Here is a 103614-nt window from a genome sequence, read left to right as displayed (position 1 = left end):
CCGCGGTTGCCCGAAAGCTCGTAACCATCGCGAACGCGCTGTGCAGGAACCGTCAGAAATGGGCCGCTCCGGCTACCTGACAGATACAGTTGCTAGGTTGGAGAACCACGCCGTGCTGGTTCGCTTGTCTTAACCCGCATTATTCGCCGAGCCGGCTCGGCGGCGCGCTGGAGGCGGGTTGAAGCCGTTCTTGCCGGCTTCTGGGCACCAGCTTGTTGCCGATGAGAGCTACGCATCCCGGTTTGGTTGAGAGAGTGGACGAGACGACATCCTTTGGATGATTTCGCCCTTTGGATCGGCCACGACTTCTGGCCGCCCCTGGGCGTTCATTGTGTCGGCGGCATCTGCAACTTGCTCGCGATTATGGGTCGGCCCCGCGTAGCATCTGGATCTGCGGCCAGATGGCGGCCCAGTAGGGCGCGGCCGTTGCGGCAAGTATCAAGGTCATGCGCCGGGCTGAAATGATGAGACGAGCGCCGGCGCGCAGCACGCGTTCCCGCAGGCGGCGCAGGCTCCAAGGGGCTTTCGTGGCGCGCCGGGCCATGGCGCGCGCCACGTGCATGATCTGGTAGGCGAGCATGGCGACGAGCAACCGGACTTCGTTGCAGGCGAAGGCATCGATGGGGGGCGTGACCGATTTCGGCTTCTTGCCGCGCAGATGGGTCTTGGCGCGATTGGTGGAGGACAGCGCTGGAGACAGCACGTCCATCAGCTCGCCCATGTGGCCTTCTGCTTTGCCGCGCTGGCGATAATGGTCCAGCAGGGCCTGCCCCTTCATCTGGAAGCGCGAGATCGAGGTGACGAGGAAGAAGCGGTCGAGCAGCAGATCGCCCTCGCGCTCCTTGACCACCAGCACCACACGGCGGGGCTCGTCCCAGCCCTGCGCCTGGTATTCCAGCTCATGCGTCCAAAGCCGCGGTTCCGTCGGCCGTCGTCCCGGCGGTCGCTTCATGTGCGGCGCCGCGAGCCTGTCGAGGGCTGCGTTCGCCCGCAGGCGGGCGACGTGGTGGATGCCGCGCCCCTCCAGGCCCGACAGGAGCGCGCCAGAGGGGAAGCCTGCATCGATGCGCACGGTCGTGATCTGGCACAGGCTGGCCTCGGCCCGATCGACGACGTCGAGAATGACGTCCAGCGCACCGTCGGCAGTGCCGACATTGCCGGGGCGTAAACGCGCGTCGAGCATGTCGCCGGTCTCGGCGATGGAGGTGACCAGCGGGTGATAGACCCGGGTCCGGTAGTGCCCGTTCCACTCGGCCTTCGGTTGATGGCCATGCACCTCGATGGGCAGACTGTCGACGTCCAGCGTCATGCGAGTGCGCCGCTGCCCGCCATTCTCGGCGCGCAGGTTCCGACCGGCGAGTTCGAGGGCAGCCTCCCGCAGAACCTTCAGGTTGCCTGGCTCCGCCAGCATCGCTGTGCAACGCGAAAGCGTGGGCTGAGAGGCCAGCCCAGGGTGCCCAGTCAGCGGCGTCAGCCCGGCCGACGAGGCGGCCGCCACACGCATCGCTGGATCATGCCGCAGGGCATCCGCATCGTCGTGGTCCTGCCAACCCTGAGCGACCAGGAGCACCATGGTCCGCAAGAGCGACGGCAGGTCATGCACGACATCGGCTTGGCGGCGGCTGTCCTTCATCCGCGCCGCCATCCAGCCGATAATCCCGGTCGCGTCGAGAGCTTCTCGCAGCAGTACTGCGCCAGGATCGCCCGTCAGGCGCTCGGCGCGAGTTTCGATCGAAAGAGAGCGGTTGAATCCGGCCGTGACCGGCCGTAGCGTTTCACCCATGCGTGCGTCCGAAGCTGCTGGCGGATTTTGGTGTAGCAACTTGATTCTACGGCGCTTTCAGGCGCACGCAACCTGCCCCCATCGATTTGGATGAATAAACCGGGTTCAAGGAACTGATTGGCGGAGCCGAATAATCTGCCAGTGCCGTGCTCTAGTGACGGCCAGTCGTCGGACATTCTATTTTCGAAGCGGCTTCAGAGAGCCCAGCCACGATTCGACCTCGCGCTGATGGGTTTGCGTTTACATAGACAGGCGACGGGTGCGGAACTCGCAAGACGGGGACCGCGCAGAGGGGCGACGCGCGTCCGGCAGAGCGTCCGGCCAGGACGACCGCGCGTAGCGCGGGCAGGAGCCCCAGAAGCGCCGGGAGATGGGCCAGCCCATCACGTAGTTCGGTCATGCGGGACGGTGTGTTGTGCACCGTGTCCGCGGGCGGCAGCCAGGGCACGGCGTTCCAGATCACGATCCGCCGACGGGTCAGACCCGCTTCCGCCAAGAACCGCCGCAGGTTGCGCTGCGCCGGTGCAGGGTTGTCACACGAAACGAACCGGGGCGCGTCCCCGAGCCGCGCGGGCCGCTCCAGCAGGATCAGGCATCGTGCCGTCGTACCGCCGTCGTGCGGATCGAACCATGGCACGTCGCGACCCTCCGCGCGCAGGCCCTCTGCATAGGTGTTGAGCGCGGTCATGTGCGGCGCATCCAAAGCTGAAAGGCGCCGGGACCTGGCGGCGGCGTTTGCAAGCTCCTCCGTCATCCGCTCGGCCCGAGAAGAAGAACGAGACCAAGCCCGAGCGCGACGATGAAGAGCCACGACGCCGCCCCGAGGAGCGCGGGTCGCGCGCCCTCGGCCGCGAGCTTGCGAATGTCCGTCTCGAGCCCCATCGCCGCGAGCGCCATGGCCAGGAGGAACTGGGTCAGGCCCTTGTGCCAGGGCTCCGCGGCCGTTGGCACGATCCCCAACGAAGCGATCCCCACCATGGCGACGAAGCCAAAAACGAACCACGGAATCGGGGCGCCGGCACCCGAGGCCCCCTCGTTTCGCCGCCGGGCCAGGAGGCCGAGCGTCAGAACCAGAGGCGCCAGCATCATCACCCGGGTGAGCTTGGCGATCGTCCCCGTATGCCCGGCCGCATCGCCCTGTTGGAAGGCCGCGGCGACGACCTGAGCGACCTCGTGGATGACTGCACCGGTCCAGAGCCCGTAGGCATCGGGGCCGAGATGGAGCACCGTCGCCTCGACCACCGGGATCAACACCATCGACAGCGAGCCGAACACCGTCACGCAGGCCACCGCATAGGCCACGTCCTCGTCGGAGGCCCGTGTGACGGTGTTGGTGGCGATCACGGCGGAGGCACCGCAGACCGAGGTGCCGGCGGCGATCAACTCGGTGAGCTTGGTGCCTACCCCGAGCTGCCGCCCGAGCCACTTGGTAAAGAGGAACGTCGCGATGAGCGCGGCCGCGATAATACCCACGCCGCGCAGGCCGACCTCGATAACCTGACCGATAGTGAGTTGCAGGCCAAGCAGCACAACCCCCGCCTTTAAAATGACCTTCAGAGATACGTTGACGCCGGGCTTCGCCGCGCCCGGCGTGCCCATCGTGTTGTGCAGCACCATACCGATAAGGATCGACAGGATCAGCGGCGAGAGCGCGTCTATCCCGGGGACGAGGCGCAGTCCAAAGGCAGCGGCGGCAATCAGGGCGGTGAGGGCGAGGCCAGGCCAGATCGATCTGTTTGACCCCGCATCGGCGGTGGTGTCTGTCATTGAAGGCTTTCGTATGATTGCCGAAATATTGGCTCGTCCCACTCAGGGACACGCACCCAACAGACGTGCGACCCGGGCCGGGTATTCCCGCGGCTTTCCGTATCGCTCTTCGTGTCCTCTGATGACGCGACTGTGAGTCTCTGTCCGGGAATAGGCCGCGCCCTTTGGCCGTCAGTATCTATGACGGAGCCAAATCACCGTCGAAGATCCCCAATGAAGGAAGTTCCATGATCCGCCTCACTATGCTCATCGCCACCACGACACTCGTGGCTCTGCCGGCGGCTGCCGACGTGTTCTCCGACCGTGTCGGCAAAACGGACCTCGCCGATCCGAGTATCACCCACGCTCCCGAGGACGGCATCGTCAAGCTCTATGGCGCGGGCGGGCCGCATACCGCGTTCCAGAAGGTCGCCGATGTTTGGCAGGAAGAGACCGGCACGGAAGTCGAGATCGTTGCCGGGCCAGAAGCGGACTGGAGTGCTGACGCTCAGGCCGACGCAGACATCCTGTGGGGCACGGCGGAGCAGTCGATGACCGCGTTTCTACTGACCTATCCGGCCTTCGATCACGCCGATGTCGAGCCGATCTACATCCGCCCCGCCGTCATCGCTGTGAAGGCGGGTAACCCGAAGGGTATCGAGGGCTTCGAGGATCTTCTCGGCGAGGACATCAGTATTGTCGTGACCGAAGGGGCGGGGGTCTACAACACTTCCGGCACGGGCACTTGGGAGGACGTCGCTGGCCGTCTCGGGCGGCTCGACGACATCGCGGCGTTCAGAGAAAACATCGTCGCCTACGCACTCGGCTCAGGAGCGAGCTTCCAACAGTTCCAGGACCAGGATGCCGATGCGTGGATTACCTGGCCGAACTGGCCGCTGACCCATCAGGACGTACTGGAAATGGTGGAACTCGACGACGCCCGGAAAATCTGGCGCGACGTGAACGTGGTGATTTCCCCGAACGCGGACCCGGCGGCGCAGGACTTTCTGGACTTCCTCGTGACTGATGAGGCGCAGGAACTCATGGCCACCGAAGGCTGGCAAAGATAAGTGCCCCCGGCTAGGAACTTCGCGGCGGAAATTATTCGTCGCGAGGGAATAATCTGTGCGGGGTGACCGTCCTTCCATCGAGCACGATGCGGCTCAGAAGGTAAAGGGAGGACATCATGACCACTGTATACCCGGTGAAACGCCGCCAGTTCCTGATTGGCTCGGCCGGTCTTGCCGGCGCAGCCGTGACAGGTTTGCCGGCGATCGCGCAGGAAGGCGGAAAACTGCCCGCCTATGTCGCCTGGAAGGACGCGGACGACATGATCGTCCATACCTCCGAGACGCTGGAGACCACGCGCGCCGCGCAAGGCGACGCGCTCGTGACGCCCTCGAGCGATCTCTACATCCGCAACAACCTGCCCGCGCCCTCCGACGAGATCGTCGCCGATCGCGATGCGTGGGAGGTCTCGGTCGAAGGCGTGGGCGAGCCCGGTACGATGACACTCGGTGCGTTGAAGTTGCTCGGGTCGGAGACCGTGGTCGCGGTGTTGCAATGCTCGGGCAACGGGCGGGCCTTCTTCGATCACGAGGCGAGCGGGTCGCAATGGGCAACCGGCGCGGCCGGCAACGTGATCTGGACAGGCGTTCCGGTCCGCGCCGTGGCCGAAGCCATGGGCGGCGTCGCGGGCGACATGGCCTTCCTGACCGGCACCGGGGGAGAGGAGATCCCCGAGGGCCTGCCGCCCGAGAGCATCCAGGTCGAACGCTCCGTGCCCGTGGAGGCGATGGAACAGGCGATCCTGGCCTGGGACATGAACGGCGAGCCGGTTCCCCTGGCACACGGCGGCCCGCTGCGGCTGATCGTTCCGGGCTATTACGGCGTCAACAACGTCAAGTATCTCAAGCGGCTCGCCTTCACCGCCGAGGAGAGCCCCGCCAAGATTCAGCAGACCGGCTACCGCGTCCGGCCTGTGGGCGTCTCGGGCGACCCGTCCCAGCCCTCGATGTACGAGATGAGCGTCAAGTCCTGGATCACCGGCCCGCTTGAGGATGCCAATACCGGACAAGTCAGGATCGAAGGTCTCGCCATGGGTGGCACCAGTGCCGTGACGGGGGTGGAGGTCTCTACTGACGACGGCGGGAGCTGGCAGGAGGCCGAACTCCTCGGCCCGGACATGGGCCCCTATGCCTGGCGGCCCTTCGTCATTGTCGCCGACCTGGACGCGGGGACCCATACTCTCGCGAGCCGGGCCACCAACGGCAACGGCGATACGCAGCCCGAAGAGTTCGAGCCCAACGAGCGTGGCTATGGGCATAACGGCTGGCGCGGCCATGCCGTCGACGTGACGGTCGGATAAGGAAGAGACAATGAAAATTAACCTCACGGAACTCCTACGCAATTCCCCCGGCAGTCCGACAGCCCTTTCGGCCGTTCTCCTCGCATTCTTTGCGCCACCGCTCGCCGCGCAGGAGGCCGATCCCGAGGCGGGCCGGGCGATCTTCACCGAGACCGCGCAGCCTCAATGCGCGCTCTGCCACGTCCTCGCCGAGGCGGAGGCCCAGGGCAAGGTCGGGCCGAACCTCGACGAGCTTCAGCCCAGCGTGGATCAGGTCCGCGCGGCCGTCACCAGCGGGGTGGGCGTCATGCCCGCCTTCGAGGGTACCCTGAGCGAGGAGGAGATCGAGACGGTCTCGGCCTACGTCGCGGAGGTGGCTGGCAACGGGGGCTAAGACCCCCGCCGCTTAGGCGCAGGTCGCGGTTCGCGCGACCTGGCGCGCGAAGGCCAGGCGGTCCGCGCTATCACCATCGGGGTCGGTCACGGCCTTGAGATACGTCTCGATCGCCGCAAGGCGGTCGGACTTCATGCCCTTGGCTCGGACGGCGTAGCGCCGTCCATCGACGACCCAGGCATCCGGCGCATTGGGCCCGTCCACATTCCCGTCCTCCAGCCTCAGAAGCGTAAGACGGCAGGCGTTGCGTCCCCTGTAATGGCCGGCGATGCCACCCTCGACCTCGCGCACGGCCACGAGCGCCAGTCCGGCCGGGGACAAGTCGGGAAGTAGGCCGCCCCCATTGAAGCCGACTTCGGCGAGGGCGTCATCCGAGGTCGGAAAGCTTTGCTTGAGGAAGGTCTCGTGGATCGAGGTCAAGTCTGTTCGGTCCGCCCCGGGCATCGCAAGAAATGCGACTAGGGCCAAGGTTGCCGCGATCGCTCCGCCCCAAGCGACGGGACGCATCCAGACGGGCGATTCCGCATCGGCGACGGGCCGCATCCGGCGCAGGCTTTCGGACTGGGCGCGCAGCTCGGCCGCGGCCGCGGCCAAGTCCGGTTCCCGGGCCAAGCGCCGGGCGAAGGCACGATGCTCATGGCCTGACAGCTCGCCGTCGAGATAGGCGTTCAGGATCTCCCAGTCCTCGTTGCAGGGATCGGTCACGGTGTGCTCCGCTTGTCGCTCTCGACTCCGGTGATCCGGTCGCGAAGCGCGCGGCGTGCGCGGCTGATCCGGCTCATCACCGTTCCACGCGGCACGTCGATGACGCGCGCTGCCTCGTCGTACTTGAGGCCCAGAATGTCGATCAGGGTCAAAATTTCCCGCATCTCGCTCGATAAGGTCGCAAAGGCCGCACGGACATGCATATCCCGCTCGTGTTTCGGATCATCGGAGATCTCACCGGACAGACGTGTCTCGCGCTCGAGATATTCCCGGCGGACGCGGCGCTTGCGCAATTCGTCGGTGTTCAGGTTGCGGATCGTCCGAAACATCCAGGGTCTGAACTCGCCAAGACGCCGCGGCGGCGAGTCCGCGCGCAGGGCCCGGGCCACGGCGTCCTGCACGAGATCGTCCCCATCCTCGCGCCGATCACTGATCGAGTAGGCATAGGCTTTCAGCTCCGGCAGAAGCCGCTCGATATGCCGACGTCGGCTCATCTCAGCAAGTCAGGCCACATGGTTTGAGCATCCGCGTTTACCCATGCTCATTCATAGCGTTGTGTGGTTGCCGAAGCTATCGCCTGCAACCGGAACGCAGAGACTGCTAAAGTCGCTTCGGTCATTCACGTCGACCGCAGCAACCAAAGAGGTGGGCTCGAAGCAGTCATGCGGCGGCGCGGCGTCAGAGCGCTGGCGGTCAGCTTCGTCACCGGTCGTTCGCGATCTCGCTTACTATCGAGGGGTCACGCGATGTCGACGCCTGGGCCGGGAGGGACGGATGGAGGAAGTCTCATGTCTAAGATCCAGCTCCCCGTCACCAAGCCAAAGCGGCGCCCCTGGAACCGCGGCAGGCTCGTCGGTCAGAAACGCCCGCTCTTGCCGAAGCAGGTTTGGGCGATCCGCGCGCGCCTCGAACTCTCCGGCAACCTGCGCGATCTCGCGCTGTTCAACCTGGCCATAGACAGCAAGCTGCGCGGCTGTGACCTCGTCAGGCTCAAGGTCGCCGATCTCGTCGTCGGCGGTTGCGTGCGCGAACGCGTCTCCGTCATCCAGAGCAAAACGCAGCGCCCCGTCCAGTTCGAAGTTACGGAAAACACTCGCGCGTCGATCTCGGCTTGGGTGGCGCGGCCGGAGATGATCGGCTGCGCCTTCCTGTTCCCGAGCCGGTTCCACGACAGACCGCACATCTCCACGCGGCAATACGCGCGGCTCGTTCGGGATTGGGTGACGGCGATCGGCCTCGAGCCGAGCGGCTACGGCACACACTCGCTAAGGCGCACCAAGGCGGCGCAAATCTACCGCAAGACGGGCAATCTTCGCGCGGTCCAGCTTCTGCTTGGTCACACGAAGGTCGACAGTACCGTCCGATATTTGGGCGTCGAACTCGAGGATGCCCTCAGCATCGCCGAGTCGGTCGACATCTGATAATCTTGGCGAACGGCTTATGCCGTTCGCCATCCGAGACCGGACAGGCAGCGGCGTGCGCACCAACGCTGGCTCAGAGCCCATAGTGACGAATGCTGCACGATGGGCGAATGTCGGTTACCGACCTCACTACGCTGGCGTGCGCGTCATCTCACGGATCAGATCATTTGTCTCTGGTCTCGTCGTTTGGTGCCGATATCGAAGAGCCACAACAGTTCTTGATATTTCAAGGCCATCGATGGGTTTCGACACCAGGCCAATGTCCGAAGGAATAGCGGTGGCTGGCAGGATCACCGCACCTAACCCTTGCCGAGCAAGCTCAACCAGCCAATCCACGCGATTTGACCGATAGGCCGCGTAGAGTTCGTGACCCTGATCCGCGCAGGTCCCAAACAAAGCATCCCGCATTTCGCAATTTAGTCGGTCAAGCATGTCAGTTTTCGCAAGAGTCGACAGAGAAATCGTATTTAGTTCAGACAACGGGTGCGACTTTGACACCACGACCTTGTAGTCCTCTTCATAGAGACGGTCTATGCGATAGAGGTCTTCACCGACCTTCTCTGCGCTGATGACAACGTCAAACTCACCATCCCGCAACCCGGCAAGAAGCTCGGAGGATGACGCAACGATCAATTCGATTTCGGCTTGCGGCAATCGCGTACGAGTACGCTCCATAGCTGCCGAAATCCTGTTGTGGCCAATCGTTTCACCGACACCGACAGAGATTGGAACCCGCTCCAAGCGCATATGACGGATCGCTTCTGCCTTAGCCAGTCGCGTCTCATCGTGAACCTTCCGCAACCTTGGCTGCATGAGTTTTCCGAGGGTGGTAAGCCTGCATCCCGCACGGTCCCTGACAAACAGGTCGCCTCCAAGCTCGTCTTCAAGTTTCTTGATCGCAGTCGTCAAGGAAGGTTGGGAGACATTGGCGGCACTGGCTGCGTGGGTAAAGTTTCGGTGCTCGCAGACAGCGAGAAAATACCTGATCTGGTTCATTTCCATCGCCGCATTCTCCGTCACATCCCGGTTCAGGCCATCAAACCAACTACGATAGCCCATGTCTATCAAAGAATAGAATTTCGGAATTGGAGTCCGACGCATCCGGCATGGGACAAGAGTGCATCGAAACTAACCACGATGCACTTCAAACCAGGAGACGACCATGAAGACGCAAGTCCTTCAGACATTCGCCGCACTGGCTCTGATCACAACTTCTGCAACTGCACAGGACAACCCAATGGAAAATCATACTGCCAGTTACATCGCCATGCCCGCCGCCGAAGGCCAGACCGGAGCCTTCGCGGAGTTTCTGGCTGGTGCCGCACCTATCGTGCGAGAAACAGAGCCGGGCACCGTACTTTGGTTTGCTCTGCAAGCCGACGATACGCTCGCAATCTTTGACATCTTCGCAGATGAAGAAGCACGCGACGCTCATTTCTCAGGAGCGGTTGCTGCGGCTTTGAACCAAAACGCGGACGCGCTGGTCGACGGAGGATGGGACGACGGTGTTGTCGCGAATATCAACAACTCCGATGTCCTGTCGGTAAAGGCGCCGGTTGATCTCTACACGGCAACGACCGCAACTTACATCAAGCTCGAAGCTGCTCCAGGTAAAGGCCCCGAATTGGCAGCCTTGCTGACCGCCGCCGGCCCCATCGTCGCAGATACCGAACCCAAGACATTGTTCTGGGCGGCGCTGCAGATTGACGAGAACAACTTTGCCATCTTCGACATCTTTGCCGACAACTCTGGCCGCGAAGCGCACTTTGCCGGACAAGTAGCTGGACTCCTGAATGAAAAGGCTCCAGAATTGGTCTCTGGCGGATGGGACGATGGTGTGTTGGCAAACGTCCACAATTTCGACATCCTCGCTACTAAGTAGTCTCGAGGTGAATTGAGAAAGAAGTGCCCGGTGCAACCGATCGGGCGCTTTGCTGTTTGAATTTAGATTCACCCCATAGCGGCCGTTCGAGCAAGCGCAGCGAACTGGCGCTCTGTCCGCACAAGCGACGTTGGTAACCGACGCTAGGAACAACCGCTTTGCTCTGTCGAGAGGCGCGAAAGATCGCTTGTGTCTCGGTTGCCCCCTAGTCCGCAGAGGCTGATAGGTCGCGTGAAAGCTCCTTGGTCAGGGTCGATCCCTTGGCCAAACGACGCGAGAGCGTTTGAACGAAACCACCATACCGCTCCTTGCCCTTCGCCTTGGCGGCCGCGTAGGTGTCATCCGGCAAGGGTGGAGTCGTCGTCAGCCAGAAGCGGACGAACAGAGCCAGCGCCTCGGTCGTGATCTCCTGATCGCGTTCCAGCCTTTCAAGCGAACGAGTCAGGCGGTCCAGCCTGCGGACGATCGCGGCTTCGTTCTGTTCTGCGCTGTCGGGTGACAGGAACGACGCCAATGCTGCCTCGATGATCTGGGTTTTGGGAACGCGCCGCCGCGTCGCCAGTGCGTCGATTTCGTCGAAGAGGGCTGCGTCGACATAGGCGGTGATCTTGGCTTTCTTCATGTCGTCACCTCACAGTTCGATGCCGTCGTCCGGATCGAGGGCCGCTTGATGCGCGACGGAGCGGAAGCGGGTTTGCATGGCGCGGGCGCGTTGGGTCTCGTCGTCAGGTTCGTCTTCGAGGGCCGCGAATTCCTCGCGCGGGAACGGCAGTTCGGGCGCCACATCCTCATGTTCTGGGATTTCAGGCTCTCGTCGGATGCCGCCTTCCGCCTCGTCAGCCGGCTTGTTCGTATCAGCTTCCTGAGGCGGTGTGATCGGTTGAAGACTGCTCCAATCATCGGATCCCGCAGGGCTGAAAGGTACAAATACTTCTACGATAGGCGGCTTTTGGATTCTCGCCTTCAGCTGCGCGTCGCGGAAGTAGCGGACTTTCTGCGCCCGGATCGGGGATGCACCTGATACGAGGATGATTTCGTCATCGGGTGGAAGCTGCATGATCTCACCGGGGGTAAGCAAGGCCCGGGCGGTTTCCTGGCGCGAGACCATCAGATGCCCGAGCCAGGGCGACAGGCGGTGCCCGGCATAGTTCTTCATCGCGCGCAGTTCGGTCGTGGTGCCGAGGGCGTCGGACAGGCGCTTCGCCGTGCGCTCGTCATTGGTCGCGAAAGCGACGCGGACATGGCAGTTGTCCAGGATGGCGTTGTTCTGGCCATAGGCCTTTTCGATCTGGTTCAGCGACTGGGCGATCAGGAAGGCCTTGAGACCGTAGCCCGCCATGAAGGCGAGCTGGGATTCGAAGAAGTCGAGACGGCCGAGGGCGGGGAACTCGTCGAGCATGAACAGAAGGCGGTGCTTGCGGTTGGTGTTGTGCAACTCTTCCGTCAGGCGGCGGCCGATCTGGTTGAGGATCAGCCGGACCAGCGGTTTCGTGCGGGAAATGTCCGATGGCGGCACCACGAGGTAGAGGGTGAGCGGCCGCGCATCTGAGACCAGATCGTCGATCCGCCAGTCGCAGCGCCGGGTCACGGCGGCGATCACGGGGTCGCGGTAGAGACTGAGGAAGGACATGGCGGTGGAGAGAACACCGGAGCGTTCGTTCTCGGACTTGTTCAGCAGCTCGCGCGCGGCTTGGGCAACAACAGGATGCGGGCGATCTCCGAGATGGGCAGTCCGCATCATTGCAGTCAGTGTGGCGGCGATGGGACGCCGAGGATCTGACAGGAAGGCGACGACGCCTGCCAGTGTCTTGTCCTTCTCGGCATAGAGGACATGCAGGATCGCGCCGACCAGAAGGGAGTGGCTGGTCTTCTCCCAATGGTTCCGCCGCTCGAGCTGGCCTTCGGGATCGACGAGGATGTCGGCGATGTTTTGCACGTCCCGCACCTCGCGCTCCCCGCGGCGAACCTCGAGCAGCGGATTGTAGGCTGCGCTGGCTGCATTGGTCGGGTCGAAGAGCAGGACACGCCCGAACCGCGCCCGCCATCCGGACGTCAGCTGCCAGTTTTCGCCCTTGATGTCGTGGACAATCGCGGAGCCGGGCCAGGTCAGCAGGCTTGGGATCACCAGGCCAACGCCCTTGCCGGAGCGGGTGGGCGCGAAGCACAACACATGTTCCGGTCCGTCATGCCGGAGGTAGCGCTTGTCGAGACGGCCCAGCACGACCCCGTCGTCTGCGAACAGCCCAGCGGCGGTGATATCCTTGGGGCTTGCCCATCTGGCAGAGCCATAGGTTGTCACGTCGCTCGCCTCGCGCGCCCGCAGGATCGACAGCAAGATGGCGACGGCAATCGCGGCAATTCCGCCTGCGCCCGCGATTGCGGCCCCTTCCATGAAGACGCGCGGCGCGTAGGCGTCGTACCAGTACCACCAGGTGAAGACCTGCCACGGGCGATAGATCGGCAGGCCGAACAGGGTGGTGAGAGGCGCGCCAAGCTGGGGCTGGAACCCCAGACGAAACGCGACCCATTGTGTCGCCGCCCAGACGAAGAGCAGCGCCACGATGCTGACGATGATGATCTGGCCCCAGAGGATCTTGGTGGCCGATGACGTGTCCTGACGGCTCATGGTGATGTCCTTTCTGCTCAGAGGCTCAGCCCGCGCTTGCGCCCGAGGCTCCAGTCGATCCCGCCGCCGGGCGTCATCGTGCCTGTGACGGTCTGGCCGAGATGGCGTTCGAGTTGCGGGGTCCAGGGGACGAGCGAGAAGCCGAGACCATCGTCGATCATGGCGAAGCGGCCCGAGGCGAGATCGAGGCGTTGGCGGAATGTCCCTGCGACGGGTTTGCCCTCGGTCGGCTTGTGGTGGGGAAGTCCGGTTTGTGTGCTCAGGTCTTGAGCGATGGCGTCCAGTTCGCGGTTGCGCAGGGTGGCCAGCAGATCGCGGGCAAAGGTCACCCGCTGACCTTGCCGTCGGGCGAGACCTTCGGCGACGAGTTGATCCGAGCGGCGCTCCAATGCCTGGCGAACCTCTGCGCCAAATCCGGCACCGCTCAGCGGTGCGCGGTCCCGGGCAAGATGCAGGCGGTCGAGCCAGGTGGCGCCATCCGCCTCGATCTGGGCGGCAATCGACAGATCGGATCGTCCGACAAGAGACAGTTGCGGTATCCCGTCTGTCTTCCTTGTCCAGAGCCGGGTTTCGACAATGCCACCTTGCGGCGTGTCGCCGGTCGCATCGAGATCCCGGAAGCGCAGGTGATGGACACGACCGTCAACACCGTCGATGATCGCGTAGCCGGTGCCGGCGTGGTCATCATGAAAGCCGCGTTCCACCAGCCGCCCGAGGATCGGGGCGGTGGGCGTGCCTTCGATGGCGAAATCACCCGCCGCGCGGTTGCGGTCGGCGCCTATGGCCCGGTGCATCCGTTTGATGATATCGCCGCGCATCCCGAGCTCGCGCAGAGTGTCTTCGGCAGTCGGTTTCAACTCCCAGACGGCAGGGGCGATTTGTTCGGCCAGTCCGAGCCTCTCCAGTGTCTGGGCACGCCCGATCATCAAGCGGCGCAGCTCCGGATCGCGGGGCTCCAGCGTGCCGCGCCGCAGGTCGGCGATGCCGGCATGATCGTCCGCCAGGGATCGCAGGCCGCGGTCGAGATCGGTCCAACGCTCCGCCGTGACCTGCGTTTCGAGCGCTTGAGAAATCTCCCGCTCGCTGCGGGGTCCCAGTTCCAGTTGTACGAGGTCTTCCGCGCGCGCTCGAACCCCCCGGCAGATGTAGTCACGCGAGATGACGAGATCGCGGCCGTCGTCGGCCTTTCCGCGCACTAGAATGTGGACATGTGGGTTGTCGGTGTTCCAGTGATCGACGGCGACCCAGTCCAATCTCGTGCCGAGATCCCGTTCGGCTCGGGCCATCAGATCCCGGGTGAAGGCACGCAGATCTTCGAGATCGCCCGCGTCCTCCGGCGAGACGATGAACCGGAAATGATGCCGGTCGTTTTCGCAGCGCGCCGCAAATCCGCCCCGGTCGAGATCATCGCGTTCCGACCCGAACAAGTCGGCGTCTCGTCCATCCTGGCCGACGCCGTCGCGCTGCAGGTAGCCGAGATGCTTGGCCATGGGCGCGGAGCGAAAACGCTTGCCCTGGTGGCGCACGACGCGGGCCTTCGCGACGACGCGTCGGGACGTGCGGGTCAGACCTTTGGTGGTTCGGGCAAACCGTCCGCGTCCAAAAGAGGTGTTGCCGGAGCGCGTGCTGCCCGCGCCGATGCGATAGCCGGTATTTCCGGATTTCCGCGCAGCTCGCATGACCTCGTTGACGAAACGTGTGGGTTGCTTCGAGGTCCTGCCGCCGTCGCGGATACGCCCGGGGCGGATGCGCAGGTCATTGTCGCGCCGGGTCATGGCTGCACTCGCTTCCACGAGCAGCTGCCGCTTGAAAAACTCCAATAAATCAGCGCTCTAGGTGAAGTCCTGCGGCATGCAGCTTGGATGTGCGGCGCAAATCCTCGCAGAGAAACAACAGCTTGAGGTCCGCTTGCGGCACCTCTTTTATCTCGCGCTCTTTCTGTTGAGACCCTGCGCGTCGGCCCTCTTCGGCACATTTCTGCGACGGGGCATTCCCGACCTCGCCATGGTGCGATTCCGCGGATCATGGCGTTTTCCCCCGGCTGAGAGGCACGAATATCCCGTTTCGAGACGCGTCAGACGCAATCCGTTGAGTGTCATCACCCGGGGTTTGACCCTCCTCAGCCATTGCCGCGAACAACGGGGCGTCGCGCCAGTCCAGAGTCGTCTGCGGGCGGCTGACTGCCCGCGCGACGTCGGTTCCATCGGCGATGAGTGGCGCGAGGATGGCGAGGTAATTGCGGGTTTCACGCGGCAAGGCGCGGCCGGTATCAAGGTGCTCTTGGTAGCGCGCAGGCCCGGCATTGTAGGCCGCGAGTAAGCCGGGCGACCCGAACCGGTCGTACATTTGCCGCAGATAGGCGGTACCGGCCAGGATGTTGTCGCGTGGATCGAAAGGGTCATTGCCAAGCCGGTGGGCTGCGCGCAATTCGGCCCAGGTGCCGGGCATGATCTGCATAAGCCCCATCGCCCCCGCGTGGCTCACCGCGCGCGGATTGCCCGCGCTCTCGACCTCCATGACGGCACGGATCCAGGGCTGCGGGATGCCGAACCTGCGGGCGGCTTCTGCGATATGGATGTCGGTGGGTTGCTGCTCAGATGCTGGAACACTGCGGTCCTGAGCGATCACGGCGAACGGTGCCACGGTGATCGGCATGCAGAGGATCAGTACAAGCGCGGTCGTGACGCCCGCGTGCCGACGGCTGTGCCCGGGTTCAAGAACTCGCATCTTCCGCCCCTCCAAATGTCCAAAGAGGGATGGCACGCCCGAGGACCGTATCCGCTGACAAGGGCCCGAAATAGCGTCCATCGAGGCTGTCTGCGACACCGGCGACGAGCAAGAAAACCTCGTCCGAGGCGAGCGTGGCACATCCCGTCCAACGGGGAAGCGGGCGGCTCTGTTGGTCAGCCGATGCTGCCTGGGCAACAACGGTGCCACCGATGGCGACATCGAGACCATCGCGACAGACGGTCATGCCGGAGACGGCCGCGATGCGTTTCAACAGCAAGGTATCCGCACCGACATAGCCGCGCTCAACCACCCAGGATGACAGGTCTTCCGGCAGGCGCACGGCAACGAGATCGCCCAGCGATGGCGGGTTTGACGCTCGAACAATGTAAAGTCCGACCGGCACGCTTGCTGAGGCATTCCAGATCAGACGCGGTGCGCGGTCGATCTGTTCTGCAGCGAGCAAGCCGAGGGACAAACCGGCCGCGAGGAGGGGAGGGGCCGCCGCGTTCATATCGTCACCATGCGACGCTTGAGCCAAGCCGCATGCCGGGCAGGAGTGTAGGGACGGGGCTCCATTGCCGCGGTCAGGCGGTTGTGGACGTGCCGCCAATGATCGGGGCAGACATCTTCCGTCGCGATGCCATAACTTTCCACGATATCGATGGACCGAAGCGCCGCCTCGACCTTGGGCCAACCGGAGAGGCGCATCAAAAGCTCGCCGCCCGGTGTCACACAGGGCACCGTCGAGCAGGGCTCGCCTGCACCGACGGCGCGCAGAATATCGATCCGGCTTTCAACAGTGCCGTGGTCGTTCGACGACCAGCGGACGAGCGCGAAGATTGCGCCGGGGGCGAAGGCCACGCGCTTTTCCGTGCGCGTCAGGATGGTTTCCTCGGCCATCCGACCGAAACGGATCCAGCGCTCGATGCGCCCTTCGATCCAGGTGAGGTGGACAAGTGTCTGCATCGGCTCAGCGCCCTCGCCGCAGATAGGCCGGCGAAACGGCGGCATGGCGTTTGGCGGGTAGAACGCGGTCTTCGGTCTCGTCCGAGGTCGAGGTTTTCTCGCCCCTCGTGACCCAGGCTTGCAGATCGTCGACCGCGTAGACGACACGCCCGCCGATTTTCGAATAACGCGGGCCGGTCCCGTAAGTCCTGTGTTTTTCCAGCGTGCGGCCAGATAGGCCGAGAAATCGGGCGGCTTCCGGCGTTCTGAGGTAGCGGGGCGGTAGTCCTTCGTTGGGGTCGGGCATTTGAGCATCTCCGGTGGCTAGGCCGCGCGACGGCGCGTCGCGGGCTGTCGGAGGTCATCAAAACGGAAGAGCGCGGTGGGGAGGGATGACGAAGATCGTGGCGCGAAAACGTCACCCCCAAAGGCCAACAGGATCAGGGACTGATGAGGGTTCGATTTTCGGAGATCGCGCGGTGATCACTTGCGCGGCTTGGAGCGCCCCGTGGGTCCTTTGCCGAGAAGGAGAAAGCGATAGCCTTTGGTGGCCAGATGCGTGCCATGGGCGGACAGTCGGGTGATCTGGGCCTTGAGGGAGCTGGTTTTCCAATGTTCGCGGGACACAGCCTCTGCGCCGAACAAATGCCCCGCGATTGTCTGATAGCTGGCACGATCCCGGCGCGCGTCGAGCGTGCGCAATGCAAGCTGGATGCGCCGTCGCTGCTGCGACGTCAGGGGCGGAGGGGATCGTTTGCGGTACAACAGCTGCGCGCGAAGCGACTCGAGAGAATTGATTCGTGCCGCCCAATGTTCGTCCAACGGCACCAGAATCCCAATCGGGCATTGGAGGCTTTTGGCATCTAGCATGAGCAATGCGCCTGTTGCGAGGCGCACATATATCAAGCCGTCCTGCGTTCCGATGACGGTCAGATCATCTGCATCGATGTGCGGCGCGGCGGTGTCGCCGCCGGGGACCGGCACAGCATACCCGACCGCTGCCGGGGCGATTGAAGGCGTCCAGAACACGGGTGCTTTGGGTGCGTCGATGTCCGGATCAACCGGGAAATCGTAACCCCCATGCAGCCGGTGATTTCAATCCATCCCGCATTCGCGGGTAATTGGCGCGATAGTCGGAATTGCGGCGCAAGCATTCCCAGGCCAGCCCGGACAGGTCGAGTCTGTCGAAATGCTTGTAAGCCGCTTCGTCTTGCCAATCTTTGGTCATGGCGAAGCTCCGCGTCAGCTGTTTCGATGGACAATGAGTATAGCTTGGTGACGCGTCAAAACGACGGCAAGAACGGTTGCCCTGCGCAACCTGCGCGGGTGTTCGCCGATGTCTTACGGATAAGGCGAAGTTCAGCCGTTACCGCCCTCAAGCAGCTTGCGATAGCCGTGCTCCGTCATCCAACGAGCGCGGGCGAGGTGGCTGTCGTACATCTTTTTGGCACGCTCTGGTTCTTCGGCGACATCTATACCGAAAAGAATCTCACTGACTTCATGCAGGCTGGCACCGCTTTCAGCGGCATCAAACAGGCGCAAGTACAGCGTCATATGCGCGTGGTCGTAATCGGTCAGCTCATCGCTTTGTGGTGCGAGATCAGCGATCGGCGTGGTGCCGGTGGCAGACATGATTCCCCCTCGCCGTTGGGCGTTAAGGCTCATAACAGCACATCAGATTGCATGTGCAAGGTCGGATTGCGGTCATTCAAACTGCAGATGAGCATTATAATACGTCGCACCAAAATACGCGATAGGTTCTTTACTCGCGGATGGACATCCGCGTTGTTTTTGCAAGGAATCTCAAGCACTACCGCCAAGTTTGCGGGCTTACGCAGGCCGCTTTGGCGGCGGCGATGGAAGTCGACCGTGCCCATGTCAGCGCCATGGAGCGCGGCCAGCAGAACGTGACCTTGCAAACATTACAGCGGGTCGCGGAGCATCTGGATGTGGCGCCCGCCAAGCTAATCGAAGAACACTCGGAACTCGACTAGGGTATCCGGATCACGAAATCCCTATCTGGTTTCGGAGGCCGGATTGGATGGAGGCGCTGGACCGCTTGGAGGCTCGGGTTTCGTTGGCTGCCCGAGGTGTGCATTTTCACCCGCGTGCTTTTCTGCGCCTTATCCAGTCGGGCCCGGCATAGGTCACGGCGTGGATATGGACCTCGCGTGCATCATCGTCGATAGTGAAGGCGATCACGGCCTTCCGGCCTGCAGGAATGCCGCGCAGCCCGAGCGTAATCCCATCCCGAAGGCTGCCCTTTTGGGCAGTTCGGTAAGGCTAGCGATAGCTGCTTCGATCTCGTCCAACCTGCGCGCTGCCTATTGTGGGCCGGCATAATCGTTCAGCCAGCGAATGATCGCGTCTAGATCCTCCGAAACCGCCGGATGGAACCGGATGCGATGGCTCACGCCTCGCGCTCGGTCTGAAGGCTGGCCCGGGCGGCGGCAAAGGCTTTTTCCGCCGAGATATAGTCGGCGCGCGGCCGGTCGAGCCGCGCCCGAATTTCTTCGGCCATCGCGCCAAGGGCCAGCTCGCGTTCCTCTTCATCGCGCATCATCTGCTCCAGAGCCGCTGCCACAGCCGCGCTTTGCGAGGCGAAGGCGCCTTGGCCCACCTTGTCGGTCAGGAACCGATGGTGGCGGTCGGTGAAGCTGATGGTTGTCTTGACGGTCATGCTGAGCTCCGAGATATGACTTAGCAATATAGGCAAAGGCTTGAACACCAACAAACTCTTCGAGGGGCGGGAAGCGGAAGTTCGCTGCGCTCGGACACTTAGTTGCGACAGACGGCTGTTTTCCCCGTTCCCATCCACCGCAAAGTCTGCACCTACGGGTTTACAAAAGGACCAGCAGCAAAGGCAAAACACTAGTGACAGACTAAGCAGATTCCGCTTCTGGTAGAGGGCATTCACTGCTTAGTTGTCTACACCTTGTGGTACGAGTAGTGAGCGCCACCATATGAACGAAGAAACCAAAATTGAAGATGCGCCTCTCGACCTAGCAACGCTTCTCACGCAGACGCTAAGGACTGGGGGCAAGGTCACAGATACACACCTAGTGGAGCTTACGCCCGCTCAAGTTATCGAAGACACAGCGACCGAGGTGCATTGCTACCGACTTCCGATTGATGCGCACGGGAGAGTAAGGTTCAAGCCGCTTGCGGAGTTTCTACGCGCAAGAATTGTAGACTACGCGATCCCCCGAAAACGCATCGAAGAAGCGAAAAATTCTTTCAATGATACAGGTTCCTCAGCACTCATTCTGAAACTTGAAAAGGAAGCGGAAGCGCTGTTCACTTCACTTGCTAAGAGCGGCGAAGGAGGCGAACTTCTCGTTTTTGCGTTTGCCGAGTCAGTCTTTGGCATGTCGCAGGTCATTAGCAAAATGAGCCTAAAGACATCGACCGAAATGCATTACCATGGAGCAGACGGCGTTTACGCCAAAGGTACAGACGATGGCGGATTGAAAGTCTATTGGGGTGAATCAAAACTGTATGGCGTTGCATCAGATGCTGTCCGAGATTGTCTAAATTCGCTTGCACCGTTTCTAGCAGACACAGATGGCGCTGATTCTTCGCGTGCTCAAGATGTCTTTCTAATCAACGAGTTTGCCAACTTCGACGACCCGAAGCTCACGGAGGGCCTGAAAAACTACTTTGACCAGGACAAAAAGGAGTCATTGTCACTTCATCATTGTGGAATAGCGCTCGTCGGCTTTGACTCCGCGAGCTACTTGGAGGATGGTCAGAACCTAGACGAGAAAGCCCTTGAAGCAGCTTTGCAACAAGAAGTTCCGGGTTGGACTAAGCAAATCAAAAATCGAGTTGGAAAAGAAGCAATCACGAGCTTCGAGATAAGCTTCATTTGTGTCCCCATGAGGACCATTGAGGAGTTCCGCTCATACTTTCTCAGCCTCTTGGGCCAAAAAGCATGAGTCTAGAAAACGTACAGAATTGGCTCATTAGTTCGGATGGAATTAATAATGACCTGGATCGTCTCAGGCAATGGTCAGCGGCCCTGAGTTTTGGTGAAGGCGTACTAGAGATCGAAGGTGTCGATGCGCCAACTGATTGGCGAAAGCTTCTGCTTGCTGCGAGCATACTTGCAGAGAGCGACGAACGCGAAGCCCAAGAATACGCACTGATGGTGGCTGAAGCGGCAGTTTGCTTTTCAAATAACAACCTATTGAAGGATTCCGGCAGCCTTATCCTCACCAGACTCTCAAACCACAGAGCAGTCACACTCGCTGAGGAAAAGGGGTTCTTGAAGCCAGAACTAGACGACCGTCTTGGCACGATGGAAGCCCTGTTACAGACACGTCGAAGGCTACGGTCTGAGATTATTCTCAACGATGCAAAGTCCATCTTGGCAAACAGGTTTCAATCAGACCTATGGTCATCACTCTCTGAGGCTCAATGGGTTTCTGCGACTGCGCCCACTGCAGCCGGCAAAACTTTTGCTGTGCTGAATTGGCTTCTTCGGCAACATGCGACAGGAAAGTCGAACAGTTCTGTCTTCGTAGCCCCAACCCGAGCGCTCGTCTCCGAAGTCGAGCGACAATTGAATGACTTGAAGCTCGTTCACGGCCTGAACGATCTTAAGGTCACATCACTGCCTATAAATGAAGAAGAGCTTCGGTCAAATCGCTTCATTGCAGTGTTTACCCAAGAAAGACTGCATATCTTCTTGAATGGCGGTGAATACCCGCACCGTTTCGATATTGCGGTTGTCGATGAAGCTCAAAAACTCTCGGATGAACGGCGGGGAGTCATTCTTCAAGACGCAGTAGAAAGAATTGTTCGCGCTAATGATCGCTGTCGCTTCGTTTTCTTAAGCCCGCACAGTGACAACCCTGATGTTCTGCTCGAGAACTCTCCAGACGACATCCGTACATCTGTAGTTCCAAGCAATACCGCCACTGTCATGCAAAACCTCGTTATGGCTGAACAGATACGCGGAAAGCCAAAGGAGTGGACACTTTCTCTTGTCACTGATGGTGATCCAAAACCGTTGGGCAAGTTCGACCTTTATGATCGCCCACTGAACCAACGCAAACGCATAGCGTTCGTAGCACTGGCTTTAGGCAAAGAGACAACTGGAACACTGGTCTATGCAAACACTGCGAGCGAAGCAGAGATCGTTGCGCAGCTCATCTACGACGGGCTTGAGGATCGGGAAATTTTTGACGACGACGAACTCGCTGACCTCTCAGAGTTCTGCGAAAAGGTAATCCATCCCAAGTTTCAACTTGTTCATCTTGTGAAAAGAGGTGTGGCTTTCCACTACGGGAACATGCCTTCTTTGCTGCGCGAAGAGATCGAACGCCTTTTCACATCCGGTAGGATTCGCTTCCTGGTATCAACGTCCACTCTAATAGAGGGTGTCAATCTTGCTTGTCGTACAATCGTCGTAAGAGGGCCTCGCAAAGGACAAGGGAACCCAATGTCGCCTCAAGATTTTTGGAATCTTGCAGGAAGAGCTGGTCGTTGGGGGGCTGATTTCTACGGCAATATCGTTTGCGTCGATGTTCAGAAAGACAACGTATGGCCCAACGGCTTACCCAAAAAGACAGCCTACCCGATCCAACGCGAAACGGACAAAGTGATTGAGGAGTTTGATGATCTATCCGGGTATCTCGAAGAGCGAACCCAAATGGATCAAAGCGCTTTCGATGGGAAACTAGAACACGTCGCTGCATACCTAATGAGTTGGCAGTACAGAGAAGGTACCATAAGAAATGCGCCTCCCGTCAAGAAGCTTAGCGGTGATGTTGCAAACAAGCTCGAAGACCTAATTCGACCGTCTTTGGACGCGATTGATGTGTCCCAAGAAATTGTGGAAGCCAATCCTGGAATATCAATCGTAGCCCTACAATCGCTACTCGATTTCTTTCGCGCTTACTCAGGTTTGCCTGAACAACTTCTTCCGATACCGCCGGAAGACGACGACTCTGTAGATCGATTTGTTCGCATATTCGATATCATCAATCGAACACTTGCTCCAGTTTTTGCGCCGGAACAACGCGTGTTGCCTTGTGCACTTACGACTTGGGATTGGATGCGCGGCAAAACACTGGGCAGAATTATTGCGGCCAGACTGCAGCGCGAAAGGGAAAAGCCAGAGTATCGAGGCGACGCAGAACTTCCCTACGCGAAGTTCATTCGGGACACGATGGCTGATGTAGAGAACATTGCTAGATTTCTAGCGCCCAAATACCTCGGCGCCTACCTGTCTGTGTTGAGACAGTTTTATCATGAACGCGGCTTGTCCGAAGAGTTCCCCGAAGAGCTGACTTACGATCTTTTCCTCGAATTCGGTGTGAGTACACGTACACTCATAAGCTTGATCGGTTTGGGACTATCGAGAACGAGCTCTATCGAACTCAGCAACTTTCTTGGAAGAACACATTTGAGCGAAGCAGAGGTTCTGCAAAGCTTAGCGTCTAGAGAGTGGGAAGCGCTAGACCTTCCAGTTTTGGTAAAGCGAGAGATCAGCCGAGTGATTGAGCAAAAGCGCCTTGAGGCTTCAGGTGCAGCAGGCATCGAGGAAGCGTGATGGCCAGAGCGCAACCAGTTAATATCGGCGGCATTGATTTTCCCAAGAAATCAGCTGCTCTTGCGCACTTGCGTGGCATTTTGTACCGCTTCGAGTTCGAAGAGCGGATTTCCGGAGCGGACGAAGAGTTTCTCAAAGCCGCTATCGAGCGGCATCCCGATTATCTGGAAAAGACCGGCGTTGGCATCGAACAATTCTTCGTAGGAAGAGGGGACTTTGGAACCCGATGCTTCTGGGTTCGAAGGATTGACGGGACTGAGGTTCGTTTTTCCTTTAAGAGCTGCGTTTAGTATTGGTCGAGCTGCGTCGCAGCGACAGATGCTAGTGTGAATGTCCGCTTTGGACCGGACCCGTTGCGGTCAAGTATAACCGCGAGTCGCTCGCGGTCAGCACAAGATGAGTAGAGGTCACCCCGCCCGGTGATCCCAGGCGGGATCGTCTGCTGTCAGTCGCCGTTGCGGCGGGTGTTGGGGCGCGACCAGATGAGGCTGAAGGTTTCTTCGCCACCTTCGATCACCGTGTCGTCGAAGAGGTTGGCGTAGATCGGTTGGGTGAAGCTCGGATCGTCGAGCTTGAGGCTCAGGTAGTCGCGGCCCTCGGCCGAGCGCTTGGACCAGGCGGCGCCGATCTCGGCACGACCAACGAAGACGCGGTGGGAGGGGGCGTTGTCGTTCGGGGTGCTGTCCTCGGGGACGATGCGGACGGCTTTCGCCTGAACGCTGAGGGTGACGATTTCGCCGACGTATTCGCTGCCGGTCTTCTTGAAGTTTCCGATGGTGGCCATGTCATATCTCCTTTTGGCTTGTCCGAGCCCGCGCCCTTCGCGGCCTCGATGGCGATCGTCAGGACCGGGGCGATCCGCCGACGCAGCCCCTGTGGCCCGCAGCGCCAGCGGAGGACGGCAAGGCCGGTCTTTCTTGTTCCGCGAGGAATGGCGGACCCGATATTGTTCGGGTTGCCAGGGGAAGAAAGTCCGGACGCGCTGTTGCGTTTAAGGAGGTCGAGGCGTCAGCCGATCCCGGTCAGATCAGCCGTTGAGAGGCCCGCAAGGGACGCGTGGCGTCATGGCATGGAAAAGGGGATGACAGGCTACCTCTGGACCGCGCAAGACCCCGGCAGCAGACGTCGTGCAAAGACAGGTTTTGGCGTGCAGGCGGAAACGGTGCATGTCCCGGACGTGCCTCGCTACCCAGGGATTGCTCCCTCTCGCCGTGTCTGTGTTTGTCTGCCGTGATATTCGGTCTGCCAGCGATCCAAGTGCATGTGCGACCAAGGTCATGCGCCACAAAGTGGGTCTCGGCGATCTGGTTTGCTCAGCCTGTCCTGACCAACCGCAACGCTGCGGTGACGGCGAGGATCGAGACCTGTTGCAGCAATCGGTTGCGGCGCACTCTGGCGATGTGGCGGACGGCACGCACCGGCGCAAGCTTCACAGGGCGTTCAGTGTTCACCGAAAGACGTGTGCGGATGCGAGTCTGACATGGCGTTGACCTCGGACCAGCCCGACACCCGCGCCCAAGCTGTACCGCCGATAATGAGCGCGCCCAGCCAAGACAAGAAGGTGATGGCGGTGTCGCTTGCGCTGCCAAACTCGGCAAGACCCTTTGCCGCGTGAAACCCGGCTATCCCGGCGGGGACCGCGTAGATCAGACCGATGGCGAGTTTGAGCGGAGCCCAACGGATGCGGTCAAAGGCGAATTCACCCAGAGCCGCGACGAAGCCGCCGATGAAGAGGCCCGCAATGATCGACAGAAAAACGCCTTGGCCCGTTTCATACAGATACATACCGGACGTCAGCCCGATGGCGAAGGGCAGGGCGTAGACGGCCAGGTTGAACAGGATCCAGCAGAGGGCACCAAGGCCGAACAGAGTGAAGAGGGTGGAGAAAAACATGAGGCACTCCTTTCGAGAACAAGGATCGCGCCGCCACCTCCTCCATTGGCACGGGCAGATCATAGCAGAAAACGGCCCACCCCGGGAGGGTCCGGGGCGGGCGTCGGCGAAAATCCGGTCATGCCGGTGTGGCGGCTTTCGGCCGGAAGTCGAAGAGGGGAATGCGCATCGCGCGGGCTTTGTCGGCGAGATTTTCGGTGATGCCCGAGCCCGGGAAGACGATGAGGCCGATGGGGAGGGTGTCGAGTAAATGGTCGTTGCGCTTGAAGGGGGCCGATTTGCCGTGCCGCGTCCAGTCGGGCTTGAAGACGATCTGTGTCACGCCGCGTTTGTCGGCCCAGGCGGCGGCAATCCGTTCGGCCCCGCGTGGCGCGCCGCCGTGCAACAGGACCATGTCGGCATGTTTCGTGTGGACGCGGTCGAGGGCCGCCCAGATGGCCGTGTGATCGTTGCAGTCGAGCCCGCCGCTGAAGGCGATCTTCGTGCCTTGCGGCAGCAGCGGTTCCAGATCGGCCCGGCGCTTCGCAGTGAGATGATCGCGGCTGTCAATCAGGGACGCAGTTAAGGTACGCCGGTTCACGTGGCTGCCCGTGCGCGGGTGCCAGGTCTGGCCTAGATGCGCCTCGAAGCCCTCGGCGGCGAGATCGCGCATAGCCTCAAACGCATTGCGCCGCTCGATGAGCGTGATGCCCTCCGCGATCAGGGTTTCCAGTTCGACCGAGCGGACCTCGGATCCGTCCTGTTCGCGCTGTGCGCGTTTTTGTGCCTGTTCGTTGCTGTCGAGATCCCGGCTAGTCCGCGTCGCCATGCGGTGAAACATGTTCGTGGTGGACCAGAGCAGGTCTTCGAGGTCGGGCTCCAACCGCGTGTCGGACAGCGTCGAGACGAGCGCGTCGAAAATGTCGGCGATGGCGGTGCGAATGGCGTCGGGCTCCGGCAAGGGGCGGGGATCGGGTTCGTCGGTGAAGGGGCGCCAGCCGTAGAGCTGCAGTTCCTCGAGTACGACGGCGGTGGAGGATCGGGTTTGAAGATGTGTCTCGGTCATAGTGTAGTCTCCGTTTTTCGAAGACCGCGCCTCTCGCGGCCTTCCCGGGCGACGAAAAAGCGGGGGCCGGGCGGGTCTGCACCGCCGCGCCTGCGGCGGCCGAAGCGAAGCGGAGGACGGCTTGCCGTTGCGGGACCGGCCGGGCTCTGCTCCGTCTCGACCGCTCTCGGAAGGACGGAAGGCGTGGCTCTGATCGCGGAGGCGCTGGCCGACTGCACCGATCCCGATCAGTCGATGGCGTGGTCGAGGAAGGTCACGGCATCCTCGGGCGCCAGTTGCGGACGCAGATGCGCGCGCAACGCGTCGCGGCCATTGGCCCGCAGATCGTCATTGAAATCGCCGAGACAGGGGGAGAGGTGGATCGCGTCGATCCCGGCCTGTCTGGCCCGATGCGACAGATGGTCCGCGGCGGACAGGCCTGCCGGGTCGGCATCGACGGCGATGTAGAGGCTGCGAAGATCGGCGGGCAGCTGCAGGGCTGCGAGATGATTGGCGGACAGAGCCGCCACCGCAGGCAACTCCGGCAGGGCCAGATGCAGGGAGAGCATGGTCTCCAGCCCTTCGCCTGCGGCCAGCACGCTGACCGGTTTGCCGATGCGAACACCATGGCCGAGGAGATTGCCCATGGCCTTGCGCGGTGGAATGACCGGGGCCTTGTCCGCAGTGGCGGGGTCAAGCCATGTGCGGTGCAGGCCCGTGAACCGCCCTTCGAGGTCTGTCACCTTGGCGAGCAGGGCGGGCCAGATCTCGGGCGGGTCTGTCAGTGCGTGATCCTCGCGCCAGTAGAAGCAGTTCGGGTGAAACCGAAGACTATCGAGTTGGCCCAGCCCGGTGAGGCCGCGCCTTGCGAGATAGCGTTCTGCCAAGGTGCCAGAAATCGGCTGGCCCATGGCCCAGAGCCGCCGCGCGGCCTCGGGTGAGCCGCGAGAGGCTGGCGAATTGGTGGCGCGATGCCTGTCCATCTGCGGCAAACTGAGAAACCTGCGCGCTTCGTCCAGCGCGTCCCTCAGGGTGGTGATACCCATGTTCAGGGCGATCAGATCCAGAAGGTCCCCGTGCTGCCCGGTGGCAGAATCGGTCCACTTGCCAGCCGCGCCGGGTCCAGAGGTCGGTCCCGATAGCCGAATATAGAGACTGCGGCCTGGCGTGTTCTGCACGTCGCCTACGATCCAATAGCGGCCTTGCTTGCGTCCGTTTGGAAGGTACTGTCGGCAGACGGCCTCGGCATCCTGGGCAAGGCGGCGGGCGATGTCGGCGGCGGGGCTGTGCATGGTTAGTGCCTCCTGTCGTGGATAGAAAAAGGGGCCCGCCATTTCTGGCGGACCCCGGCTGCCGGAACTCTGGGGGAAAGAGCTCCGACCTGCTCGAAGGTCACTCGGCGGCTGTCCGGGCGAAGGCGTCACCGGCGACGGGATCATCTTCCCCCGAGTGTTCGGAATCTCCGATAGCCGGTTCGCCGCCGTCTTCCGCCGATTGCGCTTCGCCAGTCTCGGGATCGTCGTCCGAAGGTCCTCCATCGGCGGTGTCGGTGTCGTCGACCAACTCGATCGCCGGTGCGTCCTCTTCCGGCAGCGGCGGCGTGCGCAGCGGGTCGGGCAGCCAGCCGGTGCCCACAAGCAGGTCCTCTGCGGCGGTCACCATTTCCGCCTTCTTCAGCCCGGCGATCCGGTCAGCGGCGTCCTCACCCTTCGACTCGCGCACGGCTTCGAGGATGCACGCCTTGGTCACGCGGCCGAGGTAGCTGTCGCCTGTCACCGTCCAGCCCGCCTTGGCCATGTCGAGCCCGACGGTCCCGGCCAGCACATCCGCATGCGCGATGGCGCGCGGACGGCGCTGGTAGGGATCGTGGACGGCATTCACGCTCATCGCCACGCAATGGGCGAAGAGCGTCTCGCGGCTGCAGCTGTCGAACTCGGTCAGCGCCTCCCAGAGGTCCTCGGATGCCTTCGGCAGGTTGCGCGCCCAGGTCTCGTGACGCTGGTCGATGGCCTGCGCGTAGGCCGTGTCGCCGAGGCCCGGCACCTGCGATCCGAACCCCGCATTGCGCGGTTCGATCTCGACGCAGCTGTCGATGGCGTAGCGATAGAAGAGCCGCAAGGCCATCGCGTGCAGGGCCGCGAGGAAGGCGACCTGCGGGTCCTGGGCCAGCGCATTGCGCAGCGCCAGCGTGCGATGGGCCGTCAGTTCCATGACGAGGCGGTCGGAAAGCGGTTTGAGGCCGTCATCCTCTTCCTCCTCGTCCGCCGTAGACACGGCGGTGTCATCAATGTCATCGTTCGGCGCCGCTTGCGGTGCGACCTCACCGGCGTCCTCCACCTCCTCGACCGGCTCATCTTCGGGCCGCACGTAGCCGCGCTCGACCCGCAGCCGGCCGGAACTGTCGATGCTGACGAAGGCTCCTGCCAGCGCGAGGTCTTCCGCCTCGTACCGGATCGGACGCGCCTCGAGGGCCTCCATCGCCTCCTCGATCTCGCCCAACCGGGCATCGACATCGTCGGGCAACTCGTCGGCCTCTGCATGCTCGGCCTCGAGCGCGTCGTATTCCGCCTTCAGCGCCTGGTAGCGGGCCTCCTCCTCGTCGGTCATCGGCACCGCTTCGCCATGAACCCGGCGCATCTCGAAGGTGTGGCCATAGGGGAACTCGGTGTCGACCTCGACCCATTTCCAGCCCTCGGCGCGCACCGCCTCGGCCTCCTCGGCAAGCTTCTCGCGCACCATGACGTCGAGCAGCGCGGCATCCTGCAGCCAGCCGCCGTCGTCCTGCTGGAACAGGTCGCGCAGGATCTCGCCCCCGGCCTCGACGTAGTCGTCAAGCCCGACGAATTGCGCCCGCTTGTCCGACGCCCGCACCGCACCGTCGGTCAGCATGCGGCGGATCTCGTAGGGCTGCCGCGAATAGTGTCGCTGCAGCGCCTCCCAGACCTGCTCCTGCCGCGCATGATCGGGATTGACCGTGAAGGCCATGAGCTGGTCGAGCGTAATCTCCTCCTCGGCATAGGCGTCGTGCAGCGATGGTGCCACGGCGGCAAGCTTCAGCCGCTGCTTGACCACGCTGGCCGGGACGAAGAACGCCGCGGCGATCTCCTCCTCTGTGCGGCCTTTCTCGCGCATCGCCTGGAAGGCGCGGAACTGGTCGAGCGGATGCAGCGGCGCGCGTTGGACGTTTTCGGCGAGACTGTCCTCCTCGGCGAGCCCATCGGTGCGGATGATGCAGGGCACCAGCGCGGTCTTGTTCATGCGCTTCTGTTTGACGAGCAGCTCGAGCGCCCGAAACCGCCTCCCGCCGGCGGGGATCGTGTACATGCCGGTCTCGGCGCCGCTATCATCCAGCACGGGCCGCACGGTGATGGAGCTGAGCAGCGTCCGCCGCGCGATGTCCTCGGCCAGTTCCTCGATCGACACGCCGGCCTTCACGTGGCGCACGTTCGACTGGCTGAGCATCAGCTTGTTGAAGGGAATGTCGCGCGAGGCGCTGAGGGTGATTTTCTGTTGCTTGGTCATCGGGATATCTCCGCGACGGGCCAGCCGGGAGCCTCTCTCCCGACCTCCAAACCCGTCACGGAAAACCCGGCACCCCTCTTACTCTTGGAGCACCAGTCGGGTCATGTGGACTTGCAACGCAATCCATATGGACGTATATTGTCAGTCAAGCTAGGAAGGAGCGCGAACAAATGGAAAACGTAGTTCTGGAGCGACCTGCACCGGACCGGCAGGGTGTTGCTCTCAAGGCCTTCGCTCGGATCGCGGACGCCTGGTCGCTCACCCTGCGGGAAGCTGCGGCACTGGCGGACATGTCGGAGTCGACCTGGAAGCGGGCGAAGAAGCCCGATTTTGCGGGGGATTTGACGCGGGACCAGATGCTGCGATTGAGCGCGCTGATCGGCCTCTACAAGTCGCTCGAACTCTATTTCAACGAGCCGATCTCGCGGAACTGGGCGAAGCTGCCGAACCGGGGTCCGGAGTTCGACGGCGCGCGGCCCGTGGACGCGATGATCGCGGGCGGGTTGCCCAAGATCCTGCGCGTGCGGGGCTATGTCGATGCGCTGCGGGGCGGGGTTTGAGGATCACGTCGGTCAATGACCGTGCTCTTGTCAGGCTGATCTCCGAGACCCATCACAAGCCCCCAGTGCTGCGGGGGCTGGTCGACAGCGACGAGGAGGCCGCGGTTCTCGCCGAGATCGAAGGCGAGACCAGTGCCCGCCTGATCGCGGAAGCGCAGGGCAGCCCCGCACTCGACCGTCGCGAACTGGCCTTCGCGCGGCGGTCTCATGACCTGACTCTTTACGGTCAGAGCCATATCAATGCGGCCTTCACCTACACGCGACCCTCGGGCAACCGGTTCAACACCGGTGAGCGCGGCGCGTGGTATTGCGCCTGGGACATGCTGACGAGCGCGCAGGAGGTTGGGTTTCACCGGACCCGTGAATTGGGCTTCATCGGCCGCTACGAGGACGAGGCCCGCTACGTGGAACTGCTGGCGGATTTCATCGGGGATTTCCCGGATCTGCACGGGGAGGAGCATCCGGCGCTCGATCCGGTCCCCGAGCGGGGCTACGCGGCCGGGCAGCGCCTTGCAGGGGATCTGAGATCAGAGGGGCATCGTGGACTGATCTACCCATCCGTGCGCGACCCGGGCGGGCGGTGCTTCGTCGCCTTCGATCCCGGTATCATCCAGAATGTCCGTCCGGGCGCGAGCTGGAAGCTTGTCTGGCAAGGCGCGCCGGAATTTACGATCGAGGGGCTGTAACGCCCCCCGATATCCTCATGCGACACTTCAGATCTTGGTGCTAAGGTGCTGAAAAAAATCCCATCTGTCAGGCCTTCTCCAACAACGCCTTCGCCTTTCCCTCCATCACCAACCGCGCATCCTGCTGCGGCTTCGACCGGGCGACTGCGGTGATGCCCTGCACGAAGTCGAAGACGCTCTCGGGCGGGCGGCCTTCCTCGGCCAGAACGGTCTCGACGATCCGCCCCGTCTCCGCCTTCGAGAACCCGCGCTTGCGCAGGAAGTCCTGCCGGTCCTCGTCCGACCGCGCGACGATCTTCTCCCGCGCCGCCCGGATACCGTCGATGAAAGGCGCGGGCGAGGACTCGGCGAAGCGGCTGAGCGCAGGCGCGGCCTCGTGGGCGAAGCGGGAGGCGGCGTATTTTGAGTGCCGGATCGTGATCTCCTGGAAGTCCTCGACGCCCCAGAGATTGCGGTTCTGGCACACGGCGCGGAGGTAGAAACTGGCGATGCCAAGCGTCTTGGCGCCAACCTCCGAATTCCAGCAATAAAACCCCCGGAAGTAGAGGTCGGGTGAGCCATCGGGCAGCAGCCCCGCCTCGATCGGGTTGAGGTCATCGACGAGGAACAGGAACACGTCGCGGTCGGAGGCGTAGAGCGTCGTCGTCTCCTTCGTGATGTCCACGCGCGGGTTGTAGATGCCGGTCGACCAGTCGAGCACGCCCGGCACCTTCCAGCGCGTGTCGCCCGTGCCGTTCCCTGCGATGCGCTGCACGGCGGAGACCAGTTCATGGTCGTAGATGCGGCCGTAGTCGGGGCCCGTCACGGCGCGCAGTTCGGTACGGCCATTCGCGACCTCCATGGTCTTGATCTGCTCGGCCCGGTGATTGGTCAGCCCGTATTGCAGGTTGATCCCCGCCAGCGGTGCGGGCAGTTGGCGCAGATAGGCGGCGGGCGCACCGACGAGGCTCGAGAGCTGGCCAAAGGACCAATGCGTCGGTGCGATGGGTTCATCCGCACCGGGCAGGACCAGCCCCAGCTTTTCCGGGTCGTCCCGATGCGCCTCGACCCGGATCGCGGCGCGCTCGACCGTCTGCGTCCGGCTCCGCTCCGCCCGGCCCTTGACCGAGGCGAACAGATCGTCGAGCGACAGATACCGCTCGTCATCCGGCCGCGAGAACCACTCGGACGACACGCGGTCCACGTTCGAACCGCGCGACACATCCACCTTGTAGCCGCCGCTCATGTCACGCCCGGCATCGATGATTTCGGTACTCATGGGTTTTCTCCCGCGACGGGCGGCCGAAAGCCTCTCTCTCGACCTCCAAACCCGTCACGGGCCGGGACGGCACCCCTCTGACTCTCCGGTCACTCGGCTGCGCGGGTCTCGAGCGTGGAAGTGGCGCGCGACGCGGCAAGCCGGTGCAGCGTTTCCGGGCGGATATGCGTGTATCGGCGCAGCATTTTCCAATCCTTGTGGCCAGTGACCAGCGAGACCTGTTCAATGGCGAAGCCGGCCTCGAACAGGCGGCTTGTGCCCTCATGGCGTAGATCGTGGAAATGCAGGTCCTTCACGCTGACCTCGACGCAGGCGCGCCGGAAGGCCGTTCCGACCGATTTCGAGTTGTAGGGAAAGATCCGGCCCCTTGCGTGCCCGAGTTCCTTGGCCTGTTCGGTGACCAATGCCCAGGCATCGAACCCCGTGGCGGCGAAGAGTGGGATCCGCTGGTCGTTCCCGGTCTTGTTGCGCGGGTCCTTCCTATCGCGGATCATGAGCATCCGGCGGTCGACGTCGAGATCGGTCCATGCGACGCGGCAGATCTCGTCGAGCCGCATGGCCGTGGCCACCGCGAACTTGACGATCCGCGTCATCGGCAGGGTCAGGCGTTCGTTGTCATCGAAGCAACGGAAGAGGCGGTTCAACTCATCGATGGTAGGGCGACGATCCCGCTCTGTGCCTTTGCCGATCAGCCCGAGACGCTTGAGCGCTACGCGCGCCAGATCAACGGGTTCCGGAGAAATGTCGAGCCCGTGCACGGCTGCCGCGTGGGTGATGATCATCTTGATCACCCCGATATCGATCCCGAGCGTCACCGGGCCCGCACCTTGCTCCGCCCGCATCTTGCCGTAGTCGATCAGCTTCTGCCGGTCGAGGTGCCCGATCTTCTCTTTGCCCAGATCGCGCTTGAGCGTCGTGAGCGTGGCGGCCTTGCTGCGACGCGGCGGTTTCCCTACCTCGCACATATCGGTTATATGAAGATCGATGAGGTCGCCAAAGGTCTGGAGGCGGGAAACGGACGACTTGTTCGGCGCCAGCCCCTGATCGACCCGGGTCTCCGCTTGGCGGGCCCAACGATGGGCGTCGTCGCGGCGGAGGAACGTCTCGCTCGCGTAGCGGCCCTTTCGTCTGATCTGGACCCGGTATGCACCGGAGGGGAGCTTGGTGATGGAGGCCATTTTCGTGTGCGCTGTGTGTGCAATGAGTCGTCGTAGAGGGGCAAATTCGGGGATATTGGGGCGTATTCCAGCGTAGCAGCATCCGCCGCCAACAGTTTGAAGATACACAAAAAATGCAAATAAATCAACACGCTAGATTGTCTACGGCCCCTATGATGGACTGGACGGATCGTCACTGCCGGGCGTTCCACCGGGTGCTGTCGCGGCAGACGCTGCTCTATACCGAGATGGTCACCGCGCCCGCGCTCGTGCGTGGCGGCGCGCATCACCTGCTGGAATTCGGCGAAGCGGAGCATCCGGTGGCGCTGCAACTGGGCGGCTCGGACCCGGAGGAACTGGCCGAGGCGGCGCGGATCGGGGCAGAGCGGGGTTACGACGAGATCAACCTCAACTGCGGATGCCCGTCGGACCGGGTACAGTCGGGGACGTTCGGCGCGGTACTGATGACCGAACCGGCGCGGGTTGCAGCATGCGTTGCCGCCATGCGTGCGGCGGTGGACGTCGAGGTGACGGTGAAATGTCGCATCGGCGTGGATGAGCAGGATCCCGAAACAGTACTGCCCGACTTCATCGCCCGGGTCAGCGATGCGGGCGTTCGTCGCATCAGCATCCACGCGCGCAAGGCGTGGCTGCAGGGCCTGTCCCCCAAGGAGAACCGCGACGTGCCGCCTCTGGGTTACCCGCTGGTGGTCCGGATGAAGGACGCGTTTCCTGGCCTGCATCTGTCGGTGAACGGCGGCGTCGCGGACCTCGATGCGGCGGAGCTCTTCCTCGCGGACGGTCTCGACGGCGTGATGATCGGCCGGGCGGCGTACCAGCGGCCGTGGGACATACTCGGACAAGCGGACGAGCGCATCTTTGGAGCGGAGGCCTCGCCCTGTGCCGCGCCCGAGGATGCGGCCCGCGCGATGCGGCCCTATCTCGCGCAGCACCTCGAGGCCGACGGCAAGCTCGGGCAGGTCACCCGTCACATGCTGGGCCTGTTCGCTGGACGCCCCGGCGCGAGGGCGTGGCGGCGGGTCCTGTCGGACGGAAGCACGGCGCGGGGCGAAGCAGGGCTGTCTGTCTACGACACCGCGCTGGACGCGGCGCTCGGAGAGCGTGCGGCGGCTTGATCGCGGGCGTGCAAAGTTGGTCCGGTAGGTCGCTTGACCGGGTGGCCGGCGCGCGCAACGGTTTCGCGCAAGCGGCGCGCCACTCCGATCTTTCGCCAAGCGCCGACGCCAAATCGATGCGGTGGCTCACCGCTGGACCGTCGTGCCGTGAACACCACCCTCAGGGCAGAGGGGAAGCGGACATGACTACGTAAAAGCACGAAGCGCGTGAGCCGCCGCGCGCCGCGTGCTTTCGGCCAGAGCGGGTTACTTTCGCCCCAGTGACGGCAGCGGCGCGGCGGGCGACAGCTGCGGCGCGCGGTCGGGCAGGGTGGCCATGACCTCGCGCCGGGCTTCGGGCGTCATGCGGCCCCATGCGGTGATCTCGTCGATGGTGCGCAGGCATCCCCGGCAGAGGCGCGAGGACGGATCGATCACGCAGACATCGATGCAGGGGCTGTCGGGTTTGGCTGTCATGCGCCCTCCGAACTCAGGTTGCGCAGGCGGTCCAGCGCGCCCTGCAGGATCACCGAGGCCGCCACGTGGTCGATGACCTCGGCACGGCGGCGGCGCGACGTGTCGGCTTCGAGCAGCGCGCGCTCGGCGGCGACGGTGGACAGACGCTCGTCCCAGAAGCCGATCGGGCCGTTCCACAGGCGCGAGAAGTTCCGCGCGAACGCGCGCGTGGCCTGGCAGCGCGGGCCCTCGGTGCCGTCCATGTTGCGCGGCAGGCCCAGCACGACACCGCCGACCTCGCGCGCCGACAGGATCGCGACGAGCTTCTCGGCATCGGCGGTGAACTTCTTGCGCCGCACGGTTTCCAGCGGCGTTGCCACCGAGCGAAGGCGGTCGGACACCGCGACGCCGACGGTCTTGTCGCCAAGGTCGAACCCGGCCAGCGCGGCCATGGGCGGCAGCGCCGCGGCGAAGTCCTCGATGCTTTCGTGGATCACTGACCAATCCCCGCGCCCTGTGCGGCCTCGCGGATGGTCCGGAGCGCCGCGTCGTCCCCGGCGAAGACTTCCTGTGCCTCGGCAAAGATCGACATGGCGCGCTCGGCCTCGCCGAGCCGCGCATAGGCGAAGATGAGGCGTCCCCACTCGTCAGCCGAGCCGCCTTCGCTGGCCAGCCGCTCGGCCAGACCCGAGACCATGCCGCGGATCATCTGGTCGCGCGCCTCGGGCGTCATCTCGCCTGCCGCCTCGACATCGCCGGCGGAGGGGCCGGGCAGGGCGCGTCCGGCCTCGGGCGTCGGCGGGGTATAATCGTTCACGCCCGCGCGCCGGGCCATGGTGTCGATCTGCTGCAGCACCGGGTCGACCCACGGATCGCCCGCGGCGCTCTCGCGCAGAAGCGCGTCCCAGATGCGGAAGGCACGGTCGGGGCGGCCCGTCTGCGCATAGGAGAGCCCGGCATAGTAGCGCGCGACGCCTTGCTCGGGATCGCGGGCAAGCGCCGCGTCGAACACGTCTTCCGCCTCGGGCGAGACGTAGCCGCCCGCCGCCAGAACCATCATGTCACCGAGGTCGGCGTAATCTTCCGCCGTCGCCTCGTCTCCCTTCAGCTCGACGATGCGCCGCTGCGCCTGGTAGGCGGCGCGGTAATTGCCCAGCGCGGCCTCGGACCGGGCCAGCAGAACGAAGCCCTGAAGGTCGTCGGGCCGTTCGGCGACGGCACCGCGCAGGCGTTGCACCAGCTCACGGTATTCCGCGGTGGTCTCCGGTGAGGCCTCTTCGCCCTCGGGCACCTGCTCCTCGGCCTCGGCCTGGCGGGGGCGGGTCTCGCGGGCTGTCTCTGCCTCGGCGATGCGGGTCTTGAGCCCGAGATCCCCATAGCCGGGCGCGCCGAGGGTCGCGTAGAGCGCGAAGGCGCCGCCCAGCACGAAGGCACCGATCAGGATCGCCGTCGACAGTGCCAGCCGCTTCGGCTGCCCGCCCGCGTCTCCGGCCGCGCCGGCACGCGCGTCGGCGGCCAGTAGACGGCGAGAGATCTCGGTGCTCAGACGCTCGGCCTCGGCCTCGGCGATCACGCCGCGTTTGCGGTCGCGTTCGACCTCGCGCAGCTGGTCGCGGTAGATCTGCAGGTCGAACGCCTCTCCGGCGCGGGTGTCGCGCCGGCCGCGCACCAGCGCCACGCCCAGCAGCGCGGCGACGAGCGCCGCAAGCGCGGCAGTGATGATCAGGAAAAGTGTCATGGCCTCCTCGCCCAGCCTCGACCGTCTACGTAGCCAACCGGGGCCGGTCCCGAAAGGGCAAAACCCGGACGCGGGGCGGGGCAGATGGTCTCGTCCGGTCACAACCCGGTAAGGTCGGTGCGATAGGCTTACGGCCGGGCAGTGCCCGTGGAACGGCGCGCGGCCTGCGGGCGCCGCGCGGCAGGATGTCGCGGTGGCCGGGTACGACACCCCGCATGTCGCAAAGTCGTTGCATTGTGACGGAACCAGCCGTGGCGCCGCCCCGCGCCGGGTGCAAAGAAACCCACAGACCAACCCGGTGGGAGAATCGAGCGCGGCCATGAAGCATTACTCAGCATTCGCCATCGCCCGCGAGGCCCTGCGCAACCATACCGGCTGGCAGCGCGCCTGGCGCGACGCCCAGCCCAAGTCGCGCTATGACGTGGTCATCGTCGGTGCCGGCGGCCACGGACTCGCCACGGCGTATCACCTTGGCAAGAACCACGGCATCACCAATGTCGCGGTGATCGAGAAGGGGTGGCTCGGCGGCGGCAACACCGGCCGCAACACCACGATCATCCGCTCGAACTACCTGCAGGATCCCTCGGCCGCGATCTACGAGAAGTCTCGCGCGCTCTACGAGACGATGAGCCAGGACCTGAACTACAACGTCATGTTCAGCCCCCGCGGCGTGATGATGCTGGCCCAGACCGAGCACGAGGTCCGCGGCTACAAGCGGACTGCCCACGCCAACGGCCTGCAGGGCGTGCAGACCGAGTTCATCTCGCCCAAGCGGGTGAAGGAGCGCTGCCCGATCATCGAGCTGAAGGGCCCTCGCTACCCGGTCCTCGGCGCGCTGTGGCAGCCGCGCGCGGGCACCGCCCGCCACGACGCCGTGGCCTGGGGCTATGCGCGCGCGTGCTCGAACATGGGCATGGACATCATCCAGCAATGCGAGGTTACCGGCATCCGCTCCGAGGGCGGGCGCGTCACCGGCGTATCGACCAGCAAGGGCGAGATCGACTGCGGCAAGCTCTGCATGGTGGTGGCGGGTCATTCCGGCCGCCTCGCAGAAATGGCGGGCTTCCGTCTGCCGGTGGAGTCGGTCGCGCTGCAGGCGCTCGTGTCCGAGCCGATCAAGCCCTGCATGGACGTCGTCGTCATGGCCAACACCGTGCACGGCTACATGAGCCAGTCGGACAAGGGCGAGATGGTCATCGGCGGCGGCGCGGACGGGTACAACAACTACACCCAGCGCGGATCCTTCCATCACATCGAGGAGACGGTGCGCGCCCTGATCGAGACCTTCCCGATGATCTCGCGGCTGAAGATGCTGCGGCAGTGGGGCGGCATCGTCGACATGACCGGCGACCGCTCGCCGATCATCTCCAAGACCCCGCTCGAAAACTGCTTCATAAACTGCGGCTGGGGCACAGGCGGCTTCAAGGCGATCCCCGGTTCCGGCTGGGCCACCGCCGAGATGGTCGCGAACGGCACCCCCGGACCGCTCGCCGAAGCCTTCGGGCTGGAGCGCTTCCGCGAGGGCCGGTTCATCGATGAATCCGTCGCGGCGGGTGTGGCGCACTGATGGCCGCGTTGGCGTCTTTCCGCCGCGGGACGCGGATCGGGGGAACCGGGGCGGGGGGCATCGCGGTTGAGGTGCGACCTATGAACGCACCGGAGGCCCCAGTATGTCCGATCCGAACCACGACCCCCGCAACACAAACACCCACACCCGCGAGACCCACGTCGAGAAACGCAGCGGCGGGTCCGGCGCGATGGCCTTCATCGTCGGCGGCCTCGTCGTCGCAGTGGGCATCCTCTTCTTCGTCTTCTGGGGCGGAGGTCCCGAGGGCGATACCGCGGCCAATGGCGGCGGAGACGTCAATGTCTCGGTCGAAGAGACGGGCGATGCCGCTGAAGGCGCAGCCGAAAGTGCCGCGGGCGCAGCGGAAAGCGCTGCCGACGCAGCAGGCGACGCCGCCGAAAGCGCAGCCGAGTCTGCCGAATCCGCGGCCGAGACCGCGACCGACGACAGCCAATAAGGCCGGCTTCGTGCCCGGCCATCCGGCCGGGCACGTCCCCTCGACGCGCCCCGGCATCCGTCTTGCCGAAGGAGCGCGCGCATGCTGATCCTCACCTGTCCCTATTGCGGCACCGCCGCCGACGAGACCGAGCTGCACCCGGGTGGCGAGGCGCACGTGGTGCGTGCCGGACCCGAGGCCGACGAGGACACGTTCGAGGCCTATCTCTTCCAGCGCGCCAACCCGCGCGGCGTCCATTTCGAACGCTGGCGCCATTCGCATGGCTGCGGCAAGTGGTTCCACGCCGCCCGCGACACGCTGACGATGCAGGTTCACGGCACCTATCCGGCGCAGGTCACCGAGCCGCCGCAGGACATCCTCGACGCCATCGAGGAGGCCCGCGCGAGATGAGCCGCGCCGCCCCGACCGCCTTCGTCCCCACGCTGCCCCGCGCCTCCGAGGTCTGAGCCCATGAGCAAACGCCTGTCCACCGGCGGTCGCCTGATCGACCGCGACACCTCGCTCCGCTTCACGTTCAACGGCACGCATCTGCGGGGCCACCAGGGCGACACGCTCGCCTCGGCGCTCATGGCGAACGGCCGCACGCTCATGGGGCGCAGCTTCAAGTATCACCGCCCGCGCGGCGTGGTGACAAGCGGTGCCGAGGAGCCAAACGCCCTGTTCGGCCTCGGAAAGGGCGACCGGTTCGAGCCGAACCAGCGCGCCACCACGGCCGAGCTGTTCGATGGCGCAACCACCGAGACGCAGAACCACTGGCCCTCGCTGGAGACGGACGTGGGCGCGGTGAACGCGTCGCTGTCGCGCTTCCTGCCCGCGGGCTTCTATTACAAGACGTTCCTCTGGCCGCGTTCCTTCTGGAAGCATGTCTATGAGCCGTTCATCCGACGCTCCGCCGGCCTCGGCAAGGCTCCGGACAAGGACGCGCGCGATCCCGATGACTACGAGCATTTCCACATCCACACCGACGTTCTGATCGTCGGCGGGGGCGTGGCCGGCCTCGCGGCTGCGAAATCCGCGTCGGCGACGGGCGCGGAGGTGCTGCTGGTCGAGCAGACGTCGCACTGGGGCGGCCGCGCGCCGGTCGACGGGGCCGAGATCGACGGCATGCCCGCCGATGCCTGGATCGAAAAGACCGTCGCCGAGCTCGAGGCGATGGAGAACGTGCGCCTGCGCACCCGCGTCATGGGTTCGGGCATCTACGATCACGGCTACGCTCTGGCCTACGAGCGGATTGCCGATCATGCGCCCGAGGGGGGCCGTCCGCGCCATCGTCTCTGGCGGATCCGTGCGCGCCGGATCGTCACGGCCACCGGTGCAATCGAGCGGCCCATCGCCTTCGCCGGAAACGACCTGCCGGGGATCATGCTGGCCTCGGCCGTGCGCGACTACGTGGTGAACCACGCCGTCGCGCCCGGAGACCGTACTGTGGTCGTCTGCAACAACGACGACGCCTACCGCACGGCGCTGGTGCTGGACGACGCCGGCCTGAAGGTCGCGGCCGTCGTCGACGCCCGGCCGCAGGGCGGCGGGACGCTGGCCCGGACCGTGAAGGACCGGGGGATCCGCGTCCTTCAGGGCAAGGCCATCGCCAAGGCCAAGGGCACCAAGACCGGCGTCACCGCCGTCGGCATCTGCGAGTTCACCGGTACCGGAGACGTGACCGAGACCATCGCATGCGACTGCGTCGCCATGTCGGGCGGCTGGTCGCCGGTGGTGCACCTGTGGTCCCATGCCGGTGGCAAGCTGACCTGGGACGAGACAGAGGCCCAGTTCCGCCCCGATCCCGACCGCGCCCCGCGCAACGAGGACGGCGAGGCGATGGTCCATGCCGTTGGCGCAGCCAATGGCCACTTCGGCACTGCCGAAGGTCTGGCCGATGCGTGGGACGCCGGGGCGCGTGCCGGCGGTGGCACGGCGAGCGGCGCGGCGCCTGCTGCCGCGGCTCGTGACGAGGCAGCGATGATGCCGGTCTGGCTCATGCCCGCCAACGCCAAGATCGGCCTGCGCCGGAAGGCCTGGCTCGACTTCCAGAACGACGTGAAGGTCTCCGACGTGGCGCTCGCCGCGCAGGAGGGCTTCACCTCGGTGGAGCACACCAAGCGCTACACCACGCTCGGCATGGCGACGGACCAGGGAAAGCTCAGCAACATCAACGGTCTAGCGATCCTTGCACAGGCGCTCGACCAGGAGATTCCCGCGGTGGGGACGACCACCTTCCGGCCGCCCTACACGCCGATCTCGCTGGCGGCGATCGCCGGCGAGGCGCGGGGCGACCTGTTCCAGCCCGTGCGCCGCACGCCGATGCACCAGTGGCATGAGGACAACGGCGCGGTGTTCGAACCGGTGGGCCACTGGCGGCGTCCGTACTGCTTCCGCCGCGACGGCGAGAGAACCGAGGAGGCCGTCCGTCGCGAGATCGACCGTACCCGCCACGGCCTCGGCATGCTCGACGCCTCGACGCTGGGCAAGATCATCGTGAAGGGCCCTGATGCGGGACGCTTCGTGGACATGCTCTACACCAACATGATGTCGTCCCTGAAGGTCGGCGCCTGCCGCTACGGGCTGATGTGCTCGGAGAACGGGTTCCTGATGGACGACGGCGTGGTCGCGCGTCTCTCGGACGATACCTTCCTGTGCCACACCACCACCGGCGGCGCCGAGCGCATCCACGCCCACATGGAGGAATGGCTGCAGACCGAATGGTGGGACTGGCAGGTCTGGACCGCCAACGTTACCGAACAGTGGGCGCAGGTCGCGGTGGTCGGTCCGCATGCCCGCAAGGTGCTGGAAAAGCTCGGCGGCATCGACGTGTCGAAGGAGGCGCTGCCGTTCATGCGCTGGACCGAGGGCACGCTGGCGGGGCTTCCCGCGCGGATCTTCCGGATTTCGTTCTCGGGCGAGCTGTCCTTCGAGGTCGGCGTGCCGGCGAACCGGGGCCGGGCGCTCTGGGACGCGCTGCTGGAGGCCGGCGAGGAATTCGGCATCACGCCGTACGGCACCGAGGCGCTGCACGTGATGCGGGCCGAAAAGGGCTTCATCATGATCGGCGACGAAACCGACGGAACGGTGATCCCGCAGGATCTCGGACTGCACTGGGCGATCTCGAAGAAGAAAGAGGACTACATCGGCAAGCGCGCGCAGGCCCGGTCGCACATGGCCGACCCCGACCGCTGGCAGCTGGTGGGTCTCGAGACGACGGATGGCTCGGTTCTCGACGATGGCGCCTATGCCATCGCCGACGGCACCAATGCCAACGGGCAGCGCAATACCCAGGGGCGCGTGACCTCCACCTATCACTCGCCGACGCTCGGCCGGGGTATCGCCATGGGGCTGGTGCTGCACGGGACCGATCGCATGGGCGAGGAAATCGACTTCACCGCCGAGGGCGGAGCGACGCGGCGCGCGCGCATCGTGTCCCCGGTTTTCTACGATCCGGAAGGAGAGCGGCAGAATGTTTGACGCGACATCGCACCCCGCACGTCCCGCGCTCGAGGGCGCGACGTTCGACGGTCTCGTCCGGGTGGAGGCCGCGGGCCTCACCGGCATGATCACGCTGCGTGGCGACGTGGATGCGATCGGGATGCCGGTGGCAGACGTCACCGGGCTCGACGTGCCCGACACGCTCGGCATCACCGGAGACGGCGTCCGTGCCCTGGCATGGATGTCGCCCGACGAGATGATGCTGTTCTGCGACTATGCCGAGGCCGAAGAATTGGCCGCCAGTCTTGCCGGGTCGCTAGAGGGCGAGCACGCGCTGGTCGTGAATGTCTCGGACGCGCGCGCCGCGTTCCGCCTGTCCGGCCCCGAACACCGTCTGCGCGAGGTTCTGGCCAAGCTCACGCCCGCGGACGTGCGTCCCGAGGCGTTGCCGCCGGGCATGATCCGGCGGTCGCGGCTGGCGCAGGTCGCGGGCGCGTTCTGGCTCGACGACGCTGGCGACCTGCGGGTGATCTGCTTCCGCTCGGTCGCGGACTACGTCTGGGCGCTTCTGACCGGCGCGGCCCGGCCGGGCTCGGAGGTCGATCACTTCCGGGACGTCAGGATGTGACGCCGAACCGCGGCGGGGGTTGCGGGGCAGGGCGGGCCGTCCGATAGTCGGGCGGCCCATCGACACCGGAGGCTTCCCACCTTGCGCCGCACCCGACCGTCCGCCTTGCGCCGGACCCTGATCGCCGCTGCCATGAGCCTGGGGCTCGCCGGCCCCGCCGCTGCGGCCGACACCTATGTCTGCCAGCTGAGCCAGCACGGCGGTGGAAACTGGATTCCCGAGGTCCTGTTCATCGGGCGCGACGACCCGTCGGCGCCGCAGGCGGTCGTGTCCGACCCCGTAGTGCTTTATTTCAACAAGGGACCGGTGGCCGCGCGTGTGGCGGCCGACAACGCCAGCCGCGTCACCTTCGTCTGGGAGTTGACGGTCGAGGCCAGCGCACGGAGCTACGTTTCGCGTTTCATCTACCGGGCGACCTATCTCAAGGGATCGGGCCGGATGCAGATTTCGGCCACGCCCGCAGGCTATTCCAATCGCTTCACCGGAAGCGGAACATGTCGCTACGAGCAACGTTGACGCATCGAGGGTGCGGCAGTTCCGCGCAACCTGCCCTTGACGGGACCGGGCTGCCGGGACACCTGTCGCACCGCCGAATACTTTTTCCCAGATATGAGGTCTGACATGGCTTTCGAACTTCCCGACCTTCCGTATTCCCACGACGCGCTTGCTTCCAAGGGCATGTCGGCGGAGACCCTGGAGTTCCACCACGACATTCACCACAAGGCCTATGTCGACAACGGCAACAAGGCGATCTCGGGCACCGAGTGGGAAGGCAAGTCGGCCGAAGAGATCATTAAGGGCACATACGACCCGAACGCGGTCGCGCAGTCCGGCATCTTCAACAACGCGTCGCAATACTGGAACCACAACCAGTTCTGGGAAATGATGACGCCGAACCAGTCGGCGATGCCCGGTGAGCTCGAAAGCGCCCTGACCGAGAGCTTCGGTTCGGTCGACAAGTTCAAGGAAGAGTTCACTTCCGCCGGTGCCGGCCAGTTCGGCTCGGGCTGGGCATGGCTCGTCAAGGACACCGACGGCGGCCTCAAGGTCATCAAGACCGAGAACGGCGTGAACCCGCTCTGCTTCAACCAGACCGCGCTGCTCGGCGTCGACGTTTGGGAGCACTCCTACTACATCGACTTCCGCAACAAGCGTCCGGCCTACCTGCAGAACTTCGTCGACAACCTGGTGAACTGGGAAAACGTCGCCGAACGCCTCTCGAAGGCCTGATAGACGACAGCGATACGCGGCGCGCCCACCGTGCCGCGAACGCCAGTGCGCCCCGTGTCTTTCCGGCACGGGGCGTTTTCATGCGTTGCCCCGGCGTCGGCCCGGAACGCGCCCCCGACATCTTGCGTTTCTGAATTGAACACGCACGAGCGAAGGAGGCCAGCATGGCAGAGCGCAAGAGATCGCAGGACGGGCACCGCGAAACCGAGGACGTTCTCGGCCAGAAGCCCGAAGAGCTTCCCGAAAGCCCCGACCATGCCGGCAGCGCCGGCGGCGAGATGAACCGCAAGGTCGGCAAGCGCGACGAGGAAAAGAGCTACGACGACGGCTCGAACGGCACGACCCGGCCGCTCGCGCAGGACCAGGACGGCTCGGGCGACAAGGAGGACGTGTGATGGGCGTGTTGACCCACGGAACTTGGGTGCTCGTCGCCGACGGCGAGAAGGCGCTGTTCCTGCGCAACGAGACCGACGAGGAGAACCCCAACCTCGACGTCGTCCGCGAGGAAGAGCAGGAGAACCCCTCGGACCGCGAGCAGTCTGCCAACCGTCCCGGACGGATGCAGGACACCGGCGTGGGCCAGCGCTCCGCGGTCGAGGATACCGATTGGCACGAGCTTGCTAAGGAGCGCTTCGCCGACGATCTCGCCGAGATCCTCTACAAGCAGGCGCACAAGCACAAGTTCGAGCGTATCGTGATCTGCGCCGCGCCCCAGGTTCTGGGCGAACTGCGCAACAAGATGCACAAGGAGGTCTCGAGCCGTGTGGTGGCCGAGGTCGACAAGAACCTCACGAACCATCCGGTCCAAGATATCGAGAAGGTCCTGTCGGAGACGATGGAAAACAGCTGACCCTCCGGCAGAGCCAAAATGTGTCCCCCACGGTCGCCTTTCTGGCGACCGTGGGTTACTGTTTGTAACGGCGGGTGTGCAATCCGTCGTGACCAGATCAGTAACGCCCGTGGAGAGCGCGTGACCGAACAAGAAAAGTTAGTCAGGGACTTTATCGACACAGTCCTGATCCATGAGAACCGCGCCGCTGCCGAGCATTACTTTGCCACCGACGCCCAGATCGTCGGTCTTGAAGGTGTTGCCCATTCCAGCAGGTTCGAGTTTCTCCGCTTCCTGTCGATGATCCAGAGCCAGTTTGCCTTCGTCCGGTTCGAGATCATGCAGGCAATCTGCGACGGGACGTGGGTTTCGCTCATGGGCCAGCTCGTCGTCACCGAGCGCGGCTCGACCCGGACGTCGGACGAACGGTTCCAGTCTTCGGTGCGCATCGAGGACGGCCGGATTGTCGAGGCGCACTTCTTTACTGACTTCATAAACTTTTTCGAGTCGATGGGGCGCCTGCCGCCAAGGACGCTCGACCGATGCCTGACCGGAGAACGACTCCGCTTCTCCTGAGCCGTCTGGCCATCGCCCGCCCGGTGGTCTACGCCACGTTGGAACGACGGAAATACGGGCAGGCGGATGAGCGAGACAAAGGCCGGCATCGCGGCGATGATCGGCGCCTGCATGATCTGGGGTCTGTCGCCGCTCTACTACAAGCTTGTGGCCGAGGTGGACCCTGTGGAGGTCCTTGCCCATCGCACGTGGTGGTCGCTTGTCTTCTTCGCCGGCGTTCTGGCCGTGAGGGGGCGCCTCGGCGGGGTGGCCCGCGCGCTGCGGACCCCGCGTTCGGCCGGTCTGCTGGTGATTTCGGCCGTCATGATCTCGGCGAACTGGTTCCTGTTCATCCTGTCGATCCAGATCGAGCACGCCACCGAGGCGAGCCTCGGCTACTACATCTTTCCGCTTATGGCGGTGCTTCTGGGCGTGGTGGCGTACGGGGAACGGCTCGACCGGGCCGCCGCAGTCGCCGTGACGCTGGCGACGCTTGCGGTGGCGCTTCTGGCGATCCGCGAGGGGCGTCTTCCGTGGGTGTCACTTATCATCGCCAGCACCTTCGCGCTCTACGGTCTCGTCAAGAAGCGGGTGCGCGAGGACGGCATGACCTCGGTCACGACGGAGGTGCTGATCCTGTCGCCGCTCGCCCTGGGCTGGCTGGCGGCGATTCATTTCGGCCCGGTGGAGGGGGGCGTCTTCGGCAATGACCTGCGTCTCAGCCTGCTGCTCGCGGCGTCGGGCCCGCTGACGGCGTTGCCCCTGATCCTGTTCAGCCATGCCTCGCAACGCGTGCCGCTCGGAACCATCGGCCTGATCCAGTACCTGAACCCGACGCTGCAGTTCCTCTGCGCCACGCTGGTCTTCCGCGAACCTTTCGGACCGGTGCAGGCGGTGACCTTCGCGCTGATCTGGACAGCGCTCGCGATCTTCGGCGGCGCGCGCTTCGCTCAGGACCGCAGGCGGCGCAGGGCGGTCTCGAGCTCAGCCACGGTGCCGCACACCTGAACCGCGTCGCGGGTGCCGGAACCGGCATAGCCGCTGTCGACGACGTGATCGAGCAGCGCGCGTAGAGGCTCCCAGAACCCGTTGATGTTCAACAGGAAGATCGGCTTTGCGTGCAGGCCGAGCTGGCGCCACGTGAGGACCTCGAAGAACTCGTCCAGCGTGCCCGCACCGCCCGGGAGCACGGCGATCGCGTCGGCGTTCATGACCATGACCTTCTTGCGCTCGTGCATGGTCTCGGTGACCACGAAGCGCGACAGGTCGGTCTTGCCCACCTCCATGTCCAGAAGGTGGGTGGGGATCACACCGAACGTGTCCGCCCCGGCCGTCTGCGCCGCGCGCGCAACCTCGCCCATCAGGCCCACGTCGCCGGCGCCGTAGACGAGCCGAAGCCCCATGTCGCCGATCGTCTGACCGAGGTCGCGGGCGGCCTCGGCATGGGCGGGATCGACGCCCGGGCGCGCACCGCAATAGACGCAAAGCGAAAACGTAGACATTCTGGGGACCTGCGTGCTCTCGGAATTTTGACCGCTGATAGCGCCATTGCTATACACGCTCAACCGCGGTCCGGGGGATGGCCGCGTGGCAGGGGATGGGACTTGGAATGACACGGCTGGCAAGGGCGGGCGGAACGGCCGGCGCGGCACTCGGCGGCGTGACCGCGGCGGCGCTTCTGGCCTTCGGCGTGCTTGCCGCGTGGCAGCTCGACCGCGCGGGGCAGGGGGACGAGGACCGGACGCACGCCGATCAGGTCGGCGCGGTGGCCGGAGCCGGAGGGGGCGTTACAGACCCCGACAATCCGGGGACATCGCGGGCAGGCGGCGGCGCTGCCGGCTCGCCGTCTGCCTCAGCGGATGGGACGGCGGCCCAAGGTCAGACACTGCCTTTCCCGTCACCCGAGCCCGCGCCCCCGGTAACTGCGGACGCCTCACCTCCCGGGACACAGGACGCTCCATCTGGCCGGGAGGCACCGGCTTTGCCTTCACTTGCCGAGGTCGAGGACGTTCCCGAGACCTCGCCGCCTCTCGCGGCGCCCGATGCCGCCGAGACACCCCCGGACGCTGAAAGCGCTCGGCCCGCGGTCCCGGCGTCCGAAATGCGTTTGGAAGGCGGCGCGGGGTCCATCGACGTTACGAACGCAGTGCAGGAGACACCTGCCGACGCACGCGAGCCGACGTTGGAAACCTCAGACGGCACCCCGACTGCGGAGCCGCCCGTCCCGGCCTCAACCGGCCCGGCGGTAGACGCGACCAAGACGCAGCCCGATGACACAGTAGCCGTCGCGACCGCCGGCGACATTTCTTCGAACGACGATGACGCCATACCGGCGAGCACTGGCGCCACGGAGCCCGGCGACGCCGGCAGCTCAGGCAACCCGGAGCGCGGCGCCGAGGCCGGCAACATTGAAGACGCGACCCGTCTGGCGGGTGTGGACGCGTCGCTGACCGAGGGGGGCGCAGGTGAAACAGGCGCCGCCGGCACCGGGTCCGACCCGACCTCCGCGACCGACGGCAGCGCATTCCCCGTCGCCGCGATCAGCGCAAAAGATCGGCAACCGGCCGCATCGCAATCGGAGAGAGATGGGCGCGGAACCGATGGTGACGCGTCAAACGTCAGAGATGCTGCTCCCGATCAGGGTGGCGAGACCGACGGCCAGGGTCCCGCTATCCGCAACCAAGTCCCACCGGCGTTCGACGTGGTGAGGGTGGAACGCGACGGCGCGGCCCTGATCGCAGGGCGCGCGTCGCCCGGGGCGGATGTCTCGCTGTATCTCGACGGTGAGGAGGTCGGACGGACCGTGGCCGATGACGGCGGTCGCTTCGTGGCCTTCGCCGCGCTGCCGCCCGCCTCAAGTGCCCGCGTGCTGACCCTCCGCGAAGAGCGGAACGGAACCGTGCGGGACGCGTCCGACCGGGTGATCCTCGCGCCCGCCACCGGGGGGCCTACCGATGACGTCGTTGCCCGTGCGGCCAGCGGCGATGGCACGGGGCCGTTGGGGGCGGTCGCCGATCCTCAATTCGCCGGCAGCGAGCCGGATGCGGGCGCCGAGGCCCCAGGGGTCGCCGATGCGCCGCCCTCCGGCGAGGCACCGGAGCCTCCCGCCGTCGAAGCGTCGGCGACCGGCACCCGGACCGCCGTTCTCCTTTCTCGTCCCGACGGGGTTGAGGTCTTGCAACCGGCCGCGCCCGCGCCGCCCACGCGACCCGACGCTCAGGACTACGTGTCCATCGATTCAATCAGTTATGACGCGACGGGCGAGGTCGACCTCTCGGGCCGGTCAGATGCGACCCGCGGCTCGGTCCGGGTCTATCTGGACAATGCGGAGGTCCGCACCGCGCCGGTCGGCCCCTCGGGCCAGTGGCGCACACGGCTCGGCGACGTCGCCGCGGGGACTTATACTCTCCGAGTGGACCGGCTCGATCAGGACGGCGCCGTGATCGCGCGCGCCGAAAGCCCGTTCCGTCGCGAAAGCCGTGAGTCCCTGGAGGCCGCGACCCCGCAAAGCCGCGGTGCGAAGGTCGAGGCGGTTACGGTGCAGCCGGGCAATACGCTCTGGGCCATCGCGCGCGAGCAATACGGCGACGGGCTGCTCTACGTCCGGGTGTTCGAGGCCAACGACGACCAAATCCGCGATCCCGACCTGATCTATCCCGGCCAGGTCTTCTCGATCCCGGACTGAGGTCAGCGCGGCAGCGGATCGTCCTCGGCCTCGGCCTGCGTGGAAATCCAGTCGCGGAACCGGTTGATCGCCGGACCGTCCGCGCGATCGGTCGGCCAGACCAGCCAGTAGGCCCCGAGAGAGACCGGCTCGGCCGTAGTGGCGCGCACGAGCGTTCCGGTGGCCAACTCGGTCTCGGTCAGGTGATCCGGCAGGAGCGCCACGCCGAGACCCGCCTGCGCCCCCTCGCGCATGGCGGTGAACTGGTCGAACGTGGTGCCGGTGCCGCTGCTCGCCACGGTGACGCCGTGCGCCGCGAACCAGTCGCGCCAGGCATCCGGCCGGGTTTCCATCTGCAGAAGCGGCAGGTGATGCAGATCCTCGGGCGGCAACGGACCGTCGGGCACGAGGTCGGGCGCGCAGACGGGCAGGGTGCGCTCGGGGCGCAGCTTGAGGCGCTGCGTGCCCGGCCGCGGCGGTCCGCCGAATTCCAGCGCGGCATCGAACGGGTCGGTGGCGAAATCGCACGGCCGGATCCGCGTGGCGAGGTTGATGGTGATGTCCGGGTGTCGCCGGGCGAAATCGGCGAGCCGTGGCACGAGCCAGCGCATTCCGAAGGACGGCAGCATGGCCAGGTCGAGGCTGCCCGCGCGCGCCGGCAAGCGAAGCGCCAGCGACGCCTGCGCAATCCGGTCGAGCGCGCCGCGCACCGTGCGGGCGTAGTCGCGGGCCGCGTCGGTCAGCACGAGGTTGCGCCCCTCGCGCTGCACCAGCGACACCTCCAGCCCGTCCTCCAGCGTCCGGATCTGGCGGCTGACGGCGCTTTGACTCAGGTCCAGCTCGCGCGCGACGGCCGTGGCCGAGCCCAGCCGGTCCAGCGACTCGAGCGCGCGCAGGGCCCCTAGCGGCGGGATCAGACGGCGCGCCCGCGCATTCTGTTGCGGATTGCTCATGCGTTCTTGCGATATTGGCGTTTTTCCATGCGTACCGTGCAAGGTATGGTACGCGCAAGCGAATGGAGGACCCCGCCATGAACGACATGAGCCAGAACGCCCCGACCCTGAAGCCGAAAGACGCCCCCGATCTCGGCAAGTTCGACTGGGAGGACCCGTTCCGCCTGGCCGACCAGCTCGAGGAAGACGAGCGCATGATCGCCGACAGCGCCCGCGCCTACGCGCAGGAAAAGCTGCAGACCCGCGTCGGTCCGGCTTTCGAGGGCGAAACCGTCGAGCCCGAGATCTTCGCCGAGATGGGCGAGATGGGCCTTCTGGGCGTCACGCTGCCCGAGGAATACGGCGGGCTCGGCTCGTCCTACGTGTCCTACGGCCTCGTCGCGCGCGAGATCGAGCGCGTGGATTCGGGCTACCGCTCGATGATGTCGGTGCAGTCGAGCCTCGTGATGTATCCCATCTACGCCTACGGCTCCGAGGAGCAGCGCAAGAAGTACCTGCCGAAGCTTTCCAGCGGCGAGTGGATCGGCTGCTTCGGCCTGACCGAGCCCGATGCCGGGTCCGACCCCGCAGGCATGAAGACCCGCGCCGAGAAGATCGACGGCGGCTACCGCATCTCGGGCTCCAAGATGTGGATTTCGAACTCGCCCATCGCGGACGTATTCGTGGTCTGGGCAAAGTCCGACGCCCATGACGGCAAGATCCGCGGCTTCGTGCTGGAGAAGGGCATGAAGGGCCTGTCGGCACCCAAGATCGGCAACAAGCTGAGCCTGCGCGCCTCGGTCACCGGCGAGATCGTCATGGAAGGTGTCGAGGTCGGGGAGGATGCGCTTCTGCCGAACGTGCAGGGCCTGAAGGGGCCGTTCGGTTGCCTCAACCGCGCCCGCTACGGCATCGCCTGGGGCGTCATGGGCGCCGCCGAATTCTGCTGGCACGCGGCACGCTCCTACGGGCTCGACCGCAAGCAGTTCGGCCGTCCGCTGGCACAGACCCAGCTGTTCCAGAAGAAGCTCGCCGACATGCAGACCGAGATCGCGCTTGGTCTTCAGGGTATCCTGCGCGTCGGGCGCCTGATGGACGAAGCCAAGGCCGCGCCGGAGATGATCTCGATCCTCAAGCGCAACAACTGCGGCAAGGCGCTCGATATCGCGCGGATGTCGCGGGACATGCACGGCGGCAACGGCATCTCGGGCGAGTTCCAGGTGATCCGCCACATGGTGAACCTCGAGACGGTGAACACGTACGAGGGCACCCATGACGTTCACGCGCTGATCCTGGGCCGCGCCCAGACCGGCCTCCAGGCGTTCTTCTGATCGCCTGAGCGCCTGAACACCGAGAATGACAGGATGAGGGCGTCGACCTAGGACGGGTCGACGCCCTCTCTGTATTCGCTGGGGGTCTGGCCGGTGTGCCGTCGGAAGGCCCGGCTGAAATAGGCCGGGTCGTCGAAGCCCAGCCGGTAGCCGACCTCGGCCACAGTCATCCGCGTGTAAGCCAGATGGCGGCGCGCCTCCTGAAAGAGCTGCGCCTCCACGTGCGCGGCAGCCGCGCGTCCGGTTTCACCGCGGCAGATACGGTTGAGTTGCTGCGGGGTAAGGCCCACCGCGTCGGCATAGTCCGATACCCTCCAGCGATCGCGCAGGTGGGCCCGGATCAGCCGGTCGAAGCGGTCCATGTGGGCGGCGGCGCGGCTGCGTTTCGCCGGGGCATCGGCGGGCCGCGCCGCGCGCGCCACCTCGGACAGAAGCGACATGACGAGCCCGCGCAGCATTGGGTCGCGGAACGGCGCACGGCCCCGATGTTCGCGCGCGATGGCATCGGCCAGCATCCGCGAGGAGCGCGGCGCGGAGGCGGCGCACCAGAGCTTGAGCCGTGGCGCCAGTGCGCTGGCCGGTCCGAAGACCTCGGGAAACGCACGGTCGGGCAGGGTGATGACGTGGCCCACCGTGCCCTGCGCGAAGGTGAAGCCGTGCACCACCCGGCGCGGCATGAAGATCAGGCCGGGCAGGGCGAGCGCGTGCTCGTGCCCGTCCACCGTGATCCGACCGCCGCCGCGCACCAGCACGAACACCTGCGACAACCCTTCGTGCCGGTGAGGCGCAATCCGCCAATCGTGCAGCGACGCGCGGTCCTGCACGGTCTCGGCGTGGAGTAGGTCCGGAAACGCGCCGGTCTCGCCGTAAAGCGCGTAATCGGGGATCGGCTCGTGGGCAGTCATGTTCGAGATGTGCAGCACAATGGAACGTCTGTCCATGTCTTGCGGCGGGCCCGGTTTCTAATCTGCCCATATCGTACATCGAGGAGGACACATGCGCACCCAGGTCGCGATCATCGGCGGTGGGCCCTCGGGGCTGCTTCTCTCGCAACTTCTGAATCGCGAGGGTATCGAGACGGTGGTGCTCGAACGGAAGACCCGCGACTACGTGCTGTCGCGCATCCGTGCGGGCGTGCTCGAACAAGGCACGGTGAGGCTCCTGCGCCATGCCGGCGTCGGCGGACGCATGGACGAGATCGGCCTGCCGCATGACGGCTGCTATCTCTCGACGGTCGAGGGCAAGTTTCACGTCTCGTTCCGGGACATGGTGAACGGCCAGGTGCTGGTCTACGGCCAGACCGAGGTGACGCGCGATCTCTACGACGCGCAGGACGCCATCGGGGCCACGCACGTCCACGAGGTCGAGGATGTCAAAATCCATGACGCAGAGAGTGAATATCCTCACGTAACCTACCGCAAGGACGGGAAAACACATCGGATCGACTGCGACTACGTGGCAGGCTGCGATGGCTTTCATGGCGTCAGTCGTCAGACCATTCCCGCGGGCGTTCGCCGCGAGTTCGAGCGGGTCTATCCGTTTGGCTGGCTGGGCATCCTGTCCGAAACCGCACCGGCGGCCGACGAGCTGATCTACGCGAACCATCCGCGCGGCTTCGCGCTCGCGTCCATGCGCAATGAGCGTCTGTCGCGCTACTACGTGCAGGTTCCCGCGGACGAACCGATCGAAAAGTGGACCGATGAGGCGTTCTGGGACGAGCTGCGCCGGCGGCTGCCCGATGACGTGGCCGAAACGATGGAGACGGGTCCGTCGATCGAGAAATCCATCGCGCCTTTGCGATCCTTCGTTTGCGAGCCCATGCGTCACGGGCGCTTGTTTCTCGTGGGCGATGCGGCGCACATCGTGCCGCCGACGGGCGCCAAGGGCCTGAACCTCGCGGTGGGTGACGTGCATTATCTCTATGAGGCGCTGCGTCGGTGGTATCGCGACGGCGACGCCGAAGGCATCGACAGCTATTCTGTGACCGCGCTCAAGCGGGTCTGGGGGGCGATGCGGTTTTCCTGGTGGATGACCAGCATGTTGCACCGCTTTCCGGATCAGTCGGAGTTCGACCAGAGGATGCAGGAAAGCGAGTTGCGCCAGCTCATCACCGTGCCATCCGCACGGGCCACGATGGCACAGAACTACGTAGGGCTGCCGTACTGAACGCGCGGGGCGGATCGGAGAGGTCCGCCACGGCGTCGCGCACATGAGTCCGGTAATTAGTATTATGTAAATAAAAAGCTCATCTGCATCGCGTATTACCGCGCCGCATTGACCGTTGCATCGTTCTGCGAAACGGTCCCGGCGAACACAAGTTGAGGGACCGCGCCCATGTACCTTGCCATGAACCGCTTTACCGTGCCCGTGGAGAATGCCGAGGCGTTCGAGGCGCTCTGGCTCAACCGCGACAGCCACCTCAAGGAGATGGACGGCTTCGTCGGTTTCCACATGCTCAAGGGCTCCGAGACCGACGGTCGCATCCTCTACGCGTCGCACACCGTCTGGCAGACCGAAGAGCATTTTCAGGCCTGGACGCGCAGCGATGCCTTTCGCGCCGCGCATAAAGGCGCTGGCGAAACCCGCAAGCTCTACGACGGGACTCCGCAATTCGAAGGCTTCACCGCGATCCAGGAAATCGGCGCACGCGACTGAGCCCGGAACCCGCGCGTGGCAGCGATGCAGCTTTGCGATGGCGCATCGCTGCGACGCCGCGAGATCTGGACAGTGCCGCGTGACCGAACGTAAATTGCCGACGTTCAACGTGCCACGAGAGCGACCCAGATGACCCCGCGCGACCGCGACTACCTCGTCAAACTCACCAACTCGGATTCCATCGAGGCGCTGTGGTCCACCCATTGCGAGCGGATGGCAGAGTACGGGTTCGACCGCCTGTTCTACGGGTTCACGCGCTTCCGCACCCCGAACTCGCTGGGCGATCCCAACGACTTCGTTATGCTGACGAACCACGACCAGAGCTACACCGACACCTTCGTCGGCCAGCGGCTCTACCACTCGGCGCCGATGGTCCGCTGGGCGCTCGACAATGACGGCGCGTGCTCATGGAAGGTGTTGGCCGACATGGTCGAGACCGGCACGCTGACACCGGAAGAGCGTCGTGTGATCGACTTCAACCGGTCATGCGACGTGACCGCCGGCTACTCGATCAGCTTTCGATCGGTGTCGAACAGGGCCAAGGGCGCGATTGCACTGACCGCGCGCCCGGGCACGTCCCAGGACGAGGTCGACGCGAAATGGGCCAGGCATGGCGACGATATCGTGCTGATGAACAACATCGTGCATCTCAAGATCCTCACCCTGCCCTACGTTCCGCCGAACCAGTCGCTGACAAAGCGGCAGCGCGAGGCGCTCGAATGGGTCGGTGGCGGCAAGACCATGGCCGATATCGCGCAGATCATGGGGCTGACACAGGCGACCGTGGAAAAGCACCTGCGGCTCGCGCGCGAAGCACTGAACGTCGAGACCACGGCGCAGGCCGTAATGAAGGCGGCCTTCCAGAACCAGATGTTCGTGCTGGACATGTGAGTACGCGTTGACCGTGCGTGACGACCGAATGCTGCGGCCCGAGGCGCGTAGCGGACGGTTTATGACGCTAGGTCAGGAAAACCGGACTACCTCGATCGGCGACTATTCGCCATCCTGATCATGTTCCGTGAGTGACGGTCGCAAGACCGGGGAACACGCGGCCGGACCCCGTATTTTCGGGACCTCCGGTCGCGGCGACCCCCCGGGGTCGCGCCGCGGCTCCGACCGGTGCGATTGCCGCCGGACCGTCCGCACCGACAGGATGACCTTCCACCTTCTCCCCAATGTCTTCGGGGGGCGTCCAGACGTCGTGAAGCGATTGAAGTACACATAGCAAGACGCTTGTTTCAAACAGAAAGAAGCCGCCCTTCGGGGCGGCTTCCATTCGTGTCCAGTGCGTCGGAAAAAGGGCTCAGCCCTGCGCGGCCTTGGCGACCTCGGCGGCGAAGTCTTCCTTCTCCTTCTCGATCCCCTCGCCCACGGCGAGGCGGACGTAGCCGGTGATCTCGACGCCGGCATCGGCCGCGGCCTGGGCAACGGTCTTGTCGGGGTCGACGACGAAGGCCTGACCAAGCAGGGTCACTTCGGCGAGGAACTTCTTCATGCGGCCCTCGATCATCTTCTCGATGACCTGCTCCGGCTTTCCGGACTCGCGGGCGATGTCCATCTGGACCTGCTTTTCCTTCTCGACGACCGATGCGTCGAGCTCGGCCTCGGAAAGCGCTGCGGGGTTCGATGCCGCGATGTGCATCGCAACCTGGCGGCCGAATGCCTCGTTCGAGCCGGTCATCGCCACGAGCACACCGATCTGGCCCATGTTGTCGGCCGCGGCATTGTGCACGTAGGTGGCGATGGTTTCGCCCTCGATCTTCGCCATGCGGCGCAGCGACATGTTCTCGCCGATGGTGGCGATCTTGTCGGTGATTGCGTCCTGAACGGTCTTGCCACCCATGTCCGCGGTCGCCAGAGCGTCAACGCTGTCCACGGTCACGGCCTTGTCGGCGATGTCACGGACCATCGACTGGAAGTCGGCGTTCTTTGCGACGAAGTCGGTCTCGGCGTTGACCTCGACCGCGACGCCGGTGTTGCCCTCGACGTTGACGGCGACGAGGCCCTCGGCCGCGGTGCGGCCCGACTTCTTGGCCGCCTTGGCGAGGCCCTTGGTGCGCAGCCAGTCGACGGCGGCGTCCATGTCGCCGTCGTTCTCGGTCAGCGCCTTCTTGGCATCCATCATGCCTGCGCCGGTCATCTCGCGCAGTTCTTTCACCTGTGCAGCGGTGATCGCCATCACGGCTCTCCTCATCTTCGTTCGGATCGGGGGGCAGGCCCGCGGCCCGCCGCCCCTCATGTCAAAGTCGCGTGTCGCTTATGCGACAGCTCGCTCAGGCGGTCTGGTCCGCGCCTTCGGCAGCGGCCGGCTCTGCGGCCGGCTCGACCTCTTCGCCCTGGTCCTCGAGCGCGCCGATGTCGACGCCTGCGCCTTCAAGCTGGGCGGTCATGCCGTCAAGCGCGGCACGGCTGGCGAGATCGCAGTAAAGCGCGATGGCGCGGGCCGCGTCGTCGTTGCCGGGGATGATGTAGTCAACGCCGTCGGGCGAGCAGTTGGTATCGACCACGGCCACGACCGGGATGCCGAGCTTCTTGGCTTCGGCGATGGCCAGCTGCTCTTTCTTGACGTCGATGACGAACAGCAGGTCCGGAACGCCACCCATCTCGCGGATGCCGCCGAGCGACGCCTGCAGTTTGGCCTGCTCGCGCTCCATGCCGAGGCGCTCTTTCTTGGTGAGGCCCTCGGCACCCTGGTCCATCTGCTCGTCGATCGACTTCAGACGGTTGATCGACTGCGAGACGGTCTGCCAGTTGGTGAGCGTGCCGCCCAGCCAGCGGTGGTTCATGTAGTACTGCGCGCAACGCTCGGCGGCGTCGGCGATCGGCTGCTGCGCCTGGCGCTTGGTGCCGACGAACAGCACGCGGCCGTTCTTCGCAACGGTTTCGCGGATGACATTGAGCGCGGCGTCCAGCATCGGGACGGTCTGCGTCAGGTCGACGATGTGAATGCCGTTGCGCGCGCCGTAGATGAACTCGCCCATGCGGGGGTTCCAGCGCTGCGTCTGGTGGCCGAAGTGCACGCCTGCCTCAAGCAGCTGGCGCATGGAGAACTCGGGAAGAGCCATGCCCTGATATCCTTTCCGGTTTCGAGCCTCGGCGGAGCACATGGACCTGTGGGTCCAACCGGTGGACGTCCGGGGATGTCTGTCCCGAGCCGCCCTGCCCCGCCTGCGGAGTTGAAGTGGCGCGCGTCTAGCGCAATCCGGCGGCCGGAGCAACCCCCGACCGACGTTTGCCCCTGCCTGTCCGACCGCGACCGCGCGAAGGTCCGTGGATCGTCAGAGGAAGACCCGCTCGACGAACCAGTATCCGCCGACGAGCGCAATGGCCGCCGAGGCCGGCGTCGCCACGTAGACGCGGTAGGCGTTCAGCTTGTCGACATTGAACGCCGCCAGCCCGCACAGCGCGGCCAGCGCGGCCAGCGGCACCAGGAAGACCGGTGCTGATGCGCCCATCGTCTCCACGAACGCGGTTCCGTTGAGCCCGAAGGCCAGCGCCACGAAGGCAAGCGTGAGGATGCCGTAGACAATCTGCGCACGGCGCGGATCGGCGTCGAGCCGGTCGACCTTCAACGCGTAAGCCACGATCAGGAACGCAACGGCGATGACGAAGAGCTGGCCGACCTCGACGCCCACGTTGAAGCCTAGAAGCGCCGGGACGAACTGGCTTTGCGGCAGGCCGAATTCCTGCAGGACCGACGCGAAGCCCAGCCCGTGCAGCAGACCGAAGACGAACACCACCGCCGGGCGCCACGGCGACAGTCCGCGCGACAGGATGTTCTCGACCGCGACGTAGACAATGGACGCCGCGATGATCGGCTCAACCACCGAGGCCGGAACACTCACCACCCCCAGGGCTCCCGCCGCGAGCGTCACCGTATGCGCGGCGGTGAAGGCCGACACCTGCCACAAGAGCGCCCGCACCCGCGGCGCGAGGAAGAAGAGACCCAGCACGAAGAGGATGTGGTCCAGGCCCATGGGCACGATGTGCTCGAACCCGACCGGGATGTAGCGTGCAAAGGCGCCGAACGCGCTGTCCGCGCCACCGCCCGACAGCGCGATCGCGTCGGATTGCTGGCCGGGATCGAGATAACCCGTGTAGGGCTCATCCACGCCCTGCTGGCGCAGCACCGCCTGGCCGTATTCTGCGGGCCACGTCACGCGAAGCTCCGTCGCGGCCTGCGGCAGGTCGCCCGAGAAGGTCAGGACAGTATCGCGGGGGAGCTCGGTGTTGCCCATCGGACCGACCTCGACAGCTTCCAGCGCAAGTGGCACTTCGGCGCCGTCGGCGGTGACCGAAATGCGGTTCGCGATGTCGTCGCCCATGTCTTCGATCCGCGCGGCAAGCTCCTCGGGAGGAAGCTGGCGGAGGTCGTCCACCTCGGCCGAGAGCTCGGTGGCGTTGGTGTCCTCGACACCCTCAAGGTCAAGCCCGGCAACCGCCGCCTCGCCGTTCATCGTCACGGTCATGCTCAGCGCGCCGTCCTCTGCCGTCAGGTCCGCGATTGCGGGGCGCACCTCGTGCGCGTGGACAGCGGATGCCGCGAGCATGACGAACGCGGTGAGAAACGAGAGGAAACGGCGCATTTGGCCCTCCTGAACATTGATATGGTCGCGGGCCGAGCGGCCGTTCGGAACACAGCTTAGGTCAAGGGTAAGCGTGGGCAATGCGGCGCTGCCTCATTGCCGTCTTGCGCGGCCGCTGCGCGTCGGTCACAACCGCCGCCATGATTGCCCGTCCCGAAATCCTGTGCATCGGCTCCGTTCTCTGGGACGTCATCGGCCGCTCGCCCGCCCAGATGGCGAAGGGGGCGGATGTGCCCGGGCGCATCGTGAAGCTGCCGGGGGGCGTCGCACTCAATATCGCGATGACACTGGCGCGGTTCGGACTGCGGCCCGCGCTGTTGTCAGCGGTGGGCCGCGACCCCGAGGGCGACGAATTGATGGCGGAATGCATCGGCCTCGGCCTCGAGACCTCCTTCGTCTACCGCTCGGACGACCTGCCGACCGACCGATACATGGCCGTCGAGGGCGCCAACGGACTGATCGCCGCGATCGCCGACGCGCATTCCCTCGAGGCCGCGGGCGCCAAGATCCTGCGGCCTCTGACCGACGGCACGCTCGGCAGCGCGCATCAGCCCTACCAGGGCGCAGTGGCGCTCGACGGGAACCTGACCGCGCAGTTGCTGGAGGAAATTGCCCGCTCGGACGATTTCCGTGCCGCGGACCTGCGTATCGCGCCGGCCTCGCCGGGCAAGGCCGACCGGCTGCTGCCGTTCCTGCGCGCGGGCCGGGGCACACTCTACGTCAATTGCGAGGAGGCGGGCATTCTCTGCAAGACCCGCTTCGACGACGCCACGACCGCGGCCCAAGCGCTTGTGGACCGCGGCGCGGCGCGCGCACTGGTCACCCACGGCGGCGCAGAGAGCTGCGACGCGACCGCCGATCTCACCCTCACCCGGTGTCCGCCCGAGGTCCTCGTCACGCGCGTGACGGGCGCGGGCGACACCTTCATGGCCGCGCATATCGCCGCCGAGCGCGCGGGCGCCGATCGCGAGACCGCGTTCGCCCGCGCACAGGACGCCGCGGCCCTCTTCGTCTCCGGAGACACCCCCTCATGAGCGAAAGCCTCGTCACCCCCTCTCCCGCAGTTGCCGACGCGCTGGCCGAAGGCCGGCCCGTCGTCGCTCTGGAATCCACGATCATCAGCCACGGGATGCCCTATCCCCGCAACGTCGAGGTCGCCCACGCCATCGAGCAGGCGGTGCGCGACAACGGGGCCGTGCCCGCGACCGTCGCGGTGATCGACGGCATCCTGCGCGTTGGCCTCGAGCCCGCCCAGATCGAGGCGCTGGCGCAGGCGCGCAACGTCGCCAAGCTGAGCCGCGCCGATCTTGCCGTCTGCATGGCCGAGGGCCGCACCGGCGCGACCACCGTCGCAGCCACCATGATCGCCGCCGCCATGGCCGGGATCGAGGTGTTCGCCACCGGCGGCATCGGCGGCGTGCACCGCGGCGCGGAAATGAGCTTCGACGTCTCCGCCGACCTTCAAGAACTGTCGCAGAGCCCGGTCACCGTGGTCGCCGCCGGCGCCAAGGCGATCCTCGACCTGCCGAAGACGCTGGAGGTGCTGGAAACCCTTGGCGTTCCGGTCATCGCCTTCGGTCAGGACGCCCTGCCCGCCTTCTGGTCCCGCAACTCGGGCCTTCGCGCGCCGCTCCGGATGGACGAGCCGGCGGACATCGCCCGCGCCCATCAGATGCGCCGGCGCATCGGCGTGCCGGGCGGACAGCTCGTCGCCAACCCGATCCCGGCCGAGGCCGAGATCCCGCGCGCCGAGCTGACGCCGGTCATCGGCCGCGCCATGCAGGACGCCACCGATCACGGCATCGGCGGGAAGGACCTGACGCCGTATCTCCTCCAGCGGATCTTCGAGCTGACCGAGGGCCGGTCGCTCGAGGCAAACGTCGCGCTGGTCCTGTCGAACGCCGCGCTCGGCGCGCGGATTGCCTGCGAATTGACCGTCACGCCCGAACCGCCGGTCTGAGCACGGGACGCGGCATTGTAAGTTGCCGCGTCGCTTCCTAATTTTTCGGCAAATCGCCGCGGACAAACCCCATGACCACGCCCTTCGAGCCCAAGCCGCGCAGACCCGGCTTCGTCGCCCGCCTCCGCGCCAGTTTCCTGACCGGGATCGTGGTGATCGCGCCTGTGGGGCTGACGGTGTGGCTGATCTGGACGGTGATCGGCTGGATCGACGGCGTGGTGCTGCCGCTGGTGCCCGACCGCTTCAACCCCGAGCAGTACGTGGGCATCAATCTCCGCGGCATCGGGGTGATCTTCTTCCTGTTCTTCACGGTGCTGGTGGGCTGGATCGCCAAGGGCCTGATCGGCCGGTCGCTGATCCGCTGGGCCGAGAGCCTCGTGGGGCAGCTGCCCATCGTGCGTTCGGTCTACAACGGCGTGAAACAGATCGCCGAGACGGTCTTCGTGCAGTCCGACCGCAGCTTCGAAAAGGCGTGCCTGGTCGAGTATCCGCGCAAGGGCATCTGGGCCATCGGCTTCATCTCGACGGAAACAAGGGGCGAGGTCGCGCGGCGTGCGATCACTTCGGGGGGCATGATCTCGGTCTTCGTGCCGACGACGCCGAACCCCACATCGGGCTTCCTGCTGTTCTTCCCGGCCGAGGACGTGATCGAGCTCGACATGAGCCTCGAGGACGCGGCCAAACTCGTGATCTCGGCGGGCCTCGTCTATCCCCATGACGTCGCGCCGGAGGAAACCCCGGCGCGACTGGCATCCTGATCGATCAGGCGCCGGTGTCGGCGCACTGAACGCCGGCGGGCCGGTTCGGCACGTCGAGGGCGCACTCGTTCTCGGTCACCGGGGCGGCAGGCGCGGGCGCGGGTGCCATGGTCGACTCGCAGGCTGCGAGAAGAAGGCCGGCGGCGAGGAGGGAAAGCTTGATCTTCATTGGGTCCGTAACTCCTGATTCCGTCACGCCGTCCCTCGACGCAACCCAACGCGAGCTAGCCGACCTCACCCTCCGGTAAAGCCGAATCACGGTTCTGTGACCCAGATCGTTATCAGCTAGTTGAACATGCGCACCAAATCGGCGCTCTGACGGACGTTCAGGTCATCCTTGTGACGCCGCAGGAACTCCGACGCGGCGTCGCGTCCGGCCTTTTTCAATTGCAGGATCACCGTCGCGATGGGCACGATCTTCGTCGCCACCGACAGCCGGTTCATCAGCTCGTCGTCCGACACCATGTGCACCAGCACCCGCTTCATGGCGCCCTCCGCCACCGATCCCGAGGCGATCAGGCGCTGGACGAACTCGATCGCGCGCAGCTCGCGCAGAAGCGAGGAGTTGAAGCTGATCTCGTTGATGCGGTTCTGGATCTCCTGCGGCGTGACCGGCATCCGTTGCCGTTCGAGCGGGTTGATGTTCACGATAAGCACGTCGTCGGGCAGATCGGGCGCGAAAAGGGGAAACAGCGCCGGGTTGCCGGTATAGCCGCCGTCCCAGAACGCCGCGCGCTCTCCGGTCAGAGGATCGTCGGCGTAGACGGCCTGGAACACCGTGGGCAGGCAGGCGGAGGCGAGGATCGCCTCGTTGCTGATCTTGTCGCCGGTGAAAACGCGGATCTTGCCGTCGTTGACGTGGGTCGCGCAAACGCAAAGCTTCGGCCCGTCGACGGCGCAAACCTCGTCGTAGTCGAGCTTTTCGACGATGGGCTCCACCGGGTTCCGGTAGAGAGGCCCCCAGCTGTAGGGCGACATCACACGGGTCAGGCCGTCGCCCACCGCGTAGCCCGGTGAGTATTCGACCGCGAGGCTCAGGAGGCCGGGTTCGGGAAGCCAGGCATTCATCCATTCGGGCAGGTTCAGCGCATTGAGCTGGCCGATCTCGTGCCACACCCAGTCGAGCATCTCCTTGGCGCCGTCGCGGCCGCCCCGCACCCAGCCCGCTTTGAGTGCCGCGCCGTTCAGCGCGCCGGCGGACGTGCCCGAGATCGCGGCGATCTCGATGTCCTCTTCCTCGAGAATGCGGTCGAGCACCCCCCAGGTGAAGGCGCCGTGCGCGCCGCCGCCCTGAAGCGCCAGGTTGATCCGTTTCATGCCGGTCCCTTCGTCTGTCTCACAGCAAAGGTATGGACGGGAGAGGATCGAACAAGCCGAAAGTTTCTGCGCTGCGGCAAAGGGGCTGTGCGCCCCTTCGCATCGTCGCCGCGCCGAACGAAGTCAGCCGAGCGCGTAACCCGCGCCGCGCACGGTGCGGAGCGGATCGCCGCCGCCGTGCTGACACAGCGCCTTGCGCAGCCGCCCGATATGAACGTCCACCGTGCGTGTATCGACGTAGATGTCTCGGCCCCAGACCCGGTCCAGAAGCTGCTCGCGCGACCAGACGCGTCCGGGCTTCTCCATGAAGGTCGACAGCAGCCGGAACTCGGTCGGCCCGAGCTTGAGCGACGCGCCGTCGCGGGTGACCCGGTGGGTCTCGGAATCGAGGATGATATCCTCGTACTCCAGCCGCATTCCAGCTGCGGCAGGACGCGTGCGGCGCAGCTGTGCGCGCACCCGGGCCATCAGCTCGACCACCGAATAGGGCTTCACCACGTAATCGTCGGCGCCGGTCTCGAGGCCGCGCACGCGGTCGACTTCCTCGGACCGGGCCGAGAGCATGATGACCGGAACGTTGCGGGTCTCGGGCCGGGTCTTGAGCTGGCGGCAAACCTCGATCCCGCTGGTCTTTGGCAGCATCCAGTCCAGCACGATGATGTCGGGATGCTCCTCGTCGACCACGAGAAGCGCCTCGTCCCCGTTGATCGCCTTGGCGACGCGGAAGCCCTCGGCCTCCAGGTTGTAGCTCAGCACCTCTCGCTGGGCGTCCTCGTCCTCGACCACGAGAACGACGGGCTGATCGGCGGCCATGGTGTCAGTCCTCCTGCCCCGGTCCGCCCTCGGCCTCGGGAGAGAACCGGGTGTCGGTCGAGGTGTGATCCGCCTTGGGCCGCTTTTCATCGGGAAGCGAGCCATCGACGAGGAACACCACCTGTTCGGCGATCCCGGTCACGTGGTCGCCCATCCGCTCGATGTTCTTGGCGATGAAGTGCAGGTGCATGCAGGCGGTGATGTTGCGCGGGTCTTCCAGCATGAAGGTCAGGAACTCGCGGAAGGCGGCGTTGTACATCTGGTCGACGTCGCGGTCGCGCTCGATCACGTCCTGGGCCAGCTCTGAGTCCCGCTGGATGTAGCTGTCCAGCGCGTCCTTCAGCATCAGCTCCACCTCACGGGCCATGCGGCGCAGGGAGGTGGCCGAGCCCTCGATCGGGTGAAGCTGGACGAGGACGCCGGTCCGCTTCGCCATGTTCTTGGCGAGGTCACCGATACGTTCGAGATTGCTGGCCATGCGCAGCACGGACAGGACCACGCGCAGGTCCGAGGCCTGCGGCGCGCGCAGCGCGATCAGGCGCGCCGCGCTCTCGTTCACCTTCTCCTCGAGAGCGTCCACCGGCTTGTCGCGGCGGCGGACCTCGTCGGCCAGTTCCTCGTCGCGGGTCTCGAGGCTCTTGGCGGCATCGCGGATCGCGGTCTCGACCAGTCCGCCCATCTTCATGATGTCGGCCTGGATGCCCTCTAGGTCGTGGTCGAAGGCCGAGACGATGTGCTTGGAAAGTTGATCGCCCATGATGTCTCCCTCAGCCGATCCGGCCGGTGATGTAGCTTTCGGTGCGGCTGTCCTGCGGGTTCGTGAAGATCTTCTCGGTGTCGTCGTATTCCACGAGATTGCCGAGGTGGAAGAACGCGGTCTTCTGGCTGACACGCGCGGCCTGCTGCATCGAGTGCGTCACGATCACAACCGAATAGTTCTGCTTGAGCTCGTCGATCAGCTCCTCGACCTGGCTGGTGGCGATGGGATCGAGCGCCGAGCACGGCTCGTCCATCAGCAGGACCTCGGGCTCGGTCGCCACGGCCCGCGCGATGCACAGGCGCTGCTGCTGGCCGCCCGACAGCCCGGTGCCCGGCGCGTCCAGCCGGTCCTTCACCTCGTCCCAAATCGCGCCGCGGCGAAGCGCGGTCTCGACGATCTCGTCGAGCTCGGCCTTGTTCTTGGCAAGCCCGTGGATCTTGGGCCCGTAGGCCACGTTGTCGTAGATCGACTTGGGGAACGGGTTGGGCTTCTGAAACACCATGCCGACCTTGGCGCGCAGCTGCACCGGGTCGACGCGCTTGTCGTAGATGTTTTCGCCGTCGATCTCGATCAGGCCCTCCATGCGGGCGATGTCGATGGTGTCGTTCATGCGGTTGATGCACCGCAGGAACGTGGACTTGCCGCAGCCCGAAGGGCCGATGAAGGCGGTGACGGTCTTGTCCTGGATGTCGACCGAGACATCCTTGATCGCGTGGTTGGTGCCGTAATAGACCTGCACGTCCTTGGCGGAAATCTTGATGTCGGTCTGGCCCACGCGGTTCTCCGTCCGGTTATGGTCTGCATCGTACATGGAAAATCTCCTTACCAGCGGCGCTCGAACTTGCGGCGCAGGATGATGGCCAGTGCGTTCATGGCGAGCAGGAACACCAGAAGAATGATGATCCCGCCCCAGGCTTTCTCGTAGAAGGCCGGATCCGAGCGGGCTGCCCAGGTGTAGATTTGCGCCGGCATGGCCGAGTTCGGGTCCATGAGGCCCGAGACGATGCCGTCAGGATAGCCGCGCGCGACGTAACCGACCATGCCGATCAGCAGGAGCGGCGCGGTCTCGCCAAGCGCCTGCGCGAGCCCGATGATGGTGCCGGTCAGGATGCCGGGCATGGCCAGCGGCAGGACGTGGTGGAAGACCGACTGCATCTTCGAGGCGCCCACCCCCAGCGCGGCGGAGCGGATGGACGGCGGCACCGACTTGAGCGAGGCTCGGGTCGAGATGATGATCGTCGGCAGCGTCATCAGCGTCAGCACGAGGCCGCCCACCAGCGGCGCCGATTGCGGCAGGCCCGCGAACTGGATGAAGACCGCGAGGCCGAGGATGCCGTAGACGATCGACGGCACGGCCGCGAGGTTCGAGATGTTCACCTCGATGAAGTCGGTCAGCTTGTTCTGCGGCGCGAACTCCTCGAGGTAGATCGAGGCCGCGACGCCGATGGGCAGCGACAGCACAAGCACCACCAGCATCATGAAGAACGACCCGATGACCGAAGCGCCCAGGCCGGCGCCGCCGGGGTTGTCCACGCCCGAGTCGGTGCCCGTGATGAAGTCCCAGTCGATGACATTGGTGAGCGTGCCGGCCTCGACCAGCCGGTCCACGATATCGAGGTCCTCGGGCGTGAGGAACTTGCTCTCGGCCAGAGACTCGCGGCTCAGGCCGCCATTGAGGTACCGGTCGACGCGGCTCGACGCGGGCACGTTGAAGGTGACCGGCTCGCCCAGCTGGTCCTGGTTCGCGAGATAGAACTCGCGGATTTCGCTGCCGACGTTGCCCATGATCCGGCCGACTGCGTCCTCTTCGACCTCGACGTCCCCCTCGCCTTCCGCGTTCAGCTGCTGTTGCAGAGCCTGGACGAAGAGCTGCTCGTAAGCGCCCGTCTTCAGAAGCTTGCTCTCGGCCTCGTCGAACTGCTCCTGGCTGAGGTTGATCTCGAGCGACACCGCCGTTTCGGTGAACGCGGGAAGCCCCGAGCGCAGGATCGAGAACGTCAGCGCCAGAAGGAAGAACACGCCGACGCCGATGGCCGCGATGCCGTAGTACTGGAACCGCTTTTCGGCCCGGTTGCGGCGACGGGTGTTGTCGTCGGTGGTGATGATCGACTTCGACTTGCGGCCGGGATCGACGGCCGGCGTCGCGCCTGCGGTTGCGTCGGTCATTCGTACTGCTCCCGGTATTTCCGCACGATGTAGAGGGCGAGGACGTTGAGCCCCAGCGTGACGACGAAGAGGGTCATGCCGAGCGCGAAGGCGACCAGCGCCTCGGCAGAGCTGAAGTCCGCGTCGCCGGTCAGCTGGCTGACGATCTTGGCGGTGACGGTGGTCATCGCCTCGAACGGGTTGAGACTGAGCCGCGCAGCCGCGCCGGCGCCCAGCACGACGATCATGGTCTCGCCGATGGCGCGCGAAGCGGCCAGTAGGATGGCGCCCACGATGCCGGGCAGCGCCGCGGGCAGGATCACCTGCTTGATGGTCTCGGACTGCGTGGCGCCCAGCCCGTAGGAGCCATCCCGCATGGCCTGCGGGACCGCGTTGATGACGTCGTCCGACAGCGAGGAGACGAACGGGATGAGCATGATGCCCATCGCGAGGCCCGCGGTCATCACCGCCGTGCCGCCGTCCATCCAGCCCACGGTGTCGTCACCGAAAACCCGCAGCAGCAGAGGCCCGATCGTCAGAAGCGCGAAGAGACCGTAGACGATGGTCGGGATGCCGGCGAGGATCTCGATGGCGGGCTTGGCAACCGAGCGCACCCGCTTGGAGGCATATTCCGACAGGTAGACCGCCGCGAACAGGCCGATCGGCACCGCCACCAGCAGCGCAATCAGCGAAATGTAGAGCGTGCCCCACAGCAGCGGCAGGATGCCCAGCTCCGACCCACCGCCGAAAGATGGCGACCAGGTGGTCGAGAGGAAGAAATCGCGCGCCGGGTAGATGCGGAAAAATTCGATGGTGTTGAACACCAGGCTCAGCACGATGCCGATCGTGGTCAGGATCGCGATGCAGGAGGCGAGGATCAGCAGGCTCTTGATGCCGCGCTCGACCGAGTTGCGGGCACGGAAGGACGGCGTGCTTTCCCGGACGCCCCAGCCGAGTCCGGCCAGCGCCAGCGCGACCACGAGGGCGAAGCGCGCGATATCGCCGGTGCCGCTAAGCCCCCGATATTGCTGCGCCGCCTCGAGCACGGCCGGCGTCACGTCCGAGCCGAGCGCCACGCCCGCTTCGCCCAGACGCGCGCGCACGTCCGTCGACTGCGTGTCGAGCGACCGCGCCTCGTCACGCGACATGACCCCCTGCTCCACCGCGATTCCGAGACCGTTGGCCACGCGGCGAACGTCGGTCATCACCAGGCTCACCGAGCGGTCCTGCCGAACGCTTTCATCCTGAAGGCCCGCCCGCACCGAGCGGTCGACCACGATGGGCTGCGCCAGCAGCCACACCAGCATGAGGAGGAAGGCCGGGACCATTGTCTTCAGAAGGACGTTGGTGCCGTAATACGATGGCAGCGAGTGCAGCTTGCGCTGGTCGCCGTCTGTCGCCTTGAGCGCCCTCTGCCGACCGATCACGTAACCGATCGCGCCGAGCGCCAGGACGATGAGTGCCAGCAACGTGTTCGACATGCGCGTCCCACCTGCTCTCTTGTGCCGAGTGTCGGGCGCCCCATACCGCGGACCGGGTGCCCGGAAAAGTCGAGGGAGGCCACGCGCACGCGGCCTCCCCGATCGCGGATCAGCCGGTTACGACTGCGAGTCCATGGTGGTCTCGTTCTCGATGCGCTGCTGCACCTCGTCGAGCTCGCCCTCGGGCAGGGACACCAGGCCGTAGTTCGACAGCGGGCCGTCGGGGCCTGCGATCTCGTCGGCCATGAAGAACTGCGCGTATTCCTTGAGGCCCGGGATCACGCCGATATGGGCCTTCTTGATGTAGAAGAACAGCGGGCGCGACACGGGGTATTCGCCCGAGGCGATGGTCTCGGTCGAGGGCTGGACGCCGCTCATGGTGGCGACCTTCAGGGTGTCGGTGTTGTTCTCGTAGAACGCGAGGCCGAACACACCCACGCCGTCGGGGTTCGATTCGAGGCGGGCGAGGGTCTCGGTGTAGTCGCCGTCGATGTCGACCGACGCGCCGTCGGTGCGGACTTCCATGCACGCGGCCTCTGCATCGTCTTCGGACATGCCCATGTCGTTGACCATGGCGTCGTAGGCGCCGGTCTCTTCGCAGCCTGCGAGAAGGACGTTCTCTTCGAACACTTCACGAGTGCCGTGACGGGTGCCCGGGATGAAGGCCGAGATCTCGACGTCCGGCAGGTCGCCGTTCACGTCGGACCAGTTGGAGTTCGGGTTCGACGCCATCTCGCCGTCCTGCGGCAGGTTGGCGGCGAGCGCCTGGTACCAGTCGCTGGGCTCGAACGCGGTGAACTCGGGGCCCGACTGCTGGCTGGCGAAGACGATGCCGTCATAGCCGATGCGGACTTCGATGATCTCTTCCACGCCGTTCGAGGCGCAGGTCTCGACCTCGCCGTCGCGGATCGCGCGCGAGGCGTTGGCGACGTCGATGGTGCCTTCGCCGACACCTTCGCAAAAGCGCGACAGGCCGGTGGACGACCCGCCCGACTCGACCACCGGGGTCGGGAAGTCGGTGTTTTCGCCGAATGCCTCGGCCACGATGGTGGCGTAGGGCAGCACGGTCGACGAACCGGCGATCTGGACGTTCTCGCGCGACTGGGCGAAGGCCGGAGCAGCGACGGCGATCGCGAGGGCGGACGCGGTGAGCGTGACGGATTTCATGGACGAACTCCTGAGTTTCATCTTTGGCGTCAGAGACCATTCCCCGATGGCCTTGGCGCACTCGCTAAGAGCGTGGCGCTATGCTTTTGTGACAGCCGCGTAACGGTTTTATGACAACGCCGGATGACGCCTCGGAAACTACTAGGATTTTTCCACCGCAGGGCGAGGTCAGGCCATCGGTTATCGCCGTGCCCTGGCCGGTGAACCGCCCCAGCCTCCTGATTTCGTGAACAAACTTTTCGGCCTGGCCGTGCGTCGCGAAGTTGGCCCGATCGGAAGCTTGGTGCGCGGCGAACCGCCGGCGCGCCTCGGGCTTTGCGCCAACCGGAGAATCGCCGCCAAGGGGCGTCAGCCCACCGGCAGCACCACGGTGAACTCGGTGCCCTGCCCCGGCGTGCTCTCGACGAAAAGCCTTCCGCGGTGGCGGTTCACGATGTGCTTGACGATGGCGAGGCCAAGCCCGGTGCCGCCCTTTTCGCGCGAGCGGTGGGTGTCTATGCGGTAGAACCGTTCGGTCAGGCGCGGGATGTGGATCGGGTCGATGCCGGGTCCGGTATCGGCAATGCGCAGCCGGACGCCGTGGCCGCGCACCTTGGCCTCGTATCCCGGCCCGGTGAGCATGACCCGCACGGTGGCGTCCCGACCGGCATATTTCACCGCGTTCTCGATCAGGTTCCAAAGCACCTGCCGCAGCTGGTCGGTGTCACCGATGATCTCGATGTCCTCCGGCGGCAGCTCGATTTCGATTGTGACCCCGGCATCCCCCGCCAGCGTCTCGAACGCGCGCACGACGCCCGCGACCAGCCCGCGCATCTCGACCCGCGCGGTGGGGCGCACGCGCTCTTCCGCCTCGACCCGGCTGAGCGACAAGAGGTCCGACACCAGCCGGTTCATCCGTCCGGCCTCGCTTTCCATGATCGACAGAAACCGCTCCTGCGCCGCCGGATCCGTCCGGGCGGGTCCGCGCAGCGTGTCGATGAAACCGATGAGCGCGGTCAGCGGCGTCTTCAGCTCGTGGCTCACGTTCGCGACGAAATCGCGGCGCATCTGTTCGGCATGGGCGCGGTGGGTTTCGTCCTCGAGGCACACCAGCACGCCGGGAGTCGTGCCCTCGGTCAGAGGCCGCGCGAAAACGAGGAACGAGGTGTCCTGCCGCCCGTCATTCGACAGGTAGCGCGCGCGCGCGGGCTTTCCGTCGCGGAACGCGGCTTCCACTGCCTCGATGATCTGCGGCTGGCGCAGCGCGGTGATAAAATGGCGCCCCTCGATCGCGCGCCCGAGCAAGGCCAGCGCCTCCTCGTTCGCCGAAACGATGCGTTCGTCACGGGACACGAGCAGCGCCGGCAGCGGAACCGCCGCCACGACCGAGCCCGCATCCGCGACCATCAGACAGCGGCCTCCACCGCTGCGGCAAGCCCGCCGTCGATGGCCGCGAACAGCGCCTCCGGATCCTCCAGCCCCACGGAAACGCGGAACGTCCCTTCGGAGATGCCGATGGCGGCGCGTTCCTCGGCGCTCAGCGCCCGGTGCGAGGACGAGGCGGGATGCGACAGCGTGGTGCCCGCGTCCCCCAGCGTCGGCGCGAAGGCCAGCCCTTCGGCGGCAGCAGTGAAGGCATTGGCGGCGGCGCGTCCGCCCTCGAGCGTGAAGGTCACCATGTGACCGCCCTGCCCCTGCAGCACCGCCTGCGCGCGCCCGCGGTCCGGATGGTCGTCTCGCGTGGGATAGAGGACCGACTCGATGCCCGCCCGCCCCGCGAGATGATCGGCCAGCCGTCGCGCCGTGGCCTGCGCCCGCTCGAAGCGCAGGTCGAAGGTCAGAAGGCCGCGCTCGGCCAGCCAGCAGTCGAACGGGCTCGGCGTGAGGCCGGTCGTCACGGCGAAAGTCCGGATCGCCTCGGCATGCTCGGGCGCGCGCGCCCCGACCCAGCCGAGCGTCACGTCCGAATGTCCCGCCAGGAGCTTGGTCACCGACTGGATCACCACGTCGGCGCCGTGCTCCGCCGGCCGGATCGCCGCAGGCGTCGTGAACGTGTTGTCCACCGCAAGGATCACGCCCCGGTCGCGGCACAGCCCGGCGATCCCGTCGAGGTCCGCGATCCGCAGCGTCGGATTCGACACCACCTCGATCAGCACCAGCCGTGTCTCGGGGCGCAGCGCGGCCTCGATGGCGGCCACGTCGGTCGGGTCGGCCAGCGTGGTCGCGATGCCGAGCCGGGGCAGATCCTCGCGCATGAGCCGAAGCGACCGGCCATAAAGCTGGTCGCCGCCCACCACGTGATCGCCCGCACGGCAGAGGCCCATCAGCGCGGCCGTGACCGCCGCCATGCCCGATCCGGTGACGATGCCGCCGGGCACGCCTTCGAGCGCATCGAGCCGAGCCGCCAGCGCGTCGGCGTTCGGGTGTCCCTCGCGGGCATAGGTGTAGCCCGCGGCGCGGCCCTCGTACTGCGCGTCAAGCGCGTCCGGCGTGTCGCTCGCGTAGACCACCGAGGGCATGATCGGCGTCACCACCGGGCGCGAGGCCGTGCGCGGCGGCACGGCGGGCCGGATCAGCGTGGGTTCCACCTGCGGGTCGTCGGATCTGTCGGTCATGCGGGGCCTGTCGTTCTGTCTGTCTGCTCTTGCGTCCCGGGCGACGCCGTCAGAGCGGTGCTAGCCCGTCGCGGAAGCGCGCGGCGTTGCGCTGGTAGTTCAGCGCCGAAGCCTCGAGCTTCTGGATCGCGGCGGCGTCGAGCTCTCGCACGACCTTGCCGGGCATCCCCATCACGAGGCTCCCGTCGGGGATCTCCTTGCCCTCGGGGACGAGCGCGCCCGCCCCGATCAGGCAGTTCTTCCCGATCTTCGCGCCGTTGAGGATCGTCGCGCCCATGCCCACCAGCGAGTTGTCCCCGATGGTGCAGCCGTGAAGCATCGCCTTGTGGCCGATGGTGCAGTTCGTGCCGATGGTCAAAGGAAAGCCCATGTCGGTGTGGCAGACCACGTTCTCCTGCAGGTTCGTGCCCGCGCCGACGGTAATCGTCTCGTTGTCGCCGCGCAGCGTCGCGCCGAACCAGACCGAGCTTTTCCCGGCCAGAACGATCTTCCCGATGACGTTCGCATCGGGCGCCACCCAGGCATCTTCGGCGATCTCGGGCGCGTGCCCTTCCAGTGCGTAGAGCGTCACGACAATCCCTCCTCGAATTCGGTCTGAAGCGCGCGCACATGGGCGTTCAACCCCGGCTGCTGCGACCTGCGCAGGCGCGCGGCGGTGATGATGGCTTTCAGCCGCTCTTCGGTTTCCGACAGGTCCTCGTTCACCAGAACGTAGTCGTAGCCGCCCCAGTGGCTGATCTCGTCCCAGCTCTTCTCCATCCGGCGCTGGATCGTCTCGGACGTATCCTTGGCCCGGCTTTCCAGGCGTCGCTTGAGCTCGCGGATCGACGGAGGCAGCAGGAAGATTGACAGCGTGTGCAGGTTCAGCGGCGAGTTCTGCAACTGCTGCGCGCCTTGCCAGTCGATGTCGAAGAGCACGTCCTTGCCGGCGTTGATCGCCACCTCCACCGGGCCGCGCGGCGAGCCGTAGAAGTTGCCGAAAACGTGGGCGTGCTCCAGCATCTCACCGTGGCCGACCTGGCGCTTGAACGCCGCTTCCTCGACGAAGAAGTAGTCGCGCCCGTCGACCTCGCCGTCGCGCGGCGCGCGCGTGGTGGCCGAAACCGAGAACTCGATCGACGGATCCCAGTCCCGCAGCCGCCGCGCCAGCGTCGACTTGCCCGCGCCCGACGGCGACGAGAGGATGATCAATAGCCCGCGGCGGTCGGTCATCGGCTCACTCCACGTTCTGAACCTGTTCGCGCATCTGGTCGATGGCGGTCTTGAGCGCGAGGCCGGTCTGCGTCAGCGCGGTGGATCCCGCCTTGGCGCAGAGCGTGTTGGCCTCGCGGTTGAACTCCTGCATCAGGAAGTCGAGCCGGCGGCCCACCGGCTCGGGGTCCTCGAGAAGCGCACGGGCCGCCGAGACATGGGCGTCGAGGCGGTCGATCTCCTCGGTGACGTCGGACTTGACCGCGATCAGCGCAAGCTCCTGCGCGAGGCGATCGGGATCGACGGCATCGGTGGCGCCGGTGATGCGCGCGATCTGCGTCGCCAGCCGTTCGGCCTGCTCGGCGCCGCGGGTGGCGGCGGCCTCGCGTGCCTGCTCCGCGAGCGTGGCGACGGTGGCCAGCTGGCCGGTCAGAACTTCCGAGATCCGCGCGCCCTCGGCGGTGCGCATGGCGACAAGGTCGTCCACCAGCACTTCGAGATCGGCGAGCAACTCGGATTTGAGCGCCTCCGGATCGGGGGTGGCCTGCGTCCATTCCGTCATGCCACGCAGCGCGGCGATCTCCGCGGCACTGGTCGGCCCGACCGACAGGCCTGCCGTATGGGCCTCGGCCTCGATCCGCGCGAGAGCGCGCAGCGCACCCGACAGAACCGCTTCGTTCAACGTCATCTCGAGGGCCTGGCCATCAGAGGCGAGCCGCAGCGTGACCGACACCGAGCCGCGCGAGAGTTTCGCCTGGAAGGCAGCGCGCACCGCGGGTTCGAGACCTTCGATGCCGTCTGGAAGACGCGTGCGGAGCTCGAGCCCCTTGCCGTTGACCGAGCGCACCTCCCACGTCCAGCTCGCCCCGGCGCCCGCCCCCTGGCGTGCCGCGAACCCGGTCATCGACTGACGCATGACGTGCCTCGTTCCGTTTCAAACCCTTGGGCCGCTTACGCCAGCCCGATCCCGCAGGCAAGCGCGGCGGGCGGCAAGGATTTGGTAGGAAGTGTTAACCAGCCGGATCTAATTGAGGCGTAATTGCGGTCGAATTTGATATATTAAGGCAATGTTAAGGCTTCGGGCAGACGGTGGCGCGACGGGAACGCGCCGCTCCTCCGCCCCCGGCGAGTGGAGATGCGCCATGTTCGGCAGAAACAAGAACGACGGATCGCAGGTGGTCTCGATGACGGAGCGCGAGCGCGCCCAGCGTCTGAAGCCTCTGCGCCAGCTCGAGACGTATTGGCGGACGCTTGCCGGAGAGGCCTGCGGCGTACCCTACCGCGATGCGGTCGATCCGCGCAGCATCCAGGACGCTCTCGAGATTGCCTTCCTTGCCGAGCGCATCGCGCCGGGCATCGTGCGGCTTCGGGTCGCCGGATCGCATCTCGCCGACCTGATGGGCATGGAGGTCACCGGCCTGCCGCTCTCCTCGTTTCTCATGCCCGACGTCCGCGAGGACGCACGCGACGCGGTCGAGCGGGTGTTCCGCGACGGCGTGGCCCTTCATGCCGAGATGGAGGCGTGCCGTGGTCTCGGACGCGGGGCCCTCTCGGCGCATTTCTTGCTGCTACCGCTACGCTCCGAAGGCGGACGGCTGGACCGGGCGCTGGGCGGCATCGTCACGCATGGCCAGATCGGCCGCGTGCCCCGTCGCTTCGACAGTTTCGCGGCCCGGCATTCGGATCTGGAACTGCCCGCGGCTCCGGTCGCACCGGTCACGCCGCCCCTGTTCCCGAAATCGCCCGCGCTGACCGGATTCGCCGAGGCGCAAAGCCCGTTCGGCCCCGACCCAGAGGCGCCGCGTCAATCCCCGGCCCCTTACCTGCGGCTCGTGGTGTCGAACGACTGACGGGACACCGGGTGTTTCAAGCCACGCGCGTCGCGAACCTTGCGCAGCCGAACGAAAAAGAGCGCCCCGATCGGGGCGCCCATTCTGTCACCGAGTAGACCTGTCCGTCATTCGGCAGCGAGCGGCCGCGCGGTCAGGTCGGCCAGAACGGCGCGAAACTCGGGACGGCTTCCGGCATAGGCGATGGTGGCCGACAGCATTCCGGGCTTGGAGCCACAATCGTAGCGCGTGCCCGAGAAGCAGAAACCGCACATGCCGACCTTGGCCGCGCCGGCCGAGATCGCGTCCGTGAGCTGGTACTCACCGCCCGCGCCGCGGGTCAGGTTCGACAGGTCCTCGAAGATCGACCCGTCCAGCACGTAGCGGCCGACGACCGCCTGGCGCGAGGGGGCATCCTCGGGCGCGGGCTTTTCGACCATGCCGTCGGCAAGGATCAGGTCGCCGTCACGGCCGGTCTTGGACAGGATGCCGTAGCTCGACACCGCGTCCTCGTCGACTTCCATGGTCGCGACCATGTGCCCGGCCTTGCGGGCGTCGTAGCTGCCGATCATCTCGGCGATGCAGCCGGGCTCGCCGAGGATCAGGTCGTCGGGCAGGATCACCGCCACGGGTCCGGGCAGCACGTCGTCCTTGGCACAGTTGATGGCATGGCCGAGACCGAGCGGTTCGTCCTGCATCACGAACCGAACCTCGATTTCGCCGTCGCACAGCGCGTTGTCATGCAGCATGTCCGCGACCGCGTCCTTGCCCTTGTCGCGAAGCGTCCGCTCGAGATCGGCGTCCTCGCGCACGTAGCGCTCGATCGCGTCCTTCGACGGATGGCTCACGAACACCATACGCTCGATGCCGGCTTCGCGGGCCTCGTCGATGGCGAACTGGATCAGCGGCTTGTCCAGCACCGGGAGAAGTTCTTTCGGGGTCGATTTCGTGGCCGGCAGAAACCGGGTGCCGAGCCCGGCCACCGGGAAGATCGCCGTCCGCACCTTGGTCTTTTGGGGGAAAGCGTCGATCACGTTCGTCATCGGAAGTCTTGCTCCTGCGTTCGGTCGAGGTCATGCCGCAGCGCGGCGTATGGCAAAGAGCCTATGGGCCCCGACAGATAAGTCAAAATTGCAGGCCCACCGCACCTGCACACGGCGCACAAACGCGTATAACGTGTAAGGGTTCCACCGTCTTATCAATGAGTTGCGCGGATTATTGCCGGAATGGTCCAACACGTTGTTTTCACCCCCGAACCCGCCGATTTCACGCGATTTGTCGCGAAATCGCTCATGCGGCGCTGCAGTATCGGGCAGCCGACCTCTGCAATCGCTCAAAAACCGTGCATCTTCGGGCCGGAGCCTCAAACGGCCCGCCGGATGTGGACTTGGACCGGCCCGCGCCTAGCCTTGTGAGGCGGCCCCGCGCCCGCGTATCCTGCGAAAGCCAGCAACATGGACGGACAAACCCTGAGACTTCCCGATCAACCCCGCGAACCCGGCCGGCCCGGTATCGTCTACGCCCGGCCCTATACCCGCATCGCCGTTCTGGGCATGGGCTCATGGGGCACCGCGCTCGCGTCCGTCGCCGCCGCCTCGGGCCGCGAGGTCCGGCTGTGGGGCCGTCGCGAGGACCTCGCGCAGCGCATGCGCGAGACCGGCCGGAACGACGACTATCTGCCCGATACGCCCCTGCCCGACGGAATCGAGCCGACCTCGGACCTGGCGCACGCGCTTGATGGCGCGGAGGCGGTTCTGATCGTCACGCCCTCCTCGAGCCTGCGCGAGATGTGTGGCGTGATGCGGCCGCTTCTGCCGCAGGGCGTTCCGCTGGCGCTCTGCTGCAAGGGGATCGAGCGGCGCACCGGCTACCTGCTGAGCCATGCCGTCCAGGAAGAACTGCCCGGCCACCCGGTCGGCGCGCTGTCGGGTCCGACCTTTGCCCGCGAGACGGCGCTGGGCCATCCCACCGCCGCCACGATCGCGTTCGAATTCCGCTACACCGACCGCCTCGCGCCAGACGACAGCCCCGCGGCGCGCCTGTCGGTGTCCATGTCGTGCCCGTCCTTCCGGCCTTACATGTCCGACGACCTCGTGGGCGTCGAGGTGGGCGGCGCGGTCAAGAACGTCATCGCCATCGCCTGCGGGATGATGACCGGCGCCGGATATGCAGAGAACACCCGCGCCGCACTGATCACGCGCGGCATCGACGAGATGAAGGTGTTGGCCGAAGCCCTTGGCGGAAAACGTGAAACCGTGACCGGCCTCTCGGGCGCAGGCGACCTGACGCTGACCTGTTCGTCCACCACCTCGCGCAACATGTCGCTGGGCGTCCAGCTGGGCGAGGGCAAGAGCCGCGCCGAGTGCTTCGACGGCCGCGACGTCGTGGTCGAGGGCGAGATTTCCGCCGCTTCGGTGATCGAGCTCGCCCGCCGGATCGGGGTCTCCATGCCCATCTGCGAAGCCGTGCACGCCATTCTTTACGATGGCGCGGACCTCAACCAGACCTTCACCGATCTCTGGGCGCGTCCGATCGAATCCGAGCCGCGCGCGCTCGAGATCGAGCTCGCCCATCCCTCTGCCATGACCGAAAGCTGACGGACCCCGTGACACAGACCGACCGACCGCGCGAGACCGCGCTCAAGGACAAGCACTTCGTGCTGGCCACCGACCTCGACGGCACCTTCCTCGGCGGCACCGACGCCGACCGGGCCCGCCTCTACGACTGGATCGAGGCCAATCGCTCGACCGTGGGGCTGGTCTTCGTGACCGGCCGCGACCCGGCCTTCATCGCCGAGCTCTGCGACGGCGGCGTGCCGTGGCCGGAGTTCGCCATCGGCGATGTCGGCACGACCATCGCCCGGATCGAGGACGGTCGCGTCGCTCCCATCGCGGAGCTCGAGCAAGAAATCGCGGACGCCTGGGGCAACGCGGGGGACGACGTCCGCGCAGCGCTGAAGGATGTCGACGGCCTGACCCTTCAGGAGACCGACTTCCGCTACCGCGTGAGCTTCGACATGGACCCCGCGCGCTTCGACGACCGGGCCTACCGTATCGTCGACGAGATGGGCCTCGACGCTCTGATTTCGGACAACCGCTACTTCGATGTGCTGCCCAAAGGCGTCTCCAAGGGCCCCTCGCTGCGCCGGTTCGTCACCCACCAGGGCATCGACGAGGGCCGGGTGCTGGCGGCGGGCGACACGCTCAACGACGCGTCGATGCTGGAATGCGGCCTGCCCGCGGTGGCCGTCGGCGGGTCCGAGGAGGCGTTGCTCGCTCGGGTGGCCGGTCTACCTCATGTCCACGTGGCCAAGGGCGTCGGTGCGGCGGGCATCCTCGAGGCCGTGGCCGAGAAATCCATGCATCCTCTCCCGGAAGGAGAAGCCGCGTCATGAGCAGCGATCTCGTCATCGTCTATCACCGCCAGCCTTACGAAGAGGTCGAGGAAAACGGCAAGATTGTCTTCAAGGAGAACAAGAGCCCGAACGGCATCGTGCCGACGCTCAAGTCGTTCTTCGGCAAGGTCGACAAGGGCGCCTGGGTCGCCTGGAAGGAGGCCGAGGACACGTCGAACCCCGGCTTCGAGCGCATCATCCAGATCGAGGACAGCTTCGGGCAATATACCGTCTCGCGTCTGCCGCTGACCAAGGAACAGGTGTCGAGCTTCTACCACGTCACATCGAAAGAGGCGTTCTGGCCGATCCTCCACGGGTTCAAGGAAAAGTATAACTACGATCCCGTCGACTGGCCGACCTTCAAGGAGGTGAACTGGGCCTTCGCCGAGGCCGCCGCCGCCGAAGCCGCGAAGGGCGCCTCGGTCTGGGTGCACGACTACAACCTTTGGCTGGTCCCGGGCTACCTGCGGCAGATGCGGTCGGACGTGCGGATCTCGTTCTTCCACCACACGCCGTTCCCGGCCGCCGACATGTTCAACGTGCTGCCATGGCGCGGCGAGATCGTGGATTCGCTGCTGGCCTGCGACGTCGTGGGCTTCCACATTCCGCGATATGCCGCGAATTTCGTGTCCGTGGTCCGTTCGCTCCGCGACGTGGGCCAGGTTCCGCGCGAAAAGGTCGATCCGGATTTCATTTCGGAAGGCTCCGCCCTGTCGGACCGCACCGTGCCCGTCGAGATTCACACCGAGGACCGGGTCGTGAAGCTCGGCACGACGCCGGTGGGCGTGGACACCGACTACATCGCGCGAGTGGCCGACCGCGAGGAAACCGCCAAGCGCGCCGCCGAGATCAAGGAAGAGCTCGACGGCGACCGGCTGGTGCTTTCGGTGGGCCGGACGGATTACACCAAGGGCGGCGCCGACCAGCTTCTGGCGTTCGAGCGTCTGCTGGAACGTCGCCCCGACCTGCGCGGCACGGTACGGTTGCTGCACGTGTCTGTCTCGGCCAACCGCAACATGACGGTCTATGCCGAGATCCAGTCCGAGATCGAACAGATCGCCGGCCGCATCAACGGCCGGTTCGGCACGTTCTCGAAGACACCCGTGGTTCTGATCAGCCGGGCGATCCCGTTCGAGCACCTGGTCGGCTACTACCGCGCGGCGGACGTGGCGTGGATCACCCCGCTGGCTGACGGCATGAACCTCGTCTGCAAGGAATTCGCCGCCGCCCGCGCGGACGGGGACGGCGCGCTGATCCTGTCGGAGTTCGCCGGCGCCGCGATGGAGATGAGCTCGGCGGTGCTGACGAACCCCTACTCGAACAAGTCGATGGACCACGCCATCGAGATGGCCCTCGAGATGCCTGAGGACGAACGGCGCTCGCGCATGGCCGAGCTGCGCCGGGTGGTCGAGAAATACAACACCGAGGCCTGGGCCCGCGATCAGCTCGCCCTGCTCTCGCCCGAGGACTTCGGCACCGAGGCGGCCTGACCACCGGCCGACGGTATTCCGGAAAACGCCGCTCGCCGTACCCGGCGGGCGGCGTTTTCGCAACTAGGGCTTGCTTGCCCGAAATGACCGCGATCTAGGCGCGACCCCGCGCGGAACGTCCTGCACCGCGCCTTATTCCGCCTCCGGGCGTTGAACCGCGGCGCATCCCGCCTAACCTGACCGGCATGGACGATCTCCAAGCCTCCCCCCCGCACGACGCCCTCGCGCGCATTGCCGACGGCACCAACGACGATCCGTTCGCGGTGCTCGGACCGCACGAGGTGAACGGCACCCGCCACGTCACCGCCTTCGACCCGAACGCCGCCGCCATGTGGGCGGTGATCGGCGAACAGGCCCATCCGCTCGCGCCGGTCGAGGGTGTGCCAGGCGCCTTCACCGGTCCGGTTCCGGGTGACGATCCCTACGGTCTGCGCGGCGAAGGCAAGGACGGCGCGCGCTGGGACATGGAAGACCCCTACCGCTTCGGCCCGGTTATGGGCGAACTCGACGAGTATCTCCTCGGCGAGGGCACGCACCACCGGCTTTGGCAGGCGCTTGGCGCGCACGTCATGCACCACGAAGGCGTCTTCGGGACCCACTTCGCTGTCTGGGCGCCGAACGCGCGGCGCGTGTCCGTCGTCGGTCCCTCGAACGCCTGGGACGGCCGGCGCAACGTGATGCGCCGCCGTGGGGCAACGGGCGTGTGGGAAATCTTCCTGCCGGGCCTCGGCGAAGGCAGCGTCTACAAATACGAGATCGTCGGTGCCAACGGCGAGGTCCAGCCTCTCAAGGCCGACCCGGTGGGCTTCGGTTCTCAGCATCCGCCCAAGAATTCCAGCATCGTGCGCGACATCACGGGCTACGGCTGGTCCGACACCGACTGGATGGACGAGCGCAAGACGCGCAACTCCCGCGAGGCGCCGATCGCCGTCTACGAGGTCCACCTTGGCTCGTGGGTCCGCAAGGCCGAGAACCGCCGGATTTCCTACGTGGAGGCCGCCGAGGAGCTGATCGCCTACGTCCACGACATGGGGTTCACGCATATCGAGCTGATGCCGATCAGCGAATACCCCTTCGACGGCTCCTGGGGCTACCAGCCGGTGGGCCTCTTCGCGCCGACCGTGCGCCACGGCCCCCCGCACGAGTTTCGGGATCTCGTTAACGCCGCACACAAGGCCGGAATCGGCGTGATCCTCGACTGGGTGCCGGGCCACTTCCCCACCGACCCGCACGGCCTGGGCCTGTTCGATGGCACCGCGCTCTACGAACACGCGGACCCGCGCGAGGGCTTCCACCAGGATTGGAACACCCTGATCTACAACTACGGGCGGCGCGAGGTCCTGAACTTCCTGACCTCCAACGCGCTCTACTGGCTCGAGGAATACCACGCCGACGGTCTGCGCGTGGATGCCGTGGCTTCGATGCTCTACCGCGACTATTCCCGCCGCGACGGCGAGTGGGTGCCGAACAAGGATGGCGGCCGCGAGAACTACGAGGCCATCGCCATGATGCGCGAGATGAACACGCTGACCTATGGCGAGTGCCCCGGCATCATGACCGTCGCCGAGGAGTCCACGTCCTATCCCAAGGTGTCGCGCCCGGTCCACGAGGACGGGCTCGGCTTCGGGTTCAAGTGGAACATGGGGTGGATGAACGACACACTGGAATACATGAAGAAGGACCCGGTCCACCGGAAGCATCACCACCACCAGATGACTTTCGGGATTTCGTACGCTTACTCGGAAAACTTCATCCTTCCGATCAGCCATGACGAGGTTGTGCACGGCAAGGGCTCGATGCTGGGCAAGATGCCCGGCTCCGAATGGGACCGCTTCGCGAACCTGCGCGCCTTTTACGGCTTCATGTGGGGCCACCCGGGAAAGAAGCTCCTGTTCATGGGGCAGGAGTTCGCCCAGGCGCACGAGTGGAACCACGACGTGTCGCTCGACTGGGACATGGCCGAGAAGCCGGCCCACGCCGGGATCAAGCGGCTGGTGCGCGATCTGAACACGCTCTACCGCGGCACGCCGGCGCTTCACCGCAAGGACTGCGATCCAGAGGGCTTCCAGTGGATCGAGGCCGACGATCCCGACCGATCGGTCTTCTCTTGGATCCGGCGCGGCGGTCCGGGTGAGCCGGAGGCGGTGGTGTTCTCGAACTTCTCGACCTCCGAGCATTCGTCCTACACCAGCGGCTTTCCCACAGCGGGCCGCTGGCGCGAGGCGCTCAACACGGATGCGTCTATCTACGGCGGCGGGGATCGGGGCAACATGGGCGGAGTCGATGCGGTCGAGGAACCGTCGCACGGCCAGGCCGCCTCGGCGACGGTGGTCCTGCCGCCGCTCTCGACGCTGGTCTTCGTGAAGGAGGAGTGACGCCGCCCCTAGCCCGCGCCGCGTCGCACTGCCATGCTCGGACCGACGCGGGCCCACCGGCCCGGAGGGAGGACCGACCATGTCATCGACCAATCTACTCGCGCGCCGCAGCCGCCTCGCGCACCGCTCCATGGCCTTCGTTCTGGCCGGCGGACGCGGATCGCGGCTGCGCGAACTGACCGACCGGCGCGTGAAGCCGGCCGTCTACTTCGGCGGCAAGACGCGGATCATCGACTTCGCGCTGTCGAACGCGCTGAACTCGGGTATCCGCAAGATCGCGGTCGCCACGCAGTACAAGGCGCACAGCCTGATCCGGCACTGCCAGCGCGGCTGGAACTTCTTCCGCGCCGAGCGCAACGAGTTCCTCGACATCCTGCCCGCGAGCCAGCGCATGAACGACCAGAGCTGGTATCGCGGCACAGCGGACGCGGTCGCGCAAAATATCGATATCGTCGACAGTTACGGCGTGGACTTCGTGCTGATCCTGGCCGGGGATCACATCTACAAGATGGATTACGAGCGGATGATCGAGCATCACGTCGCCAGCGGCGCGGACGTGACGATCGGCTGTTTGACGGTGCCGCGCAAGGAAGCCTCGGCCTTCGGCGTGATGGCCGTGGACGCAAACGACGTCATCACCTCTTTCCTCGAAAAGCCTGCTGATCCGCCGGGCACGCCGGACGATCCGGACGTGACGCTGGCCTCGATGGGGATCTACGTTTTCAACTGGGACTTCCTGCGCGACCTGTTGAAGAAAGACGCGGAAGATCCTGAATCCACCCACGATTTCGGAAACGACCTGATCCCCGATATCGTCGCCGGCGGCAAGGCGCAGGCGCACCGGTTCGGGGACTCCTGCGTGCGCGCCTCGACCGAGGCGCCGGCTTATTGGCGCGACGTGGGCACGGTCGACGCGTTCTGGCGGGCGAACCTCGACCTCACGAACTTCGCGCCCGACCTCGACCTGTGGGACCGCGACTGGCCGATCTGGACCTATTCCGAAAGCGTCCCGCCCGCGAAGTTCATCCACGACGAGGACGACAGGCGCGGCTCGGCGGTGTCCTCGCTGATCTCGGGCGGATGCATCGTCTCGGGCACCGAGATCCGCGAGTCGCTCTTGTTCACCATGGTGCACACCAACTCGTATTCCTCGCTCGACCGCGCGGTGGTGCTGCCGCACGCCCATATTGCGCGGCATGCGCGGCTTTCGAACGTGGTCATCGACCGCGGCGTGCACATCCCCGAGGGACTTGTCGTGGGAGAGGACGCCGACGAGGACGCCCGCTGGTTCCGAGTCACCAGCGGCGGTGTCACCCTCATCACGCAGGACATGATCGATGCGCGCGAGGCCGCGCTCTGATGCGGGCGCTGTCGGTCGCCTCCGAGGCCGTGCCGCTGGTCAAGACCGGCGGACTGGCGGACGTGGCGGGCGCCCTGCCCGGCGCGCTCGCGGCCGAGGGCGTCGAAATGCGCACCTTGCTGCCGGGCTACCCTGCGGTCATGGCCGCCGCGACCGGCCCGGCGCACGATCTGGGCGAGACGTTCGGCGGCCCCGCGCGATTGGTGGAGGGGCGGCTTGGGCAGACGACGCTCTACGCGCTCGACGCGCCGCATCTCTTCGACCGGGCGGGAGGGCCGTATCTGGGTCCCGACGGCGCCGACTGGCCGGACAATCCCGAACGCTTCGCGGCGCTTTCCATGGCCGCTGCGCGAATCGGCGCCGAGGGCGTGGACGGCTGGCGGCCGGATCTCATGCACCTCCACGACTGGCAGGCCGCGCTGACGCCGGTCTACCTGCAGGCCCTCGGCGCGCGGGTGCCGACCATCGTCACGATTCACAACATCGCTTTCCAAGGCCTTGCCCCGGCCGAGAAACTTGCCGCGCTCGGTCTGCCGGCCGAAGGTTTCACGTCGGAGGGCTTCGAGTACTACGGCCAGATCAGCGCGCTAAAGGCCGGTCTGGTCCATGCCGACGCGATCAATACGGTCAGCCCGACCTACGCCGCCGAACTCCTCGAGCCCGAATTCGGTATGGGCCTCGACGGTCTGCTGCGCGCCCGGCGGGGGGTTCTCTGCGGCATCCTCAACGGCATCGACACCGCAGCCTGGACGCCGCCCTACGCCTCGCCCCGGGGCAAGGCGAAACACACCCGCGCGCTGCGGGAGGAATTCGGCCTGCCGCCCTCGGACGGACCGCTGGCCATCGTGATTTCGCGGCTCACCCACCAGAAGGGCCTCGATCTGCTGCTCGAGGCGCTGCCCGCGCTGACCGGCACCGGCGGGCAACTGGCGATGCTCGGCTCCGGCGAGCCCGCGCTCGAGGCCGCCTTCCGAGACGCCGCCGAGGCGGAGCCGAACATCTCCGTGCGCTTCGGCTACGACGAGGCGCTATCGCACAGGATGATGGCCGGCGGCGACGCAATCCTGGTGCCGTCGCGGTTCGAACCTTGCGGCCTGACCCAGCTTTACGGTCTGCGCCACGGCACCATCCCGGTGGTCGCGCTGACCGGGGGGCTGGCCGATACCGTCATCAATGCCTCTCCGGCAGGCATCGCTGCGAAAGCGGCAACCGGATTGCAATTTCATCCCGTTACATCGGAACGGCTGGCGCAGGCGCTGGTTAAGCTCACGACCCTGTGGTCCGACCGCCCTCTCTGGCAACGGCTGATGCGCAACGCTATGGCTCACCCCGTGGGCTGGGACGTGTCGGCCCGCGCCTATGCCGACCTGATGAAGAGCCTCGTCACACCCTCATGACCAACGACTTCCGCCCGGGTCCCGGGCTTGCCCATCCCCTCGGCGCCACGTTCGACGGCGCGGGCGTCAACTTCGCGGTATTCTCTCAGAATGCCACCCGCATGCTGCTCTGCCTGTTCTCCGACGACGGCAAGACCGAGATCGCACAGATCCCCCTGCCCGAGCGCGATGGCGATGTCTGGCACGGCTACCTCTCGGGCCTTCGCCCCGGCCAACTCTACGGCTACCGCGCAGAGGGACCGTATGCGCCGCAGGAGGGGCATCGCTTCAACCCCAACAAGCTGCTGCTCGACCCCTACGCCAAGCGCGTGACCGGCCATCCCGAATGGCACGACGCGCTTTACGGCTACACCGTGGGCCACGAGGACGGCGATTTGTCCTTCGACGAGCGTGACAGCGCCCCGTACATGCCGCGCTGCGTGGTCGAGGATCCGTGCTTCGACTGGGGCCGCACCCCGCGCCCCGAGACCGCGCTGGCCGACAGCGTGATCTACGAGGCCCACGTGAAGGGCCTGACCCAGCAGTTCCCGGGCACCACCCATCCGGGCACGTTCCTGGGCCTCGCCTCGGACGCCATGCTCGACCACCTGACCGGTCTTGGCATCACCGCGATCGAGCTTCTGCCGGTGCACACCTTCCTCGACGACCGATTCCTCGTCGACAAAGACCTGAGCAACTACTGGGGCTACCAGACGCTGGGCTACTTCTCGCCCGATCCGCGCTACCTCGACGCGGGGAAGCTGCAGGAATTCCAGTACATGGTCGCGCGGATGCACGCGGCGGGCATCGAGGTGATCCTCGACGTGGTCTACAACCACACCTGCGAGGGCGACGAGATGGGGCCGACGCTGTCGTTCCGCGGCCTCGACAACGCCGCCTATTACTGGCTGGCCGAGGATCCGCGCCATTGCATCAACGACACCGGTTGCGGCAACACCATGAACATGCGGCACCCGATGGTGTTAAGAATGATCATGGATTCGCTGCGCTACTGGGTCTCGACCATGGGTGTCGACGGCTTCCGCTTCGACCTCTGCGCGACGCTTGGCCGGACCAACGACGGTTTCGATCCCGGGGCCGCCTTCTTCGACGCGTTGCGGCAGGACCCGGTGCTCGGCGCGGTCAAGCTGATCGCCGAGCCGTGGGACATCGGCCCGGGCGGCTATCAGGTCGGGGCGTTCCCGCCGCCGTTCTCGGAATGGAACGACAAGTTCCGCGACGGCGTGCGCCGGTTCTGGAAGGGCGACCAGGCCATGGCGCCCGAACTGGCCGACCGTATCACCGGCTCGGCGCGGCAGTTCGACCATTCCGGGCGCCCGGCGACGTCTTCGGTCAACCTCATCACCGCGCATGACGGCTTCACCCTCGCCGACGTGACCTCGTTCAACGAGCGACACAACGAGGCAAACGGCGAGGAGAACCGCGACGGGCACGGCGACAACGCCTCGGACAACATGGGCGCCGAAGGTGCGACCGACGATCCGGCGATCAACGCGGCCCGAGCGCAGCGGCGGCGCAACATGCTGGCGACACTCCTGCTGAGCCAGGGCACGCCGATGCTTCTTGCCGGCGACGAGTTCGGAAATTCGCAGAACGGCAACAACAACGCCTACTGCCAGGACAACGAGATCGGCTGGCTCGACTGGAGCAACGCCGACCAGGGCCTGATGGACTTCGCCCGGCGGCTCATCGCCTTCCGCAAGGCGCATCCGATCGTGCGGCAGAAGCGGTTCCTGCACGCCCGCGAGCGCATCGTCGACGGCATCGAGGACCTGTTCTGGTGGCGCGAGGACGGCGCCGAGATGGAGGACGGCGACTGGGAGGATCCCGCGCGCCGCTTCGTCTGCGCCGAGATGCGCATGGCCTCGGGCACGCCCGCCTACGCGCAACGCGAAGAAGCGCTTCTGCTCGCCTTCAACGCCGGCGACCCGCTGGAGTTCACGCTGCCCGAGCCGCCCGAGGGACGGGTCTGGACCCGGGCCATCGACACTGCCGCGCCCGAGGCTGCCTGCGAGACCGCCGCGGGCGCGGTGCCCATGGCGGGCGACAGCGTGCTGGTCTTCGTGCTCGAGGAAGCGGAGGCCGCCGATGGTTGATGCGGTCGACCGGCTGGCCGAGGCGGCGGGCATCGTGCCCGCCTTCACCGACGTCACCGGACAGACCCGCGAGACCGCGCCCGAGACCCGGGACGCGATCCTGAGCGCAATGGGCCTGCCGACCGATCCCGCTGGCGCCGAGGCCGCGCTGGCCGAAATGAACGCGGGCGCCCTGCCCGCCTGGCACGTCGCGTCGGTGGACGAGGTGCCGAGTCTCGTGCCCCGGGGCACGTGGCAGCTGACGCTGGAGGACGGCACGACGTCGGAGGGCACCGGGCCCCTGCCGGCGTTGCCCCTGGGGCGCCACCGCCTGGAGGCAGACGGGTCGACCTGCTGGCTCCTCGCAGCGCCACCGAGGCTGCCGTTGCCGGCACGCGGGTGGGGGCTGATGGTGCCGCTCTACGGGCTGAAGCCCGCGGAGACCGGGGGCCTCGGCACCTATGCCGACCTCGCGCGCATGGCCGAGGGCACGGCGGCGCATGGCGCGGGTTTTCTCGGGCTGAACCCGGTGCACGCAGGCTTTCCGACCGATCCGCACGCGGCCTCGCCCTATTCGCCCTCGCATCGCAGGCGGCTCTCGACGCTGCATGTGGATGTGGGCGGCCCGGAAGTGCCGGCCGTAGGCCCGATCGACTACGCCACGCAGATTCCCGCACAGAACGCCGCGCTCGACGCCGCCTTCGCGTCCTTCGAGGCGGCAGGCGGCGATCAGGCCTTCGACGCCTGGCAGGCGGCCGAGGGCACCGCACTCCACGACTTCGCGCTGCATCAGGCGCTTTCCGAGCTCCACGGCCCCTACTGGGACCGCTGGCCCGCCGCACTTCAGGATCCCGCGAGCGCCGAAACGCGCGCCGCGGCCCGCGATCTCTCCACAAGGGTGCGCTTCCACGCGTGGGCACAGTGGATGGCCGAGACGCAGCTGCGCGCCGCGCAAAGCCGTGCGCGGGCGGCGGGCATGACGCAGGGCCTCTACCTCGACCTCGCGGTGGGCACACATCCGCACGGCGCCGAGACATGGGAGGACCGCGAGAGCTTCGCCTTCGGGACCTCGCTCGGTGCGCCGCCCGACGCCTTCGCCGCCGACGGCCAGACCTGGGGCCTTGCGCCGTTCAACCCGCGCCGCCTGATCGAGACCGGCTTCCGCGCGCTGGCCGAAACGCTGGCGCGTCAGCTGCGGCTTTCGGGCCTTCTGCGGATCGACCATATCCTCGGCTTCGACCGGGCTTTCTGGGTGCCCGAGGGCGCGCCGGGCGCCTATGTCCGGATGCCGCGCGACGCGATGCTCGCCGTGGCGCGGATCGAGGCCGCGCGGGCCGGCGCGACCATCGTCGGCGAGGATCTCGGAAACATCCCCGACGGGCTGGGCCACGCGCTCGAGGCCAGCGGCATCCTCGGTTGCCGCCTCACCATGTTCGAGCGCGGCCCCGACGGCGCGCCGCGCGCCCCGCACGACTATCCCGAGGCGGTGGTCGCCAGCTTCTCGACCCACGATCTGCCGACATGGGCGGGCTGGCGGACGGGCCACGACATCGGCGCCCGCGCCGCGCTGGGCCATATCGACGAGGCCACCGCAGCAGGCGCACGGGCCGCGCGTCGCGACGAGGTCAGGGCGCTCGACGATGGGACGGCATCCCACGCGGTCCACCCCGCGGAAGACGCGGCGCGGATGCACGCCCATCTCGCCGGAACCACGGCCCGGCTCGTCGCGGTGCAGATCGAGAACGTTCTCGACATGCCCGCCCAGCCCAACCTTCCCGGCACGATTGCCGACTATCCAAACTGGCGGCAGCGCCTGCCGGCCCGGCCCGAGGCCGTCGCCGGCGATCCGCGCCTCGCAGAGACCGCCCGCATCATGACCGAAAACGGACGCTAGGACAGAGCATGGACATCCTCACCATCGAAACGTCGCCCATCGACGGCCAGAAGCCCGGCACCTCCGGCCTCCGCAAGAAGACCCGGACGTTCATGGAGCCGCACTTTCTCGAGAATTTCGTCCAGTCGATCTGGACCGGCATCGGCGGCGTGACCGGCAAGACGCTCGTGCTGGGAGGCGACGGGCGCTACTTCTCGGACCGCGCGGCGCAGGTCATCCTGCGGATGGCGGCGGCCTCGGGCGCGGCCAAGGTGATCGTCGGCCAGAACGCCCTCTTGTCGACGCCGGCCGCCTCGAACCTGATCCGCAAGCGCAAGACCGACGGCGGCATCATCCTGTCGGCCTCGCACAATCCCGGGGGACCCGACGGCGATTTCGGCGTGAAGTTCAACACCCCCAACGGCGGCCCCGCCGCCGAGGGCGTGACGTCGAAGATCCACGAGGCCACCAAGGAGATCTCGACCTACCGGATCATGGAGGCGCAGGACGTCGATCTCTCGACGCCCGGCACGCAGTCCTTGGGCCGGACCGAGATCGAGATCGTCGACCCGGTCGAGGACTACGCCAAGCTGATGTCGCAGATCTTCGACTTCGACAAGCTGCGGGCGCTTTTCGCGGGCGGCTTCACCATGCGCTTCGATGCCATGCACGCGGTCACGGGGCCCTACGCGCACGCGATCCTCGAGGGGATGCTCGGTGCACCGGTGGGCACGGTGGTCAACGGCACGCCCTCGCCGGACTTCGGCGGCGGCCATCCCGACCCGAACCCGATCTGGGCCAAGACCCTGATGGACGAGATGCACGGATCCGACGCGCCGGATTTCGGCGCGGCCTCGGACGGTGACGGCGACCGCAACATGATCGTCGGGCGGAACTGCTACGTGACGCCTTCGGACAGCGTCGCCGTGCTGGCGGCGAACGCCACGCTGGTCCCGCGCTACTCCGAGGGTCTGGCGGGCGTCGCGCGCTCCATGCCGACTTCGCGCGCGCTCGACCGAGTGGCGCTGCGGCTCGACTGCGACTGCTACGAGACGCCCACCGGCTGGAAGTTCTTCGGCAACCTGCTCGACGCCGGCCGCGCCACGCTCTGCGGCGAGGAAAGCGCCGGAACCGGATCCGACCACGTGCGCGAGAAGGACGGGCTCTGGGCGGTGCTCTTCTGGCTGAACATCCTCGCCGAGCGGGAGGTATCGGTGTCCGACCTGATGGCCGACCACTGGCGCACCTACGGCCGCAACTATTACAGCCGCCACGACTACGAAGAGGTCGACGCCGAGGTGGCCAACACGCTGGTGGACGACCTGCGCGGCAAGCTCGCTGATCTGCCCGGCCAGACCTTCGCGGGCCAGACCATCGAGGCGGCGGACGAGTTCGCCTACGACGATCCCATCGACGGCAGCCGCGCCGAGGCGCAGGGCCTGCGCGTGACCACGACGGACGGTGGCCGTATCGTGGTGCGCCTGTCGGGCACAGGCACCGAGGGCGCGACCATCCGCGTCTACCTCGAGAAGGCCGAAACCGACCCCGAGAAGCTCGACCGCGATCCGCAGGAGGCTCTTTCCGATATCGTCGCATGCGCGGATGCGCTCACCGGCCTGTCCAAGCGGACCGGCCGCAAGAAACCCGACGTCATCACCTGAGCGACCGCCGCACGGGCGAAAGCGCCGCAATCGCGGTCACTTCCCCGTGCGGCCGCGGCAAGCCGCCGCCCGTGCCGCCCCGCCCCCTTGCCGTCCACGCGGCATCGGGCGAGGTTCGACGCAAATCCCCGGCTGGCCGCCGTCTTGCCGTTCTCACCAGGCCCGCCGCAGACAAGACATGGACAGGAGCCCTTCATGCCCCTCGCCGACCGCATCACCTTCGACGAGGCCGCCGCCACCGCGCGCGCCGAAGCCTGCGAGCAGATCCTGACCACGGCGCATTCGCGCTTCGAGGCCGAACAGGAGATCGCCCGGGGCCTCGGCGGGCAGGTGGATGCAGACGGGCTGGCCTCTTTCGGATTCTGGGTGCCAGAGCTTCAGGACATGCGCGTGCCCTCGGGCGACATCTTCCTCGAGATCCTGTCGCCGGAAGAGCCGCTGGACCTCGGACGCGCGCACCAGGAGATCAGGTTCGAGCGGCTCTACGTCCCCACCATCCGCGTCGAGGGCCACGCCTATTCGTGCGTCCGGGGCATGGTCGCGGGCAACCGCGATCAGGTCGGCGACTTCTACGCCCTCGTCTGGCGCGATGCCGAGGACCAGTGGCACCGCATTCTCGATCCGCTTGCGATGTCCCTGCCCTTCGGCGCCATGGCCCCGGCCGAGCTATACGATGTCGAGGCGATGCTCGCGGCCCGAGGCGACAGTGCATACTGGGCCGCGCTGGCGCAGGACGGCGAACCGGCGAAGCTCGGACCGGTGTCGAACATCCTGCAGATCCACGTGCCCACCGCCACCGCCGGCGGCACGCTCGCCTCGCTGACCCGCCAATTCGAGCGGCTGGCCGAGCGCGAGGCCCGCGGCCTGCCCATGGATCCCGCCGACCAGATCTATCTCGGCTACGAGGCGGTACAGCTCCTGCCCGTCGAGCCCACCACCGTCTACGAGGCCGGCCCGGATTTCTGGGAAGAGCACGACGGCACCGACCACGGCGTGACCGTGTCGCTCCTGCGTCCCGATACCACCAACTGGGGCTACGACAACGTCATCGCGGGCATGGCCACGGTGAACCCGGTGCTGCTGGAGTCGGGTCGCCCGGACGAGTTGGTGGACCTTGCAGCGGCGCTGCACAACTTCCCCGGCACGCCCAAGAAGCTGATCTTCGACGTGGTCTACGGTCACTCGGATAACCAGGGCCTGCGAGTCCTGAACGACCACTTCTTCGCCGGGCCGAACATGTACGGTCAGAACCTCGCCTACCAGGACCCCGCCGTGCGGGCGATCCTGCTCGAGATGCAGCGGCGCAAGGTGAACTTCGGCGCCGACGGCGTGCGCGTCGACGGCGCGCAGGACTTCAAGTACTGGGACGCGGGCGCGCAGGTGCTGCGTCACGACGACGAATACCTGCAAAGCATGGCCGACGTGGTGCAGGAGGTCGCGGGAACCCGCTATCGCCCGTGGTTCATCTTCGAGGACGGCCGCCCCTGGCCGCAGGAGGACTGGGAACTGTCCTCGACCTACCGCGCTGTGATCGAGGCGCAGCGCGACGAGGACGTGTTCCAGTGGGGCCCCCTGACCTTCGCCCACAACACGCCGTTCCTCTACACCTTCTGGCTGGGCAAGTACTGGCGCATCCGCGAATGCCTCAACAGCGGTTCGAACTGGATCTCGGGCACGTCGAACCACGACACCCTGCGGCGCGGCACGCAGGTCAGCCCGAAGATGAACATCAACACCCGGCTCGGCAACACGCGGATGGAGATCCTCGACAAGGCCTACGACAACCCCGCGGCCCACATGCTGACCTACGTGGCGCTGCCGGGCGTTCCGATGGACTTCCTCAACGCGATGGCGCGCGCCTCCTGGGGCTTCGTGCGCAATCAGGACGACCGCTACGGCGTGAAGGTGGTGGCCGAAGAGGCGATCTCGCTGCGCTGGCAGGTGGATGAATACAGTTACATGATCCCGGGTAACTTCACGCGCCTGAAGGAGCTGGGCTTCGAGACACGCGCCGATCTCGCGCGCTTCTGCACCTTCCTGCCCGCGCTCGTCGAGGTGACGGATTACGACCTCGAGGACATCGCGCGGCTCCTGAACACGACCGATCCGCCGCTCGCCGGGCCGCACTACACGCCGCAGACGCTCAAGCAGGTGGCGCGGGCGTGGATGGACGACATGCACGACTACTGCAACATCGGCCATACGCTGGGCTCTCTCGACCCGGTGCAGTCCAACTTCGCGCTGAGCCTGCGCGACTTCCGGGCCGCGCGCCCTTGGCTGCGGGACAATTACGGCCCGAAGGATCACTTCAGCTACATCGAGCCGCTGGAGGGGCGCACGATCTTCACCTCCCTGCGGCATGGTCCGGACGGCGAGCAGGTCTATTCGATCATCCACATGGAGGGGAAAGAGACCGCGGATTTCGACCCGCTGCGTCTGAAGATCCCGGGGCTCGAGGGCTTCAAGTGGACCTGTGCCCTGCGGACGCCGGGCATCGGCGAGGAATACGAGTCCGGTCCGCTCATCATGAAGGACTCGATGGCGCTCGTATTCACCCGGCCGGCGCCGGAGTGAGCCGCTTTGGCCCGCCCGCGTCGACTGGTGGCGCGGGCGGGGCTTGGGACGGCCGTGCCGGGATCCGGCGGGGTCATCCGGTTTGACGGGCGGAGCGAGCGAGACCCGTGCTTTCCGCGTCGGGGACCGAACCCGCGCGGCCCTCGCCGGACGCGACGCGGCGCACCTGAACTCATTCGTGTCTGCGAACTGGTCGGTTGCAGCAAAAAGCGCCCACATTTGCGCGACGTTTCAAGCGAGTGACGCGCGCGGGCCTAAAGCACCACCCGGTTCGCGCGCTGCCCGGAAAAGCCCATGGGCACCGCGAAGGTCACCCCGGCCAGCGGATCGTCGGCGCCCGCGCCCTCGGCGGCCGTCGTCACGAACAGCGTCTTGAGGTCCGCTCCGCCGAAAGCCGGACACGTGGTCTGCCCGGAGGCGAAGCCCGCCGCCGTCATGAAACGGCCCTCGGGCGTGTAGCACGCCACCCGTCCGGCACCGGCCTGCGCGCTCCAGAGATTGCCGTGGCTGTCGACCACCGCGCCGTCCGGGCGCAGACCTTCGGGCGAGAGATCGAGGAAGGTTTCGGGCGCGCGGGCGGGCCAGCCGGCCTCGTCGAGGGTCACGCGTCGGACCACGTGGGCGTCGCTGTCGCCGAAATAGGCGTAGGCCCCGCCCGGCGCGAAGCAGATCGAGTTGGGGATCGACATCCCGTCGTAGAGCTTGCGGACCTCGCCTCCGAAGAAGCGGTAGATCGCCCCGGCACCGGCCGCCTTGTCCTTGGCCATGGTCGAGATCCAGAACCCGCCCCACGGATCCGCCCGGCCGTCGTTGCTGCGGGTCTCGGAACGGGTCTCCTCGAGTCCCGCAAGGCGCGTTTCCGTTTCTGTCCCGGTGTCGAACAGCACGAGGTCGGTCTCGGTCGCGACCAGCAGCTTGCCTGCATCCACCCAGCCCAGGGCCGAGATGTGGCGGTCCCAGTGCCAGATCCGCTCGCCCCGCGTGTCGCGCCGCAGGAGCTTCTTGCCGATGATGTCCACCCAATAGAGCGCCCCCTCCTCGGGGTGCCAGAGCGGGGATTCTCCCAGGTCGCAGAGCGTGTCGCTGTAGATCGCGTGCATGTGGTTCGGCCTCCGTGTCCCTGCCGGAGTGTGGCGCACACGGCCGCGCGTGGCCAGAGACGGCCGCCCGATCCGGACGCTGATCCCGACGCACGGTCGGTGACCGCCTCGGAGACAGGCGTGTCGGTTGATACGGACACTCTTGCACCGATGCCGCCGTCGCGCACTGCCCCGGCGGCTCACTCGCCCAGCGGCACGAGATCCACGCTGTGGTGCGACGCCTGGACCCCGGCCGAGCGCACCGCGCCCTTCACCGGGGCGACGTCCGAATAGTCGCGGCCGACCGCGACAACGATGTGATCGGTGCCGACCATCATGTGGTTGGTGGGGTCGTAGTCGATCCAGCCGGTCTCGGCCCCGCACCACGCCCGCACCCAGGCGTGCATCGCATCCGCCCCGGCGAGGCGCGGCTGGCCGGCCGGCGGCTCGGTACGCAGGAACCCGGAGACGTAGCCTGCCGGAACCCCCACCGCGCGCAGCCCTGCGATCATCACGTGGCTGAAGTCCTGGCACACGCCCCTCCCCTCGGCGAAGGCATGGCCCGGCTCGGTGTCCACGTCGGTCGCTTCGGCGTCGAACGTCATGTGCGTGTGCAACGCCTGACCGATCGTCTGCACCGCGCCGAGCGCGGTCATCTGCGGGCCGATGAGTGCGTGCGCGAAGGCGGCTATGGCCGGCTCGTAGCCGATGCGCGGTGACGCCGACACGAAGTGGTCGGGCGACTCCGGGCCGAGCGCGCTGCGGGTGCCGATCTCGGCGGCGAGCCGGTCGAGCCGCGGGGTCAGATCGAGCTGCGGCGGACGGGCAAGCCTCTCGATCCGGGCGCTGAGACGCACGGTGACCACCTGCAACGGGTCGGTGAAGCCCATCTCGGTGACGGAGTTTCCGAAAAAGTCCGTGCGATAGGCGATCTCGCCCGGCTCCGGCGTCACGCGCAGGCGCTCGGCCTCGACGCGCTGCTCGCCCGCGACCCGCCGCGGCGCCACACGCAGCACGCACCGGGCCGAGGGCGCTGGGGCGCCGTAGTCGTAGCCGATCTCGAGGGTCAGGTCGTAGCGCATGACGCGGGCGCCGCCTCAGGACAGGTGGGCGGCTGTCAGCCGCTCGGAAATGCCCGCGACCCCTCGGGCGAGCTTGCGCAGCGCGCGGTCGTCCAGTTCGGACGGCTCGGCAGTGGCAAGCTGCGTCTCGATCCGCAGGATCGCGCGCATCGGCTCGGACAGGGCACCGGACACCTCGGCCCCAGGAAGGTCCGCCGCAAGCCGCCGGATCAACGCGATCTGGAAGTGGATCGAGCGCGGGTTGCGCGCGTCGAGTGCCAGAAGGTCGATCACCGTCTCGCGGTTGGTCTCGATCTGGTAGCGGCGGCGGTGGGTCATCACGCTGTCGCCGACCTCGACCGCCGCGTCGAGACAGCCCTCCGGCGCCTCGGCGTCGGCGAAGTCGCGCAGCGTTGCGATCATGCCCGCGGCGCGCTCCAACGCGCGGCCGATGGACAAGAAGCGCCAGCCGACGAAACGGTACATGTTGTCATGGACTAGGCCCGCGAACCCCGCGGTGCCGCGCAGAAGTTCGGACAGCGCCCGCGCCGCCTCGTCGCCCGGTGTGAGCCGTGCGCTGTGATCGGCGAGGTCCGCGCGCAAGTCGCGTAGCGCCGCCCAGCCATCCACCGAAAAGCGGTCCCGCACCTTGGACGCCGCGCGAATCGCCGCATCGAGCGTCTCGGAGACCGCGCCCTTGGCCGCGATCTCGCGCGGGACGCCGAGCGCCTCGAGATGCGCGCCGATACGCTCCACGCGCGGGTCGTCCGCACGGCCGGTCTCGGCCAACCTCAGGTGGTAGGCCCTGAGGAGGCGGATCATGTGCTCCGCCCTTTCCACGTAGCGGCCGAGCCACATCAGGTTGTCGGCGGCGCGGGCGGGCAGAAGGCTGTCTGCAGCGCGGCGGAACGGCCCGTCGGAACGCGCGAGCGACTCCGTGGGCACTGTATCGGGCGAGACCACCCAGACATCGGCCACCCGGCCCCCGCGGCGCAAGGACAGCGCGGTGGCATCCTCGGACGCCCCGATCCGGGCGAAGCCGCCAGGCATCACCTTCCAGCCCGAGGCTGTGCGCGCCGCGAAGACCCGGATCATCACCGGACGCGGACGAAAGGCGCCGTCCTCCCAGACCGGGGTTGTCGAGAGGTTCACGGCTTCCTGACCCACGAGATCGCGGCCGTGCTTCTCGATCCACATTGCCGGATCCGCGTCGCGGCCGTCCTGGAAACGGCCGGCGATCAGCGTATCGCCGGTGGCCTCGAAGGGAAGCTCCTGGCTCAGCGCCGGCCCCACCATCATCCGCGCGTGCTGGCCGATGACATACTCGCGCTCGCGCCGCTGGCCGCACCACCACGTGGCGATGTTGGGCATCTCGAGCGGCGCACCCGTCAGGTAGTCCGAAATGCGCGGCAGGAACGCCAGCAGCGCCCGCGTCTGCACCAGCCCCGCGCCGAGGGCGTTGGCCATGCACACGTTGCCGGCACGCATCGCCGAAACCAGCCCCGGCGTCCCGAGCGCCGACCGGTCGTCCAGCTCCAGCGGATCCGCGAAGGCCGCGTCGAGCCTGCGCCAAAGCACCGAGATCGGCTTCAGCCCCGCCACCGTGCGGACCATCACCCGGCCGCCGACCACGGTCAGATCCTCGCCCTCCAGCAACATCATCCCGAGATAGCGCGCGATGTAGGCGTGTTCGTCGTAGGTCTCGGTCCCGAGCCCCGGAGTCAGGATCGCCATGCGGCCGTCGAGCGCGCGGGCCGAGGCGCCGAGAGCGTCGCGAAAGCCGCCGAAGAAGCCCGCAAGCCGGTGCACGCGGTCATGGTCGAACGGATCCGAGAAGACCCGCATGGTCGCGACCCGGTTCTCGAGCGCGAAGCCCGCGCCCGAGGGCGCCTCGGTCCGGTCGCCAAGCACGAACCACGACCCGTCCGGCGCGCGGCCGATCTCGAAGGCGGCGAAGTGCAGGTAATGCCCCGAGGGCGGCCGGACGCCCACCATCGGCCGCAGGAAGGCGGGGTTTCCGGCGACCAGTTCCGCCGGCAGCACTCCCTCGCGCACCAGCCAGCCTGCGCCGTAGAGATCGGCGAGCACGGACTCGAGCAAGTCGACCCGCTGGATGACGGCGGTCTTGATCCGGGTCCAGTCTGCCTCTTCCAGCAGGACCGGGACGTGACTGAGAGGCCAGTCCCGCTCCGACGCGCCACCCTCGTCCACCTGACGGTGGAAGATGCCCGCATCGCGCAGGTAGTGATCGCCACGGGCGAAGCGGCGCGACAGGTCCTCGGCCGACAGGTGCGCGAAGCGGTCGAGGAAGGGACGCCAGACCGGCCGCACCTGACCCGCTGCGTCCAGCATTTCGTCGGCCACGCCCGCCGGCGGCGCGTAGCCGCGCACCAGCCGGGCGACGGCATCTTCGGCCGCCGCCGGCGCGGTCTTGTCCATCCGTGTCACGCCCACTGCTCGCGCATCGTCCCGTTCCCGCCGGGGGCGCCTCCCAACTCGCGCCGTCCCGATCGGGCCTCTCTATCACACCCCGGGCGGGCGGCGCAGATCCAGCGTGAAGGGAAATTCAGGGTGCGGCGTTTCTGTCGGTGGCACCGCGGTGCCGGGCGTGTGGCCCATGGGCTCGAACCGCGCGAGGCGACGCGCTTCAGCCTCGTTGCCGTTGACCGGGAAGGTGTCGTAGTTGCGCCCGCCGGGATGCGCCACATGGTAGGTGCATCCCCCCAGCGCCCGGTTCGACCAGCTGTCCCATACATCGAAGGTCAGCGGCGCGTGGACCGGCACTGTCGGGTGGAGCGCCTCGGCAGGCTGCCATGCCTTGAACCGAACGCCCGCCACAGACACGCCCGACGTCTCGGTCCGTGTCATCGGCATCAGCCGCCCGTTGCACGCGACCTTGAAGCGTTCGGGGTTCTGGGTGGTCAGTTGCACCTGCAGCCGCTCGACGGAGCTGTCGGTGTAGCGGACCGTGCCACCGATGGCGCCGCGCTCGCCCAGCACATGCCACGGCTCCAGCGCCTGCCGCAGCTCCAGCCGCGTGCCCTCGTAGTCGACCTGTCCACAGAACGGGAAGCGGAACTCAGCCTGCGCCTCGAACCACACCGGATCGAGCTCGAAGCCGTGCGCCGCGAGGTCGCGCAGCAGATCGAGGAAATCCTGCCAGAGGAAATGCGGCAGCATGAAGCGATCGTGCAACTCGGTCCCCCAGCGCACGGGCCGCCCCGAGACCGGGGCCTGCCAGCACCGCGCGATGATCGCGCGCAGCAGCACCTGCTGCGCGAGGCTCATCTTGGGGTCAGGAGGCATCTCGAAGCCGCGGAACTCCACGAGGCCAAGCCGGCCGGTGGGTCCGTCGGGCGAGAACAGCTTGTCGATGCAGATCTCGGCGCGGTGGGTGTTGCCGGTGACGTCGATCAGGATGTTCCGAAGGAGCCGGTCCACCAGCCACGGCGGCGTGCCGCCCCAATCGGGCGAGGGGATGTTCGCCAGCGCGATCTCAAGCTCGTAGAGCGAGTCGTGCCGGGCCTCGTCGATCCGGGGCGCCTGGCTGGTCGGGCCGATGAAGAGGCCCGAGAACAGGTAGCTGAGCGACGGATGCCGCTGCCAAGTGAGGATCAGCGACTTCAAAAGATCGGGCCGGCGCAGGAACGGCGAGTCGTTCGGAGTCGCGCCGCCCACCACCACGTGGTTGCCGCCGCCGGTGCCGGTGTGGCGCCCGTCGAACATGAACTTGTCGGCGCCAAGCCGGCACTGGCGCGCCTCCTCGTAGATCGCCTCGGTGGTGGCGACGCAGTCGTCCCAGCTGTGCGCCGGGTGGATGTTCACCTCGATCACGCCCGGATCGGGCGCAACGCGGATCACGTTCATGCGTGGATCGTGCGGCGGCGAGTATCCCTCGATATGGACCGGCAGACCCAGCCGCTTGGCCGACCGCTCGGCCGCGGCGACGAGTTCGAGGTAGTCCTCCAGCGCCTCCACCGGCGGCATGAACACGCACAGCTTGCCGTCGCGCGGTTCGACCGAGAGCGCGGTACGGACCGCGCCCTCGACCGGGCCGAGATGCTGCTCGATCACCGTCTGCACCGGTCCGGTGGGCTCGGGGGCCGACACAGGCTGCGCGCGGTCGCCTTCGACCTCGGGCCCGTGGTCGAACTCGGGCAGCGGATCGCGCGGCACGGTCGGGTCGGTGACGTAGGTGTAGGGATATTGCGACGGCGGCACGTAGGGCAGCGCACCCAGCGGGATGCGGTAACCCACGGGACTGTCGCCCGGCACGAGGAACACCTTGCCGCGCCGCAGCTTCCACTTCTCCGACCGCCAGCGTCGTCCGGTGGCCTTGGACTGCCACGCCTGGATCGGCAGCACGTAGCCCGTGGGCTCCGTCAGGCCGCGCTCGAACACCTGCGCCATGCGGTGGCGTTCCTCGGCATCCTTGAGCTTGTTGTTCTCGGGCGTGACGTTCTCGGGAAGGTTGGCCTCCTTCAGCAGCCACTCGGCGGGGTCCTCGTAGGCGGGAACGACATACTCGGTCTCTACCCCCAGCTCGTCGGCCAGGGTGGCGAGGAAGCTGCCCGCGTCCGCCGCATCCGCGCCCCTGGCCTCGGTCTCGCTGGCCACGAGGCTCTCGTCCGACCAGATCGGCTGGCCATCGCGCCGCCAGTAGAGCGAGAACGTCCAGCGCGGCAGCGTCTCGCCGGGATACCACTTGCCCTGCCCGTAATGCAGAAAGCCGCCGGGTGCGAAGCGGGACCGCAGGCGCCGGATCAGGTCGTCGGCCAGCCCGCGCTTCATGGGCCCCACCGCGGCGGTGTTCCACTCGGGGCTTTCGTAATCGTCGATGGAGACGAAGGTCGGCTCGCCGCCCATGGTCAGCCGCACGTCCCCGGCCTCGAGCGCGGCGTCCACCTTGTGCCCCAGCGCGTTCAGCCGGTCCCATGCCTCGTCCGAGAACGGCTTGGTGATGCGCGGATGCTCGGCCACGCGCGCGACCGTCATGTCGAACTCGAAGTCGACCTCGGGCGTGCCGGCGGCGCTGAATCCGCCCGCGATCGGCGCGGCGTTGCGGTAATGCGGCGTGGCGGCCAGAGGAATGTGGCTTTCGCCCGCCATGAGCCCCGAGGTGGGGTCGAAGCCGATCCAGCCCGCGCCGGGCAGGAACACCTCGACCCAGGCGTGCAGGTCGGTGAAGTCGTGGTCGGTCCCCGATGGCCCGTCGAGCGCCTGCAGGTCGGGCTTGAGCTGGATCAGGTAGCCCGACACGAAGCGCGCCGCGAACCCCATGTGCCGAAGCAGGTTCACCAGCAGCCACGAGCTGTCGCGGCACGAGCCGGACCCCTTTTCGAGCGTCTCCTCGGGCGTCTGCACGCCAGGCTCCATCCGGATCAGGTAGGTCACGTCGCCCGAGACCTTGGCGTTCAGGCCGACCAGCATGTCCACCGTGCGCTGGCCATGCTCCTTCGAGAGACCGTCGAGATAGGCCGCGAACCTCGGCCCCGTGTCGGCGGGTCTGCGATAGATCGACAGGTCCTCGGTCAGGTCGGCGGGGTAGTCGAAGGGCCAGTGCTCGGCACTTTCCTCGACGAAAAAGTCGAACGGGTTGTAGACCGACATGTCCGCGACGAGATCGACTTCGATCCGGAACTCGCGCACCGGCTCGGGAAAGACGAAGCGCGCCAGCCAGTTGCCGTAGGGGTCCTGCTGGTGGTTCACGAAGTGCGGCTCGGGCCCGACCTTGAGCGAATGCGAGATCACCCGCGTCCGGCTGTGCGGCGCCGGCCGCAGACGCACGATCTGCGGGCCCAGAGTGACGTTGCGGTCGTAGCTGTAGTGCGTGAGGTGGTGGATGCTCGCGTAGATGGCCATGCCGTCGGGGTCCGGGCTTCGTTCCTGTCGATCCGGACTTTCTCAGGCTCGGCGGGGCTTTGCACCCCTCAATCGCGCGAACGAGTCCCAGGGCGGCGCGCGGTCGCCCAAGGTTTCAGCGTTGACGTCGTCTCAGACCGTGGTGCCCGCGCCGGGATTGCTGAGAACCGACAGGTCCGTCTCGTCGAGCGTATCCGGTCCCTCGGACTCGTGCAGCGTGGTCACCACGTGGCCGAGCCCCAATAGCGCCGCCAGAAGGGCCGCGCGGACCAGTGTGAAATCTCGTGTCCCGGTGCGTGTCATGGCGGCCTCCCGTACTTGCGCCGGCCCGATCGCCGGCCATTCTGAACCGTCCCGTTCAGTGTTGCAGGGAAACGGTGTTACAGTCCACTCACGGTTGGCTCAGCCGCGGTGCGTCAGCGCAGATCCGCCCTGCGCTTTGCGCTTGATGGGGGCACTGGGCCGGTGCTAGATGACGCGCAGTGCGGGTGTAGCTCAATGGTAGAGCAGCAGCTTCCCAAGCTGACGACGAGGGTTCGATTCCCTTCACCCGCTCCACCCCTCCTGCCCGATCCAGATACGGCTGCCCGCCGGCGCTAAAGAGCGTGCCGCGCACGCAGGGTCTCGACCGCCGTGCGGACCTCGTCACGGATCGCACCCGGACGCGGCGCGTCGGCCAGCGTCTCCAGCAAGGCCGGACCGGGCCGACCCCGCCGCGACCAGTCGAGGGCGCCGAGGATCGCGCGCGCCGGCTCGGGCAGACGGTCGGGAATCTCGTGTCCCGCCAGCGTGGCCCAGACCCCGGACCAGAGCCGTGCCGTGGTCCAGGGGTTGTAGCCTCCGCCCCCCGACACGATCAGCCTCGGCGCCAGCGCGCGGAGCGCCCGCACCGTGCGCCAGTGGCTGCCGTTCGACAGCGCCAGCCGCGAGAGCGGATCCTCGGTCACGGCGTCGGCGCCGCATTGCAGGAAGATCGCGTCCGGCCGGAACGCCTCGACCGCCGGCAGGATCAGACGTTCCAGCACCAGCGCGAATTCGTCGTCGTGAAAGCCCTTCGGCGCGGGCAAGTTCAGTGCCGCCCCGCCCGCATCGTCGTCCAGCGCGCCGGTGAACGGCCAGCGGCCGACCTCGTGGACCGAGATCATCCGCACGCTCTCGGACCCGTGGAAGGCGTGGGCCACGCCGTCGCAATGGTGCGCATCGATGTCCACGTAGGCCACCCGGTCGAGGCCCATGGACAGAAGCCGCCTGATCGTCAGAACCGGCTCGTTGAGATAGCAGAAGCCCGAAGCCCGGTCCGGCATCCCGTGATGCGTGCCGCCACCGGGATTATGCACCACGCCGCCCCGCGCGACGAGTTCGGCAGCCAGGAGGCCGCCGCCGGCGGCTGTCGCCGGGCGGCGGAACATCTCGGCAAAGACCGGGTTCGACAGGGTCCCGAGGCCGTGACGGTCGCGCACGTCCGGCGTCACCGCCTGCGCGGCTTCGGCGGCCTTCAACGCGGCAACGTAGTCCTCGGTGTGGAACGCCGTCAGCGCGGCGGCCTTGGCCCTTGGCGAGGTGCGGTAGACCTCTGCCGGCAGCCATCCCATTGCGCGGCAGAGGTCGATCACCGCCGGCACGCGCTCGATCGACAGCGGGTGCAGCCGCCCGTAGCGCGAGCCGCGATAAATCTGCGATCCGATGAAGAGCGGTCCTGCCATGGCGGCGCAGCTAAGCCGGGCCGCCCCCGCTGCAAGGGCGCATCCGCGCCGGCATACCGCGGCATGCCATTGCCGATCCGCCGAGGCGGGCGTAAATCGAAATGCATGTTCTCCCGCACGCTTCTGACCCGGACCGCCCTCACCCTCGTGATGCTCGTCATCGGCGGACTGGGCGGTGCGCTGGCGGCGGCGCTGGGCCTGCCGATGCCGTGGATGCTGGGCAGTCTCGGGATGACCGCGCTGAGCGTGGCGTTCCTGCAGGACACCATCCTGGCAGACTACACCTTCCCGTCGGATCTGCGCGCGCTCTTCGTGGCGCTGATCGGCGTGATGATCGGCACGCAGGTCCAGCCGCAGCTGTTCCGGGACCTCTCGGCGCTGCCGATCACCGGCACGGCGCTGCTGATCTTCGTGTTCCTGGCACATGGCGGCAACACGATGATCTTCCGCAAGCTCGGCGGCTTCGACCGGGCGACGGCATTCTACTCGGGAACGCCCGGAGGCCTGATGGAAAGCATCGCGTTGGGCGAAGGCGCGGGCGCCGACGTGCGGCTTCTGACGCTCCAGCAGTTCCTGCGGATCATCCTGGTGGTGACGCTGATCCCCACGGCCCTCTCGATCTATGCCGGTGAGCCGGTGGGCAGCTCGGCGGGGATGGCGCCCGGCGGCACCGACCCTGTCGGCCTCGTGAACCTCGTCCTGATCGTGGCGGCTGCGATCACCGGCCTCTACGTCGCCCGGTTCATCCACCTGCCCGCTTCGCAGATCATCGGGCCGCTTCTGCTGTCGGCGGCGATCACGCTGTCGGGCAGCGTGGATCTGCACCTGCCGTTCTGGCTGATCGCGATGGCGCAGTCGGTGGTCGGCGTGGGCCTGGGCATGCGGTTCCGCGGGATCACGCTGCGGCTGATCTCGCGCTCGATCGGGCTGTCGCTGGTGTCGGTGCTCTACATGCTGGGCGTTGGCGCGGCGCTGTCGCTGGTGTTGTGGCAGATCACCGGGCTCGACTTCCTGCAGCTGCTGCTGAGCTTCGCGCCCGGTGGCGTCACCGAGATGTCGCTGATCGCGCTGAGCCTGTCCGTCAACCCCGCGCTCGTCAGCCTGCACCACGTGGTCCGCATCCTGATGACCGTGGGCGCTCTGATCGTCTCGGCGCGGGCCTTCGGGCTGACCGAGCGCTGAACAAACGGCCCGCGCGGGGGTCTCAGCCCGCGGCTTCGGCCTTTTCTTCCAGCTCCAGCCACTCTTCCTCGGCCGCCGACAACTTGGCCTCGCGTTCCGCGAGCGCCTCGGT

At 66.2% G+C, this 103614-nt stretch carries 97 protein-coding genes and 1 tRNA gene (1 of these 98 running past the window's edge); 44 read left to right on the top strand and 54 right to left on the bottom strand.

Annotated features, from left to right (window positions below):
* Window positions 1–361 precede the first annotated feature (361 nt).
* The 3 genes from BMX29_RS06260 to BMX29_RS06250 form a co-directional block, all read right to left on the bottom strand.
* A complete protein-coding gene (locus BMX29_RS06260; protein ID WP_092811274.1) occupies window positions 362–1783 on the bottom strand; it encodes an IS1380 family transposase in 1422 nt (473 codons plus the stop codon).
* 151 nt (window positions 1784–1934) lie between these two features.
* Entirely contained in the window at window positions 1935–2471 is a 537-nt protein-coding gene (locus BMX29_RS19855) for a uracil-DNA glycosylase family protein (RefSeq protein ID WP_217644377.1), read from the bottom strand.
* A 62-nt stretch (window positions 2472–2533) separates the two neighbouring features.
* A complete protein-coding gene (locus BMX29_RS06250; RefSeq protein WP_092811270.1) occupies window positions 2534–3550 on the bottom strand; it encodes a YeiH family protein in 1017 nt (338 codons plus the stop codon).
* Between the two features lie 227 nt (window positions 3551–3777).
* On the opposite strand from BMX29_RS06250, the gene BMX29_RS06245 reads away from it, so the two are divergent.
* The 3 genes from BMX29_RS06245 to sorU all read left to right on the top strand — a co-directional run bounded on the left by BMX29_RS06245 (window position 3778) and on the right by sorU (window position 6270).
* Window positions 3778–4599, top strand: coding sequence for an extracellular solute-binding protein (locus BMX29_RS06245; RefSeq protein ID WP_092811268.1), 822 nt, complete (start codon window positions 3778–3780; stop codon window positions 4597–4599).
* Window positions 4600–4715: 116 nt separating this feature from the next.
* Entirely contained in the window at window positions 4716–5897 is a 1182-nt protein-coding gene (gene sorT, locus BMX29_RS06240; protein WP_092811266.1) for a SorT family sulfite dehydrogenase catalytic subunit, read from the top strand.
* A 10-nt stretch (window positions 5898–5907) separates the two neighbouring features.
* Window positions 5908–6270: a SorU family sulfite dehydrogenase c-type cytochrome subunit gene (gene sorU / locus BMX29_RS06235; protein WP_092811264.1), complete on the top strand. Its 363-nt coding sequence runs from the start codon at window positions 5908–5910 to the stop codon at window positions 6268–6270.
* Between the two features lie 12 nt (window positions 6271–6282).
* On the opposite strand, the gene BMX29_RS06230 is transcribed toward sorU, so the two are convergent.
* Both BMX29_RS06230 and BMX29_RS06225 read right to left on the bottom strand, forming a co-directional pair.
* Entirely contained in the window at window positions 6283–6975 is a 693-nt protein-coding gene (locus BMX29_RS06230; RefSeq protein WP_092811262.1) for an anti-sigma factor family protein, read from the bottom strand.
* Entirely contained in the window at window positions 6972–7469 is a 498-nt protein-coding gene (locus BMX29_RS06225; protein ID WP_092811260.1) for an RNA polymerase sigma factor, read from the bottom strand. Before BMX29_RS06225 ends, BMX29_RS06230 begins: the two co-directional genes overlap by 4 nt.
* A 294-nt stretch (window positions 7470–7763) precedes the next feature.
* Between BMX29_RS06225 and BMX29_RS06220 the strand changes: the two genes are divergently transcribed.
* Window positions 7764–8396 carry a tyrosine-type recombinase/integrase gene (locus BMX29_RS06220; RefSeq protein ID WP_092811258.1) on the top strand — a complete coding sequence of 211 codons (633 nt, stop codon included), beginning with the start codon at window positions 7764–7766 and terminating at the stop codon, window positions 8394–8396.
* A 129-nt stretch (window positions 8397–8525) separates the two neighbouring features.
* On the opposite strand, the gene BMX29_RS06215 is transcribed toward BMX29_RS06220, so the two are convergent.
* A complete protein-coding gene (locus BMX29_RS06215) occupies window positions 8526–9398 on the bottom strand; it encodes a LysR family transcriptional regulator (RefSeq protein WP_092811256.1) in 873 nt (290 codons plus the stop codon).
* A gap of 160 nt (window positions 9399–9558) precedes the next feature.
* Here BMX29_RS06215 and BMX29_RS06210 point away from each other — a divergent pair, with 160 nt between their 5' ends.
* Window positions 9559–10278 carry a putative quinol monooxygenase gene (locus BMX29_RS06210; RefSeq protein WP_048599691.1) on the top strand — a complete coding sequence of 240 codons (720 nt, stop codon included), beginning with the start codon at window positions 9559–9561 and terminating at the stop codon, window positions 10276–10278.
* A gap of 205 nt (window positions 10279–10483) precedes the next feature.
* On the opposite strand, the gene BMX29_RS06205 is transcribed toward BMX29_RS06210, so the two are convergent.
* The 10 genes from BMX29_RS06205 to BMX29_RS06165 all read right to left on the bottom strand — a co-directional run bounded on the left by BMX29_RS06205 (window position 10484) and on the right by BMX29_RS06165 (window position 18211).
* Window positions 10484–10900: a ribbon-helix-helix protein, CopG family gene (locus tag BMX29_RS06205; protein WP_092811254.1), complete on the bottom strand. Its 417-nt coding sequence runs from the start codon at window positions 10898–10900 to the stop codon at window positions 10484–10486.
* Window positions 10901–10909: 9 nt separating this feature from the next.
* Window positions 10910–12904: a conjugal transfer protein TraG gene (locus BMX29_RS06200; protein WP_092811252.1), complete on the bottom strand. Its 1995-nt coding sequence runs from the start codon at window positions 12902–12904 to the stop codon at window positions 10910–10912.
* A gap of 17 nt (window positions 12905–12921) precedes the next feature.
* A complete protein-coding gene (locus BMX29_RS06195) occupies window positions 12922–14679 on the bottom strand; it encodes a relaxase/mobilization nuclease domain-containing protein (protein WP_092811250.1) in 1758 nt (585 codons plus the stop codon).
* A gap of 247 nt (window positions 14680–14926) precedes the next feature.
* A complete protein-coding gene (locus tag BMX29_RS06190; protein ID WP_172974974.1) occupies window positions 14927–15631 on the bottom strand; it encodes a lytic transglycosylase domain-containing protein in 705 nt (234 codons plus the stop codon).
* On the bottom strand, window positions 15618–16145 hold the full coding sequence (locus BMX29_RS06185; protein WP_092811246.1) for a S26 family signal peptidase: 528 nt from the start codon (window positions 16143–16145) through the stop codon (window positions 15618–15620). The genes BMX29_RS06190 and BMX29_RS06185 overlap by 14 nt, the downstream gene beginning before the upstream one ends.
* Complete coding sequence (locus BMX29_RS06180) at window positions 16142–16645, bottom strand: DUF2840 domain-containing protein (RefSeq protein WP_217644376.1); 504 nt, start codon at window positions 16643–16645, stop codon at window positions 16142–16144. Before BMX29_RS06180 ends, BMX29_RS06185 begins: the two co-directional genes overlap by 4 nt.
* On the bottom strand, window positions 16605–16886 hold the full coding sequence (locus BMX29_RS06175) for a helix-turn-helix transcriptional regulator (RefSeq protein WP_021100692.1): 282 nt from the start codon (window positions 16884–16886) through the stop codon (window positions 16605–16607). Before BMX29_RS06175 ends, BMX29_RS06180 begins: the two co-directional genes overlap by 41 nt.
* Before the next feature lie 176 nt (window positions 16887–17062).
* Window positions 17063–17608, bottom strand: coding sequence for a DUF2285 domain-containing protein (locus BMX29_RS06170; protein ID WP_139196938.1), 546 nt, complete (start codon window positions 17606–17608; stop codon window positions 17063–17065).
* Window positions 17609–17636: 28 nt separating this feature from the next.
* Entirely contained in the window at window positions 17637–17807 is a 171-nt protein-coding gene (locus tag BMX29_RS19160; RefSeq protein ID WP_172974975.1) for a transcriptional regulator domain-containing protein, read from the bottom strand.
* 131 nt (window positions 17808–17938) lie between these two features.
* A complete protein-coding gene (locus tag BMX29_RS06165; RefSeq protein ID WP_092811240.1) occupies window positions 17939–18211 on the bottom strand; it encodes a DNA -binding domain-containing protein in 273 nt (90 codons plus the stop codon).
* A 140-nt stretch (window positions 18212–18351) separates the two neighbouring features.
* Here BMX29_RS06165 and BMX29_RS06160 point away from each other — a divergent pair, with 140 nt between their 5' ends.
* Window positions 18352–18573: a helix-turn-helix domain-containing protein gene (locus tag BMX29_RS06160; RefSeq protein WP_092811238.1), complete on the top strand. Its 222-nt coding sequence runs from the start codon at window positions 18352–18354 to the stop codon at window positions 18571–18573.
* A 416-nt stretch (window positions 18574–18989) separates the two neighbouring features.
* Here the strand turns inward: BMX29_RS06160 and BMX29_RS06150 are convergent, their stop codons facing one another.
* Complete coding sequence (locus BMX29_RS06150) at window positions 18990–19259, bottom strand: hypothetical protein (protein WP_092811236.1); 270 nt, start codon at window positions 19257–19259, stop codon at window positions 18990–18992.
* Window positions 19260–19542: 283 nt separating this feature from the next.
* On the opposite strand from BMX29_RS06150, the gene BMX29_RS06145 reads away from it, so the two are divergent.
* Genes BMX29_RS06145 through BMX29_RS06135 form a run of 3 tightly spaced genes read left to right on the top strand, consistent with a single transcriptional unit; the run spans window position 19543 to window position 23428 of the window.
* Window positions 19543–20517, top strand: a complete 975-nt coding sequence (locus BMX29_RS06145) for a HamA C-terminal domain-containing protein (protein WP_092811234.1) — start codon at window positions 19543–19545, stop codon at window positions 20515–20517.
* Window positions 20514–23138 (top strand): DEAD/DEAH box helicase, encoded by a 2625-nt coding sequence (locus tag BMX29_RS06140; protein WP_092811232.1) that lies wholly within the window; start codon window positions 20514–20516, stop codon window positions 23136–23138. Before BMX29_RS06145 ends, BMX29_RS06140 begins: the two co-directional genes overlap by 4 nt.
* A complete protein-coding gene (locus BMX29_RS06135) occupies window positions 23138–23428 on the top strand; it encodes a DCL family protein (RefSeq protein WP_092811230.1) in 291 nt (96 codons plus the stop codon). The genes BMX29_RS06140 and BMX29_RS06135 overlap by 1 nt, the downstream gene beginning before the upstream one ends.
* Window positions 23429–23583: 155 nt before the next feature.
* Here BMX29_RS06135 and BMX29_RS06130 read toward each other — a convergent pair whose 3' ends face one another.
* The 5 genes from BMX29_RS06130 to BMX29_RS06110 all read right to left on the bottom strand — a co-directional run bounded on the left by BMX29_RS06130 (window position 23584) and on the right by BMX29_RS06110 (window position 29577).
* Window positions 23584–23922: a DUF736 domain-containing protein gene (locus BMX29_RS06130; RefSeq protein ID WP_092811228.1), complete on the bottom strand. Its 339-nt coding sequence runs from the start codon at window positions 23920–23922 to the stop codon at window positions 23584–23586.
* Between the two features lie 656 nt (window positions 23923–24578).
* Window positions 24579–25031 carry a hypothetical protein gene (locus BMX29_RS06125; RefSeq protein ID WP_175471140.1) on the bottom strand — a complete coding sequence of 151 codons (453 nt, stop codon included), beginning with the start codon at window positions 25029–25031 and terminating at the stop codon, window positions 24579–24581.
* Between the two features lie 118 nt (window positions 25032–25149).
* Window positions 25150–26076, bottom strand: coding sequence for a DUF2493 domain-containing protein (locus tag BMX29_RS06120; RefSeq protein WP_092811226.1), 927 nt, complete (start codon window positions 26074–26076; stop codon window positions 25150–25152).
* A 227-nt stretch (window positions 26077–26303) separates the two neighbouring features.
* Window positions 26304–27347 carry a DUF7146 domain-containing protein gene (locus tag BMX29_RS06115; protein ID WP_092811224.1) on the bottom strand — a complete coding sequence of 348 codons (1044 nt, stop codon included), beginning with the start codon at window positions 27345–27347 and terminating at the stop codon, window positions 26304–26306.
* Window positions 27348–27447: 100 nt separating this feature from the next.
* Complete coding sequence (locus tag BMX29_RS06110; protein WP_092811222.1) at window positions 27448–29577, bottom strand: ParB/RepB/Spo0J family partition protein; 2130 nt, start codon at window positions 29575–29577, stop codon at window positions 27448–27450.
* Between the two features lie 170 nt (window positions 29578–29747).
* Here BMX29_RS06110 and BMX29_RS06105 point away from each other — a divergent pair, with 170 nt between their 5' ends.
* Together BMX29_RS06105 and BMX29_RS06100 are read left to right on the top strand one after the other, a co-directional pair.
* Window positions 29748–30137, top strand: a complete 390-nt coding sequence (locus BMX29_RS06105; protein WP_092811220.1) for an antitoxin Xre-like helix-turn-helix domain-containing protein — start codon at window positions 29748–29750, stop codon at window positions 30135–30137.
* Window positions 30134–30823, top strand: a complete 690-nt coding sequence (locus BMX29_RS06100; RefSeq protein WP_092811218.1) for an RES family NAD+ phosphorylase — start codon at window positions 30134–30136, stop codon at window positions 30821–30823. The genes BMX29_RS06105 and BMX29_RS06100 overlap by 4 nt, the downstream gene beginning before the upstream one ends.
* 67 nt (window positions 30824–30890) lie before the next feature.
* Here BMX29_RS06100 and BMX29_RS06095 read toward each other — a convergent pair whose 3' ends face one another.
* Together BMX29_RS06095 and BMX29_RS06090 are read right to left on the bottom strand one after the other, a co-directional pair.
* Window positions 30891–32081 (bottom strand): DUF932 domain-containing protein, encoded by a 1191-nt coding sequence (locus BMX29_RS06095; RefSeq protein ID WP_092811216.1) that lies wholly within the window; start codon window positions 32079–32081, stop codon window positions 30891–30893.
* Between the two features lie 89 nt (window positions 32082–32170).
* Window positions 32171–33259 (bottom strand): site-specific integrase, encoded by a 1089-nt coding sequence (locus tag BMX29_RS06090; RefSeq protein WP_092811214.1) that lies wholly within the window; start codon window positions 33257–33259, stop codon window positions 32171–32173.
* 113 nt (window positions 33260–33372) lie between these two features.
* On the opposite strand from BMX29_RS06090, the gene dusA reads away from it, so the two are divergent.
* Entirely contained in the window at window positions 33373–34374 is a 1002-nt protein-coding gene (gene dusA, locus BMX29_RS06085) for a tRNA dihydrouridine(20/20a) synthase DusA (RefSeq protein ID WP_092811212.1), read from the top strand.
* A 246-nt stretch (window positions 34375–34620) separates the two neighbouring features.
* Here the strand turns inward: dusA and BMX29_RS06080 are convergent, their stop codons facing one another.
* From BMX29_RS06080 to ccmI, 3 genes are read right to left on the bottom strand one after another with little or no spacing between them, the layout of a single operon-like run.
* Window positions 34621–34830 (bottom strand): DUF1289 domain-containing protein, encoded by a 210-nt coding sequence (locus BMX29_RS06080; protein ID WP_043841270.1) that lies wholly within the window; start codon window positions 34828–34830, stop codon window positions 34621–34623.
* Window positions 34827–35306, bottom strand: coding sequence for a Holliday junction resolvase RuvX (gene ruvX / locus BMX29_RS06075; protein ID WP_092811210.1), 480 nt, complete (start codon window positions 35304–35306; stop codon window positions 34827–34829). Before ruvX ends, BMX29_RS06080 begins: the two co-directional genes overlap by 4 nt.
* Window positions 35303–36547: a c-type cytochrome biogenesis protein CcmI gene (ccmI, locus tag BMX29_RS06070; RefSeq protein ID WP_092811208.1), complete on the bottom strand. Its 1245-nt coding sequence runs from the start codon at window positions 36545–36547 to the stop codon at window positions 35303–35305. The genes ruvX and ccmI overlap by 4 nt, the downstream gene beginning before the upstream one ends.
* Window positions 36548–36866: 319 nt before the next feature.
* On the opposite strand from ccmI, the gene BMX29_RS06065 reads away from it, so the two are divergent.
* The 11 genes from BMX29_RS06065 (at window position 36867) to rarD (ending at window position 46241) form a co-directional block, all read left to right on the top strand.
* Window positions 36867–38114, top strand: coding sequence for a sarcosine oxidase subunit beta family protein (locus BMX29_RS06065; RefSeq protein ID WP_092811206.1), 1248 nt, complete (start codon window positions 36867–36869; stop codon window positions 38112–38114).
* A gap of 103 nt (window positions 38115–38217) precedes the next feature.
* Window positions 38218–38571: a hypothetical protein gene (locus BMX29_RS06060; protein WP_092811204.1), complete on the top strand. Its 354-nt coding sequence runs from the start codon at window positions 38218–38220 to the stop codon at window positions 38569–38571.
* A gap of 81 nt (window positions 38572–38652) precedes the next feature.
* Window positions 38653–38961: a sarcosine oxidase subunit delta gene (locus BMX29_RS06055; RefSeq protein ID WP_092811202.1), complete on the top strand. Its 309-nt coding sequence runs from the start codon at window positions 38653–38655 to the stop codon at window positions 38959–38961.
* Between the two features lie 60 nt (window positions 38962–39021).
* Window positions 39022–42030, top strand: coding sequence for a sarcosine oxidase subunit alpha family protein (locus BMX29_RS06050; RefSeq protein WP_092811200.1), 3009 nt, complete (start codon window positions 39022–39024; stop codon window positions 42028–42030).
* Window positions 42023–42619, top strand: a complete 597-nt coding sequence (locus tag BMX29_RS06045) for a sarcosine oxidase subunit gamma (RefSeq protein WP_092811198.1) — start codon at window positions 42023–42025, stop codon at window positions 42617–42619. Before BMX29_RS06050 ends, BMX29_RS06045 begins: the two co-directional genes overlap by 8 nt.
* A gap of 81 nt (window positions 42620–42700) precedes the next feature.
* Window positions 42701–43135, top strand: a complete 435-nt coding sequence (locus BMX29_RS06040; RefSeq protein ID WP_131618120.1) for a hypothetical protein — start codon at window positions 42701–42703, stop codon at window positions 43133–43135.
* Between the two features lie 105 nt (window positions 43136–43240).
* On the top strand, window positions 43241–43849 hold the full coding sequence (locus tag BMX29_RS06035; RefSeq protein WP_043841251.1) for a superoxide dismutase: 609 nt from the start codon (window positions 43241–43243) through the stop codon (window positions 43847–43849).
* A gap of 164 nt (window positions 43850–44013) precedes the next feature.
* A complete protein-coding gene (locus BMX29_RS06030; protein WP_043841249.1) occupies window positions 44014–44244 on the top strand; it encodes a hypothetical protein in 231 nt (76 codons plus the stop codon).
* The gene (locus BMX29_RS06025; RefSeq protein ID WP_043841247.1) at window positions 44244–44699 is read left to right on the top strand and encodes a host attachment family protein; all 456 of its coding nucleotides are present in this window, start codon (window positions 44244–44246) and stop codon (window positions 44697–44699) included. The genes BMX29_RS06030 and BMX29_RS06025 overlap by 1 nt, the downstream gene beginning before the upstream one ends.
* A gap of 120 nt (window positions 44700–44819) precedes the next feature.
* On the top strand, window positions 44820–45254 hold the full coding sequence (locus BMX29_RS06020) for a nuclear transport factor 2 family protein (RefSeq protein WP_175471139.1): 435 nt from the start codon (window positions 44820–44822) through the stop codon (window positions 45252–45254).
* A 66-nt stretch (window positions 45255–45320) separates the two neighbouring features.
* The gene (gene rarD, locus BMX29_RS06015; protein WP_092811194.1) at window positions 45321–46241 is read left to right on the top strand and encodes an EamA family transporter RarD; all 921 of its coding nucleotides are present in this window, start codon (window positions 45321–45323) and stop codon (window positions 46239–46241) included.
* Here rarD and BMX29_RS06010 read toward each other — a convergent pair.
* Window positions 46184–46735, bottom strand: coding sequence for an LOG family protein (locus tag BMX29_RS06010; protein ID WP_092811192.1), 552 nt, complete (start codon window positions 46733–46735; stop codon window positions 46184–46186). The two genes, rarD and BMX29_RS06010, sit on opposite strands and share 58 nt — an antisense overlap.
* 599 nt (window positions 46736–47334) lie before the next feature.
* Here BMX29_RS06010 and BMX29_RS06005 point away from each other — a divergent pair.
* Complete coding sequence (locus BMX29_RS06005; RefSeq protein ID WP_139196936.1) at window positions 47335–48918, top strand: LysM peptidoglycan-binding domain-containing protein; 1584 nt, start codon at window positions 47335–47337, stop codon at window positions 48916–48918.
* 2 nt (window positions 48919–48920) lie between these two features.
* Here BMX29_RS06005 and BMX29_RS06000 read toward each other — a convergent pair whose 3' ends face one another.
* Entirely contained in the window at window positions 48921–49850 is a 930-nt protein-coding gene (locus BMX29_RS06000) for a LysR substrate-binding domain-containing protein (protein ID WP_092811188.1), read from the bottom strand.
* Window positions 49851–49936: 86 nt separating this feature from the next.
* Between BMX29_RS06000 and BMX29_RS05995 the strand changes: the two genes are divergently transcribed.
* A complete protein-coding gene (locus BMX29_RS05995; protein WP_043841833.1) occupies window positions 49937–51160 on the top strand; it encodes an acyl-CoA dehydrogenase in 1224 nt (407 codons plus the stop codon).
* A gap of 47 nt (window positions 51161–51207) precedes the next feature.
* On the opposite strand, the gene BMX29_RS05990 is transcribed toward BMX29_RS05995, so the two are convergent.
* Window positions 51208–52101 (bottom strand): helix-turn-helix domain-containing protein, encoded by an 894-nt coding sequence (locus tag BMX29_RS05990; RefSeq protein WP_092811186.1) that lies wholly within the window; start codon window positions 52099–52101, stop codon window positions 51208–51210.
* 55 nt (window positions 52102–52156) lie between these two features.
* On the opposite strand from BMX29_RS05990, the gene pobA reads away from it, so the two are divergent.
* The 3 genes from pobA (at window position 52157) to BMX29_RS05975 (ending at window position 54706) form a co-directional block, all read left to right on the top strand.
* Window positions 52157–53326 (top strand): 4-hydroxybenzoate 3-monooxygenase, encoded by a 1170-nt coding sequence (gene pobA / locus BMX29_RS05985; RefSeq protein WP_092811184.1) that lies wholly within the window; start codon window positions 52157–52159, stop codon window positions 53324–53326.
* Between the two features lie 168 nt (window positions 53327–53494).
* The gene (hmuQ, locus tag BMX29_RS05980; protein WP_092811182.1) at window positions 53495–53815 is read left to right on the top strand and encodes a heme-degrading protein HmuQ; all 321 of its coding nucleotides are present in this window, start codon (window positions 53495–53497) and stop codon (window positions 53813–53815) included.
* A gap of 129 nt (window positions 53816–53944) precedes the next feature.
* The gene (locus BMX29_RS05975) at window positions 53945–54706 is read left to right on the top strand and encodes a helix-turn-helix transcriptional regulator (protein WP_092811180.1); all 762 of its coding nucleotides are present in this window, start codon (window positions 53945–53947) and stop codon (window positions 54704–54706) included.
* 412 nt (window positions 54707–55118) lie between these two features.
* On the opposite strand, the gene tsf is transcribed toward BMX29_RS05975, so the two are convergent.
* The 3 genes from tsf to BMX29_RS05960 form a co-directional block, all read right to left on the bottom strand.
* Window positions 55119–55994: a translation elongation factor Ts gene (gene tsf, locus BMX29_RS05970; protein WP_043841230.1), complete on the bottom strand. Its 876-nt coding sequence runs from the start codon at window positions 55992–55994 to the stop codon at window positions 55119–55121.
* Between the two features lie 94 nt (window positions 55995–56088).
* Window positions 56089–56880 carry a 30S ribosomal protein S2 gene (rpsB, locus tag BMX29_RS05965; RefSeq protein ID WP_043841229.1) on the bottom strand — a complete coding sequence of 264 codons (792 nt, stop codon included), beginning with the start codon at window positions 56878–56880 and terminating at the stop codon, window positions 56089–56091.
* Between the two features lie 213 nt (window positions 56881–57093).
* Entirely contained in the window at window positions 57094–58401 is a 1308-nt protein-coding gene (locus BMX29_RS05960; protein WP_092811178.1) for a HupE/UreJ family protein, read from the bottom strand.
* A 140-nt stretch (window positions 58402–58541) separates the two neighbouring features.
* On the opposite strand from BMX29_RS05960, the gene BMX29_RS05955 reads away from it, so the two are divergent.
* The 3 genes from BMX29_RS05955 to BMX29_RS05945 all read left to right on the top strand — a co-directional run bounded on the left by BMX29_RS05955 (window position 58542) and on the right by BMX29_RS05945 (window position 61119).
* The gene (locus BMX29_RS05955; protein WP_043841831.1) at window positions 58542–59435 is read left to right on the top strand and encodes a PfkB family carbohydrate kinase; all 894 of its coding nucleotides are present in this window, start codon (window positions 58542–58544) and stop codon (window positions 59433–59435) included.
* Window positions 59432–60361 carry a pseudouridine-5'-phosphate glycosidase gene (locus tag BMX29_RS05950; protein WP_092811176.1) on the top strand — a complete coding sequence of 310 codons (930 nt, stop codon included), beginning with the start codon at window positions 59432–59434 and terminating at the stop codon, window positions 60359–60361. The genes BMX29_RS05955 and BMX29_RS05950 overlap by 4 nt, the downstream gene beginning before the upstream one ends.
* A 71-nt stretch (window positions 60362–60432) precedes the next feature.
* The gene (locus BMX29_RS05945; protein ID WP_043841226.1) at window positions 60433–61119 is read left to right on the top strand and encodes a DUF502 domain-containing protein; all 687 of its coding nucleotides are present in this window, start codon (window positions 60433–60435) and stop codon (window positions 61117–61119) included.
* A 4-nt stretch (window positions 61120–61123) separates the two neighbouring features.
* Here the strand turns inward: BMX29_RS05945 and BMX29_RS19155 are convergent, their stop codons facing one another.
* From BMX29_RS19155 to BMX29_RS05885, 13 genes are all read right to left on the bottom strand, one after another.
* Window positions 61124–61288 carry a hypothetical protein gene (locus BMX29_RS19155; RefSeq protein WP_157835857.1) on the bottom strand — a complete coding sequence of 55 codons (165 nt, stop codon included), beginning with the start codon at window positions 61286–61288 and terminating at the stop codon, window positions 61124–61126.
* A 116-nt stretch (window positions 61289–61404) separates the two neighbouring features.
* Entirely contained in the window at window positions 61405–62436 is a 1032-nt protein-coding gene (locus BMX29_RS05940; RefSeq protein ID WP_092811174.1) for a patatin-like phospholipase family protein, read from the bottom strand.
* A 123-nt stretch (window positions 62437–62559) separates the two neighbouring features.
* Window positions 62560–63249, bottom strand: coding sequence for a phosphate regulon transcriptional regulator PhoB (phoB, locus tag BMX29_RS05935; RefSeq protein ID WP_043841222.1), 690 nt, complete (start codon window positions 63247–63249; stop codon window positions 62560–62562).
* A gap of 4 nt (window positions 63250–63253) precedes the next feature.
* The gene (gene phoU, locus BMX29_RS05930; protein ID WP_043841217.1) at window positions 63254–64006 is read right to left on the bottom strand and encodes a phosphate signaling complex protein PhoU; all 753 of its coding nucleotides are present in this window, start codon (window positions 64004–64006) and stop codon (window positions 63254–63256) included.
* 10 nt (window positions 64007–64016) lie between these two features.
* Window positions 64017–64820, bottom strand: a complete 804-nt coding sequence (gene pstB / locus BMX29_RS05925; RefSeq protein WP_043841215.1) for a phosphate ABC transporter ATP-binding protein PstB — start codon at window positions 64818–64820, stop codon at window positions 64017–64019.
* Between the two features lie 11 nt (window positions 64821–64831).
* Window positions 64832–66175 (bottom strand): phosphate ABC transporter permease PstA, encoded by a 1344-nt coding sequence (gene pstA / locus BMX29_RS05920; protein WP_092811172.1) that lies wholly within the window; start codon window positions 66173–66175, stop codon window positions 64832–64834.
* Window positions 66172–67635, bottom strand: a complete 1464-nt coding sequence (gene pstC / locus BMX29_RS05915) for a phosphate ABC transporter permease subunit PstC (protein ID WP_043841211.1) — start codon at window positions 67633–67635, stop codon at window positions 66172–66174. Before pstC ends, pstA begins: the two co-directional genes overlap by 4 nt.
* A 117-nt stretch (window positions 67636–67752) precedes the next feature.
* Window positions 67753–68802, bottom strand: a complete 1050-nt coding sequence (locus tag BMX29_RS05910) for a PstS family phosphate ABC transporter substrate-binding protein (RefSeq protein ID WP_043841209.1) — start codon at window positions 68800–68802, stop codon at window positions 67753–67755.
* A 348-nt stretch (window positions 68803–69150) separates the two neighbouring features.
* On the bottom strand, window positions 69151–70188 hold the full coding sequence (locus BMX29_RS05905; RefSeq protein WP_092811170.1) for a sensor histidine kinase: 1038 nt from the start codon (window positions 70186–70188) through the stop codon (window positions 69151–69153).
* A complete protein-coding gene (locus BMX29_RS05900) occupies window positions 70188–71396 on the bottom strand; it encodes a trans-sulfuration enzyme family protein (protein WP_092811168.1) in 1209 nt (402 codons plus the stop codon). The genes BMX29_RS05905 and BMX29_RS05900 overlap by 1 nt, the downstream gene beginning before the upstream one ends.
* A 49-nt stretch (window positions 71397–71445) precedes the next feature.
* Window positions 71446–71967: a gamma carbonic anhydrase family protein gene (locus tag BMX29_RS05895; RefSeq protein WP_092811166.1), complete on the bottom strand. Its 522-nt coding sequence runs from the start codon at window positions 71965–71967 to the stop codon at window positions 71446–71448.
* The gene (gmk, locus tag BMX29_RS05890) at window positions 71964–72608 is read right to left on the bottom strand and encodes a guanylate kinase (protein WP_043841204.1); all 645 of its coding nucleotides are present in this window, start codon (window positions 72606–72608) and stop codon (window positions 71964–71966) included. The genes BMX29_RS05895 and gmk overlap by 4 nt, the downstream gene beginning before the upstream one ends.
* Window positions 72609–72612: 4 nt before the next feature.
* A complete protein-coding gene (locus BMX29_RS05885) occupies window positions 72613–73503 on the bottom strand; it encodes a YicC/YloC family endoribonuclease (RefSeq protein WP_092811164.1) in 891 nt (296 codons plus the stop codon).
* 226 nt (window positions 73504–73729) lie between these two features.
* Here BMX29_RS05885 and BMX29_RS05880 point away from each other — a divergent pair, with 226 nt between their 5' ends.
* Window positions 73730–74437 carry a PAS domain-containing protein gene (locus tag BMX29_RS05880; protein ID WP_092811162.1) on the top strand — a complete coding sequence of 236 codons (708 nt, stop codon included), beginning with the start codon at window positions 73730–73732 and terminating at the stop codon, window positions 74435–74437.
* Window positions 74438–74544: 107 nt separating this feature from the next.
* Here BMX29_RS05880 and BMX29_RS05875 read toward each other — a convergent pair whose 3' ends face one another.
* Window positions 74545–75459: a UTP--glucose-1-phosphate uridylyltransferase gene (locus tag BMX29_RS05875; RefSeq protein ID WP_092811160.1), complete on the bottom strand. Its 915-nt coding sequence runs from the start codon at window positions 75457–75459 to the stop codon at window positions 74545–74547.
* Window positions 75460–75870: 411 nt separating this feature from the next.
* Between BMX29_RS05875 and BMX29_RS05870 the strand changes: the two genes are divergently transcribed.
* The 10 genes from BMX29_RS05870 (at window position 75871) to gghA (ending at window position 92615) form a co-directional block, all read left to right on the top strand.
* Window positions 75871–77013, top strand: a complete 1143-nt coding sequence (locus BMX29_RS05870; RefSeq protein ID WP_092811158.1) for an NAD(P)H-dependent glycerol-3-phosphate dehydrogenase — start codon at window positions 75871–75873, stop codon at window positions 77011–77013.
* A gap of 8 nt (window positions 77014–77021) precedes the next feature.
* Entirely contained in the window at window positions 77022–77810 is a 789-nt protein-coding gene (locus BMX29_RS05865; RefSeq protein WP_092811156.1) for an HAD-IIB family hydrolase, read from the top strand.
* On the top strand, window positions 77807–79300 hold the full coding sequence (gene ggpS / locus BMX29_RS05860; RefSeq protein ID WP_092811154.1) for a glucosylglycerol-phosphate synthase: 1494 nt from the start codon (window positions 77807–77809) through the stop codon (window positions 79298–79300). Before BMX29_RS05865 ends, ggpS begins: the two co-directional genes overlap by 4 nt.
* Before the next feature lie 185 nt (window positions 79301–79485).
* Complete coding sequence (glgB, locus tag BMX29_RS05855) at window positions 79486–81675, top strand: 1,4-alpha-glucan branching protein GlgB (protein ID WP_092811152.1); 2190 nt, start codon at window positions 79486–79488, stop codon at window positions 81673–81675.
* A 79-nt stretch (window positions 81676–81754) separates the two neighbouring features.
* Entirely contained in the window at window positions 81755–83035 is a 1281-nt protein-coding gene (gene glgC / locus BMX29_RS05850) for a glucose-1-phosphate adenylyltransferase (RefSeq protein ID WP_092811150.1), read from the top strand.
* A complete protein-coding gene (gene glgA / locus BMX29_RS05845) occupies window positions 83032–84432 on the top strand; it encodes a glycogen synthase GlgA (RefSeq protein ID WP_092811304.1) in 1401 nt (466 codons plus the stop codon). Before glgC ends, glgA begins: the two co-directional genes overlap by 4 nt.
* On the top strand, window positions 84429–86528 hold the full coding sequence (gene glgX, locus BMX29_RS05840; RefSeq protein ID WP_092811148.1) for a glycogen debranching protein GlgX: 2100 nt from the start codon (window positions 84429–84431) through the stop codon (window positions 86526–86528). The genes glgA and glgX overlap by 4 nt, the downstream gene beginning before the upstream one ends.
* A complete protein-coding gene (gene malQ, locus BMX29_RS05835) occupies window positions 86521–88401 on the top strand; it encodes a 4-alpha-glucanotransferase (RefSeq protein ID WP_092811146.1) in 1881 nt (626 codons plus the stop codon). The genes glgX and malQ overlap by 8 nt, the downstream gene beginning before the upstream one ends.
* An 8-nt stretch (window positions 88402–88409) precedes the next feature.
* Complete coding sequence (locus BMX29_RS05830; protein ID WP_092811144.1) at window positions 88410–90041, top strand: alpha-D-glucose phosphate-specific phosphoglucomutase; 1632 nt, start codon at window positions 88410–88412, stop codon at window positions 90039–90041.
* A gap of 195 nt (window positions 90042–90236) precedes the next feature.
* Window positions 90237–92615, top strand: a complete 2379-nt coding sequence (gene gghA, locus BMX29_RS05825) for a glucosylglycerol hydrolase (protein ID WP_092811142.1) — start codon at window positions 90237–90239, stop codon at window positions 92613–92615.
* Between the two features lie 254 nt (window positions 92616–92869).
* Here gghA and BMX29_RS05820 read toward each other — a convergent pair whose 3' ends face one another.
* The 5 genes from BMX29_RS05820 to BMX29_RS19150 all read right to left on the bottom strand — a co-directional run bounded on the left by BMX29_RS05820 (window position 92870) and on the right by BMX29_RS19150 (window position 100920).
* A complete protein-coding gene (locus BMX29_RS05820; RefSeq protein ID WP_092811140.1) occupies window positions 92870–93715 on the bottom strand; it encodes an SMP-30/gluconolactonase/LRE family protein in 846 nt (281 codons plus the stop codon).
* Window positions 93716–93894: 179 nt separating this feature from the next.
* A complete protein-coding gene (locus BMX29_RS05815; protein ID WP_092811138.1) occupies window positions 93895–94776 on the bottom strand; it encodes a transglutaminase family protein in 882 nt (293 codons plus the stop codon).
* Between the two features lie 15 nt (window positions 94777–94791).
* Entirely contained in the window at window positions 94792–97194 is a 2403-nt protein-coding gene (locus BMX29_RS05810) for a circularly permuted type 2 ATP-grasp protein (RefSeq protein ID WP_092811136.1), read from the bottom strand.
* A gap of 84 nt (window positions 97195–97278) precedes the next feature.
* On the bottom strand, window positions 97279–100617 hold the full coding sequence (locus BMX29_RS05805; RefSeq protein ID WP_092811134.1) for a transglutaminase family protein: 3339 nt from the start codon (window positions 100615–100617) through the stop codon (window positions 97279–97281).
* A gap of 132 nt (window positions 100618–100749) precedes the next feature.
* Window positions 100750–100920 (bottom strand): hypothetical protein, encoded by a 171-nt coding sequence (locus tag BMX29_RS19150; protein ID WP_175471138.1) that lies wholly within the window; start codon window positions 100918–100920, stop codon window positions 100750–100752.
* 181 nt (window positions 100921–101101) lie between these two features.
* Here BMX29_RS19150 and BMX29_RS05800 point away from each other — a divergent pair.
* Window positions 101102–101175: transfer RNA gene (locus BMX29_RS05800), tRNA-Gly, on the top strand.
* 38 nt (window positions 101176–101213) lie between these two features.
* Here the strand turns inward: BMX29_RS05800 and BMX29_RS05795 are convergent.
* Entirely contained in the window at window positions 101214–102320 is a 1107-nt protein-coding gene (locus tag BMX29_RS05795; protein ID WP_092811132.1) for an acetoin utilization protein AcuC, read from the bottom strand.
* A 105-nt stretch (window positions 102321–102425) separates the two neighbouring features.
* On the opposite strand from BMX29_RS05795, the gene BMX29_RS05790 reads away from it, so the two are divergent.
* Entirely contained in the window at window positions 102426–103502 is a 1077-nt protein-coding gene (locus BMX29_RS05790; protein ID WP_092811130.1) for an AbrB family transcriptional regulator, read from the top strand.
* A gap of 22 nt (window positions 103503–103524) precedes the next feature.
* On the opposite strand, the gene BMX29_RS05785 is transcribed toward BMX29_RS05790, so the two are convergent.
* A protein-coding gene (locus tag BMX29_RS05785) for an ABC-F family ATP-binding cassette domain-containing protein (protein ID WP_092811128.1) crosses the window boundary here: on the bottom strand, window positions 103525–103614 show its end. It continues 1776 nt past the right edge of the window; only the last 90 of its 1866 coding nucleotides appear in the window; the start codon falls outside the window, past its right edge; its stop codon occupies window positions 103525–103527.

Origin of the sequence: Roseivivax marinus, assembly GCF_900109705.1 — a bacterium.
GTDB lineage: Bacteria > Pseudomonadota > Alphaproteobacteria > Rhodobacterales > Rhodobacteraceae > Roseivivax > Roseivivax marinus.
Note: the sequence above shows the minus strand (reverse complement) of the source record. Positions and strands in the feature narration are given on the sequence as shown.

Coding starts and splice junctions, on each gene's coding strand:
- BMX29_RS05870 (WP_092811158.1), top strand. CDS start 75,871: ATGGACGGACAAACCCTGAGACTTCCCGATCAACCCCGCGAACCCGGC.
- BMX29_RS06065 (WP_092811206.1), top strand. CDS start 36,867: ATGAAGCATTACTCAGCATTCGCCATCGCCCGCGAGGCCCTGCGCAAC.
- BMX29_RS06025 (WP_043841247.1), top strand. CDS start 44,244: ATGGGCGTGTTGACCCACGGAACTTGGGTGCTCGTCGCCGACGGCGAG.
- BMX29_RS06055 (WP_092811202.1), top strand. CDS start 38,653: ATGCTGATCCTCACCTGTCCCTATTGCGGCACCGCCGCCGACGAGACC.
- BMX29_RS06135 (WP_092811230.1), top strand. CDS start 23,138: ATGGCCAGAGCGCAACCAGTTAATATCGGCGGCATTGATTTTCCCAAG.
- gghA (WP_092811142.1), top strand. CDS start 90,237: ATGCCCCTCGCCGACCGCATCACCTTCGACGAGGCCGCCGCCACCGCG.
- BMX29_RS05805 (WP_092811134.1), bottom strand. CDS start 100,617: ATGGCCATCTACGCGAGCATCCACCACCTCACGCACTACAGCTACGAC.
- BMX29_RS06200 (WP_092811252.1), bottom strand. CDS start 12,904: ATGAGCCGTCAGGACACGTCATCGGCCACCAAGATCCTCTGGGGCCAG.
- BMX29_RS06205 (WP_092811254.1), bottom strand. CDS start 10,900: ATGAAGAAAGCCAAGATCACCGCCTATGTCGACGCAGCCCTCTTCGAC.
- BMX29_RS06030 (WP_043841249.1), top strand. CDS start 44,014: ATGGCAGAGCGCAAGAGATCGCAGGACGGGCACCGCGAAACCGAGGAC.
- BMX29_RS05975 (WP_092811180.1), top strand. CDS start 53,945: ATGACCCCGCGCGACCGCGACTACCTCGTCAAACTCACCAACTCGGAT.
- pstA (WP_092811172.1), bottom strand. CDS start 66,175: ATGACCGACGCAACCGCAGGCGCGACGCCGGCCGTCGATCCCGGCCGC.
- BMX29_RS06005 (WP_139196936.1), top strand. CDS start 47,335: ATGCGTTTGGAAGGCGGCGCGGGGTCCATCGACGTTACGAACGCAGTG.
- BMX29_RS06060 (WP_092811204.1), top strand. CDS start 38,218: ATGTCCGATCCGAACCACGACCCCCGCAACACAAACACCCACACCCGC.
- ccmI (WP_092811208.1), bottom strand. CDS start 36,547: ATGACACTTTTCCTGATCATCACTGCCGCGCTTGCGGCGCTCGTCGCC.
- BMX29_RS05875 (WP_092811160.1), bottom strand. CDS start 75,459: ATGACGAACGTGATCGACGCTTTCCCCCAAAAGACCAAGGTGCGGACG.
- BMX29_RS06045 (WP_092811198.1), top strand. CDS start 42,023: ATGTTTGACGCGACATCGCACCCCGCACGTCCCGCGCTCGAGGGCGCG.
- pstC (WP_043841211.1), bottom strand. CDS start 67,635: ATGTCGAACACGTTGCTGGCACTCATCGTCCTGGCGCTCGGCGCGATC.
- BMX29_RS06245 (WP_092811268.1), top strand. CDS start 3,778: ATGATCCGCCTCACTATGCTCATCGCCACCACGACACTCGTGGCTCTG.
- BMX29_RS05795 (WP_092811132.1), bottom strand. CDS start 102,320: ATGGCAGGACCGCTCTTCATCGGATCGCAGATTTATCGCGGCTCGCGC.
- BMX29_RS06175 (WP_021100692.1), bottom strand. CDS start 16,886: ATGCCCGACCCCAACGAAGGACTACCGCCCCGCTACCTCAGAACGCCG.
- BMX29_RS06130 (WP_092811228.1), bottom strand. CDS start 23,922: ATGGCCACCATCGGAAACTTCAAGAAGACCGGCAGCGAATACGTCGGC.
- BMX29_RS05960 (WP_092811178.1), bottom strand. CDS start 58,401: ATGCGCCGTTTCCTCTCGTTTCTCACCGCGTTCGTCATGCTCGCGGCA.
- BMX29_RS05950 (WP_092811176.1), top strand. CDS start 59,432: ATGAGCGAAAGCCTCGTCACCCCCTCTCCCGCAGTTGCCGACGCGCTG.
- BMX29_RS05955 (WP_043841831.1), top strand. CDS start 58,542: ATGATTGCCCGTCCCGAAATCCTGTGCATCGGCTCCGTTCTCTGGGAC.
- BMX29_RS06035 (WP_043841251.1), top strand. CDS start 43,241: ATGGCTTTCGAACTTCCCGACCTTCCGTATTCCCACGACGCGCTTGCT.
- BMX29_RS06080 (WP_043841270.1), bottom strand. CDS start 34,830: ATGACAGCCAAACCCGACAGCCCCTGCATCGATGTCTGCGTGATCGAT.
- ggpS (WP_092811154.1), top strand. CDS start 77,807: ATGAGCAGCGATCTCGTCATCGTCTATCACCGCCAGCCTTACGAAGAG.
- BMX29_RS06125 (WP_175471140.1), bottom strand. CDS start 25,031: ATGTTTTTCTCCACCCTCTTCACTCTGTTCGGCCTTGGTGCCCTCTGC.
- glgC (WP_092811150.1), top strand. CDS start 81,755: ATGTCATCGACCAATCTACTCGCGCGCCGCAGCCGCCTCGCGCACCGC.
- sorT (WP_092811266.1), top strand. CDS start 4,716: ATGACCACTGTATACCCGGTGAAACGCCGCCAGTTCCTGATTGGCTCG.
- pobA (WP_092811184.1), top strand. CDS start 52,157: ATGCGCACCCAGGTCGCGATCATCGGCGGTGGGCCCTCGGGGCTGCTT.
- BMX29_RS06160 (WP_092811238.1), top strand. CDS start 18,352: ATGGACATCCGCGTTGTTTTTGCAAGGAATCTCAAGCACTACCGCCAA.
- BMX29_RS06105 (WP_092811220.1), top strand. CDS start 29,748: ATGGAAAACGTAGTTCTGGAGCGACCTGCACCGGACCGGCAGGGTGTT.
- glgB (WP_092811152.1), top strand. CDS start 79,486: ATGGACGATCTCCAAGCCTCCCCCCCGCACGACGCCCTCGCGCGCATT.
- BMX29_RS19155 (WP_157835857.1), bottom strand. CDS start 61,288: ATGAAGATCAAGCTTTCCCTCCTCGCCGCCGGCCTTCTTCTCGCAGCC.
- BMX29_RS19855 (WP_217644377.1), bottom strand. CDS start 2,471: ATGACCGCGCTCAACACCTATGCAGAGGGCCTGCGCGCGGAGGGTCGC.
- BMX29_RS05900 (WP_092811168.1), bottom strand. CDS start 71,396: ATGACCGACAGATCCGACGACCCGCAGGTGGAACCCACGCTGATCCGG.
- BMX29_RS06115 (WP_092811224.1), bottom strand. CDS start 27,347: ATGCACAGCCCCGCCGCCGACATCGCCCGCCGCCTTGCCCAGGATGCC.
- BMX29_RS06150 (WP_092811236.1), bottom strand. CDS start 19,259: ATGACCGTCAAGACAACCATCAGCTTCACCGACCGCCACCATCGGTTC.
- BMX29_RS05885 (WP_092811164.1), bottom strand. CDS start 73,503: ATGCGTCAGTCGATGACCGGGTTCGCGGCACGCCAGGGGGCGGGCGCC.
- BMX29_RS06260 (WP_092811274.1), bottom strand. CDS start 1,783: ATGGGTGAAACGCTACGGCCGGTCACGGCCGGATTCAACCGCTCTCTT.
- BMX29_RS06090 (WP_092811214.1), bottom strand. CDS start 33,259: ATGGCCTCCATCACCAAGCTCCCCTCCGGTGCATACCGGGTCCAGATC.
- BMX29_RS05995 (WP_043841833.1), top strand. CDS start 49,937: ATGAGCCAGAACGCCCCGACCCTGAAGCCGAAAGACGCCCCCGATCTC.
- BMX29_RS06215 (WP_092811256.1), bottom strand. CDS start 9,398: ATGGAAATGAACCAGATCAGGTATTTTCTCGCTGTCTGCGAGCACCGA.
- glgX (WP_092811148.1), top strand. CDS start 84,429: ATGACCAACGACTTCCGCCCGGGTCCCGGGCTTGCCCATCCCCTCGGC.
- BMX29_RS06185 (WP_092811246.1), bottom strand. CDS start 16,145: ATGAACGCGGCGGCCCCTCCCCTCCTCGCGGCCGGTTTGTCCCTCGGC.
- rarD (WP_092811194.1), top strand. CDS start 45,321: ATGAGCGAGACAAAGGCCGGCATCGCGGCGATGATCGGCGCCTGCATG.
- BMX29_RS05990 (WP_092811186.1), bottom strand. CDS start 52,101: ATGGACAGACGTTCCATTGTGCTGCACATCTCGAACATGACTGCCCAC.
- BMX29_RS06225 (WP_092811260.1), bottom strand. CDS start 7,469: ATGAGCCGACGTCGGCATATCGAGCGGCTTCTGCCGGAGCTGAAAGCC.
- BMX29_RS06195 (WP_092811250.1), bottom strand. CDS start 14,679: ATGACCCGGCGCGACAATGACCTGCGCATCCGCCCCGGGCGTATCCGC.
- phoU (WP_043841217.1), bottom strand. CDS start 64,006: ATGGGCGATCAACTTTCCAAGCACATCGTCTCGGCCTTCGACCACGAC.
- BMX29_RS06190 (WP_172974974.1), bottom strand. CDS start 15,631: ATGCGAGTTCTTGAACCCGGGCACAGCCGTCGGCACGCGGGCGTCACG.
- dusA (WP_092811212.1), top strand. CDS start 33,373: ATGCAAATAAATCAACACGCTAGATTGTCTACGGCCCCTATGATGGAC.
- BMX29_RS06000 (WP_092811188.1), bottom strand. CDS start 49,850: ATGAGCAATCCGCAACAGAATGCGCGGGCGCGCCGTCTGATCCCGCCG.
- BMX29_RS06140 (WP_092811232.1), top strand. CDS start 20,514: ATGAGTCTAGAAAACGTACAGAATTGGCTCATTAGTTCGGATGGAATT.
- BMX29_RS06110 (WP_092811222.1), bottom strand. CDS start 29,577: ATGACCAAGCAACAGAAAATCACCCTCAGCGCCTCGCGCGACATTCCC.
- BMX29_RS06180 (WP_217644376.1), bottom strand. CDS start 16,645: ATGCCGCCGTTTCGCCGGCCTATCTGCGGCGAGGGCGCTGAGCCGATG.
- BMX29_RS05820 (WP_092811140.1), bottom strand. CDS start 93,715: ATGCACGCGATCTACAGCGACACGCTCTGCGACCTGGGAGAATCCCCG.
- sorU (WP_092811264.1), top strand. CDS start 5,908: ATGAAAATTAACCTCACGGAACTCCTACGCAATTCCCCCGGCAGTCCG.
- phoB (WP_043841222.1), bottom strand. CDS start 63,249: ATGGCCGCCGATCAGCCCGTCGTTCTCGTGGTCGAGGACGAGGACGCC.
- pstB (WP_043841215.1), bottom strand. CDS start 64,820: ATGTACGATGCAGACCATAACCGGACGGAGAACCGCGTGGGCCAGACC.
- BMX29_RS05815 (WP_092811138.1), bottom strand. CDS start 94,776: ATGCGCTACGACCTGACCCTCGAGATCGGCTACGACTACGGCGCCCCA.
- BMX29_RS06120 (WP_092811226.1), bottom strand. CDS start 26,076: ATGACCGAGACACATCTTCAAACCCGATCCTCCACCGCCGTCGTACTC.
- BMX29_RS05945 (WP_043841226.1), top strand. CDS start 60,433: ATGACCACGCCCTTCGAGCCCAAGCCGCGCAGACCCGGCTTCGTCGCC.
- BMX29_RS05905 (WP_092811170.1), bottom strand. CDS start 70,188: ATGGTCGCGGATGCGGGCTCGGTCGTGGCGGCGGTTCCGCTGCCGGCG.
- BMX29_RS06145 (WP_092811234.1), top strand. CDS start 19,543: ATGAACGAAGAAACCAAAATTGAAGATGCGCCTCTCGACCTAGCAACG.
- gmk (WP_043841204.1), bottom strand. CDS start 72,608: ATGACCGACCGCCGCGGGCTATTGATCATCCTCTCGTCGCCGTCGGGC.
- BMX29_RS05810 (WP_092811136.1), bottom strand. CDS start 97,194: ATGGACAAGACCGCGCCGGCGGCGGCCGAAGATGCCGTCGCCCGGCTG.
- BMX29_RS06250 (WP_092811270.1), bottom strand. CDS start 3,550: ATGACAGACACCACCGCCGATGCGGGGTCAAACAGATCGATCTGGCCT.
- BMX29_RS05910 (WP_043841209.1), bottom strand. CDS start 68,802: ATGAAATCCGTCACGCTCACCGCGTCCGCCCTCGCGATCGCCGTCGCT.
- tsf (WP_043841230.1), bottom strand. CDS start 55,994: ATGGCGATCACCGCTGCACAGGTGAAAGAACTGCGCGAGATGACCGGC.
- malQ (WP_092811146.1), top strand. CDS start 86,521: ATGGTTGATGCGGTCGACCGGCTGGCCGAGGCGGCGGGCATCGTGCCC.
- rpsB (WP_043841229.1), bottom strand. CDS start 56,880: ATGGCTCTTCCCGAGTTCTCCATGCGCCAGCTGCTTGAGGCAGGCGTG.
- hmuQ (WP_092811182.1), top strand. CDS start 53,495: ATGTACCTTGCCATGAACCGCTTTACCGTGCCCGTGGAGAATGCCGAG.
- BMX29_RS05790 (WP_092811130.1), top strand. CDS start 102,426: ATGTTCTCCCGCACGCTTCTGACCCGGACCGCCCTCACCCTCGTGATG.
- BMX29_RS06220 (WP_092811258.1), top strand. CDS start 7,764: ATGTCTAAGATCCAGCTCCCCGTCACCAAGCCAAAGCGGCGCCCCTGG.
- BMX29_RS06165 (WP_092811240.1), bottom strand. CDS start 18,211: ATGTCTGCCACCGGCACCACGCCGATCGCTGATCTCGCACCACAAAGC.
- BMX29_RS19150 (WP_175471138.1), bottom strand. CDS start 100,920: ATGACACGCACCGGGACACGAGATTTCACACTGGTCCGCGCGGCCCTT.
- BMX29_RS05880 (WP_092811162.1), top strand. CDS start 73,730: ATGTTCGGCAGAAACAAGAACGACGGATCGCAGGTGGTCTCGATGACG.
- BMX29_RS06095 (WP_092811216.1), bottom strand. CDS start 32,081: ATGAGTACCGAAATCATCGATGCCGGGCGTGACATGAGCGGCGGCTAC.
- BMX29_RS05940 (WP_092811174.1), bottom strand. CDS start 62,436: ATGAAACGGATCAACCTGGCGCTTCAGGGCGGCGGCGCGCACGGCGCC.
- BMX29_RS05830 (WP_092811144.1), top strand. CDS start 88,410: ATGGACATCCTCACCATCGAAACGTCGCCCATCGACGGCCAGAAGCCC.
- BMX29_RS06010 (WP_092811192.1), bottom strand. CDS start 46,735: ATGTCTACGTTTTCGCTTTGCGTCTATTGCGGTGCGCGCCCGGGCGTC.
- BMX29_RS06210 (WP_048599691.1), top strand. CDS start 9,559: ATGAAGACGCAAGTCCTTCAGACATTCGCCGCACTGGCTCTGATCACA.
- BMX29_RS19160 (WP_172974975.1), bottom strand. CDS start 17,807: ATGACCAAAGATTGGCAAGACGAAGCGGCTTACAAGCATTTCGACAGA.
- BMX29_RS06050 (WP_092811200.1), top strand. CDS start 39,022: ATGAGCAAACGCCTGTCCACCGGCGGTCGCCTGATCGACCGCGACACC.